This is a genomic window from Epilithonimonas sp. (assembly GCF_032055105.1).
GTDB lineage: Bacteria > Bacteroidota > Bacteroidia > Flavobacteriales > Weeksellaceae > Epilithonimonas.
Genome location: NZ_DAMBRK010000010.1, coordinates 1 through 115,343, shown reverse-complemented (window position 1 = coordinate 115,343; position 115,343 = coordinate 1). Strand labels below are relative to the sequence as shown.

Here is a 115,343-nt window from a genome sequence, read left to right as displayed (position 1 = left end):
GATTTTCTTCAATCCAGTTTCTTAGTTCTGAATCTATCGAACTGTGATGAATAGCTATTTGTCCCGCAAAATCAGGATAAACATTGAGCAAAAGCTGATACCACATTTCACTCTGACTTCTCGTATTCGTAAAAACAATGGTTGATTTTGACTGTAAAATAATCGGAACCACTTTATCCGCCAGTTTTTGTCCGAGATGTCCTGCCCAAGGCAAAATTTCAACTTCATCAGGAAAAACAGGTAGAATCTCAATTTTCTTATGTTCTTTCGCTGTAATTTTTGTTTTTTTAATTGAATATGGAATTAAAACTTCCATCGCTTCATTAAGATTTCCAATCGTTGCCGTGATTCCCCAGATTTTAAGTTTCGGAACATATTGTCTGAGCTGAGAAATTCCCAATTCTACCAAAACACCACGTTTTGAACCTAACAATTCGTGCCACTCATCCACAACAATCGTCTGCAGATTTTTAAAAAAACGCTGATGATTTTTCTGTCCTAATAATAACTGTAAACTTTCGGGGGTTGCAACCAGAATTTCAGGCATATTTTTCACCTGTTGTTGCCGAACTTTCGGATCAGTATCGCCATTTCTCACACCAACTGCCCAATCCAGACCAATCTCGTCAATCGCTTCCTGCATTGCTTTTGCGATATCTTTTGACAGCGAACGAAGTGGTGTAATCCAAATCATTTTTAGTCCGCTTTTGTACTTTTCGGGATTATTTAAAAAATCTGAAATCAAGGCTAAAAAAACAGAAAAAGTTTTCCCAAAACCTGTTGGAGCAACGACCATTCCGCTGTAACCGCTCCCAAATTTCTGCCAAGTCTGAATCTGAAATTTAAAAGGCGAAATAGATTTTTCCATCATCCAGTTTTGAATGATTTTAAAGCCGTTTGTATTTTCGAAGTTGCTCATTTATTTACTAAAAATTTTTTACCACAAAAGTCACAAAAGTGAAGTTTTTATAATTTCTTATTAAAGAACAAAAAAGAGATGCGTCTATATGAAAATATGCAAAACCATTTTTGAACTTATGATTCGCTATAATTAAAGCTCTGTAAAACTTTTGTGACTTTTATGGTTAAATAAACCTACTGTATCAATTTCTTAATCTCTTCCAAGTCATCAATCTCATCTGCTTTTTTATCTTTTCTCCAGCGTACAATTCTTGGGAAACGTAAAGCTACACCGCTTTTGTGACGGTTGCTGAAGCCAATTCCTTCGAAGGCTATTTCAAAAACCAATTCGGGTTTTACGGTTCGGACAGGACCAAATTTTTCAATCGCATTTTTGTTGACAAACTTGCTGACTTCCATTATCTCTTTGTCCGTCAAACCCGAATACGCTTTGGCAATCGTAACTAATTTATCTTCGTTTTTCACTGCAAAAGTATAATCGGTGTAATAAGCACTTCGTCGACCGCTTCCTTTTTGAGCGTAGATGAGAACGGCGTCAATGGTGAGTGGGTCGATTTTCCATTTCCACCAATCGCCTTTTTTTCGACCGGAATGGTAATGCGAATTTTTCTGTTTCAGCATCAAACCTTCACTGTTGATTTCTCTGGAATTTTCTCTGATTTTATTTAAATCTTCCCAGTTTTCAAATTCAATAAGCTCGGAAAGCTTGATGTTTTCGGGATTTTCATTTAATAATAATTCTTCCAGCATCGCCCGTCTCGAAGCAAGTGGTTTTTCACGCAAATCATTTCCTTCCAATTCTAACAAATCATACGCAAAAACCTGAATCGGGATTTCTGAAAGCATTTTCTTAGTTAAAGTTTTTCGGTTAAGACGCTTCTGTAACTCATTAAAATTCAAAACCTGATTATCTTTTACCGCTAAAATTTCTCCATCGAGAACAAAATTTCCTTTCATACTCTGAATGACTTCTTTGATTTCGGGAAACTGTTCCGTAATCAGTTCTTCGCCTCTCGACCAGATAAAGACTTCGTCATTTCTACGGATAATTTGTCCACGAATTCCGTCCCATTTATATTCAATTTGCCATTCATTAGGTTTTCCCAAATCTTCCAAATCTTTTTCCAAAGGATAAGCCAGACAGAACGGATATGGTTTTGAATTGTCTGGATTGATATTTTCTGCAGAAATTAGTTCTTTGAAAGACGTATTTTCAGGTTGCCATTTTCCCATTAAACTGTGTGTTAAAGCACTCGATTCTTGGTTTGAAAATTTTGTCAGCGCATTAATCAAAGTTTTATCTGAGACCCCAATTCTGAAACTTCCGCCTAATAATTTATTGAAAATCAAACGTTCTGTATAATCCAAACCGTTCCAGGAGTTTAAAACAAAATCTTTTTTTTCTGAATCTGATTTATCTTTTAAACCGATAATTTCATTCATCCATTCAGACAAAGATTTATCGATTTTTTCGTTTGGTGGAGGAAGAACTAGCGACAAAGTTTCACCCAAATCTCCAACCGAAGAATAGCTTTCCTGAAAGAGCCAAAAAGGTAATTGTGTAATTTCAAGTGCCCATTCTTTCATATAATTGGTGTTCACATTTCGCTTTGGCCTTTTGCCCGTAAACAAGGCGATGAACCAGACTTTGTCTTCATCAGGCGCACGTTCCAGATAATCGATGATGGCATCAATTTTTGCGTTGGTTTTGTTGGTGCTTTCGAGAGCGTTGATGAGTTCTGCGAAATGTTTCATCGTTTAAAATTATATAAATTACAAAGGTGTCGCTCCTACGGAGCTTCGCAAACATAAAATAACTTTTACTACAAAGGTTAAGTTCCTATGGAACTTTCCCAAATTGGCAAACCTTCATGGTTTCAAAAACCTTGAAGGTTTAATTAGCAATAATTTCCTTTTCTTTTTCTTCCTCATCATCATCACCATACAAAGTTTCCACAACATCAGATTTAATTCCGATTTCGTTTAAATATTTTGAAAAAACCTCGGTTTGTCCGTGCGTAACGTGAACGATTTCGGCTTCAGTTGCTTTTATAGCATGCAAAAGACCTTTCCAATCGGCATGATCGCTCATTGGAAATCCAGCATCGGCACTTCGCCAGCGTCTTGCGCCACGCACCTGCATCCAGCCTGAACAAATTGCTGTTGCAGGATTGGGAATTTTTTTAATGACATTGGAGTCCAATAAAGCAGGCGGAACGATGACAATTTCATCTTGTAAATGTTTTACAGACTCTCTAAAATCGGGCACTTCGTAATCTGGTAAAGTGATTCCTACATTTTCAAAAGCTTCGTTGAGTTTTCCGATAGAGTAGTGAACGTGGATTTTTCCAAGACCTTCCACTGCTTTCATAATTCGCTGCGCTTTACCTAATGAATAGCCTATAAATACAGAGGTTTTCTGGTTTTCTTTATTTTTCAGAACCCAATTCTGCATTCTTTTATTCAAATCATCCACTTCAAGCCAGTTGTAAATCGGAAGTCCGAAAGTACTTTCTGTAACAAATTCATTGCATTTTACCAATTCAAAAGGCGTACTCAACCCATCATCCTGAACTTTATAATCTCCCGAAACGACGCTCACATAACCTTTATATTCCAAACGAATCTGCGCCGAACCGATAATGTGACCTGCAGGATGAAGTGAAACTTTTACACCATTGATATTGATGATTTCGCCATATTCCACACTTTGACATTCGATGTCCTCACTGATTCTTTTGTGTAAAATCGGTTTTGTGAAATGATGACAAAGGTATTTTTTCATTCCCCAACGGGCGTGATCGGCGTGACCGTGCGTGATAACCGCCAAATCAACCGGTCGCCACGGATCGATGTAGAATTTTCCCTGCGGACAATAAATGCCTTTGTTTGTGAATGTGATGAGTTTCACGAATAATAAAATTGATGTTTTTGAGACTATTCAAAAAACTGACCAATTTATTTTAAACGAAAATCTCCAGCAAAATGTTGCCAGAGATTTTATATGATTTAAATTTTTATTTAAACTGTTGCGGTTCCTTCAACGCCGTCCGAATTATCAGTTTCAGTACCAGTGATTGCGGCTGCAGCAAAACTTAAAAGACTGACTAATTTTCCAGCTTTTGTATCCCAATAATATGTTTTCTTTGGTTCCACTCGGATGATGGAAACATTGGGGTCGTCTTTTCCGTCAAACCAAGCGTTTGCCATTGGTGACCATTTGTCTTCAATCGTGTTCTTGTCTGTATAAATAAAAGCCTCGCCAAAAATAGAAAGATATTCTGAGTCGCTGTTATTCATAAAATAAAGCTGGACTCTATTGTCATCTTTGATTTCAAAATTTTTGTTACTCATTTCACTGCTGATGAACCACAGGTTTCCGTTGTCATCGGTTTCTTGGATTGCCATTGGTCTTGAGTTAACAGGTAAACGATCCAATTCAGTACAAAACATACAAATTTTTGCTTTTTCTGACAGTTCTTTAATTTTTTTGATTGCTTCTTGATTGTTAAGATTTTGTGTTGACATAATATTTTGATTTTTGATTTAATAATTATCCATTAACAATTTCCCCGCCATTTGGATGAAGAACTTGACCAGAAATGTAAATTGAATCTTCTGAAGCCAGAAAAAGAAAGCTAGGAGCCACTTCATTTGGCATTCCGGCACGTTTCATTGGAGAGTCGCTTCCGAATTCTGAATTTTTTTTCGGTTTGAACGAAGATGAAATCAAAGGTGTCCATATGGGGCCGGGAGCTACAGCATTCACCCTAATTCCTTTTTCAATAAGATTGGCCGAAAGACTTCTGGTAAAAGAAATAATAGCGCCTTTCGTAGCAGAATAATCAATGAGTTTCGGACTTCCCCTGTAAGCTGTTACAGAGGATGTGTTGATAATGCTCGCACCTTTTTTTAGATAAGGCATTGCATACTTTGTAACCCAGAAGTAGGAGAAAAAGTTATTTTGAAAAGTTTTTGATAACTGCTCTGTCGATATATCTTCTATGGATTCAGCTTCCCAATGTAATCCTGCATTATTTACAATAATATCGATTTTTTTGTGGTTCTTTATGGCTGTTTCGATAACCTTCTTACAGTGATTTTCTTTTCCCAGATCTCCTTTGATTAAAGTGCATTTCCTAGAATAGCTCTCGACTTCTTTCTGCGTCTGTTTGGCATCTTTTGTTTCACTGAGATAAGCAATTACAATATCAGCGCCTTCTTTGGCGAACAGTAATGCTGTCGCTTTTCCAATTCCGCTGTCACCGCCTGTGATCAGAGCCACTTTGTTTTTCAATTTTCCTTCTTTCGGATATTGAATAGGATCTGTCTCAGGGATGGGATTCATATTTTTTTCCAATCCCGGGCGCTGTTGTTTTTGCTGGGGTCTTATTTTTCTTTTAGTTTGTTTTTCCATTTTACTTTTTCTTAATAATTACAAATAATGTGCTAAGAGAAAATGATGGAATATTTATTGCACAATTAAAGATGGGTTAATTAATTTCTTATTTAATTTAAAATCATCATTATGCGAGCAATTTGGAACGGCGCAATAGGATTTGGACTGGTCAATATTCCTATCAAATTATATTCGGCAACGGATTCAAGCACGCTTGATCTGGATATGCTTGACAGCAAGGATTTGAGTAACATTAGATTCAAGCGTGTCAACGAAAAAACAGGAAAAGAAGTAGTTTGGGAAAATATCGTAAAAGGTTATAAAATCGAAGATAAATACATCGTTCTGAATGATGAAGATTTTGAAGCGGCAAGTCCTGAGAAATCTAAAGTTCTAAGTATTTCTCAATTTGTAAAAGAAGCTGAAATTGATCCTGCACTCTTTGAAACACCCTATTTTTTAGAACCACAAAAGAATGGAGAAGGCGCTTATAAATTATTATTAAAGGCCTTAACCAAAACAAAAATGGCCGGCATTGGTTCATTTGTATTGAGAGAACGAGAGATTCTTTGCTTGATTCGTCCTTATGAAAATAAGATTTTAATGGTCAATAGAATGCGTTATCCTGAAGAGATGAGGGATTTCGGAGATTTGAAGATTCCTACCGGCAGTGCTCCAAAACCTGCTGAATTGAAAATGGCAGAACAGCTGATTAAATCTTTGGCAACGACTTTTGATCCTACAAAATATAAAGATACTTACAACGCAGACCTTTTGAAAATAATCAAACAAAAAGCAAAAGGTAAAAAAATAAAACTAGCTGCAGTCAAAGAACCCGAAGGTAAAGCAACAGACCTGATGGCAATGCTTAAGGCCAGTCTGGAAAAAGGTAAGAAGAAAGCAGGATAATTTTAAAGAATTAAAAATGGCTTTAGAAGATTATAATAAAAAACGAAATTTCAAAGAAACCTCTGAGCCGGAAGGTAAAGAAAAAGCGAGTGGGAAGAAACTGAAATTTGTTATTCAAAGGCACGCTGCATCAAGACTTCACTATGACTTTCGTCTGGAGATGGAAGGTGTTTTAAAAAGTTGGGCAGTTCCAAAGGGTCCGTCTTTGAATCCTTCTGATAAACGATTGGCTATGATGGTAGAAGATCATCCATATTCTTATAGAACATATGAAGGCTCTATTCCAAAAGGAAATTATGGCGCCGGTGAAGTCGAGATCTGGGATGAGGGAACTTATGAGCCCATCGAAAAAATAAAAGGGAAAACTGACGATGTGATAATGCGGGCAGAACTTCATAAACAATCCTTGAAATTCATTCTTCACGGTAAAAAACTAAAGGGAGAATTTGCATTGATGAAAATAAAAAATTCTAAAGATGAAAATGCGTGGCTGCTTATCAAACATAAAGATCAATTTGCTGTTAATGAAGATTATGATGCCGAAGAACATACTTTAAAAACATCCAAAGTAACCGCTTATCTCGAAGAGAAAGAGAGTAAAAAAAAAATGCTTCCACCGAAAGTCTGAAGCATTTTAAAAACTATGCGCCTGCGCTATCCGGTGAAAAAAAACTGTCAGAATTTATCAAACCAATGCTCTGCAAAGTCTCTGACAAAGCATTTGATGACAAAGATTGGGCATTTGAAATCAAATGGGATGGTTATCGTGCGATTGCAGATCTGAGCAAAGATGAATTCCGATTATATTCCCGAAACGGTATCGATTTTTCTCAGAAATTTAAAAAAATAACCCATTCACTTAATTTACAAGAACATCCAATGATTCTTGATGGTGAGATTGTCGCTTATGATGATAAAGGAAAGCCTAATTTCCAATGGCTTCAAAGGATTAGTGATCATCCGAATCTTGCATTGACTTTTCAAGTTTTCGATCTGTTATGGCTGAATGGTCATTCGACAGAAAATTTATCTTATCTACAGAGAAAGGAATTGTTAAAAGACGCCTTGATAGAAAATGAAATTATCAAGTACAGTGATCATATTTTAGAAAAAGGCAGAGATTTTTTTCAAGCAGTAAAAGATATGGGATTAGAAGGAATTGTAGCAAAAAAAACAGACAGCCTGTACAAAGAAAATCTCCGCAGCTCCGAATGGCTGAAAATCAAAATCCACAAGAGTGATGAAGCAGTCATCTGTGGTTTTACAGAACCCAAAGGCTCAAGGAAAAAGTTTGGCGCATTGATTTTAGGGAAATACCTCAATGGTGAAATGGTTTTCTGCGGTCATACCGGAGGCGGTTTTAATGATAAATTACTTTCTGATATCTACGATAAAATGCAGTGTCTAATTACGAAAAATTCAGTATTTAAAATCACACCAAAAACCAATGCCAAAGCAACTTGGATAAAACCAAAATTGGTTGCTGAAATAAAATTTACTGAACTCACAAAAGACAATATTTACAGACATCCGATTTTTTTGAGACTTCGGGATGACATCAATTCTAAAGATGTAAAATTCAATTCTGAAAATTCATCTAAAAACGAGAGTATGAAAAAGACTGAACCTAAAAAAAGAACTGGAAAAGATGATGTATTAAAGAAAATTGGGAAGCAAGAATTGAAACTGACCAATCAAAACAAAATCTACTTTCCGGAAGACGACGTTACGAAAGGTGATGTAATTGACTTCTACCAAAGTATTTCAAAGTATATTCTGCCACATCTTAAAGACAGACCACAATCTATGAACCGTTATCCGAATGGCATAAAAGGGTTGAGTTTCTTTCAAAAAGATGCAGCGGAAGAGACACCGGAATGGATAGAAACTCAAAAAGTTTTTTCAGAAAGTTCCGATAAGTATATCAATTATATTATTTGCAACGATAAAGAAACTTTGGCCTATCTCAATAACCTCGGCTGTATAGAACTTAATATCTGGACCAGCAAAATTAAAAAAGCAGACAAACCGGATTATCTCGTTCTTGATCTTGATCCGTCAGAAAAAAATTCTTTTGAGGATGTAATAGAGACAGCTCAGGCAGTAAAAGAAGTTTTGGATCTTGCGGGAGTTGACGGGTATCCTAAAACTTCGGGCAGTTCAGGAATCCACGTTTACATTCCAATGAATGCGAAATACTCATATGATCAGGTTAAAGATTTTGGACATCTGCTGATGCAGATGGTTCAGAAAAAATTACCTGATTTAACTACTTTGGAAAGAAGCCTGCAGAAAAGAGATAAGAATAAAATTTATCTTGATTATCTTCAGAATAGGAGAGGACAGACTCTGGCGAGTGTTTACAGCCTCAGACCGAAAAATGGTGCACCAGTTTCTATGCCTTTAGAATGGGAAGAAGTTAAAAATGGACTTAAACCTACTGATTTTAACATTCATAATGCTTTGGAAAGATTAGTAAACAAAGGCGATATTTTTAAACCTGTTTTAGGTAAAGGGATTGATATGTTGAAAGTTATCAAAAAGTTAGAACAATAATTTTTCAATTGAATTACTGAATTTAAATATTAAGGGGTAATATTTTACTAGAGGGATTCCGTTTGGCAGAAGATTTGATTATTCAGAGGAAATTTAAAACTGTTAGTTAAATTTTATCAATCTATTAAGATTAAATTATACACTACGGGAGAGGTTTTAAACTTTTCCCTTTTTTATGACCAAATCAATTTATTATACTGTGAACTTACTATTAAGGTTACTAAAAGAGATGCTTGTGCATCTCTTTTTTGATTGGAGTTTTAATAATTGCTGATCTGAGATTTAATTTTATTAAAGAGAAGAATGGCATATATACTTTTACTAACTTTAAAATAAAATAATGATTTATGCAAATAGATTGGAAAGAGCTCTGGATGGGATCTGAAAGCTGGGACTTTTTATTTCAAATTGTCTTTCGGACTTTATTGATGTTTACTGCCATTATTATTGGGATTAGGATTTTAGGTAAAAGAGGAGTCAAGCAGTTATCGATTTTCGAATTAGTTGTCATTATTGGGTTAGGCTCTGCAGCAGGGGATCCTATGTTTTATCGGGAAGTAGGATTACTATCTTCCCTCGTTGTTTTTATCATAATTATAGCTTTGTATTCTACCTTGATCTTCTTCATAGGAAAATCTAAAAATATGGAAATCCTTCTGGAAGGTAAACCTATTATTTTGATTGAAGATGGTGTATTTGCAGTTCAAAACTTTAAAAAAGAAAACTTAGGTAGTGATGAATTTTTTGCAGAATTAAGATTGAAAGGTATTTCGCATCTTGGACAGATACAGCAGGCTGTCGAAGAAACCTCCGGAGAAATAAGCGTATTTTACTATGAAGATCACGAGGTCAAATATGGTTTGCCGGTCTTATTGAATTCTTTGGAGAATTGTACAGAAGATTTTGCTGTGGAAACACATTATTCCTGCACGTTTTGTGGATATACTGAATTGAAAAATAGTAATTCTGAGAAAAGCTGCAAAAACTGTGGAAAGTTTCATTGGGTCGAGGCAATCAATAGAAAAAGAGTTACTTAGAAAATATACGAACAATGTGTAATATATACAAAGACATCCCATTGGAAAGAATGAGATGTCTTTTTTCTAGAGTATAAAATGAAGATTATTTAAATGTACTGGTCTTCGTGACGACCTTCTTTTATTTCTTCAACTATTTTAGCATTGAAAGCAGGAAGATCCTTTGGTGTACGACTAGTTACAAGTCCATTATCAGTTACAACTTCGCTGTCTTCCCAAATAGCACCTGCGTTTTTTAAGTCAATACTTACCGATTTTACAGAAGTCATTTTTCTTCCATTTACTGCTCCTGCACTGATGAGGATCTGTGGTCCGTGACAAATAGCAGCTACAGGTTTATGCTGTTTGAAAAAATCCTGTACAAATGATATGGCTTTTTCATCAGTTCTTAATAGGTCCGGATTAATAACGCCGCCAGGTAAAACAAGTGCATCATATTCGGATGCATCAACTTCGTCTAAAGTTTTATCCACAGAATATTCTTTCCCCCAGTCCTTTTCTGCCCATGCTTTAATTGTACCTGCTTCAGGACTTACAATATGAGTCGTCCATCCTTGTTTTTCCAAATGCTCTTTTGGAGATTTCAATTCACTCTCCTCAAATCCGTGTGTCGCGAGTATTGCAATTTTTTGTGACATGATATAATATTTTTTGATGTTATGATATTGGATAGAAGAAAATATTGTGCCATTGAATCCTGCACTCATTATAATATAAATTAACAAACAGTAGATAACTCAGAAACAATATATTTTAGGTGTAAATTTTTCCAAAGGCGCACTTTATGTATAGCACAATAACATCAAAAAATAAGCTTATGAAAAATTTACTTTGGTTAGTCGCTGTTATATGTATAATAGCTTGGGTACTAGGAATGGCGGGTATTATTCCGGGAATGGATACAGGAGGATTGATCCACACGCTGCTAGTTATTGCAATAATTGTTGTTCTATATAATATCATCTCAGGCAGAAAACCTTTAGATTGAATTAATTAGAACAATAAAATTAAAAATTAAGAGATGATATGCGTCTCTTTTTTATTTTATATTTCAAAATTATAATAGGAATTTTTGTTTTCGATAGTGATTTGGTGTGATAGTGGTTTACTAATAATTAATCACTAATTATAACTATCTTTTATGGAAAAAATAATACAAGAAAGAAGTCTCAAAGGAAAAACAGTCGTCATTACAGGAGCAAGTAGTGGAGTAGGCAGAGCTATTACAGAAGCTTTTGCATTGGAAGGTTGTCAATTGGTATTGGCAGCACGCGGTAAAGAGGCTTTAGAGGAAACACTTCGTTTATGTGAAGATTTGGAGGCAAAGGCTATTGCTGTTTCGACAGATGTTTCTAAGTACGAAGATGTCCAGCAATTGACAAAAGAGGCTTTAGATACTTTTGGAAGAATAGATTTCTGGGTCAATAATGCAGGTGTAATGGCAAGCGGACGTTTTGAAGAAATACCAATGGATGTTCATGAACAGGTCATCAAAACTAACTTATTCGGTTATATGCATGGAACTTATAGTGTTTTGCCAATATTTAAAAAACAAGAAGAGGGCGTATTGATTAATAATGTATCAATCGGTGGATTTATGCCCGCTCCATATAGTGCGGTATATTCTTCAACAAAGTTTGGAATTCGTGGTATGATGGAATGTCTCCATGGTGAAATTTCAGATTTTTCTAATATTCATATTGCAAATTTATATCCTCAGATCCAGCGCTCAACAGGCAATATGCATTCTGCAAAATATTCCGGTCTTGATTTTAAAATTCCTCCATTTGCTTCTGATCCAAGAGATACCGCTTCAAAGATACTACAGTTAGCCAAACATCCTCAAAAGGATCTGTTTCCGGATTTTAGATCTAAAGCATTAGTAACACTTTATAAAACCTTTCCGAAGATTATTATCAATACAGCTTCAGCAGGAATGCGACTAATGATGAGATCCAATGAGACCTCCGGAGATGAAGGAAATGTTCTAAAGCCATCGGGCTATCCACATCGAATTTATGGTGACACAATTTTACCTGTTCCATCCAAAAAAACAAGAACAGCTTTCTTGGCTGGATTAGGAATTTCACTTTTATTAATGGTTTTGAAGACCAATATGAAAAATAACAAAACAATCTAAAAAATTTATCAAAACGAATAAAAATGAGTCATAATATTTTACAGGAAAAGCATCAACTGGGAATAGGCGGTGTTGCTATTGGAACCGCTTTTAATGACATATCAGATGAGCAGTCTTATGAAATTTTTAAAACAGCATGGGAAGCTGGGATTAGATACTTTGACACTTCTCCATGGTATGGATTGACAAAAAGTGAGAGAAGATTTGGAGATTTTCTTGCAGATAAAAAAAGATCTGAATTTGTATTTTCAACCAAGGTAGGGCGTTTGTTTAAAGAGGTTTTACCTTCCGAAGTACCGCCTACAATGTGGAAGAAACCATTGAATTTTGATTTTAAGCATGATTATACAGGAGATGCGGTGAAAAGATCAATTGAAGACAGCTTACGAAGAACAGGACTAGAATCTATTGACATTGTATATGTTCATGATCTGTCGGAAGATCAAGTAGGAGATCGTTATCCGTATTTTCTTGAACAAGCACGAAAAGGTGCTTTTAAAGTGCTTTCCGAATTAAGAGATCAAGATGTCATAAAAGCATGGGGTATGGGTGTCAATAAAATTGAGCCTATTCTCGATTGTATAGATTCAGCAGACCCCGATATATGTCTATCAGCAACACAGTATTCGATTCTTGAACACGAAGATGCAGTTGATAGATTACTTCCTGCAGTCCATAAAGCTGGAGTGAAGCTTGTATCTGGAGCGGGTTATAATTCAGGATTTGTTACAGGTCGAGACCGTTATAATTATAATGATATTATACCAAAAGGTATGACAGAGAAGCGAGAAAGAATCATTGAGATTGCTCGAGATTATGGTATTTCAATCATAGATGCAGCACTTCATTTTGTTCTTTCGGCAAAAGAATTTGTATCAATTATTCCGGGTGCAAGCAGTCCCAAACAAGTTATAAGTAATAAAGAATCATTAGATACTCATATACCCAAAGACTTTTGGTACGAGCTCAAAAGTGAAGGTTTAATCTATAAGAAAGCGGAAACACCTTATTGAATTACATATGTGTAAATTTGAAATTTATCTAATGAGAGGGGTATTGCTAACTTCTACTCAAAGAAATATCTTTCTCTTGCAGCAATAAAATTCGGATTTAGTGATTTTGGATTTTCTATTTTGCAAATTTACAATGCAATTTATAGAGTCTACTTTTGCTAACATCTTGAATTGCTCACTGTTTAAATTAGTATTTATAGTGTTAATGCAGTAAACTCAAATTTACACATATACCGATTATTAATTAAATAGGCATAATAGTTGTAATTAAATTCTTATGAATAATAAATTTTTAAAGGAAGAAAACATTTTGAAAAAATCATCAAACGAAGAAACCAAAATAGCAAATAATCACTTTCAATCTGTTCAAAATATTGAGAAGCCTATTGAACTAAATGATGATTGGCTTAATAATCTTGGTTTTAATCGTGACTTTAATGTTTATTACAACGATAGAATTCCTGAATATTCTCTCTTAAAATCAAGACAAAACGATTTTATCATTATGTATAAAAATCGTGTACAAGTAGATATGAAGAAAATAAGATTTGTACATGAATTACAAAAAACTTTTAATAAACTAAAGCTTAATTAGTTAGGTTAGTGTTGTAAATCGTGACAATAAGGTTAGTTAGAATTTGTCAAAGTTAGTACCACACCTGCAACCAATCCGATTTATGCAGTAGAACAAAATTTCAATCAGAAAAATTTCAATAAAGCTACGGCCTACTTTTAATAATTATCCCCTTGCGAATTGATAGGTAAATTAAAGGTAAATGTCGTTCCTTGATTGATTCTACTTTTAACTTCGATGGTACCGTTATGAAGCTCAATGATTTCTTTACACAAGTAAAGTCCAATACCGAATCCGGCTATAGAAGAATTATTGCTGTCTTTAACACGGTAGTAGCGTTCAAATATCCTTTGCTGATCTGCTTCTGAGATTCCTTTGCCTTGATCTTCAATACTTATTTTTAAACTATCATTTTCAACAATAGCATATTCAATATTAATTAAGCTGCCGTTATTAGAGTATTTTACAGCATTGCCAATCAAATTATACAGTACCTGCGATATTTTTTCGCGATCTGCTTCAATTAACATTGTTCCGGAATCTTTAAATCTAAACTGGTGAGTAGCTGCCGTTGTTTTCATTTCATCTTCGATTTCTAAAAACAATGACCGGAAATCAAATTTTGTTTTTTCAAGATGCATCTGGCCGGAGTCTAATCTTGAAACATTGAGAAAGCTGTTAATCATACTTGTCATATTGTCGATCTGCTTCAGAGATTTTTCCAATGTACTTTGCTGAAAAAGGTTTTCTGTTTTCACTGCATCTTTCAGCAAAATTTGAAGATAGATTTTTAGCGAAGTAATAGGAGTTTTAAGTTCATGACTTACCATTCCCATAAAATCATCTTTTCTTTGCTCCTCTTTTTTCTGTACTGTGATATCTCTCAAAGTACCATTTAAGCTTACAGGATTACCTAGCTGATCATAAAAAACTCTTCCATTGGCTTGTAACAGCCTTGCTTTTTTGTCTGCATAAGTTTGAATGTGATATTCTATAAAATATCGCCCATTAGAACCAGGGCTTAATACATTTGAAATGGCTGCAATCACTCGCTCTCGATCATCAGGAATAATAGATGAAAGAGCATAGGATAAATCCATATTTTCATCAGAAGACAGTCCAAACCAGTTCTTAAGAAGAGGATTGCCAGAAAATAGATTAGTTGCAGGCTGATAGTAGAAGGTAGCTAATTCGCCTGCATCAATCGCCAGCGCTAGCATTTCCAAATCATTTTCGTGCTTTCGGCGATCTATGACCTGTTGGGTAATTTCTTCCAGTATGACCAAAATTCCAGAAATTTCACCATTAGAAGAGAAAATAGGCTGGTAAATGGAATTTACAATAGCTTCTCTCAAGCCATTTTTATGGTGCAATTTTACTAGAAATTCTTTATTAATTTTTGGTTTCCCACTTTTATAAACTTCTTTTAGCCATTTATTGACAGGCTGGCCAATCAATTCAGGACGTGCTTTTTCGTGAGGCTGATTGATAACTTCATTCTCATTACGTCCCCATATTTTAAGAATTGTAGGATTGGCAATTTCAATAATATGATCCGGACCTTTAAGCATAGCAATACCTACAGGAGCTTGCTCAATAATTGTGCGGATATACTCTTTACTTTGATCGAGCTGCTTTATAAAGTTGCTCATTTCTTCGTTGGTAGCAGTTAGCTCTTCTAAAGTTGCAGCCATTTCCTCATTTAGAACACGTTCCTTTTCCTCTTTGTCTTTGATCTGTTGTAAAAATTCACGACGCGCAGTAACGTTTAATGCTGTATTCAGTATACACCAAGTTTTGCCTTGTTGATCTAAAAGAGCCTTATATTCATAATCAAAATAATCAAGTGTTTCTACTCCATTTTTTATCAATTTAGCAGGAGCTTCCGATATAGAAAAACTTTCTCCTGATCTCCATACTTGCTGTAAAATCTCAAGGAATGGCTGTCCTTCTAATTCGGGGATTGCTTCCATAAGCGGCTTCCCTATCACAGTTTCATCTTTCCCCCATAGCTTTAGCATTCCCTCATTCGCAAATTGTATGGTAATATCTTCACCCACATAGATGGCTGTTGGTGCTGGAGAAGAACCTAATGCTTCAATAATAAGATTAGAGCTAAGGCTGTGTTCGAATGACGTTTCTTGGCTATGCATAATGAAAGCAAATTTAGATATTAGTTTTTGGATTATTTAAAAATGATGATTAATTATTATCATGATGAGCGTGACTTGATATGTTCATTTTATTCTTTTTGATAAAGTAGTTTAAAAGTTAAAGACATTTAATTGCCTGAACTCAGTAAGTATCTGAAGTTAGTAAAATTAATACTTGTAGAAAAGCTATAAAACATTTTTTAATAAAGAATTATCAATCACTTAGTTTTTTTTTAATTCAATTATACATAAATAAACTAAAATATTAAAATTTGGTCTATTTTTTGATTATTTATAAACTATAATAAAAAGGTAGCATGAATTATTCTTTAGTAAAAGATTTATTAAGCTTAGTCGAAGACTTTGAATCTGAGAATTCAGTCAATATACAAGAGTTGAATGTTGAAAATTTTCTTGAATGGAGTTGGGAAAAAAAAGCTCAAAAAAAAATAAATTACGAAAAGGAAACCTTATGGGAAGGGAAGGAATCAGGCAGAAGTCCGGAGAGTGTAATAAGCACTCTTTTTGTTCGTCTTAATCGATATGCTAAAAAGTACTCTAAAGCTGCTATTTCACATTCCGATTTTTCCACTCAAGATGATTTCATTTATCTTATAAGCCTCAGGACATCGGGACCGATGACAAAAACACAACTAATCAAAAAGAATATACATGATAAGTCTGCTGGTAATTTAATTATTACCAGACTTTTGCAACGAGGGTGGGTTCAGCAGGAAAACTCCTCTTTCGATAATAGAGCAAAAGTTCTCTGCATAACAGAGACTGGGATTGATGTTCTTGAAGGTCAAATGAGAAACATCAGACTTGCAACACATATAGTAAGCGGTAATCTTAATGAATCTGAGAAGATTGAATTAATTAGACTTTTAAACAAACTTACAAAATTTCACGAGCAAATTTGGGATCAAAACCCACCTTCAGAAAATCTGCTTGATTTTGTTGATAAACAATATATGATTGCTAATTAATATGAAAAAAAAGATTGCTGTCATAGGTTCAGGGTTTTCAGGTTTATCCGCCGCTTCATACCTTTCAAAATATGGTTTTGAAGTCCAGGTATTTGAAAAGAATACAGAGGTAGGAGGCCGTGCAAGAAAGTTTACTACGGATAATGGTTATACTTTTGATATGGGACCTAGTTGGTATTGGATGCCTGATATTATAGAAGATTTTTTTCAAGATTTTGGGAGCAAAACGTCTGATTTCTATGAGCTAATTTCACTAAATCCACAATTTGAAATGATTTTTTCGGATGATATTATGAATGTTCCGGAAAATTATGGTGAGATGAAGGATTTATTTGAAAGTGTAGAAAAAGGTGCGGGTAATAGATTAGAAGAATTTATGAAAGATGCTGCCGCAAAATATGAGATAGGAATGAAAGAGTTTGTTGTAAAACCTTGTCATTCATGGATAGAGTTTATTTCTCCAAAAATAGCAAAAAATGCCTTAAAACTTGATTTGCTAACTAATTTTAGCCGTTTTGTTAGAAAATATTTTCAGCATCCCAAGTTAATCATGTTAATGGAATTTCCAGTTATTTTTTTAGGAGCAGCTCCTAAGGATATTCCGGCTTTGTATAGCCTAATGAATTATGGCGGTTACAGACTTGGTACTTGGTATCCTATGGGCGGTTTCTCAAAAATTACTGAAGCCATGATGAGTATTGCCATTAAGAACAGTGTGAAATTTAATTTTGATTCAAATGTCGAAAAGATTAATGTTTTTGATGGTCGTGCGCAATCATTGACGATTAATGGTACTGAGCAATATTTTGATTTTATAATAGCTTCTTCAGATTACCATCATACAGAACAGCATCTACTAGACAAGAAGTATAGAAATTATAACTCTGATTATTGGGAGAAAAAAATACTGGCACCTTCATGCCTCATTTATTACCTCGGGTTTAAAAAGAAAATTTCCAATTTGAAACACCATACTCTGTTTTTTGAAAATGATCTATATGAACACACCAACGATATATATAACAAAAAAAAGTGGCCTTCAAAGCCTTTATTTTACGTTTGCTGTTCTTCAAAAACGGATAAAAGTATGGCTCCTGAGAACTGTGAAAATGTTTTTCTTTTGATGCCTGTAGCACCTGGTATAGAAGATTCTGAAGAAGTTAGAGAGGACTATTTTAAGCAAATGATTGAGCGACTTGAGAAGCATACAGGCGAAGCACAACTAAGCTCGTACATTGACTATAAACGTAGTTACTGTATTAATGATTTTCAGACAGACTATAATGCTTATAAAGGTAATGCTTATGGTCTTGCCAACACGTTGTCACAGACGGCGGTTCTAAAACCTGCGATAAGAAATAAAAAAATAAAAAATCTACTCTATACAGGACAGTTGACAGTTCCTGGACCAGGCGTTCCACCATCAATTATATCAGGAAAGATTGTTGCTAATGAAGTTAAAAAATATTTTAAATATGAAAAAACTCTTTGATAATTTATCGTACAAAATCAGCAGGGAAACTACCCGGCAATACAGTACAAGCTTTTCGTTAGGGATTATGGCTCTATCTCCTCATATTAGAAATCCAATCTACGCTATATACGGTTATGTTCGTCTGGCAGATGAGATTGTTGACAGCTTCCATGATTACAATAAGAGAGAGCTTTTAGAAAAATATAGAGAGGAGACTTTTCAGTCCTTAGAGAAGGGTATTTCTTTAAATCCAATTTTAAATTCCTTTCAGCAAACTGTGAAAAGATATAATATTGACCACAATCTTATTAATCTTTTTCTTAAAAGCATGGAGATGGATCTTCAGCAGATAGATTATAATTCTCAGCTCTACAAAGACTATATTTTAGGTTCTGCAGAAGTAGTGGGATTGATGTGCCTGCATGTTTTTACAGATGGAAATATAGAAGAATTTGAAAAACTTAAACCCTACGCAATGAAATTAGGCTCTGTCTTTCAGAAAGTTAACTTTCTTCGGGACATGAAGGATGATTATCAAATCTTGGGACGATGCTATTTTCCCAATTTAGATATCGCTTATTTTGATAATATGATGAAATCTGATATTGAAAAAGATATAGAAGTAGAATTTGGGATAGCTTTAGAAGGAATCAAAAAATTACCTCGCTCTTCTAGATTTGGTGTTTATCTGGCATTTAGATATTATATCTCTTTATTTAAAAAAATAAGAAAAATATCTGCTGCCAAAATTATCAATCAGAGAGTAAGAATTTCGAACGGGAGAAAATTATCATTGATGATGAGCAGTTATGTTCAATATAAAACAACACTACTTTAACTGATATATACCTAATGAGTTACAAATTATATAGAGAGCAACAACTCAATTGTGATATTAATACAGCTTGGGACTTTTTCTCATCGGCGCAAAATCTTTCAAAAATTACACCTAAGGAAATGAACTTTATTGTTCGTACACCGACGGCAGATGATGCAATTTATCAAGGGATGATCATTGATTACTATGTCTCGCCTTTGTTTGGAATCAAAATGAAATGGAAAACAGAAATCACACAAGTCGCCTTCCAACGTAGTTTTACAGATTTTCAGAAAAGTGGACCTTATAAAAGATGGAATCATCATCATGAATTTATTATCAATGAAAATGGTGTCTTAATGAAAGATACGGTTGATTACGAACTTCCTTTAGGTTTTTTAGGGAAAATTGCACATTTTCTATTTGTTCGTAAAAAGCTCAACTATGTTTTTGATTATAGACATAAAATTTTAGAGGAACTATTCAATAAATTATAGGCTATGAATTTACTAATTGTCATTATCACTTTTCTTATAATGGAAGGTCTTACTTGGTGCATTCACAAATATATTATGCATGGCTTTCTATGGCGTTTGCATAGAGATCATCATGATCATAGCTCAGAAGGAGCTGTGGAAAAAAATGATTATTTCTTTTTGATTTTTGCAGTACCAACAATCGTTTTGATGTACTATGGAACTATAAATGGTTTTAATCTTTGGTTTTATGTTGCTGTAGGAATTTCACTATATGGGATGGCTTACTTTTTTGTTCATGACATTATCATTCATCAAAGAATAAAGTTTTTGAGAAATACCAAAAACCCTTACTTACTTGCCATTAGAAGAGCTCATAAACAACATCATAAACACCTGGGAAAAGAAGATGGAGAATGTTTCGGCTTTCTTTGGGTTCCTATGAAGTATTTCAGAATGTATTTTAAGAATGACAAACTATAGGAATGGAGAAATACACATATCTTTTAATAAATTTTTTGACAATCATAATTTGTTTTATTTTTTCTTTTCATCACAAGATTAAATTCAGCAGATATTTTGGTGCTTTTTTTAAATCTGCATTTATAGTGGCTTTCGTTTTTATTTGTTGGGACATCTGGTTTACAAAAATAGGTGTATGGTGGTTTAACAATCGATATGTTATGGGATGGCGAATTTTTAATCTGCCCATAGAAGAAGTACTGTTCTTCTTTTGCATTCCGTTTTCCTGTGTATTCACTTATTTTTGCCTTGATAAATTCTTTAATTTTCAATGGAATCCTTCGTTTGAAAAGCTGTTTGTGATATTCTCAATCGTAGTTTCAGCCTCAGTTGGAATTTATTTTTCCTCCAGAATCTATACTTCTTTTACCTTTTTTACCACTGCATTAAGTATGCTGAGTCTATATTTTATTTTTAAACAGTCATGGATTGGTAAAGCTTCATTGATTTATTTATTTCTTATGCCAGGATTTCTTATGGTTAATGGGGTTCTCACCGGTACTGGTTTAGATTCTCCAATTGTAAATTACAATCCTGATGATTTTCTTGGAATTAGGATTTTGACTATTCCTATAGAGGATGCAGTGTATGGTTATGAGATGATATTATGGAACATATTTCTTTTTAAAAAATTTAAAATTGATGAACAAAATCAATCTTTTCTGGTTTCGCAGAGACCTTAGAATACAAGATAATACAGGTCTTTATCACTCTTTAAAATCGGGATTGAAAGTTTTACCTATCTTCATATTTGATTCTGAAATACTTGATTGTTTAGAGGATCAATCTGATCGTAGGGTCGATTACATCCATCAGGCTTTGCAACAAATACATAAAGAACTTCAAAGTCATAATAGCGGGGTTAGGACTTTCTTTGGAAAACCTGCAGATATTTTTCGAAAGATTTTAAAGGAATATAATGTGGATACGGTCTATTGTAATCGCGACTACGAACCTCAAGCAATTAAGAGGGATCAAGTCATCTCTGATTTATTAAATCAAAATCAAGTAAAATTCGAAGATTTTAAAGATCAGGTCATTTTTGAAAAAAATGATATTTTAAAGAGTGATGGTTCTCCTTATACCATTTTCACCCCTTACTCCAAAAAATGGAAATCAGCATTACACAAGCTAGAAATACTTAAAATAAGTTATGATAATTTTTTGCCATTAAAAAAGCATTTAAAAATCCATACATTAGATGAGATAGGTTTTAAAAACACAGATTTAAAGTTTTTTTTACCAAAATTGGATGAAAACATTATCAATTCTTATGATGAAAATAGAGATTTTCCTGCAAAAAACCATACTACTAAACTGGGGGTAGCATTACGGTTTGGAACAATATCCATTAGAGAATGCGTCAATTATGCTTTGGAAAAGAATGAGATATGGCTTACCGAATTGATTTGGCGAGAGTTTTTTATGCAGATTTTGTATCATTTTCCTTATGTGGTTAATGGATGTTTTAAAAATAAATATGAAGCAATCTCATGGATCAATAATGAAAAAGATTTTAAGGCTTGGTGTGAAGGGAAAACTGGATATCCCATAGTGGATGCAGGAATGCGACAATTAAATACTACAGGATTTATGCATAACAGAGTGAGAATGATTACGGCGAGTTTCCTAACCAAACATTTACTAATTGACTGGAGATGGGGCGAAGCTTATTTTGCTCAAAAACTTTTAGATTATGATCTTGCAGCCAATAATGGAAACTGGCAATGGGTAGCTGGTTGCGGTTGTGATGCCGCTCCTTACTTCAGAATTTTCAATCCAGATGAACAGACAAAAAAATTTGACAAAAACGTTAATTATATAAAAAAGTGGCTTCCGGAAAACTATAATATTCAACCTATTATAGATCATAGATTTGCAAGAGATAGGGCATTAAAGACTTATAAAAAAGCTTTAGTGTGATTTTTTAAGTTAGTCTCTAACAAAATTTGTGGATACGAATAATTATCTTTTCAATCTTGATTTGATATTCTTTTTCCAAATTTATAAGAAATAATATAATAAAAAGAGATAGCTTGAATCATTTGGATATCTTGGATTTTCAAATGATTACAAAGTGGCAATTTTAATAAACCTTTAATGGATTTGTAGCAAATTCTAATAATTTAAATCTCCATTAAAAAAGGTAAATAACCCTAATATTTAAATAATTTTTTATAAATGAGCAACTTCAAAGAAATTACCTTAATTGGATATTTAGTTTTAATGATTTGTTAATAAAAATCTTTACTTAATTAAAAGATCATTTTTTAAGCTATTGTGCTTTTATAAATTTAATTCCGTAAGTAAATTTAAAATGTAAAAACTAGTTGACAGGATATATTTCTGAACTAATATCTGTTTTAAATAAAAGAAAATATTGTTTATTTCCTACAAAAAGTAAACTTTATGCAACATTTTTCATTTCAACGTATTTTAAAGTATTAAGTAAATAATTTATTATAAAATGTTTTAATACCTTTAAAATTTATTGTTTGTTAGTCGTTAATTATCAAATATTAAAGTATACCCAAAATAAAGTAGGATGCTACATTTGATTTTTTGGTATGCTTATTGAATAGGTAATCGTATTGAATGAAATTAGCTTTTTTCTAGACAAGTAGGCTTTAATTATATAATCAGAAATCAACTTAATTTTTTAAAAATATGAAATCAAAATTAACAATTTTATCATTGGCTTTGGCATGCCCAGCCGTGATGTTTTCGCAAGAAATAGCGCAAACAACATCATTACCATTAGAAACTAAAACAGAGTATACTGCTCCTAGTTACAACAGTTGGTCTTTATCTTTTGGAGGTGGTGTTCCTCTAATGCAACATGCCGATTTAACATCTATTAAAAGTGGAAACACTTTAGTAGGATATTCTGCTTATTTCAGTGTTGACAAAGCACTTTCCCATGCATTTGGATTGAAGTTACAATATGATCGTGGTGAAACAAGACAAGGCTACTTCAATACAAAGGATTCAGCACCGGCTAATGCTGCTGCCACTAGGAAGGTTGCGGGAAGAACACAATATGATGGTATTTCCCTTATTGGTGATGTTAACTTATCTAATCTATTAAGAAGAGTGGATAGAAAAGGAGATTTCAGATGGGCAATCCATGGTTATGCAGGTATTGGAGTTTTGGCTTACCGTGCTTATCAGAAAGATGAGTTTAGCCAAAGATTAATGACAGAAAAAAAACCTTTTAAATTTAATTCTTTATTTGGACAAGCTGGTGCAGGTTTGAAATATAAAATTAGTAACAGAGTAGATATCGAAGGAAGATTGATGTATGTTATAACAGGTGATGACTCATTTGATGGTGGAGGAAGCCAATATACTGCTATTAATAGAATGAATGCGAAAACATCAGATAATTTTTTCAATGCCACACTTGGCTTATCAATCAATTTAGGAAAAAATTCTAACCATATCATGTGGGTAGATCCATTGAAAGATATTTATAACAGAATCGATGATTTGGAAACCAAGGTGGATAATATCCAACTATGCAAATCGGGTGATGCCGATAACGACGGAGTTTGCGATGACTGGGACAGACAACTCGATACGCCTGCTGGAGCAAGAGTTGATGGTGCAGGAGTTGCGCTAGACGTAGATATGGATGGTGTTATTGATTTATATGATAAATGTGTAACTATTCCTGGTCCGGTTGAAAATAATGGTTGTCCATTGACAAACAATAATGGCCTTGTAAGTGATAACGAAACCAAATTAGATGGTATTGAATTCGATTTGAATTCTGACAGAATCCTTCCTAATAGTAACCCAATTCTTAACAGTGCAATAAGCTATATCAATTCTTCCAACGATTCTTATACAGTTGTAGGTGCTACAGACACTAGAGGTAGTGATGCTTATAACCAAACTTTATCCGAAAGAAGAGCAAGCAATGTTAAACAATATTTAATCAATAATGGTGTACAATCTAGCAGAATAGATATTCAAGGTAATGGAAAACACGATTTGAAATATCCAGAATGTGATCCTGCTGCCAAATGTCCTGAATGGAAAAATAGAGCTAATAGAAGAGTGTATTTTAAAGCAAAATAAAAATAATTCTTTTAATTTGGAGGCTGTCTCAAAAAGGCAGCCTCTTTTTAATTTTATATCGATAAAATGTTTGAATTTCTACTCCGCCTTATTTTTCAGCGCCATCAAAAGACTATACGCTCCTTTCTGTACTATCTTTTTATCTTTCAAATTGTCCGCTTTCAAGATCTCCGTGAATTGATCATCAGAAATTCCCACATTTACAGGAATCATCTTGTATTTTTTATTTCTTAAATCTTCAAAAACATAATTTTTACTTTCAAAAGAAACCACGGATTCATTCAGTAAGCCAATGGTAAATCTACTGTTTATCGTCACTTCTGCGTTGATGTACATACCTTTGATGAACTCAGGGTTCGGGCTTGAAAGTTTCGCCACAGCAATTGAAGAACCTCCATTTTCGATGCTTGGAACGATGCTTACAATTTTTGCTGTTGATTTTTTATCAGGATTTTGATTGTTGTACACTAAAATTTCCTGTCCGATTTTCACATCATTTACATCGTTTTCAAACACTTTTAATTCAAGCAGTAAACCAGAAGGATTAATCAATTCGAATAAAGTATCTGAAGGATTAATATATTGTCCGTTATTCACCAGAATTTTGCTCACATAACCACTGAAAGGTGCATAAACATTAATTCGGCTACTGATATTGGATGAGTTTAATCCTTTGGCATTGATTCCGATAATTCTTAATTTTTCCTCTAAACCTTTCAAAGTAGCATTCAATGTAGAATAATCTGCCTGAGCTGTTTGCAGATTTTTATCGCTGGTTGCTTTGGTAATATTTAAATCTTTTTGACGACTTAAATTTAGCCTTGCAAATTCCAATTGTGCTTTCGTCACCAAATAATCCTGTTGAAGCTGAATAAATTGCGGGTCTTCTACGACCGCCAAAACCTGACCTTTGCTGAAATGACTTCCGTTTATCACATTAATCGATTTGATATGACCGCCCATAATGCTGGAAATCGAACTGATATGAGACGGAGCAATTTCAACTTTTCCGTTCAGGCGAACCAATTTTTGCATTGTTTTTTCCTGAACAGTTGTCGTCGTTAAACCAATCGATTGCAATTGTTTATCCGACATTTGAACCGTATTTTGGTCTTTTTCCTTGAATTTTGTGTTTTCATACACCGTTTTTTCTTCCTCTTTTTTTTCTGAGCAGGAAGATAAAATCAGAATTACACTTAAACTAAGGATTGATATATTTTTAAGATACATTTCGCTGTTATTTTGATAGTAAAAAATTAAGTTCTGCGCCAATTTGGTTAAGTCTTTCGAGATTATCGATGTAATCAACCTTTGTTTTCACCGCTTGATTCGTTAGAATGACCCAATTCAGATAATCGATTTCACCGACTTCGAGTTGTTTTTGAAGCGTTTTTAAAATCGTTTCAGACTTTGGAAGCTGTTTTTGTTCGTAATTATCAACGATTTTCAGTTGATTGGTGTAATTATTAATTTGCTGTCCGAATCTGTTTTTCAGTTCAATCTCTTTTAGTTGATATTGATTTTCAGAAATCGCCACTTTCGCTTTCGTCGCTTTTGCTAAAGCTCGCTGCCCTTTCGTAAACAAAGGAATTCCGACACCGACTTGAACCGCATTAAAACGATTGTTATTCAGGTTTTTCATACTTTGATTCGTATATCCAATCAATAAATCCGGCAACAGTTTAGATTTTTCAAGCTGTGCTTCTGCTTCATTCACTTTAATTTGTTGATTTAAATATTGTAATTCAGGATGTTGCTGAACCATTTCTTCCGAAACCTGAAGATTAATATTCATCATCGGTTTGTCCGAAACTGGTTGAAATTTTTCTTCCGACTGAAGCAGTAACTGAAGTTGAAGTTTGGCAATATTCAAATCGTTTTCAAGCATATTCAATTGAGTTTTTGCTTGTTCATTCTGAATTTCTGCTGTCGATTCCTCCAAAATATTGGTTTCTCCTTTTTTCAGTCTCAAACTCGCTTTTTCTGCAAAACTGCTGTACAGTTTGCTGATATATTCAATCACTTTTTTCTTTTCCTGAAGCGTCAGAATTCGGTAAAAAACATCGGAAACTTGCTTTGTTAATTGCGCTTTCGTCAGATTTTGGTTGATGACACTTGCATTCCATTCTGCATCCAGCATTTGCTTTCTTTTGGTATAAACCGTAGGAAAGCTAATACGTTGGGAAATGGAGAAAGAATTATCGGTTTCAATTCCATTGATTTGTCCGATTTGCGCACTCACTTCCGTTTGTGGAATATCAAGATAACTTGCTTTTAATTTTTCCTGATATTCAGAAATTAATTTTGAATTCTTTAAAGTTCCATTTTGCTGAAAAGCTTTTTCCAGAGCCTGATCGTAGGTAATATTTTCCTGCGCATTCATCATTCCGAAAGACATCAGAAATAAGAATGCAGTCAGTTTTTTATGATTGTTTGAAAATTTCATTGTATTTATTTTTAACGCAATGAGCGCTAAGATTTTTTTAATTGAGACTTTTGATTTTTTCGTTCGCAAAGGCGTTTCACTCAGCTAAGATTAGCTTTTATTAAACTTTTTCTTCTTACTTATTCGTTCAAATAAGACATAAAGAATCGGCAAAACAAACAAGGTTAAAAGTGTCGCAAGCATTAATCCTCCGATAACCACAGTCGCTAAAGGTCGCTGAACTTCTGCACCTGCTCCGTTGCTAATTGCCATTGGTAGAAATCCTAGTGAGGCTACAAAAGCCGTCATTAAAACCGGACGAAGACGGATTCTCGTTCCCATCAAAACAATTCGGCTTAAGTTCGTGACACCATCTTTTTTCAGTCGGTTGAATTCCGAAATCAATACAATTCCATTTAAAACCGCGACTCCGAAAAGGGCGATAAATCCAACTCCTGCACTGATGCTGAAAGGCATACCTCTTAACGCCAAAAAGTAAACGCCACCAATCGCTGACAGAGGAATTGCAGTGTAAATCAATAAACTATGTTTTACAGAACCGAAAGCGAAGAATAGCAATAGGAAAATCATCACCAAAGAAATCGGAACCGCAATTCCTAATCTTGCTTTAGCCTCATTTAAATTTTCAAAAGCTCCACCGTAAGAAATCGTGTAACCAGGAGATAGTTTCAAATCTTTATCAACCTTCTGCTGCAGCTCTTCCACAATACTTTGAACGTCTCTTCCGCGAACATTGAAACCTACAACAATTCTACGTTTGGTATCTTCTCTTTGAATTTGATTGGGACTTTCCTTTAATTCTACTTTTGCGAGTTGATACAACGGAATTTGCTCTCCATTCGGAGTTGGAACCAATAAATTCTGAATACTTGTAATGTCTTTTTTATAATCGTTATCCATTCTTACAACGACGTCAAATTTTCTTTCACCTTCATACAAAGCACCTGCAATTTGCCCAGCAAAAGCCATATTGATAACTCTATTGATTTCTGCCACAGAAATATTGTAGCGCGAAAGCTCGGCACGATTATAATTGATAACCACTTGCGGAGCACCTACAACAGGCTCCAAATACAAATCTTGAGCACCTTTCACCGTAGAAATTACACCACCTAATTTTTTAGCGTAAATCGCTAAACTGTCTAAATTTTCTCCATAAATTTTACAGACAACATCTTGCCTAGCTCCCGTCATCAATTCATTAAAACGCATTTGCACCGGAAACTGGAAACCTGTCGTTAAACCAGGAATTACTTTCAATGATTCACTCATTTTTTCAGAAAGTTCAGGGAATGAATGTGCGGAAGTCCATTCTTTTTTAGGTTTTAAAACAATAATCATATCTCCTGCATCCATTGGCATTGGTTCAGTTGGGATTTCCGCACTTCCGATTTTAGTAACCACTTTTTGAACTTCAGGAAATTGTTTCAACAAAATTTGAGCAGCTTGAGTAGTAACTTTTTTGGTTTCTTCGATATTACTTCCTTGAAGAATTCTCATTTCAACCGCAAAATCACCTTCTTCCAACGAAGGGATAAATTCTCCGCCCATTTTTGAAAGCACGAAAACCGCTCCTGCAAATAATAGAATAACTGTCGCAATGATTGTTTTTCTGAATTTTAAAGCTTTAATTAATAACTTCTGATGACCGATTTCCACTTTTGTCATTACTCGGTCAGAAACATTGTCTTTCGTTTTTTTCTTTCGGCTTAAAACCAAAGAACTCATCATCGGAATGTAGGTAAGTGAAAGTAAAAATGCTCCAATCAAGGCAAAAGCAACGGTTTGTGCCATTGGTTTGAACATTTTTCCTTCAATTCCTTGAAGTGTAAAAATGGGTAGATAAACGATAAGAATAATGATTTGCCCAAAAACTGCACTGTTTACCATTTTGGTAGCCGAAGTTGAAACTTGCGCATCCATTTCCGGTTTAGAAAGTAAATTATCTTTTCCGAAATGTTTTTTGTGCGCCAATTGGTGTAAAACAGCTTCCACAATAATCACAGCTCCATCCACAATCAATCCGAAATCGAGAGCTCCGAGACTCATTAAGTTTCCTCCAACTCCGAAAATATTCATCATAATAATAGCGAAAAGCATCGCCAAAGGAATCACAGAAGCAACTAATAATCCCGCCCGGAAATTTCCGAGGAATAAAACCAAGATGAATACGACGATTAAAGCCCCCTCCATCAAATTAGTTTTTACAGTACTAATCGTGTTATTCACCATTTTTGCTCTGTCTAAAAACGGTTCAATTACAACGCCTTCCGGTAAAGATTCCTGAATTTTATCTAATCTTTGCTTAATGTTTCCGATTACTTCGTTAGCATTTTCGCCTTTCAGCATCAAAACAATGGCTCCGGAAACTTCACCTGTATGATTAAAAGTCATTGCGCCATAACGTGTCGCAAAACCTATTTTAACTTTTGAAACATCTTTAATACGTACCGGAATTCCTTCTGATGTATTAGAAACCTGAATATTTCCAATGTCTTCAGTACTTCCTAAAAGTCCTTCGCTTCGAATAAAAAGTACCGTTTCTTTTTTCTCTATATAAGCTCCTCCGGTGTTTTGATTATTATTTTCTAAAGCATTAAAAACATCATTGATATTGATATTAAAAGCCTGAAGCTGATTGGGATTGATGGCGATTTCATATTGTTTTAGCTTTCCACCAAAACTACTTACATCAGCAACACCTTTTGTTCCTAATAACTGACGACGAATTACCCAATCCTGAATAGTTCTGAGTTCGGTTTCGTCATAAACGTGTTCATAGCCATTTTTAGCTCTTACAACATATTGAAAAATTTCTCCCAAACCTGAAGAAATAGGTCCTAATTCTGGCTTTCCAATACCTTCGGGAATATTATCCTGAACCAATTGCAAACGCTCCTGAACTTGCTGTCTCGCCCAATACACATCGGTGTCATCATCGAAAACAACAGTTACTAAAGACAATCCAAAACGGGAAAAACTACGGAGTTCGGTAATTCCGTTGATGTTGCTTGTTGCCTGCTCAATCGGAAAAGTGACCAATCTTTCTATATCTGCCGCTCCATAAGACGGCGCTACAGTAATCACTTGAACTTGATTATTCGTAATATCGGGTTGTGCATCGATGGGAAGTTTAGTGGTTTCATAAATACCAAAAAGAATGAGCGCAATGGTAAACAGCCCGATAATGAGTTTATTCTTTACAGAAAACTCAATAATTTTATTTAACATAAAAATGTATTAATTGAATGAAATAGAAATCAACTGCTTTAAGTAAAAACCTAAAACATTGATATTTAAATTAAAAATCAATTAACAAAAGCGAGGCGGCTGAAAAATGCGGGAAAGATAACTGCAGGAAAAGTCTTTTTCCTGATAAACAGTTGGTTTTTGAGATATGATGATCTCTTTTATTTTTTCAATATGAAAAGTAGTTTCAGGAAGTTTTGCGTGAACAATCAAAACAAGAGTGGGATTGAAAAACGGTAATTTTTGATCGGTATCCCAATCTGCATCGGGTTGATGATTGTCGTAATGTTCAACCAAAAACTCTATAACACTTCCTTGATATTCTGTAAGATGTTCTATAAATATAGGCGTTTTAACCAGCTCTGCAATGCTTGTTGTCGCAAAGCAATAAGTGATAGCACAGAATATGGAAAGCCATTTTAACATTGGTGCAAAGATAAAGGATATACTTAGAAATAAATACTATTCAGAACTTTAATTTTAAATAAATATTGATGATTATATGTTTTATATAAAGATTTCTGTTCAAAAAATCCTACAGATAATACCTTTTCTTTAGTCTCAAAGAAGTTTTTACCAATAAAATGAGCACAGGAACTTCGACCAGAGGACCAATTACGCCTACAAAAGCCTGTGGAGAATGAATTCCGAAAACAGCGATAGAAACCGCAATTGCCAGTTCAAAGTTGTTACCTGTGGCTGTGAATGCGATTGAAGCATTTTTATCGTAAGGAATTTTTAATGCTTTGTTAATGAAGAAACTTACAAAAAACATCAGTACAAAATAGATGATTAACGGAATGGAAACTTTTAGCACATCCATTGGAAGTTCAATTATTTTATCTCCTTTCAGACTGAACATTAATATGATAGTGAACAAAAGTGCATACAAAGTGATTGGTGAAATTTTTGGGACAAATATTCTTTTGTACCATTCGGTTCCTTTTGTTTTAATAAAAATGTAACGAGTGAGAAAACCAGCCAAAAAGGGAATTCCTAAGTATAAAAAGACACTTTCTGTGACATCTTTTATTGATACGGTTACATTGAAGTTGGCTAGACCTAATTTGCTCGGCAATACATTGATGAACAACCAAACTAAAAAACTGTAAGAAGCAATCTGGAAGATGCTGTTCAATGCAACCAACATAGCTGTATATTCTCTGTTTGCTTTTGCCAGATCGCTCCAAACAATGACCATTGCGATACATCTTGCCAAACCTATCAATATCAGTCCTGTCATATAATCTGGTTCTCTTCTTAGAAACAAAACGGCTAATCCAAACATCAATACGGTGCCAACAAACCAATTTAGAAATAGCGAAATACCCACTACTTTTTTATCCTTGAATGCTTGAGGCAATAATGAATAATCAACTTTTGCCAAGGGCGGGTACATCATCAGAATTAAACCAATTGCCAACGGAATATTGGTAGTCCCCACCGATAAAGTATTGCTGATTTTGGAAATTGAAGGAAAGAAATAGCCTAAACCGATACCAATTGTCATCGCAAGAAAAATCCATAGGGTAAGGTAGCGATCAAGAAATTTTAATTTGGGTTGCATAAAAGATTATTTTTTAATCATAGAAAAAACGTAGAACATTTCAGAGGCAATCTGAAGACTTCTTTCTGCGTAAACCTTCGATTGTTCCGGAGTATTGTCAGAAATTTTAGGGTCTTCAAACGTGATGGGAATTCTTTTTTCCGCACCCGGAATGAAAGGACAGCCTTCGTCCGCTTGTGAACAGGTCATTATTGCTGCAAAATCTGATACAGGATTGAACGGATTGTCATATTTCTTTGAAAATCCAATAATTGGTAAAGTGTTGTCACCAATTTTTATCGTATAAATCGGATTGCTTTCATTCGAGATTTTAAAAATATTAAAACCTTGATTCGCAAGTGTTTCAGCTACTTTTTGAAATAAAGCCGTTTCTTCCGTACCTCCCGAATAACAATTGACATTTTGAATATTGAAATAATTTGCTCCCGCTTGCGCCCAAATTTGTGATAGATGGCTTCTGCGTGAATTATGGGTACAAATGAAATTGAGATTAATATCTTTCCCATCATTAGTTTTTTGCTGTATAAAATCAATTAAAGGTTGTAGTGTAATTTTTCTTTCTTCACTAATGCTTTTATACTGCAATTTTTCAATTATATTTTTTAATGTTAAATACATTTTTCTAATTATTTTTTTAATCGATTCCTATAGTTTTACTTCTGCGTTCCATAAGGACATTATCTTTCCAAACTCCATTTTTCTTACCGATTTTTTCCCGATAACCGACTATTCGAAATCCACATTTTTCGTGCAACTTGATACTGCTTTCATTTTCTGCAAAAATCCCTGACTGCAAGGTCCATATTCCGTTTTTTTCGCTCTGTCGGATTAATTCGGTCAGTACTATTTTTCCGATTCCTTTTCCGCGTTCTTCTTTGGCGATATAAATGCTGACTTCTGCAACTCCTGCGTATACGCATCTGCTGGAAACAGGCGTCAAAGCAGTCCATCCAAGCATTTTATTGTTATCAAAAATGCTTATTCTGCAAAAGTCCAGATGCCCTTTGTCCCAATTTTCCCAAATAGGTGTGTCGTTTTGAAAAGTCGCAATTTGGGTTTCCAATCCTTGTCTGTAAATTTCCATTACTTCAGGAAAGTTGTCTTTAGTGATTGATTTGATTTCCATTTTGCAAGAATTTAGCAACAACCTGATTCTGGTGTACAGCAATAACTATTCAGCTCTGAGAGTTTTATCTTTTGTTTTTCTGAAGGAATTCCGCAAGCGTCCTGAGCCAAACAAGCGGTCTGTTTATTTTTCAGAATAAAATGACTTCCGTTAAAATCCAAATCATATTTTCCTATGGTCGTGCTTTGATATTCCACTTCAATCTCAGAATCTTCGATGTGCAATTGCTCTTCAGAAAGTTGAATGATGTTCAGTAATTTCGCAGGTTTTAGTCTGTGTTCAAAATCATTGGCATTCCACAACTGAAAATTGATTACTTTTTCATTTCTAATGGTTCCGCCACAATCGATAAAGTTTTTTATAATGACTCCGATTTCAGTTACGTGAAAATGTTCAAGAACAAATTCTCCGTTTTCCAATTGAAATTCAACATTGTTCAGCGTAGGCAGAATTTCTTTAATTTCTGATAATTTCATAGTAAATTGATTTAATTAATATATTGCAATATGCCGATATTTAATTTTATAAAAAAAGTTGTTAGCAACATTGTCCAACTTTTACATCCTGTTCAAAAAATTGATTCAACAAAGCCTGAACTTCTTTCCATTTTTTATCTTCGATACAGTAGCAGACAGATTTTCCATCAATCGTTCCCTGTATAATTCCTATATTTTTAAGCTCTTTCAAATGCTGTGAAATAGTTGCCTGTGCCAATCCCAGTTCATCCACCAAATCATTACAAATACAAGCTTTCTGATTGATAATGTGTTGAAGAATTGCAATTCTTGCAGGATGCGCCAAAACTTTAAAAAGAGAAGCCAGATTATTCTGCTCGTCCGAAAATATTTCTGTTTTAGTAAGTCCCATAATTAACATTTATATATCGCAATATTACGATAATTATTTTATTAGAACAAGTATTTATTTTATCGATGAAATACAACCTTATTTAAAACCTTTCTTAAAGAAACATTGTTTAAATTTGAATAGTGAAAAAGTTGATTTCCATAGTATTGCTTACATTCTATTTGGTTTCTACAACCGAATTATATCAGCTTTTGAAAATTCCTACACTTGTTGAACATTACTTTGAACACAAGGCGCTCAATCCAGAGTTGCCATTGATTGCTTTTCTTAAAACGCATTATGACCATCCGGTTAAAGATGGAGATTATGGGAAAGATCAGAACCTTCCTTTCATCGTTCATTCTAATACGTTAACTTTAATTTTTCCTTTAAGTGCAAAAGTCACTTTTCAGTCAATTAACAATAGTTTCAGAGAAATTGTATCTCATAAAATTCCTTCCAAAGACGAAGACTTTTGCCTGAAAGGTTTTAAAAGTTCAGTTTGGGAACCACCAAAAAGTACGGACATTACACGAAATCTGTCGGGATGACTTCTGATATTATTTCGTTAAATTTAAGATTCAAATAAAATTGTAATATTTGACTTGTTGAATGTTATTTGACAAGTCATTTTTTTTTTAAACATAAAACGTATGCATCATCAATTAGAAAAACATTACGTCAATAGAGTAGGATGGCTTCGTGCAGCGGTTTTAGGAGCGAATGATGGTTTGTTGTCCACCACAAGTATCGTGATTGGAGTTGCAGCAGCTTCTCCTGATAGAAATACGATTATTCTTGCCGCATTAGCCGGGATGATTGCCGGTGCAATGTCGATGGCTGCGGGAGAATATGTATCAGTAAGTTCGCAAGAAGATACTGAGAAAGCGGATTTGGCTCGTGAAAAACGCGAACTTGAAGAAATGCCCGAAATAGAATTACAGGAGCTGGCAAAAATCTACGAAAGGAGAGGTGTAAGCAAAGAAACAGCTTTGAAAGTGGCGACCGAACTTACGAATCACGATGCTTTGGCAGCTCACGCTCACGATGAATTGGGGATTAACGAAATCACACAGGCAAAACCTTTGCAGGCGGCGATGGCTTCGTTTGCTTCATTTGGTTTGGGAGCATTACTTCCATTTGTCGTTTCGCTTTTGGCACCGATTAAACAAATGGTCTATTTCCAATACGGATTTTCCATTATGTTTTTAATGATTTTAGGAGCAATTTCAGCGAGAACAGGTGGTTCAAAAATAGGAATTGCTGTCATAAGAATTTGTTTCTGGGGAACTGTCGCAATGGGCGTTACTGCTTTGATTGGACATCTTTTTGGAGTTTCTGTGGCATAAGGATTATTAAATAAAAAGTAAAGACTGTAGTTTTAAATTACAGTCTTTATCGATTTGAGATTTTAATGAGGCAATTTTTCTCTGAAATAGCCATATACCCAAGTTCCTAAAATAGCACTTACCAAAGTAATGATAACCGCTAAAGCTCCGGTTCCGATTTGCGCAAAAAGTGGTCCGGGACAAGCGCCTGTAATTGCCCAGCCAAAACCGAAAATTAAACCACCATAGATTTGACCTCTATTGAATTTCTTGGGTGCAATTTTGATGGGTTCACCATAAATGGTTTTAATATTAAATTTTTTGATGAACCAAACGGAAATCATTCCGGTGAGAACGGCGCTTCCAATCACGCCGTACATATGAAAAGACTGCAAACGGAACATCTCCTGAATTCTGAACCAACTGATAATCTCAGCTTTTACAAATACAATCCCGAAAAGAATGCCGACGATAAGGTATTTGATGTTGTGATACCATTTATGTTTCAGTTCGCTTTCATTGATGCAAACCGTGTCTTGGTGACGTATATCTTCTGTTTCTTTTATCATTTTTAAATTTTTAAAGTGAAAGAATAATCGGCAGAATAACATTGGCCATTAAAAAACCGCCTGCCATAAAGCAAATTGTTGCCACTAATGATGGCCATTGCAGATTAGACAATCCCATAATGGCGTGACCGCTGGTACAACCGCCTGCATATCGAGTTCCGAAACCTACTAGAAAACCACCGACTACCATTGTAATGAAACCTCTCAAAGTTAAGAGACCTGCAAAATTCATTAACTGAGTGGGAACAAGATTGCTGAAATCCGTAATTCCATAAGTCGCTAATTCTGCTTTTAGTCTAGGGTTTACCGAAATTTCTGTACTGTTGATGAGATAATGAGAAGCAATTATTCCGCCCAGAAAAATTCCGAAAACGAAAAACATATTCCATAATTCTTTCTTCCAGTCATATTTGAAAAAACTAATATTCGCAGGAATACAAGCCGCACAAATATGCCTCAAAGAAGAGCTGATTCCGAAAGATTTGTTCCCTAAAATCAGTAAAATAGGAACTGTAAGACCAATGAGAGGTCCTGCAATATACCAAGGCCAAGGTTCTTTTATGAATTCTAACATTAATTTTATTTTTAATTTAAAACTTTACTCTGACAAACAAAATCGCTTTTCGGAACTCCTGTTTTTGCAATTTCGCCAAAGCCGCCCGCAATTTCGCTAAAATTTCTGTATCCTCTTGCCTGCAAAATACTTGCAGCCATCATACTTCTGTAGCCACCAGCACAATGAAGGTAGAAATGTTCTTTAGAATCTAATGTATTAATCCATTGATTGATATAGGCTAAAGGCTTGTTAAAAGCTTCCTCTACGTGTTCTGCTTCGTATTCGGATTCTTTTCTCACATCGATAATTTTCACGTCTTTTCCTGAGATTTCTTTCTCAAATTCCTGAGCGGAAATTCTATTCACAGTATCGATTTCTTTACCGCTGTTTTTCCACGCATCGAATCCGTCTTTTAAAAAACCGATGACGTTATCAAAACCTACACGGCTCAATCTGGTAACGGTTTCTTCTTCCTGATTTTCGTCTGTAATTAATAAAATCGATTGCTGTACATCTACAATGAGCGTTCCAACCCAAGGCGCAAAATCACCGTCTAAACCAATATTTACAGATTGTGGAATGAAACCTTTGGCAAAATCATTATTATTTCTGACATCTAACAATAATGCTCCGCTGTGTTCCGCCGTTTCTTCGAATTCGTCTGGTGACAGTGCGTGAAGTCCTTTCGATAAAACTTCATCAAAACTTTCGTAGCCTTTTTTGTTCATCGCAACATTCATCCCAAAATAAGGCGGTGGCGGAAGTAGCCCATCTGTAACCGATTTTATAAAACTTTCTTTATCTTTTTGGTTGAGTGCATAGTTTGTTTTTTTCTGATTTCCCAAACTGTCGAGTGTTTCTTTCTGCATATTTTTTCCGCAGGCAGAACCCGCTCCGTGTGCCGGATAAACGATAATATCATCATTCAGCGGCAATATTTTTTCATATAAACTATCGTAAAGCAAACCTCCCAATTCTTCCTGCGTAAGATTTGCTGCTTTTTGTGCCAAGTCAGGTCTCCCTACATCTCCCAAAAACAGAGTGTCTCCACTGAACAATGCTGTTTCTTTTCCATTCTCATCAATTAATAAAAAAGATGAACTTTCCATCGTGTGACCAGGCGTGTGAAGTACTTTTATTTTGATGTTTCCTACTTCAAAAATCTGATTGTCTTCTGCAATAATCGCTTCAAATTCAGGTTTTGCCGTTGGACCGTAAACGATGGCTGCATTTGTTTTTTTACTTAAATCCAAATGACCGCTCACAAAATCTGCGTGAAAGTGGGTTTCAAAAATATATTTCAAAACAACGCCGTCTTTTTGCAATCTTTCGATGTAAGGCTGGGTTTCTCTTAACGGGTCGATAATCGCTGCTTTTCCGTTTGAAACAATGTAATAAGCGCCTTGAGCAAGACATCCTGTGTAAATTTGTTCTATATTCATTGTGATAAATTTTTTAAGTTTTTTTATTGATACAAAGTTGAGAGTTTAGAAATTGCTGTACCGCTACTTTTGTTACATAAGCATTTTTAGATGAATAATTCTTTTATGATAATATAAATTCCCATTCCGAGAATAAACCACCCGAAAGCAGGTTTCAGTTTTTTTCCGTCAATTTTTTTTGAAAGTTGTGCGCCAATAATGATTCCGATGATGGCAATGGACGAAATGGTCGTCAAAAGTTTCCAGTCAATTTCTACATTTTTTGCTGATGAAAAAAAACCTATTAGAGAATTGAGAGCAATAATCACTAGAGAAGTGCCGATGGCAACTTTCATCGGTGTTTTAAGCAAATTAACAAGAGCCGGAATAATCATAAATCCACCACCAGCGCCGACAAGTCCGGTAAGAATTCCCACAACAGAACCTTCGCCTGCTGCCAAAAGTGTTTTGTTTTTATTAAAATTTACAGTTTGTAATTGTAATTCGGGGCTTTTCTGAATCATTTTATACGAAGCTAAAATCATTAAACCGGCAAAAAGGAGAAGCAGAAAAATATTCTTAGTCACCACAAAATTATTAATGCTGAAAACTTCATCAGGAATAAGTGGAACGAGATAATTTCGGGTAAGAAAAATGGAGATAATAGAAGGAATTCCAAACACGAAAACCGTTTTCAGATTAACCAGACCTTTTTTAAAGTAAGAAAAAGAGCCCACAACACTGCTGATTCCAACAATGAAAAGTGAATATTCAGTTGCCAAAAAAGCATCCAGACCAAAAAGATAGACCAATACGGGAACAGTAAGAATACTTCCGCCACCACCGATTAATCCTAAAGAAATCCCAATTAAAACGGCAGCGATATAGCCAAAAATTTCCATTTGCTTTTATTTTTGATACAAAATTGGAAATCCTGAAGAACGTGTACCGCTACTTTTGTTACATAAGAATAATTAATTTTCTGAAAGCGTGATTTTGTTTCGTCCCAGTTTTAATTTTCCTGCATCTTCAAGTTGTTTCAGAAGTCTGGAAACAACCACTCTTGCTGTTCCGAGTTCGTTGGCAAGCTGTTCGTGTGTAATAATAATGGTTTTTGAATCTAAATTTGACGATTTTTTATACAGTAAATTAAGAAGTCTTTCATCTACTTTTTTGAAGGCAATAGCGTTGATAATATCAAGTAATTCCTCAAAGCGTTTATGATACAGTCTGAAAATATAATCGAGCCATTCGGGATATTCTTTAATGAAAAGCGAAACTTTATCCACTGGTAAAAACAGAATTTCGGCATCTTCTACCACTTCCGCTTTGACGATGCTTTTCTCTTGGTGCATTCCGCCAAGAAAAGACATGATGCAACTTTCGCCCGCTTTGATGTAATACAGCAAAATCTCGCGACCGTCTTCTTCGGTTCGGATTACCTTTATCATTCCTTTCATCACAATAGGAATCGAGCGTATAGACGCATTTTCATCAAGAATTATTTCGCCTTCGTGATAAGTTTTTGTGATGCCGTTTTGGTAGAGCTTATCCAGCAAATCTTTTGAATTAGGAAATTCTTTTGATAAAACGGGGTTGTTCATTTTTTCGAATTAGAAAATAAAATTAGGTAAATTTCTATTAACAGAAATAAGAAATGACGCCAACTGTCTTATTATTTTTTATGAATTTATATTTCATCGACCGCTCTTGGAGAAGATACCGATTGCTTTTTTTAATATATCGCGTTCCAGTTCTGCATCTTTCAGCTTTTTTTCCAACTCATGAATCTTTTCCTGTTCGGCTGTCAGTTTTAAATTTCCATTCCCTGGAAAGCTGCCTTCCCCAAATTGGCTACGCCGAACCACTTCGTTAAGTTTCGTTGTACTCTTTACGCCATTTGTAAAGCAGCGTGACTGCGATTCCCAGCTCCCTTGCGAGTTCTGACACATTAGTTCGTTCTTTGCTTAGCTGAACAGCTTTGGTTTTAAAAGCAGGGTCGTAGATTTTTCTACCTCGTTTCATAAGGTAAAATTAAGGCTTTATGCTTAAATTTAACTGGACACTAAATTAGTACATCTAACTATTACTATCATTGTAATGTTTCATGTGGGTTTAGATATAATTCAGAAATTGTAAATAATTTATTTGTTGAAGAATTATCAAAATTTAGTTTTAATAATGGAATTGAAAAGATTTTGAAAACAATTCTTAAGCAAAATTTCGCAGTTGCTTCTAATGGTTTACATGATGACCGGAAACTCATACAAAATAAATTAAATACTATTGAACAACGAATTGAAAAAGCTAGAGATATGTTTATTGAAGATAAATTAGATGAAGAAGATTTTAGAAGTATTAAAATGAAATACAAAGGAGAATTAGAAAATCTTACATTTAAATTAAATTCTTTGAAAATTTCTTCAGAAAATGAAAATGTTGAACAAAAGATTGATCAGGCATTAAAGGCCATTACAAATATTTCTGAAAGGTATAAAAATGCAAATACTCTAGATAAGAAAGCGATTGTTGGTTTGATATATTCTGAAAAGTTAATCTTCGATGGAGAGAATTTTCAAACCACAAAAATTAACAGTTTAGCTAATTCTACATTCCTGATTAAGAAAGAATTAGTAAATTAAAAAAAACCGACAAAGAAGCAAAAAATCTTCTAATGTTGGTCTTGTGAACTTGACAGGACTCTATCTAAATCAAATCGTATCAGATATTAATAATATTTTGAGCGTCTTAAGTGGTATATAATTTTTACATCAATGAAAAATTAAAACTGAAATATATTTGTTTAGATCATAGATCGCGTAAAATTTGATCAACATTAAATTGGTGCTTAAAAGTTTATTATTGCCAATAATATTTTGATTTTATTAAATAGCATCTAGAATTACTAAAATAATTTCTAAAAAATCTTAGCTAAAGAATAAATTTAAATTGCGAACAAGAATTGTAAAGTTTTTTATAAGATGATATGTTTAAATAGACTTGATAATTATATATTCGCCTTCACATGAAGAAATAGTTATTTCTTAGTAAATTTCAAAATCTGGGAAGATTTTCCATCATTTATTCTAATATAATAGACCCCTGCTGAAAGTTTCTTAACATCAATATTTATTAAATCTGAGGTCAGGATTTTTCGTCCATTCAGATCATAGATTGTGCTGTCTACTTTTCCTTTTGACTTGATAGTCAGAATATTTGAAACAGGATTAGGATAAATGCTTATGCTGAATTTTCCACTGAAATTCTGCGCAGAAAGCATAGATTCTCCTCCCACAAGATAAAGTAGTGTATTCTCTGTCAGTTTTTTAACATTTTGATTATTCCCTCCTGGCGCATACCAGTCGTAGACTCCGGAACCATACCAGATAATTGTTCCGTCACTAGAGTTTCTAGGGTTGAATCTCGCTGCCTGAATTTCCGTTCCGTCACAATTTTCCAAAAGGATTTCTGCATTCAGAGTATTTTGGAATATTTGCCGTCTTTGTGCTAAGGTAGAGCCTGCGCCTCCTGCATCATCAAAGATTCTTCCCCAGTTAAGATTGTATTGAAGCGCTCTGTTTTTCTTTTCTGTTCCTGCACCAAGGAATTCGATGCTTTGCGAAGTATTGGTACAGCTTACTGAGTTGGTTGTGATTCCTGTAAGAAGGATAGATGTTGCCGATCCACTCCAGTTGGTTCCCCAGGCTCCGGCAGTGTTTGCTGGATTTGCCGCCGTGTCACCGAAAGATTGATTAGGCCTATATTCCCAAGGATTATTAAGTCCATCAAAAACACCAAAAACTTCCAATCCTTTTCCCGCAAAATTTCCTAAAAGCAATTTCTTTCCGGACTTATAAAACTGCTTGATTTTCCACATAAAATCATCTTCCAGCTGTCCGCATTGTCCGTTCCATTGGAATCCCGCTTCACTTAGAAGACAGTGTTTATCACCATTTCCTTCAACTGTTCCTCTAGGCCATTCGTTAAGTCTTTCGGTATAGGTGGCGCCATCACTTTGAATCCAAATAACATCATAGTTGCTGATGTCAGCACCTTCTGCAACATCTTGAAAAGAAAAATAATTCCCAGAGATGTTCCCAGAGTGTGCCGGAAGAAAAGTTTCCATAAACCAGACTGCCGCCGCTCTATCATCATCATAGGTTAATCCGTCGCTGGCTGTCGGGATATTGGTGTTATAAACATCAGCTTGTCCAATGAAAGCTATTTTTTTCATTTGTGCGTTTACATTCACAAACATTAGTCCTGCAAACAAACTTAGATAAAGTTTTCTCATAATTTTTTTACTTAAGGTTAATATTATTTTCTATTATTTTTATTCGTGTTGTTCCAAATGTATCGGCAAAGCAGGATTGCACATTTCACTTTTTGTTCAAATTGATTTGATTTTGTTTAATCAATTGATTTTCGCTACAGAACCTTTATTTACCTAATTTTTTGATAGTTGGGATGATGATGCTTTCGGTTTATTTTTTTACAACAATGTTACAACACTTATAAAATTGTAACCTTTTGATTTTATTAGATTAATGGCTTAATAGTCAATAAACATAAAATACTCTTACCAAAAATTGTACGTGTAAAACATCTTTATTAATATTGTGTTAATATGTCTACAAAGAAAATTTTTATCGCTCTTGGTTTTTCAAAGATTTCCGCAACATTACTTATATTGTTGATTCTTTCAGCTTGTAAGAATGATTCGGGAAAATCAGACAAAATCAATATCGGATTTTCGCAGGGTTTGGGCAATCATCCTTGGCGGCAGGCTATGAACCACGCAATGGAAATTCAGGCATCTCTGCATTCTGAGGGGCAATTGAGCATTAGCAAAGCGGAAGGTTCTGTCAAAAAACAGATTCAGGATATTCAGAAAATGATTGACAGCCGAGTAGATGTTATCATTATTTCGCCGATTGACCCCAATTCTCTTATTCCCGTAGTAGAAAAAGCCTTTGCAAAAAAAATTTCTGTGATTTTAGTGGATAGGAAAATCAATTCTGATAAATATGTCACTTATATCGGAGCAGATAATATAGAAATTGGAAAAGAAGCAGCCCAATATATTCTTTCTGACTCTAAAAATCTGAAAAAAATCATCGAAATAAAAGGCGACGACAATTCGTCCCCAACTGTGGAAAGAAGTTTAGGTTTTGAGCAAATCATTAAGAGTAATCCTAATACAGAGTTGATAAAAACCTTCCGAGGTCTTCCTGCAGAGGCTTTCAGAAAAACACTGGATTCGCTGGGAAATCAAAGCTTATACGTTTTTGCGTTTAATGATGAATTGGCTTCCCAGGCTTGGCAGGTGGCGAGAAATGCTGGCGTAGAAAATCAAATCAAATTTATTGGTGTGGATGGACTGAATACCAAAGATGGCGGAATACAGATGGTTCTGGATGGTAAACTGAATGCCACTTTACTTTATCCAACAGGCGGAGCAGAAGCCATAGAATCGGCTGTCAAAATCTACAACAGACAGTCCGTCCCCAAACGAATCAAACTCAGTACAACCATCATTGACAGGCTGAATGCCGAGATTATGCGAAATCAGTTTGATAAAATAATCGAGCAACAAGGTGTGATAGAAAATCAAGTGAATGCTGTGAAAAAGCAGACCGAACTGTATGCTTCCCAAAAAGAATTGTTCCGCTGGTCGGTTGTTTTGTTAATATTGATGTTTTGCCTCGTTGCTTATGCGATTTACCTGATTTATGCCATTAAAATTAAAAATAAACAACTCACTTTAACCAATGAAAGAATCACCATTCAGAGGAATCAGATTGAGATGATTGCCGATGAACTCAAGCAAAGTAACGAAGCGAGAGTGAACTTTTTTACAGGATTATCACACGAATTTAAAACGCCGATAACACTTATTCTGAGTTCTTTAGAATCACTAAAAGACACATTTAGAAGTAAAGGGACAAAGCCGTCTTACGAATTGGAGCTGATTAATAAAAATTCTAACCGCTTACTTCGTTTGGTAGATAATCTTTTGGATTTCAGGAAAATAGAAAATAAAACCTTCAATCTAAGGGTTTCCAAAACCAATATTTACGACTTTACTTATGGTATATTCAGAGATTTTGAAAATGAGGCCAAAAAAAGAAATATTAAGTTTGAAATTCATTCTGCCAACAAAAATCTTGAGCTTTATATCGACAGAAACTTGATGGATAAAGTATATTTTAACCTTTTGTCAAATGCTTTTAAGTTCACGCCGGACAACGGAAAAATTGAAATTACAATTCAGGAAAAAGGAAATCAGGCGGTTATCAGCTTCAAAGACAACGGTATAGGAATTCCGGAAAAAGAGATCAGCAATGTTTTCGAACCCTATTTTAAAGGTTCTAACAACCGGAAAAATAGTTCGGGAATTGGATTGCATTTGAGCCGTCAGTTTGTGGAACTTCACCTTGGAAAAATTGAAGTCAATTCTTTTCAGGGAACGGAATTTATCATCAGTCTTTACAAAGGAAACAAGCATTTCAATGAAGATCAGATGATAAAAGAACCGAGTGTTATGGATGCGGAAACGTTGGCAAAAGAAGATGTTTTTGGCGCGGTGGAAGAAGGAAGTTTTATACAGAATCAGGAAAATCCGGGTGATCGGTATTCTTTGCTTTTGGTGGAGGATAATTCGGAGTTGTCATTTTTCCTCAGCAATAAGCTTCAGACGGAATTTGATGTGATGGTTTCCGATGGTACGGATACGATTGATAAAGCGCTAAGCGAGATTCCCGACATTATTGTCTGCGATGTGAATCTTCCTGAAAAAAACGGATTTGAAATTTGCGAAATTCTGAAAAATGACCTCAGAACATCCCATATCCCGATCATTCTTCTCACAGCTTTGGACAATAAGGAATCTTATCTTCAGGGACTGAAATCCGGGGTTGATCTTTACCTTACCAAACCATTCAGCTATCCGATTCTGACACAGTCGCTGCGTTCATTGCTTTACAACCGCGAAAAGCTACGTTATTATTACACCAACAACATCGGAAGAATTGTGGACAGCAAATCCTTCGGAAGTATGGAGCAGACGTTCGTGAACAAATTGAATCAAATCATCAAAACCAATATTGACAATCCTGATTTTTCGGTGGAAAATCTTGCAGATTTACTGAATATTTCAAGAATTCAACTTTACAGGAAGATAAAGGCAATGTTTGATGTTAACGTAAGCGACTACATCAACAACATCCGTCTGGAACAGGCAAAATCGATGCTGCAAAATCCAGGACTTACGATTTCCGAAATTGCTTATAAAACCGGCTTTTCTTCCCCGAATTATTTCTCCACAGTTTTCAAAAACAAGTTTGGAGTTTCTCCGAATGTGTTTAGAAAGAGCGTTGGTGAGGAGTAATTGATCCTTGTATATCTTTTCTTTCCCGAATAGAGTATCAATATCCGAGCGAACGAAATATCGTTGTCAGTACTGATAAGACGTCGTTGTTTGGGTGAACAATGATGCATTGCCTGCTCGAAGTATTCATCTTATAAAAGCCAAAGCCGTAGTTTCCCAAAACCCACTCTCAAATTTCGGTCAATCTTCCCACACTAACATTCGTTCATACTTCTGAAAATCCTCATAATCCACGTAACATTTTTATACAACGATGTTACATTTTTGAAGCATCATTATCATATTTTAACATTATATTAATTTTAAACTTATGATTTTCAATTAATTAAAATTAGTTAACAAATAATTAACATTGACGAAATATTTTGTTACGTAATTAGACCTTCGCATTCCTGTCCCGGGATATATTAGCCACAAACAAAGTAATATTTTTCAATAGGAGAAATCGCTCTGATTTGTAAACACAAACATCAATGAAGAAAGAGCGATTCCATTTAATCAATAAAAATTAATAAATCTATATATGAATAAAATTTTGATGTGGTCTGTCACTGCGGCTTTGGCAGGATTTCTTTTCGGGTTTGATGTTGTGGTGATTTCCGGAGCCGATAAAAAACTACAGGCGCTTTGGCAGAGTTCAGACGCATTCCACGGTGCGGTAGTAATGGGAATGGCATTGTGGGGAACCGTTATCGGCGCCATTTTTGGCGGAATCCCAACCAATACATTCGGGCGGAAAAAAACACTTTTGGCAATCGGTATTTTATATGCACTTTCAGCAATCGGAACAGCGCTTTCCAATGATCCTTATATTTTCGCATTTTTCAGATTTATGGGAGGTTTGGGCGTTGGAGCATCTACCATTGCAGCGCCGGCTTATATTTCCGAAATCGCTCCTGCAAAAGATCGCGGAAGATTGGTTTCCTTGTATCAGTTCAATATTGTGCTGGGGATTTTGGTTGCCTTTTTATCCAATTATCTACTCAGCGGAATCGGAGATAACGATTGGAGATGGATGCTTGGTGTTCAGGCAATTCCGGCAAGTATCTACACCTTATGTGTAGTTATAATTCCGGAAAGCCCGAGATGGCTCGTTTCCAAAGGCAGAATAAATGAAGCCAAAAATGTAGTTAAAATCGTAAATCCAGATCAGGATTCTGACCTACTCATTTCTCAGATGGAAGACGATCACGCAGAAGCTCCAAAGGAAAATATCTTTATGAAAAAATATCGTTTTCCGCTGATGCTCGCTTTCCTTGTCGCATTTTTCAACCAGATGTCGGGCATCAACGCATTCTTGTATTACGCCCCAAGAATTTTTGGCGAGGCTGGATTGGGCGAGAAAACCGCATTGCTCAGCAGTATCGGGATTGGGATTGTGAATATGGTTTTCACTTTGGTTGGTGTAAATCTTATCGACAAGGTGGGCAGAAGAACTCTTATGTATATTGGTTCTATCGGCTATATCATTTCGTTGGGACTCGTTTCTATGGCATTTTATTTCCATTGGTCGGGTTTGGCGATTCCTGTATTTTTATTCTTGTTTATCGCTTCTCACGCCATCGGACAGGGAACGGTGATCTGGGTTTTTATCTCCGAGATTTTTCCGAATCATCTCCGTGCATCGGGACAGGCATTCGGGAGTTCTACGCACTGGGTTTTGGCAGCGATCATTCCATCCCTTATCCCGACATTATTTTCTACGATTGGCGCCGGAACGGTATTTCTGGTATTTACGATCGCAATGGTATTCCAGCTGTTATTTGTGATTTTTATGATGCCAGAGACAAAAGGCGTATCACTGGAAAAATTAAGCAAAACACTTACAAAAGAATAAACTTTTCAAAAATCTTCGAGAAAAAATAATCCAATGAAAAAAGTAATATCAAGTTTAATTGTCGCTTCTGTCTTTTTTTCGAATCTCCACGCTCAGTCGGATTCGCAGAAGGAAGAGCAGCTTTACCGCCCCAATTTCCATTTCAGCCCCAAAAAAGGCTGGATGAATGATCCGAACGGACTCTATTACAAAGACGGTGTTTATCACTTGTTCTTCCAGCATTATCCCGATGGAAACAAATGGGGACCGATGCATTGGGGACACGCCACAAGCAAAGACCTTGTCAAATGGGAAGAGCAGCCGATTGCACTTTACCCGGATGATTTAGGATACATTTTCTCAGGAAGTGCGGTGGTCGATAAAAACAATACTTCAGGTTTCGGGGATTCCAAAAATAATCCTGTCGTTGCAGTATACACATATCACAATCCCAACCGTGAAAAAGACGGTAAAATAGATGTAGAATCTCAGGGAATTGCTTACTCTTTGGATAATAGCAAGACTTGGACAAAATATAGTTCAAATCCTGTTCTTAAAAACCCGGGAATCCGTGATTTTCGTGATCCAAAGGTATTTTGGGACAGCAAAAGACAGCAATGGATTATGGTTTTGGCGGCTCAGGATAGAACACACTTTTACGCCTCAAAAAACCTGAAAGAATGGACGTTCCAATCCGAATTCGGGAAAGATCTGGGCGGTCACGGCGGCGTTTGGGAATGTCCTGATCTATTTCCGTTGAAAGTAGAAGGTACCAATGAAGAGAAATGGGTTTTGATCGTCAATATCAATCCAGGCGGACCGAATAATGGTTCTGCAGGACAATATTTTGTCGGTGATTTTGACGGAAAAACGTTTAAGATTGATGAACTTTTCACGAAACAGCTTCAGAAAGAAAAAGCAGCCTGGCTGGATTGGGGGAAAGACAATTATGCCAGTGTTTCATTTGATAATGTTCCGCAGGGAAAACGGGTGATTATCGGTTGGATGAGCAACTGGGAATATGCACAGGAAGTTCCTACGGAAGCGTGGAGAAGCAGTACAACAATGGCAAGGGAAGTTTCACTTAAAAAAACAAAAGACGGCTATATCCTTAAAAATATTCCGGTTGCCGGACTGAAAAATTATCAAGGGAAATCTATCAGGAAAAAAATAAATCTGAAAGCTGAAAATAAATTATTAAGTCTATCAGAAATTAACCTGACTAAAGCCGTTCTCGATTTAAATTTAAAGAAAATGACTGCCGGAACTTATAGTTTTTCCCTGAAAAATTCTTTAGGAGAAGAAGTCGTTTTTGGAATTGATAATAAAACAAAACAATTGTTCGTAGATCGTTCCAAATCAGGGAAAATAGGTTTTGGTAATCATTACGCAACGCCGGTTACCAAAGCACCATTGAATCAGATCTATCCTGAAGCAAAAATGAAACTGGTCATCGACAAGACTTCGATTGAAATCTTTTTTAACGACGGCGAAAAAGTACTGACAGAAATCTTCTTCCCGAACGAAAATTTATCAGAACTCACACTATCGACAGATACTAAAGGTAGCTCATTGAGCATCAATGCACATCAGCTTAACATCAAATAAAACTATATGATATGAAGAAATATAAAATTGCAGTCGCCTTTTGCCTTCTTCCTTTTTCCTACATTTTTGCACAGGAAATTGTGAAAGGAAAGGTGCTGTCTCCCAATCAGAAACCGTTGAGCGGCGTGACTGTCACTGTTTCAGAAACAGGTACTACTACAACAACTGATAGCAATGGAACATTTCAGATCAATGATTTGAAGAAAGGAAACACGCTCGTTTTTACCTATCCCGATTATACGACGAAAGAAGTGGTGGTAGACGAGAAAACTGTCCTCAATATTGTTCTTGCTGCGGATAAAGTGAAAAACATTGACGAGGTTGTAGTCACTGGATATACCAAGCAGAAAAAGGCGGATATCACCGGAGCAGTTTCCATCGTTGATATGAAAGATTTGAACAAGCAGGGCGAACCAAATCCAATCAAATCATTACAGGGAAGAGTCGCAGGTGTGAATATTTCTACTGATGGCTCGCCTTCTGGTGGAAGTACCAAAGTCCTTATTCGTGGTGTTGGAACACTGAACAATACCGACCCGCTTTATGTCATAGACGGTGTGCCAACAAAAGCAGGAATGCACGAGCTGAATCCGGGCGACATTGAAACAATGCAGGTACTGAAAGACGCTTCTTCCGCAAGTATTTATGGTTCCAGAGCGGCCAACGGTGTGATCATCATTACCACCAAAAAAGGGAAAAAAGGCAAGATGAGAATCGACCTGAATTATTATACTGCTTTTTCCCAATATGCAAAAAAAACACCTGTTCTCAACGCAAAACAGTTCGGGCAGGCGCTTTGGCAGGCTAATATCAATGACGGTCTTAATCCGAACAATAATAACCTGAGCTACAATTTTGACTGGGGCGTTCAGAACGGTGTTCCGACCTTGTACAACAGCTACGTCCCAGAATATCTGGATGCGGCAAAAACCATCAAATCGGCCAACACCAATTGGTATGATGAGGTTTCCCAGACCGGTGTTGCCAATTCTTTGGATGTTTCGGCTTCAAGTGCTTCGGACAAAGGTTCTGCCTTCTTCTCAATGGGTTATTATGACAATGACGGTATCGTAAAGCTGACCAATTTCAAAAGACTATCTGCCCGTGTGAACACTTCCTATAATTTTTTCGATGGTAAATTAAAAATCGGGGAAAATTTTACGTACAATAAAACCAACGAATTGATGGATCCTGGCGTTCTTGATCCGGCTTTGAGAGCATTGCCCATTATTCCTGTTCATACTGTGGACGGAATTGGGTGGGGCGGTCCGGTTGGTGGGATGAATGACCGTCAGAATCCTGTCCGTCTTTTGGAATATAACAAAGACAACGGCTACCGTTACCAGCGTTTTTTCGGAAATGTCTATGCCGAATTACAACCTGTGAAAAATTTGACATTGAAATCAAGTTTTGGTGTAGATTTTTCCAACTATTATAAAAGAATGTTACAGAGAAGCTATGTTTCTGGCTATCTTCAGAATAAAACCAACGCAGTGAACATCGACCAGTCCGATACGGAAAAATGGACCTGGACCAACACGGCTCAATACACCGCAAAAGCAGGTAATCACCACTTCGATTTGTTGGGCGGTATGGAAATGTATAAAGATACCTACAACAATACGTGGCTCAGAAAAGAAGGTTTTCTAATTGAAACACCAGATTATATGTATCCAGATGCCGGAACCGGCGATGCGTTCAATGGCGGAAGTTCTACTTATTATAGCTTGTTGTCTTACTTTGGAAAGTTTAATTATGATTATGACAACCGTTATTTATTCTCCGCAACAGTGCGTTATGATGGTTCGTCAAGATTTGGAAAGAACAACCGTTTCGGAACATTCCCTGCATTTTCGGCTGGATGGAGAATCAACAAAGAAGATTTTGCCGAAAAATGGATTCCCTTTTTCTCAGATTTAAGGCTGAGAGCAGGTTGGGGACAGACGGGAAATCAGGAAATCAGTAACTCTGCGGTGTATTCGCTTTACATTGCCAATTATGCGGGTGGAAATCCGACTTGGGCAACTTCTTACGGAACGGCTTATGATATTTCCGGTGTCGGAAGTGGTTTATTACCATCTGGATTTATTGCCACTCAAACTAAAAATGATGATTTGAGATGGGAAACCACCACACAAACCAATCTTGGTTTGGATTTCGGATTTTTCAATCAGAAACTGACGGGAAGCGTAGATGTTTATAAAAAAGACACCAAAGATATTCTCGTTTTACCTCCTTATCTGGGCGTAATTGGCGAAGGTGGAGATCGATGGATCAACGGTGCATCTATGGAAAATAAAGGAATTGAGGTTGCTTTAGGCTATGCAGATAAAACTTCCGGCGGATTTGGTTATGAGATTTCAGGAAATTTCTCTATGAACCGAAATGCCATCACCGAATTGCCTCAATCTGTTATCAACAATTATGGTGGGAATGGTACAACAGATAATATTCTCGGAAGACCAATCAACTCAATGTACGGTTATGTTGCCGATGGACTTTTCAGAACACAGTCCGAAGTGGATAATTCTGCCACACAGCCGGGAAAAGGACTGGGAAGAATCCGATATGCTGATTTGAATAATGATGGAATTATCGATGATAAAGACAGAACGTGGATTGGCAATCCTAATCCGGGATTTATGTACGGAATCAACCTTAATTTCTCCTACAAAAACTTCGATTTATCAACCTTCTGGCAAGGCATCAGCGATGTGGATGTCATCAATTCCAAAAAATACCAGACCGATTTCTGGAGCGTAGATGATGTGGGTTCCAACAAAGGAACGAGGTTGCTCAATGCGTGGTCGCCACAGAATTCAACTTCTGATATTCCGGCTCTTACAACAGTTGACAGTAATGCAGAATCCAGATTTTCATCCTATTATGTGGAGAACGGAAGTTATATGAAGTTGAGAGTTTTACAGCTGGGTTACAGCATTCCTAAAGACGTGTTGGAGCAATACAAGCTTACCAATTTCAGGATTTACATCAGTGCACAGAATCTTCTGACTATCAAATCCAAAAGTTTCACTGGTATCGATCCGGAAACGCCGGCCTTCGGTTATCCGCTACCATTGACGTTCAATTTTGGAGTTAATTTATCACTATAATATTTGAATAAAACGCTTGCAGATTTTCCTGATTTAACGGATTTAAAAATTAAAATCAGCGAGACTAAAAACTTTAATAATATCAAGACAATGAAAAAATATATAGTTCTAACAGTTGCCTGCACTTTCCTTTTGGTAACAGTTTCCTGCAACGATTTTTTGGATAATGAGCCAAGAGGCGTGCTTTCCGAAGCCGATGTGGTGACGCCACAGAATGTAGATGGTTTCGTTGTAGCGGCTTATGCTTCTATGGGAAATGACCACTACGACACGCCTTTCAGCCTTTGGCCTTATGGAAATGTGCGTTCGGATGATGCCTACAAAGGCGGAAGCGGAACCAATGATATTCAGGCATTTCACTTTTTTGAAATCTCCAATAATATCCGTTCAGATTTTGGTGAATTAGACCGTCTCTGGTATTTGAATTATGTCGGAATAGGACGATGCAACAAAGCGATTGCAGCACTTAATCAGTTAACTGATGCGCAATATCCAAATAAGCAGAAACGAATTGCTGAGATGAAATTCGTGAGAGGTCATTTTTATTTTTTGCTGAAAGAGCTTTTCAAATATGTGCCTTATGTGGATGAAAACACGCCGATTGAAGATTATCCTAAAATTTCCAACCGTGCGAAAACCGACCAGCAATTATGGGATGCCATTGCTTCCGATTTTGAATTTGCAGCGGCGAATCTCCCATCAACACAATCTGAAGTTGGAAGACCGAAGAAAAGTGCGGCGTTTGCCTATTTGGCAAAAGTTAGATTGTATCAGGCTTATGAGCAGGACGATAATTATACGGTGACCCAAATTAATATAGCAACGCTACAAAAATCCATTGATGCGGCTAATCAGGTGATCGGAAATTATACTCTGGAATCGGATTTTGGATATAATTTTCTCCCGGGAACACACGAAAACGGTCCGGAATCGGTTTTCTCCATTCAATATTCCGATAATGACGGAACGCTTTTCGGAAGACTGAATTATGGCGATGTATTATCTCTGCCGCAAGGTTTGGGATGTTGCGATTTTCACAAGCCTAGTCAGAATCTGGTGAATGCTTTCAAGACAACACCTCAAGGTTTGCCAATGTTCGACAATTATAATGACACGGATTTGAATTATAATCAGCTTAATAATTATAAAGTTGACCCCAGATTGTACCACACCGTTGCTTTGCCTGGATTACCGTGGAAATATGAGGAAAACAAAATCTATCAGGAAAGCTGGAACAGAAGTCCGGGAACTTATGGTTATTATGCTTCATTAAAGGAAAATGTACCTGTCGGATGTGGCTGTACAGTAAATGTTGACCCATTTTACGGCAACTCCAAAAACAGGATTATCATCCGCTATTCCGATGTGTTGTTGATGAAAGCCGAAGCATTAATTGAACTTGGACAAATCAATGAAGCTTTGCCACTCATCAATCAGGTGAGACAACGTGCAGCGAACAGCACAGTTTTGACAGGAAGTTATACATCGAACAATCTTATCAGCCAATATCAGCCGGGCGTCAACTGCACGTGGAATCAGGATTTTGCAAGAAAAGCGTTGCGATGGGAACGCAGAATGGAATTTGCGATGGAAGGAAGCCGTTTCTTCGACCTTGTGAGATGGGGAGTAGCGACAACAACGATGAACAGCTATTATTCTGCAGAAAAAACGAAAAGGTCTTACTATTCTCAGGCAGGATTTGACCACGGTATCGAAGAATATTGCCCGATTCCATTGGCTCAAATCAACTTTAGCCAAGGTGTTTATAAACAGAATAATGGTTATTAAAACTCGACAATATGAAAACAATTTTAAATAAATTTCAAACAACGCTGATGTTGCTGATTTCTGCAATATTGATTGTGTCTTGCGAAAGTGAGATGGAAGAAGGGTTGGTGACCGATGTTTCCGTGAATGTGTCTTCCTTTAAAGTGAACGGCGTTGCAGGAGAAATTGATAATCAAAATGATAAAATCACAGTTACACTACCGTATGGAACTGCTGTGAATGCCGTAACGCCAACCATTGAAATTCCGCAAGGTTCGGTAATTTCTCCGGCTTCGGGAACGGTGCAGAATTTTTCACAACCTATAAAATATAGAGTGAAAAATGGAAATATCTACAAAGATTATCTGGTAACAGTTCAGGCTCAGGTTCCGATTATCAGTTTTAAAATCAATGGATTATCGGCAACTATCAACCATTCCAGCAAAACGATTTCACTCACAATGCCGGAAGGAACTAATCTTACAGCCTTGCAACCGGTCATCGAAATAGCAACTGGCGTTAACATCAATCCTGCATCGGGAACTACGATTAATTTCAGCAGTCCTGTTCAGTTTACGGTTTCCAATGCGAATCTTACTGAAATCTATACGGCAAAAGTAACCACGCCGGTTTCGGGTCCAACCGTTGCATTTTTGGGAACAGCTTCCACCAGAACGGGATTGACCAACCCAGATGAAATCGCTGCTTCCGACTGGCTTTTCGGAAAATATTCCGGAGCAGTTTATGTTTCGATGAATGATATTTCTAACGGCACAGCCAATTTAACTGGAATTGATGTATTGTGGTGGCATTTTGATTCGGCAACCGCTTTACCGAACGATGCGCTGAATGCAAATGTGACTTCCAAAATCAAAACCTATTTGAATGCGGGCGGAAATATTCTATTAACTAGTTTTGCTGCTCAATATGTAGATGCTTTGGGAATTGTGCCTTCCGGAAAAGGCCCGAATAACGTTTTCGGAGATTTCTTACCGAATGGTTTTGTAGATGCGAACAACGATTGGGGAATTTCCTTCAAAGGAAACGAAACACACCCGGTTTTTGACGGACTGCAAACCTATGAATCCGGGAAAGCCAATTTTCTTCAGAAGGGAACATTCAGACTAAACCATACAGCTTGGTGGTTTTTACCAGAGTGGGGCGGTTACGTAAATGGCGCAGGCTGGCGCAATCAAACTGGCGGAAACAATCTTGCCAGCGAAGCTTGGGATAATACTTTAGACGGACGTGTTGCCGTGGCAGAATTTCCAGGCGGAACGGCCAATAAAAAATGCATTACCATCTCAATGGGCGCTTATGACTGGTATAACGAAACCTCGAACGGAACACCAAGCCAGCCGAACGGATTTTTGGATAACATCAAAAAAATAACGGAGAACAGTCTTAATTACCTTGTAACGCATTAAAATTAAAATCAGAATCAATGACAATCAAAACAATATATTTAACGGCAATATTAGGTTTGGCGATTTTTTCCTGCCAAAGCCAGGATTCGATTACGGAATTGAGTCAGGATGAGATTTTCAGACAGACCAATATCTTTCCACAACCACCCAATCAATGGATGGGAAGTGGCAATGCTTATTACACTTCCGGCTACGTTGGCGATGCGATGCCATATTATGAAAATGGTAAATTCCATCTTTTCTTTCTGCACGATGCTAAAACTAAACCTGCAGGCGAAGGATTTCACGATATTCACAGCTTTGAGACGACTAATTTCAAGGATTTTACCTATCAGGGAAGACAAATTCCCTACGGAACAGCTTCCGAACTAGATTTTGGTGTAGGAACGGGGAGTTTGGTGAAAGTTGGAAATACGTATTTTTACTATTACACCGGGCACAATGCAATTGCTTCGTTTTTAGCGGGTAATCCAAGGGAAAGTGTGCTTTTGGCAACAAGTACGGATATGAAAAACTGGACGAAAGTGAAAAATTTTAAAATCACTGCTCCGGTTGGCTATTATGATTATGAATTCCGAGACCCGCACGTTTTCTTCAATGCTGAAGATGGAAAATACTGGATGCTGGTTTCTGCACAGACTTCTGCTAAAAAAGCGGTTGTTCTTAAATTTACCACAACCAATCCTGCCAGCGGAAATTGGACGGTGGAAAATCCGATTTACACGACAACTTCTTCGGAAAATTACATTATGCTGGAATGTCCCGACCTTTTCAAAATGGGCAATTACTGGTATCTTGTTTTCTCTGAAAATTGGAGCAACAACAGCGGAACACATTACAGAATGGCTGGTTCACCAAACGGACCTTGGACAACGCCAGCGAATGACCGATTGGACGGCTCTTATCTCTATGCTGCAAAAACCGTTTCGGACAATGCCAACCGTTATCTGGTGGGTTGGACTGCAAGAAAAGTCCCTGAAAGCAACACTGGTGGAAAAGACTGGGCAGGAAATCTCGTGACGCATCAATTAGTTCAGAATCCGGATGGAACTTTAGCGGTAAAATCTATTTCTGCCTTGTCATCTGTATTTGGACAAAATGCTTCATTTTCTGTAGATAAAATTTTAGGAAATGCTTCTCAAAATGGGAACGGTTTTAATTTGTCTGCCAATTCGCAAGTGATGTTTGGCAAACTTCAGAAAGCCAATCAAATAAGCTTTACGTTGAACGCTTCTGCAAGTGGAAAATCAGGATTGATTTTGGCGCAGGACGATGAAGGCAAGAATGGTTATAAAATTTCATTTGAACCCTCTGTCAACAGAATCGCGAGTTATGTAATGAATGGCGGAAGTGAGGATTTTGCCAATGCTTATCCTTTGTCCGGAATCTCGGGAACCAACTATAATGTAACAGTTTTCATCAGCAATGATGTTTGTGTGGTCTATGTGAATGACAAGTTGGCGTTCAGCAATCGTGTGTATGATGTTGTTAACAAAAAATGGAGTATTTTTGGTACTGCAGACAGTTCATTCAGTAATATTAATGTCAAAAATCCTTAATTAATGTTCCTTAACAAAAAAATAAATGCAGTAAGTTACGGAGAAGTGCTCTTCGATGTATTTGGAGAAGAAAAGAAAATCGGTGGTGCACCGCTCAATCTGGCTTTGAGAACCGCTTCATTTGGATTTCCGGTAGCGATGATAAGTGCTGTTGGAAATGATGGAGACGGAAAGGTAATTTGTGACTATGTCAGGGAAAACCAACTTGATACCAGCGGAATTATGACAACCCAGGATTATGATACGGGTATTGTTCAGGTAACATTGAATGACCGTGGTTCTGCAACCTACGAAATCAAATTTCCATCTGCCTGGGATTTTATTGAATTGAATGATAATGCACGGAATATCGTTAAAAATGCTGATGTTTTTTTCTTCGGAAGTTTGATTTGCAGAAATGATGTCTCAAGAAATACACTTTTCAGCCTTCTGGATTCCAATTCTGAAATGTTCAAGGTTTTTGATGTGAATCTGAGAAAGCCTTTTTATAATATTGAACTTCTGGAACAATTGATGAACAAAGCAGATTTCATTAAATTCAATGATGAAGAAATCCTAGAGATAGCTTCTGAATTAGGTTTTAAATCTGACAATCTTGAAGATAATATGCAGTTTATCTCGGAAAAAACCAATACAAAATCAATCTGCGTGACTTTGGGAAAACACGGTTCATTATTGTTATGGGAAGGTAAAATCTATCAACACGGTGGTTATCCGGTAAAAGTAGCTGACACGGTTGGAGCAGGTGATTCTTTTCTGGCGAGTCTGATTGCGCAATTGTTGTCCGACAATAATCCAGACACCGCTCTTGATTTTGCGAGTGCAGTCGGAGCTTTGGTGGCAAGTTATAGCGGAGCTAATCCTAAACTCAGAAATGAAGAAATTGAAGGATTAATCAAAGAAAGGGTTTGATAGAATTCTGAGTTTTTATGAAAAATCAGAAAAGAATGGAATAGCGTTAACTGTTTTTAGTTAGCGCTATTTGATTTCGTCTAACTTTACCAACTAGTATTTAAATTTTCTATTGATTCGTAAATTGTTCTATATTTAATATTATGATCTAATGGAGTTATAATTAAAATCCATCCAGCATATCCATGCTTGGAACAAAAAACAATGTTCCCGTCTGAGCAGTACTAAAATCAAGGATGCGGTCATAGTTTCCCGGCGGGTTGCCAATGAACATATTGGTGAGCATTTTTTCAACCGTACTGAATGTGCTCGCATAGCAGATAAAATAAGTGCCCATTTCATTCGTTGTTACATTTCCAAAAGGCATATTGTCACGAACAACCTTAAAATCATCACCAATATTAGCTAATGCGATGTGTGAGTTTTTGGGCTTTACATCATCATCTATTTCAATATCATGGTCTTTGGATCTACCGATTACTTTTTCCTGTTCTTCTACGGAAAGCGATTTCCAGGCATCAAGGTTGTGGATGTATTTTTGTACAAAAAGATAGCTTCCCCTTTCATACTGCTGATCAGAACCATCTATGATAGCAAAATGATCGCGGTCTTTGCCATGCGGATTTTCAGTGCCGTCAACAAAACCTAAAATAGACCGGCTGTCCCAATAACGGAAGCCCTGTACCTCGACGACACAATCTGCTATATCCTTCATGTATCCGGAAATTGTATAAGACATATCATAAGCAAAGCTTTTTTCATCAGCCCGGATATGAAAATGCACATCTCCTTTTGTGCTTACTGCCGTATGTTTGCTCCCTTTTATTTCCTAGAATTTTTTTAATTCTTTAGGCAGTGGTTGAGGCAACTGAAGTTGTTGCCATGCTTCGTAGCCGATTCCCATTACACAGCTGGCTTTAGAATCAGGAAAACGGTCAAGTCCGAATTATTTAGATTAATGACCAAAGCACAGACTCATTGGAAAACCGATTTTATTTTAGCAGGATCAACATTGTCCTTAAAATTCCATACTAAAAAATAGGTATTGTTATTCGGATAGTCTGTAACATTCTGTGCGTTATAATCAGTAGAAGAAGTAGTATTCATTGAAATGGATATATCGTTTTAATAAATCAAATTTAATAAATGCTGTTGGGATAATATGGATGGTTTTATAAAATAAACAATTCAAAATATTTTTCTCACAAATTGCGGTAGAAACTTTTTATGATACCTTCGTTTGAAGCCCTAAAAATGAGTATTATTATAAGAAAATTAATTCTGCACAATATATGGGGCATTGAGAAATCCTTTTCTTTTTTTTAATCATCGCTTTCATTTATTCTTCTGTAGGATTTGGTGGAGGATTCAGTTACCTTGCTGTTCTGGCAATGTACATTCTGCCTTATCAGGAAATATGTTTAACAGCATTTATGTGTAATGTTATTGTAGTAATTGGAGGAGTAGTTATTTACATCAGAAATAAGCAGATTGACTGGAAGAAAATACTGCCCCTTACCATTGTAAGTGTCCCTATGGCGTATCTGGGAGCCGTTTTGAAAATAAGCCAGGAAACTTTTTTCCTGATATTGGGTGTCACCTTAATCATTGCTGCACTGTTGTTGTGGATAAAGACAGAAGCAAAAAATGGAGAAAATCTTCAGGAATACAGCAAAACATCTCTTTTAAAAAACAGCTTTTTAGGTGATGGAATCGGGTTTTTATCAGGATTAATAGGCATTGGTGGCGGAATTTTTCTTTCCCCTCTGTTAAACCTCATGAAATGGAATACTCCAAGGAAAAGAAGACAGTTGTATTTTCAACAGAAATTAATAAATTTATAACCCTAAATACTCTTTAAGAATTTATTCCAAAATGTCCAATTTAGTTTGAAGACGTACAAATGAAATACAAAGTAGAATTAGAAAATCCTACATTTAAATTAAATTCTTTGAAAATTTCTTCTGAAAATGAAAATGTTGAACAAAAGATTGATTAGGCGTTAAAGGCCATTACAAATATTTCTGAAAGGTATAAAAATGCAAATACTCTAGATAAGAAAGCGATTGTTGGTTTGATATATTCTGAAAAGTTAATCTTCGATGGAGAGAATTTTCAAACACCTAAAATGAACATTGTTGATCAATGTATTTATCAGTATAACAATGGGTTAGGAAATAAAAAAACCGACATAAGAGAGTAAAATCTACAAATGTCGGTCTTGTGAACTCGACAGGATTCAAACCTGTAACCTTCTGAGCCGTAATCAGATGCGCTATTCAGTTGCGCCACGAGTCCTTTGTTTCCTTATCGTTTAAAGGTTTGCAAATATAGTACTTTTTTCCGTTCTTTGAAACATGAAACGCATTTTTTTACTTTTAATTTTATTTCTTTTTTCAGTTTCATGTAAAAAGGAAATCCCTCAGGAATTAAATAAAAACATAACTATCTCATCACGAGTTAATTATATTGAAAATTTAGACAATTTGATTTTAACATCCGGAAAATTTAAAAATACAATTCCGAGTCAAAAATTACCTTTCAAAACTGTAATGTTGCTTAATTCAAGCTTAATTGGCTTTTTTTCTGAGCTCAATCTTGAAAATAAAATCACTGGTGTTTCCAGTCCAGAGTATGTTTTCTCAGAAAAAATTCATCAATTAATCAAAGAAAATAAAATTCAAAACATCGGAAACGAGCAGAAGTATAACATCGAAAAAATTCTGGCAAACAAACCCGATGTTATTTTTACCAATTATGTTCCCAACTTTGCAAACACTTATGATATTCTAAAAAAAAACGGAATCGAAGTCATTTTCTTAGACGAATTTTTAGAACAGAACCCATTAGAAAAATCAAAATATCTTTTGCTCTTCGGAAAGTTATTTGGAGTGGAGGAGAAAGCTGAAAAAGCTTATCAAAACATCGAAAATAATTACAAAAAAATCCAGACATTAAGCAAAAATTCAAAATCAGAATCTTTAGTACTATGTAATGAGATGTACGGAAGTCAATGGTTTTTACCCGGCGGAGATTCCTTTGTTGCCAAACTGATTAACGATGCAGGCGGAAATTATATTTTGAAAGATAACAAAGAATCAAGCTCAGTTCCGTTGAGTTTTGAAGAAGTCTTTGTAAAAGCAAAAAAAGCCAATTATTGGATTAATATCAGCCCTCACAAAAACAAAAAAGAATTGTTGACAATGAATCCAAACTACAGCAAAATGGGCGCTTTCAACTCAGGCAAATTATATATGATTAATAATAAGGAGAATAACCAAGCCAACGATTATTTTGAAAGTGGCGTTGTAAGATGCGATTTAGTTTTGAGAGATTATTTCAAGATTTTCCATCCAGAAGACGTAACTTTCCAGTCAGAACCATTAATATATATGAAAGAGCTTAAATAATGGAAAATCAAAATTACAAATTAGATTTTTTCACAGGAATTATTCTTGTTGTAGGACTTTATATAGGCGCAGGATTAGCTCAGGCAGTTGGATTGGGAATATCGGCGTTATTCAGTCAAGATATCCAGCTGACAGGCGGTTTTTCGTTGTTCGCATATGTAATGACAATGCTGATTCCCATTTTATTTTTCTATTTTTTGATTGCCAAAAACGAAGGGAAAAAGCTCTGTTTCAATTTTTCTACAAAACCACTCCGAGTTTATCTTTTGATATTTCCAATGATGTTTGGGATGATGCTGATTGCAGATTACACCACACAACTTATCCCGACAACAGGGCCTTTTTTAGGAGAGATTTACAAAATGTACAATGACGAATTTGCCAAACTTTTGTCCAGTCCAGTTTTGTTAATCCTAATGACAGTCATACTTGCGCCAATTTTGGAAGAGATACTTTTCCGTGGAATCATAATGAAAGGAATGATAAATAACAATGTGAAACCTGTAACGGCAATTATCGTTTCAGCGTTCATTTTTGGAGCAGTTCATTTCAATCCTTGGCAATTTGCGGGCGCATTTTTACTCGGTTTGGTATTAGGTTTGGTGTACTACAAAACGAAATCTCTGCTGATGTCAATTTTGTTGCACGCCTTCAATAATCTCTTATCAGCATTGATGATGATGTATTCTGATTCAGAAACATTTTCTGAATTATTCAAATTAAACAAAGAAATAGTACTTGTTTTAGGAATTGTAATTTTTGCAATACCATTTTACTTTTTCACAATCAACAAAAATATTATTTATAAAGATTAAAATTATGGCAGCTATATACTCTTTAGTTTATCCTGAGTTTGTCGAAGGACTCCCAATCTTTTTTGCAGACGACTTCCAGTTCAATAGAATCCCAAGTCCACGCAAAAAAGATTTCCGCTCAAGCCGGGCTGCAGCTTCGCAAAGTTCAACATTTGTAATGCATTCAAACTTGTCAAAAAATCGAACTTTCAAAATTTAAATCACAATCATTTATCAATTATCATTTATAATAACATATGGAAATCCTTGTAGCCACACATAACTTACATAAAAAAGAAGAGATTCAGCAGATTCTCGGAACAGAATATATTGTGACAAGTTTGTCAGATTACAATTTGAATGAAGAAATCATCGAGGACGGAAATAGCTTCCAAGAAAACGCACTCATCAAAGCAAAATACTGTTTCGAAAAAACCGGAAAAGGAAGTGTAGGCGATGACAGCGGATTAGTTGTAGAAGCTTTGGATGGAAGACCAGGGATTTATTCAGCACGTTATGCAGGTAATCACAATTTCCAAAAAAACATCGAAAAAGTTTTGGAAGAGATGAAAGGCGAGCCCAATAGAAGAGCTTATTTCATCACTGTTTTATGTTTCAAAGATAAAGATGGCGAACATTACTTCGAAGGTCGTGTTTATGGTAATTTGACCACTGAGGTTTTTGGCTCAGATGGATTTGGCTACGACCCAATTTTCATTCCGGATGATTACAATATGACATTTGCTCAGATGTTGTCCGAAGAAAAAAACAAAATCAGCCATCGAAGTGAAGCTTTGAAATTATTTCTAGAATTTTTGAATTCCAGAGGGGGTATTTTGTAATTTTTGTGATGTTTTTGTATCTTTAGCCTTTTAATTTTCCACATATTTTAGAAAATTGAGTACATATCTTACAATCTTAGGATTCAATTCAGCAATTCCGACCATTAATTCCTCGCCAACTTCACAGTTTCTAGAAATGGAAGAACGTCATTTTTTAATTGATTGTGGCGAAGGAACTCAGGTTCAGATGCGAAAAGCAAAAGTTAGATTTTCTAAGATTAATCATATTTTCATTTCCCACCTTCACGGCGACCATTGTTTTGGTTTACCTGGATTAGTCGCATCTTTCCGATTATTAGGAAGAAAAACCCCTTTGAACATTTACGGTCCAAAAGGAATCAAAAAAATGATGGAAACTATTTTCGAAATCACCGAAACCTACAAAGGCTTCGAAGTCATCTATCACGAATTGGAAGGCAAAGAATCTGTGAAAATATATGAAGATAAAAGGGTAGAAGTCTATACAATCCCATTGAATCACAGAATATATTGCAACGGTTATCTCTTCAAAGAAAAACCAAAAGAACGTCATCTGAATATGAAAGAAATCTCAAAATATAAGGAAATTGAGATTTGTGATTTCCAGAATCTGCGTTTAGGAAAAGACTTTGTTTCGGAAGATGGAAATATTATCAAAAATTCTTTATTGACAACTGATCCGAAACCATCTGTATCTTATGCTTTTTGTAGTGATACTAAATATAACGAAGACATCATTCCAATTATAGAAAACGTAGATGTTCTCTACCACGAGTCCACTTTTCTCCACGTTTTGAAGGAAATGGCAGATTACACCGGACATTCAACCGCTTTGGAAGCTGCAACTATTGCAAAGAAAGCACAAGTTGGAAAATTGATTTTAGGGCATTTCTCCAATCGTTACAGTGACCTGAGTGTAATGACAGACGAAGCCAGACAGATTTTCCCAAACTCTTTCTTGCCAAAAGCTTTGGAGACTGTGAAAGTTGGATAGTTTTATTGAATTTTACTGAGTGGAAAATAACATTCGTTGACAGGATCTAATTCTCCCAACTTATCATCACAAGGAGTTTGCTTTTTCTTCCGCTCTTCAATACTATTTTTATAATCCCTTAAAATCTCTTGAATGTTTTTTGTTGGACTGTCCATTCCACGCCCAATCTTTTTAAAATTAACTTTTATATTTTTTAAAATTTTATAATTACTCAAAGCTTTTTCATTTATATAACTAAAGTCAAATAGGTCGACACAATGACCGTTAAAACCCTGTGATATTTTCCTGCCGAAAATTTGATTTCCATTTAAAAAGCATAACCCAAACCAATTTCCATCATTTTCTGGGTTAATATCCAATACGATTGCCTTGATGTTTTCTTCGCCAATATTAAGTTCGATCAAATCTCCGAACTTTAATTTTAAATTCTTGTCATCAACTTTCCAATAGTTTATAAGAAAAATATTAGGAGAATTATCATCTTCAAATTTTGAATTTTTAGGATTATAATTAGTTAAGAATAACATCAAAAGTAAAATTCTAATATTCATATAATAATATAATTAAAAATTTAGTTAAATTAATAATCATCACACCACATCAATACTCACAATACAAACCGCTAGAGTGATACAGAGTAAAGCAACAAAGAAAAGGATATCGGCAATGTTTTCTAATTTATCTGATAGCTTTTCCTTGTTAGTTCTAATTGCAAGAAAAGAAAAGGCACAACTCATCATCAAACAGAGAATCGCACCAACTGTAAACTCATCAAGATAAGATGAATGATTAAACTTAGAAATCTTCAAAGAAGTAATAATAACTAAACAAAATCCCAGAAGATTTGTAGATGCATTCAAGATATGAGGTGCCGTTTTTTTCATTTATTAAATTTGATCATTCAAAAATATTCAATAATTCTCTGTAAAATAGACATTTAATGAAATTTAATACTTTATTTAAAATTTCTTACTTTTACTAAATATCAAATTAATAAAAAATTAAGTAAAAAATTTTATATTTGTCAAAACCCTAAGTTATGCAATCAACATATATAGAAACTCAGCAAATCTCTTTTCAGGACTTCAAAAGCAGTATTTTAGATGACTATCGATTAGGAAGAATTTCCCGCGAAATGTCATATCTAGGAAGAAGAGAAGTTCTTACGGGGAAAGCAAAGTTCGGAATTTTCGGAGACGGAAAAGAATTACCTCAATTGGCAATGGCAAAAGTTTTCAGAAATGGAGATTTTCGTTCCGGATATTATCGTGATCAGACATTTGCTTTGGCAATCGATGCAGTTTCTATAGAAAGTTTTTTTGCACAATTATACGCAGATACTAGTGTAGAAAGAGAGCCAGCTTCTGCAGGTCGCCAAATGAATGGCCATTATGCTACAAGAAGTTTGAATGCAGATGGAAGCTGGAAAGATTTGACTGCTCAAAAAAATATCTCATCGGATATTTCTCCTACAGCAGGACAAATGCCAAGATTATTAGGTTTAGCTCAGGCTTCCAAAGTTTATAAATCTGTAAAATTCGATGGTTCTGAGAAGTTTTCAAAAGAAGGAAATGAAGTAGCTTTTGGAACAATTGGTGATGCTTCTACGGCTGAAGGTCATTTCTGGGAAACTTTGAACGCTGCTTGTGCTCTACAAGTTCCAATGATTGTTTCGATTTGGGATGACGGTTATGGGATTTCCGTACCGACTCAAAACCAAAGAGCAAAAGCCGATATTTCTGAAATGCTTTCTGGTTTCCAAAGAAAAACTGACGAAAAACAAGGTTGCGAAATAATCCAAGTGAAAGCTTGGGATTATCCAGCGCTGATGGAAGCTTATGCAAAAGCAGAACATTTTGCAAGATATGAAAGCGTGCCTGTTGTAATTCACGTAACTGAAGTGACACAACCGCAAGGACATTCTACTTCTGGATCGCACGAGCGTTACAAATCTGAAGATCGATTGCATTGGGAATCAGAATTTGATGGTTTGATAAAATTCAAAGAGTGGATTTTGGATTACAGTATAGAAATCGAAGGAAATGAAGAATATCTTGCCTCTGTAGAAGAATTAGATTTGATAGATGCAGAAGCTAAAAAATTAGTAAAAGATGGACAGAAAAAAGCTTGGGAAGTTTATCAAAAAACAATCACAGATATAAAACGAGAAGCTTTATTATTAATAGAACCTCTTAAGAATCAAAATACTGAAGTTTTTAATTTCATTGAAAACTTTAACAAAGTGATATCCGTAAGTAAGAAAGACGTATTTCATCTAATAAGACAAACTTTATTATCTACCCGAGCACAAGTTTCTCCCGAAAGAAATGCTTTGAAAGCTAAATATGAAGAGTTTCTGAAAGTTGAAAAAGATAATTATTCTTCACACCTTTACTCTCAATCCCAGTGGAAAGCAACCAATGTTAAAGAAATCAAGCCTATCTACTCAGAATCTTCTGAAGAAGTTGATGGAAGAGTAGTTGTAAGAAATAACTTCGATAAGATTTTTGAAAAATATCCTCAAGCTTTAGTTTTTGGAGAAGATGCTGGAAATATTGGAGATGTCAACCAAGGATTGGAAGGTCTACAAGAAAAATATGGCGATGTGAGAATTGCTGATACAGGAATCCGTGAAGCAACAATCCTCGGGCAAGGAATTGGAATGGCAATGCGTGGATTGAAGCCAATTGCCGAAATCCAATATCTGGATTATATTTTATATTGTCTTCAAGGGATGAGTGATGATTTGGCGACCGTTCAATATAGAACAAGAGGAGGTCAAAAAGCACCCGTAATCATCAGAACAAGAGGACATAGATTGGAAGGCGTTTGGCATTCTGGCTCTCCAATGGCGGGAATCCTTAATCTATCAAAAGGCATTAATATATTAGTTCCAAGAAGTTTAACAAAAGCTGCTGGATTTTACAATACAATGCTCCAAAGTGACGAGCCTGCTGTGATTGTAGAATGTTTAAATGGCTACAGATTAAAAGAAAAGCAACCTGACAATCTTGGAGAATTTACTATTCCTGTAGGAAAAATTGAAGTAACCAAAGAAGGAAAAGATGTAACTCTAGTAACTTATGGTTCAACATGGAGAATAGTTTCAGAAGCAGCAAAAGAACTAGAAAAAGTAGGAATCTCAGCAGAAGTAATTGATGTTCAGTCTTTGATTCCTTTTGATTTGTCTCACGAAATTGCAGAAAGTGTTAAGAAAACCAATAGATTGGTTGTGATTGATGAAGATGTAGAAGGCGGAACTTCGGCATTTATTCTTCAACAGATTTTAGAGAAGCAAAAGGCTTTCAAATTTTTAGATTCTGAGCCTTTAACTATTTCCTCGGAGAACCATAGACCTGCTTATGCAAGTGATGGAGATTATTTTAGTAAACCTTCTGCTGATGATATGGTAGAAAAGATCTATACAATTTTCAATGAAATAAATCCTCAAAAATATCCAGCGATTTATTAATAATAATTTCTAAAATAATCCTAAAAAACCTTTTGAAGATTCTATTTTCAAAAGGTTATTTTTTTGCAAATCTTCCACAAAAAAATCTTCTTTTTCATACCGAATTTCTATCTTTTCGAAAGTTTTCTTTCTATAAGAATAGCCCTCCATAAATTCCTCATTACTATCCCACTGCTGTAGATCCATCTTTCTCATCCAACTTATAAAATGGGAATGAGATTCAGCACGCAGACTCTTATTCCGTTTTATCAAAGTATATTTCATGCTGTTAATTTTAAACAAATTTATTAATAATAATTTATTATCGTTATTAATAGCTAATTAATTTTAGTTTATTAATTAAAAATTAACATTTACATATTGTATTTTCAATAATTTTTGAAAGTCTAGAAAATTTAATTATATTTGTATAAGAATTTAATCATCACAAAATGAAACTCGAAGAAGCTAAAGAAAAATATATCCAGACTTGGGGAACATTGGCCACCAATTGGGGAATCAATAGGACGATGGCTCAGGTTCACGCTTTGCTTCTTGCGGAAGGCAAACCTTTATCAACGGATGAAGTGATGGAAGTTTTACAAATTTCAAGAGGAAATGCTAATATGAATCTTCGGAATCTGCTAGAGTGGGGAATCGTGAAAAAAGAACTTTTGAAAGGCGATAGAAAAGAATACTTTGTAGCGGAACGCGACATGTGGTTTCTTTTCAAACAACTGGTAAAAGAACGTAAAAAAAGAGAGATTGAACCTGTTCTAAATTCTATTGCTGAACTCAAAATTGTAGATGAAGATACAGAAGAGGCCAAACGATTTACAGACCTGATGAAAGAAATGGAAAGTGTAACAGGTAAAGTTTTCAATATAATGGATTTAGCTATAAAAAGTGATGACCATTGGCTGGTTGGTAAAATCACCAACTTACTGAAATAGAAAGGAAAACATTTTCCTTTTTTATTTAGAATTAATTTTCAATAATTACTGAAAATATAAAATTTACAAAATTATTAATATTATTTCCTTTACAATCTATTTTCTCATAACAGTTCCTGTGATTGTTTTGGTAGGCTGGAAGTGTTTCACAATCGGCAGAATTTATCTATTGGATTTGTTCAGCGATATCCAGATATGTGATTCTGTCAATAGAATTTTGTTGATTGGATATTATCTAATGAATATCGGATATGTAACTTTTTCTCTTTCGGAAGGTTTAAAAACAGTGACAGCCGAATTATTTGTTGTGTCAATGTTTACAAAAATTGCAACAACGCTTTTACTGATTGCAGTGATGCATTATATCAATATTTTTCTTCTGACTTATTTCCGTAAACAAATATTATTAACCTTTAAATCATAAGATTATGACTGCTACTTACAATCTTACCGCTTACGCAATCTATTTGCCAATAGTTTTAACATTAACAGTTATTGTTTCTGAGCTACTTTTCCGCAATGCAAAAGTATTTATGATGGATATTTTTCATCAAAAATCTGACATTGCCTTAGCAACCAATTCTTTATTCAAAATTGGATTTTATCTGTTGAATATTGGTTTTGCGCTTTTAATCATTGAATTCAGTCAACTCATAACCGGAGAATCTCTGGTTGTTGGTTTGAGTAAAAAGATAGGAGGATTTTCAATTTATCTTGGATTGATGCTTCTTTTCAATCTGTTACTTTTTATGAAAGGAAGAAAGAAATCTAACGAAAAGAACTTACTAATAATTTAACTGATGAAAAACCTAATATTTAAAATCATAATGTTCTTCCTTTTTAGAACAAACCGAAGAACAAAAGGCGATTTTCTTAATTTTTAAAAACAGAAGAAAAATGATGGCAAAAATTTATTTGGAAACATTCATTAATGCTGATATTCGGAAAGTTTTTGATTTATCACGAGATATTGATCTCCACCAAAAATCAACAGCTAAAACCAACGAAAAAGCAATTGCTGGAAAAACCTATGGATTGATTGAACTTGGCGAAACGGTAACTTGGAGAGCCAAACATTTGGGATTTTATCAAACGCTTACAACGAAAATTACTGAAATGGAAAGCCCAAAAATGTTTACAGATATAATGACTAAAGGCGCTTTCAAATCGATGAAACATCAACACATTTTCAAAGAAAAAGATGGAAAAACATTGATGATTGACATTTTTGAATTCGAATCACCTTTTGGAATTTTTGGAAAATTGTTTAATAAAATATTTCTGAAAAATTATCTCAAAAAATTTCTAATTGAGAGAAACAAAATGATAAAAAAAATTGCAGAATCATCTCTTAATAATCAAATCTAAATCCAATTAATTTTCATAAATTTTCAAAATAATTCCAACCTTTTTTAAACTATTGCATCTTTCCTTATAAAAGCCAATGTATGGAACACGACATATACATAAGATGCAGAAATAAAGACCGCAACGCACAGCGGAAACTTTACGAAGAATATGCAGGACGATTCTTCGCAACCTGCAAACGTTACCTTAAAAATGACGAAGATGCGGAAGAAGCTTTAGCCGACTCTTTCTACCTAATTTTCACAAAGCTTGAACAACTTAAAAATTTTCAGGTTTTCGATGCTTGGGCAAAGAAAATTGTAGTGAATCAATGTTTACAGAAACTTCGCAAGAAACAACCGTTCTCAATTTCAATTGAAGAGAATTTTGTGGATTTACCGGATTCTGAATCGGAAAATGTTTCGGAAGAAAAAGGAATTTTGTCTCTTCTTAACTTTCTTCCGGAGGGTTGTCGCACGATTTTCAATCTGTTTGCGATGGAAGGTTATCCGCACAAAGAAATTGCGCAAATGCTTTCTATCTCCGAAGGTACGTCTAAATCTCAGGTGAATTTTGCCCGCAAAAAATTGCAGGAGCTTGTGAAACTTCAAACAATTAATTCTTAAAGTTAAAAAAAATGGAAAATCAAGATATCGATAAAATGTTCAATGATGCTGGGAAATCAGCAGAAGAAAATTCTACATTTCCTGCTTTTGAAAAAGTGTGGGAAAAAGTTGAAGAGAAATTAGATAAAAAAGAAAATAAGAAAAGAATCATTCCACTTTGGTTGCCTTACGGAATGGTTGCTGGATTGGCTTTGACCTTTGGCGTTTTGTATTTTGTGAAAGATGATAAAGTACAGATTCAACCTCAGGTTGCTTCGAAAGATTTTGGAAAACCAATTAATCCAAATCAAATTGAAACGCCGAAAAAAGTTGAAGAAATCAATAAAACTTTTGAAGAGAATCTGAACAAAAACCCAATTAAACCTACTGAAAGAAAAGATATTATTGCTTATCAAGATGTTGAATATAAGAACGATGAGTTTGATGAAATTTTCTATAGAACAAGAGTTAACAATCAGTCAACAAACGACAATTATATTGAAAAAAATATTTCAGAAACGCCACCACCAGCAATATCCAAAAGTTTAGAAACCTCTACAGGAATCGTTGAAAATTATGTTTATGAATCTGAAAAAACAAAAGATTTAGAATCTGTTACTGTAACCGCAATGGGGATTAAAAGAGATTCGAAAAGTTTAGGATATGCAACCACAACTGTAAACTCTGCTTTAATGGGAAGAGTTGAAGGACTCAAAATTTCTCCAAGTATGGGAAATCCTAGAAGTTCTTCAACAATTATGATTAGAGGAATCTCTTCTTATAATAAAACAAAAGAACCATTGTATATCGTGGATGGGAAAGTAGAATCGTCAAAGATTTTGACTGCTCTTAATCCAAATTCTATTGAATCTATGCAGGTTCTAAAAAAAGAAGCGGCAACCAGTTTGTATGGAAGTAAAGCCTTGAATGGTGTTGTCTTAATCAAAACAAAAAAACTTTCCAAAAAAGAAAAAAGAAAATTAAACAAAGAATGGGAAATTAGATTAAAGCAAATTGAAGAGTCTGAAAAAGAATTACCCGAAGCTGGAAAATTAACCGCAGGCGAAGTGAATGATTTCTCCAAATGGGATTATTGGCAAGACTTTGCGGTTCCAATTCTTGATCAATATAAAAAAACTTGGAAATTTTTCCCAGACAAAAGAGTTTCTGTACAATTGACCAATTTTGACATTAATCCAGTCATTGGTAAAAAATTAAAATTAATTGACGATAAAAAACAAATCATCTGGGAAAGTGTAACAGATAATCGTGGAAATGCAGAATTGTGGATTTCTTCGTTAATAGACCAGAAAACAAATTCGCAACAATATTCGATTATTGATGATGAAGGAAATGTTTTGTCAAATAATGTTAAAGAGTTCCGAAATGGGCAGAATTTAATAAAAGTTAATGATGATTGCATCAAAAAAAGAGCATTAGATTTGGTTTTCGTTGTAGATGCAACAGGTTCTATGGGAGATGAAATCAATTATCTTAAATCAGAATTATTGGATGTTCTAAAAAAGGTAGAAACTAATTTAACCCAAACCAACATAAGATATGGTTCTGTTTTTTACAGAGATAATGGAGATGAATATATTACAAGAAAATTCGATTTTTCAAATGATGCAGAAAATCTTATCAATTTTATTAAAAAACAAAATGCTAGAGGAGGCGGAGACAGACCGGAAGCGGTTGTTGAAGCTTTGGAAACTTCGATTGATGAATTAGCTTGGAACAAAGAGAATTCTACAAAAATAATGTTCTTACTTTTGGACGCGCCACCACATTTATCTGAAGGAAATATTGAAATTTTAAATCAGAAAATTAAATTAGCTTCCAAAAAAGGAATCACAATCATTCCAATTGCTGCTAGTGATACGGATAAACAAACCGAATATCTGATGAGAACATTTGCTTTATTAACCAACGGAACTTATACTTTTCTGACGAATGATAGTGGAATAGGAAATGATCATATCAAACCAACTGCAAGCGAATATGAAGTAGAAAAACTAAATGATTTATTATTAAGGTTAATCCTCCAAAGATCAACGGTTCCAGATTGTAAAAATGGTATAACAAAAGAATATATCAATAAAAAATTGGAAGTGGAAAGCCTAGATGAAAAAGATTTCGCTACCAAGGTTTATCCTAATCCAACAAAAGGAATTTTCAAAATTGATTTAAAACGTGATGCGGAAGAGTTTATTTTGTATGATTACACGGGGAAAATTTTAATCAAGAAAAATAACTTGGTAAAAGGACTTCACAATTTTGATATTACACATTATCCTCAAAGTGTTTATCTCGTTAAATTGAAATATGGGACAGAATCAGAAACATTTAAAATCATTAAAAACTAAATATAAAGCAACTGATAAAGTTGCTTTTTGTCATATTATGCTTTCAATAATTTTCCGTAAATTCGCTAAAATTTTTTAATCACAATGAACTACGATATTATTGTTATTGGAAGTGGACCTGGCGGTTATGTAACTGCAATCAGAGCTGCTCAATTAGGTTTCAAAACAGCCATTATTGAAAAAGAAAATCTTGGTGGAATCTGTCTTAACTGGGGTTGTATCCCAACAAAAGCATTATTGAAATCTGCTCACGTTTTCAATTATTTGAAGCACGCTGAAGATTATGGTCTTAATAAAGTGGAAAATCCAGGATTTGATTTTACTAAAGTTATCCAGAGAAGTAGAGGTGTAGCTTCTAAAATGAGTGGCGGAATCTCTTTCTTGATGAAGAAAAATAAAATCGATGTCATTATGGGAACTGCAACAGTGAAAGCTGGTAAAAAAGTGACTGTAGTAGATGCTGAAGGAAAATCAACAGAATATTCTGGAAATAATATTATCATCGCAACTGGAGCTCGTTCTAGAGAATTGCCAAACTTGCCTCAAGATGGTAAAAAAGTAATTGGATACAGACAGGCATTATCTCTTCCTGAACAGCCAAAATCTATGATTGTTGTAGGTTCTGGAGCTATAGGAATTGAATTTGCTGATTTCTATAACTCAATGGGAACCAAGGTTACTGTTGTAGAATTCTTACCAAACATTGTTCCTTTGGAGGATGAAGAAGTTTCGAAACACGTTGAGAAATCTTTGAAAAAAGCTGGTATCGAAATAATGACAAACTCTTCTGTAGAATCTGTCGATACTTCTGGAGAAGGAGTAAAAGCGAAAGTAAAAACTGCAAAAGGAGAAATTACGCTTGAAGCTGATATTCTACTTTCTGCTGTTGGAATCGCTTCTAACGTTGAAGGAATCGGTCTTGAAGCTGTTGGAATCAAAACTGAAAAAGGAAAAGTTTTGGTTAACGAATGGTACCAGACTTCAGTTCCAGGATATTACGCAATTGGAGACATTATCCCAACTCAGGCTTTGGCTCACGTAGCTTCTGCTGAGGGAATCACTTGTGTTGAGAAAATCAAAGGTCTTCACGTAGAAGCTATCGATTATGGAAATATCCCAGGTTGTACTTATTGTCATCCAGAAATCGCTTCTGTTGGTTTGACTGAAAAGCAAGCTAAAGAAAAAGGATACGAAATCAAAGTTGGTAAATTCCCATTCTCTGCATCTGGAAAAGCTACAGCTAACGGTGATGTTGACGGATTCATCAAAGTGATTTTTGATGCTAAATATGGAGAATGGTTAGGTTGTCATATGGTTGGTGACGGTGTTACTGATATGATTGCTGAGGCTGTTGTTGCTAGAAAATTAGAAACTACAGGACACGAAGTTCTTAAATCTATTCACCCACACCCAACAATCTCAGAAGCGGTAATGGAAGCTGTTGCTGCTGCTTATGGAGAGGTGATTCATATTTAATGAGATTAACATAATATTCATAATATAAAACCACAGAAATTTCTGTGGTTTTTTTTAATTTTACTTAATGGAGAATTCGAAAATAGGATTGGTTTTATCAGGAGGAGGAACACGTGGATTAGCTCACGCAGGAGTTCTAACGTTTCTTAAAGAAAAAAATATCGAACCGGATATCCTTTCTTGTTGTAGTGCAGGTTCTATTGTTGGTTCTCTTTATGCTTTCGGAAAATCACCGGAAGAGATTTTGGATTTTTTTAAATCTATCTATTTTTTCAATTGGAAACATTTTACATTTAATCAACCGGGCTTGGTTTCATCTGCTATTTTCACAACTTATCTTAATCCTATTTTTCAAGATATGACTTTGGGAGACTTAAAAAAAGATGTCAGAATTGTCGCAACTGAGCTCATTACTGGGAATCAAAAAGTATTTGAAAAAAACTATAAAGTTACGGATGCGATTATAGCTTCGTCCTGTATCCCTGGAATCTCCACACCTTATTTTATTAATGATGAAATGTACAGCGATGGAGGAGTTCTGAACAACTTTCCAGCTGATATCATCCATAACGAATGTGAAAACATAATTGGCGTTTATGTAACACCTCCACAAGATGTAGAGATAAATGACCTGAAAAGTATCCGTTCTGTGACAACTCGAGCTTACGAATTGTTATCTCATAGAACAGAGATTTATAAATTCGCTTTTTGTGATTGGTTCATCACTTCAAAAAAGTTATCGAAATATGGTATTTTCGAAAGAAACCCTCAACGTTTAGATGAAATTTTTGAAATCGGCTACAATGAAGCTAAACGTTCTTTTATAGAAAATGAGGAAGAATTCACTTTAATGTTTTTAAGAAAGCAATAATTACTTACTGTTTTTTTCTTCTTAAAGGGTCTCGATATTTTGATTATAAAATAATAATAATAATTTTAATACGCTCTCACACGATAAGATTAAACAATCATACGTGAGAGTCTCTTATCTTCTCTCCACAAGTTTTACAATACCTTGCATCCTCGTCGTTGTCTTGATTTCCACATCTTCGACATTGGAAATTAGTCTTTTTCTGCTTTCTGAATTCAGAAGTCACAATACCTGTTGGAACCGCAATAATGCTATAACCGCAAAGCATAACGATCATTGATAATACTTTTCCAAAAGGTGTCCCGGGTGATATGTCTCCATAGCCAACTGTAGTTATAGTCACAACAGCCCAATAGACACTTTGCGGAATACTACTAAAACCATTTTTACCACCTTCAACAATATACATCAACGAGCCAATTATAACAATGAAAATAATTATAAACAAAAGAAAGATGTAAATTTTTCTTGAGCTATGCTTCAAAGCAGAAACAATAAATCTTCCGTCGTGCATATAGTCTGCAAGATTGAAGATTCTGAAAATCCTTAAGATTCTCAACATTCTTATGATTGCTACAAAATGCCAAATAGGGAAAAATAAACTGATGTAAAAAGGAACAATTGACAAAAAATCTATAATTCCCAATGGGCTAAAAACATATTCTTCCCTATCTTTTATACAGATGATTCGAAGAATATACTCAACAGTGAATATCAAAGTGATAAAAAATTCGGCATAATAAAACTCTTTGTAATACTGTAATCTGATAATAGGAATAGTTTCCACCATTAATAAAATTGTACTGAACAGAATCAAGATCAGCAAACAGATGTCAAAAAACTTACCCGCTTTTGTATCCGATAAATAAATGATTTCATATATTTTTTTTCTCCAACCATCTTCAGGAATGAGGTCAAATTCCGGTTTTATTTTCATAACTACTAAATAAATGATGAATGTAGTAAAAATATATTATCTATCAATTATTAAAAATTAGACAAAAGTCATTTTTTTTAAGACAAAAGTCGTATATTTGTAAAAGAAAAATTACAAATATGAAAAAATATAAAACTTCAGAGCCTTCTAAAAATATGGTTCAAGAGACTGCAATGACTTATGGTTACCAAAACTTTGATGATGTTGGTGTTTTTAACTTGATTGATATTGCTAAAAAAGGTATTTCGTTTAAACTCTTCGACAGTATTTCAAAAAAGTTTCCTTTTACGATGCAGGATTGGGCGGATTTTCTTCATATTTCTGGAAAGACATTATCCCGCTACCAAAAAGAAGACAAGTCGTTTGATGTATTGCAATCGGAAAAGATTTTACAAATAGAAATGCTTTACAAAAGAGGAGAAGAAGTTTTTGGTTCTTCTGAAAATTTCTTGATATGGTTGCAATCGGAGAGTGTTGCTCTGGGAAAAACAAAGCCACAGGATTTATTGGGGAGTGTTTTTGGAATTTCTCTTCTTATGGATGAGCTCACTCGTATAGAACACGGCGTTTTAGCATAATTCGGATGATTGTTTACAGACTTTCAAAAGAAATCTACGCTAATGATCTTTCTGGAAAAGGAGCAGAAATAGCAGGCGGAAGATGGAATAGCAAAGGACGGCACACTCTTTATACAGGGCAGTCGATTGCGTTATGCGTGACGGAAATCGCCGTTCATATTCCTTTAGGGATTTTACCTAAGGATTATCGTTTGGTTCATATAGAAATTCCAGATGTTGAATTCTTTGAGCCGAAAAGACTCCCAAAAGATTGGAACATTTTTCCACATCCGAACAGTACTCAGAAAATTGGAGACAAATTCCTTAAAGAGAATAAGTTTCTATTGATGAAAGTTCCTTCTGCGGCGGTGCAAGGGGAATTCAATTATATTATTAATCCAAGACATATTAATTTTTCTGAAGTCAGAATCAAGAAAATAGAAAAGTTTACTTTTGATGACAGATTGTTCATCAGATAAAAATCAAGTTAAATGAAAATCAAAGAATTTATAAATGAATTTGAAAAGATAATTCCGGCAAGACAAGCGGAAGATTTTGATAATGTTGGTTTGCTTTGCGGAAATCCTGATAGAGAAATTTCTGGAATTCTAATTGCTCACGATGCTTTGGAGTCTATTGTTGATGAAGCTATTGAAAAGGATTTAAACTTTATATTTTGTTTTCATCCTATTATTTTTTCGGGATTAAAATCAATTACAGGAAAGAATTATGTTGAAAGAGCAGTTCTGAAAGCTTTAGAAAATAAAATTGCGATTTATGCAATTCATACAGCATTTGATAATGATTATTTTGGGGTTAATTATAAAATCTGTGAAGTTCTCGGTTTGAAGAATCAGCAAATATTAATGCCAAAACAAAATCAATTAAAAAAAATGGAAGTTTATGTTCCTGTTGATTCTGCTGAAAATTTGAAAAATGCTTTGTTCGAAGCTGGAGCTGGAAATATTGGTTTTTATGATGAATGTAGTTTTTCAATCAACGGAAACGGAACTTTTCGACCTTTAGAAGGCTCAAATCCCGTAACCGGAACTCAAAATAAAAGAGAAAACGCCAATGAAGTCTTACTTTCTGTGATTTTCGAAGATTATAAAAAACATCAGATTCTCTTTGCGATGAAACAAAATCATCCTTACGAAGAAGTGGCTTATCAATTAATTTCTCTCGAAAACGAAAATCAATATACAGGTTTGGGAAGATTTGGAGATTTGGAAACGGAAATGGATGAAACTGATTTTCTAAAATTCGTTAAAGAAAAATTTAATCTTAATATTATCAGACACAATTCTTTAACTCAGAAAAAAATCAAAAGAGTAGGTGTTTTAGGAGGAAGTGGAGCAAGCGGAATCAAGTCTGCAATTTCCGTAAAATGTGATGCTTATTTGACCGGCGATGTAAAATATCACGATTTCTTTTCAGCGGAAGATAAAATGTTGATTTGCGATATTGGACATTTTGAATCAGAACAATTTGTAACTCAACAATTATTTGAAATTTTGTCCGAAAAATTCACTACATTTGCAATCGCTAAAACGACAATAAAAACAAATCCTGTTAATTATTTTATATAGATATGGCTAAAGTAAACGAAATTTCTGTTGAAGAAAAATTAAGAGCTCTTTACGATTTGCAAATCATCGATTCCCGTTTGGATGAGATTCGCAATACAAGAGGCGAGTTGCCGATTGAAGTAGAAGATCTTGAGATAGAAATTGAAGGTCTTGAAAAAAGAGCCCAAAAATTCGAAACTGAAATTGCTGAGCAAAATGCTGAAATCAACAGCAAAAAAGACTTGATTAAACAAGCTCAATCTCTTATTGATAAATATAAAACACAGCAAGATAACGTTAGAAATAACAAAGAATTCGAAGCTTTATCAAAAGAGGTAGAATATCAGGAATTGGAAATTCAGTTAGCTGAAAAAAGAATCAGAGAATTCGGTGGAAAAATCGACCACAAAAAAGAAACTTTGTCTGATTTGAATGCTAAAATCGAGGAGTTGAAAAACCACTTGAACCACAAGAAAAACGAATTGGATAATTTGATTTCTGAAACTCAGAAAGAAGAAGATTATCTATTGGAAAAATCTAAGGAATTTGCAGAAAAAATCGATGATAGATTGTTAGCTTCTTACCAAAGAATCCGTCAAGGTTCATCAACAGGTCTTGCAGTTGTAGGATTGGAAAGAGGTGCACCAAAAGGTTCTTTCTTCACGATTCCACCACAAAAGCAAATGGAAATTGCTCAGAGAAAGAAAATCATTATCGATGAGCATTCTGGAAAAATCTTGGTAGATGACGAGTTGGTAAACGAAGAAACTGCTAAAATGGAAGATATTATCAAGTTCTAATCAGAATTTGATTTTGATAAATAACAAAAGAGACCTGAAAATCAGGTCTCTTTTCAGTTTGAGAAAATAATATAATTACCGGATATTAATAGAACCGGAGCTGCTTTCGTTTTTGGTTATCTTGTTAAGGTCACCTCTTTTCACAACATTGATATCTCCGCTGGAAGATGCGCTTGCCGTCAAACTATTACGAACACCAATTGTAATGTTAGCCGAAGAAGAAGTTGTAAGAACAGCGCTATCTGCGGTTAGATTTTCAGCCTTGATATCTCCTGATGAAGAAGCTTGTGCGCTCACATTATCAGCTTTTCCTTTGATGTTGATTCCGCCTGACGAAGAAGTTTGAAGATTAAGACTTCTCGCCAAGATTTCTCCGTTGAAATCTCCACTGCTGGAAGCTTGGATATTCACTTTATCACCATTAATGTTTCCTTTGATATTTCCAGAACTTGAAACTTTTACATCAAGGTCCGAGAATTTGAAATCATCTTTCAAAACAATGCTTCCACTTGAGTTGGCAACTAATCCTTCAAAATCTTTTGCATAAACTTTAATTTTGATTCTGTCGGTTGATATATTCAGTTTATCTTCAGATTGGATTTTTACCTGAACTTTTCTTCCTTCTTGCTTTACAACTACATATTGCATTAGGTCAGAAGGTGCGTAAACAACAATTTTTTCTTCACTGGATTTATAAACTTCTGCGCTCAGAGAAGTCGAAATCTGCAATTCGTCAAAGTCAACCGAATAAGATTTCTCAATCACTTCACCTTTTCCGGAATCTGATAATAGGTGAGAAAACATCACATCATTGGAACCGTTTTTGGTTTGTATGCAAGAAAAATTGGTAACCGATGCCAAAAGAACTAGGGATAAAAGTTTTATTTTCATAAGAATAATTTTTATAGTTTTTGTTTTATATAAGTAAGACAATTGGAAGCTTTGTTTCATTACATTCAAAAATTATTTTTTCTCATTCTAAATAATTTTCTAAATTTACATCATAAAAATAAATACTAATTTATGAAATCGTTTAGATTCCATATGCCATTGAAAATTAATAAATAACTTCATATGAAAAATATATTATTCGCATTCGTTTTGATTGGTCTTTCTGTTTCTGCATTTGCACAATCCGGTCCTCCGGCTGGTGATGCAAAAGTGGGAGAGTTCTACGGTCAGGATGTTTCTGCAAAAGCCGTTAAAAAAGCCATTTCTACGGATGAACTTAATAAAGAATTAAAAGCAACTCCAAAAATCGCTAAAACTTCCGTAAAAGGAAAAGTGACCGGAGTTTGTCCTAAAAAAGGATGTTGGGTAAGTCTGGCAACAGATTCCGGAGAAACTTTTTTCGTTAAAATGAAAGATTACGCATTTTTCGTTCCGACGGCTTTGGAAGGCAAAACGGTTGTTTTGGAAGGTAACGCGGAAAGCAAAACCACTTCTGTAAAAGAATTGCAACATTACGCAGAAGATGCTAAAAAACCTCAGGCAGAAATCGATGCGATTACAGAGCCAAAAACTGAAACTAGATTTTTGGCAAGCGCAATCAAGGTTGTAGAATAGATAAAAAAGCTCCCTTTAGGGTTGGGGCAACATATAATTTATAAGCTTCAGATTTTTCTGAGGCTTTTTTATTTGGGCGTAACCCTTTATTTTGTTTGCCTTTCACGTTTGGTCTGCAAAAGAAATTTTCTGCAAGGCAAACAAAACAAGCGGGTCGGGCTATCCACTCATATCTTTTGTTTTTTTTCATAAACATTTGTCTTTCTGATAGAACCTAAATCCCAGAAAAAAACAAAAGGATAACCATTACTATCCCTTACGCGCTGGCGCAAAAATCAACGTCTGACATCCATCATTCCGCTTCACAATTCCAATTAATGTGCGTATATTTGGGAAAAATTTTTCAAAAAATGGCAGACTGGAAAATCGTCAAAGAATACGAAGATATTACCTATAAAAAATCAAATGGCGTAGCAAGAATCGCTATCAACAGACCAGAAGTCAGAAACGCTTTCCGACCAAAAACAACCTCAGAATTATATGATGCTTTTTATGATGCTTACGAAGATTCGTCAATCGGAGTGGTGTTATTGACAGGAGAAGGTCCAAGTCCAAAAGACGGCGGTCACGCATTCTGTAGTGGTGGCGACCAAAAAGCACGTGGACATCAAGGTTACGTTGGCGAAGACGGAAGACATCGTTTGAATATCTTGGAAGTACAACGTTTGATTCGTTTTATGCCAAAAGCTGTGATTGCTGTAGTTAACGGCTGGGCAGTTGGCGGTGGACATTCGCTTCACGTAGTTTGCGATTTGACTTTAGCGAGTGAAGAACACGCGATTTTCAAACAAACTGATGCTGATGTTACAAGTTTCGACGGAGGTTATGGTTCTGCTTATTTGGCGAAAATGGTTGGTCAGAAAAAAGCGAGAGAAATTTTCTTTTTAGGGAGAAATTATTCAGCGAAAGAAGCAGAAGCAATGGGAATGGTAAACGCGGTAATTCCTCACGCTGAATTAGAAGACACAGCTTACGAATGGGCTCAGGAAATCCTTGCTAAATCTCCAACTTCTATCAGAATGCTAAAATTCGCTATGAATTTAACAGACGATGGAATGGTTGGTCAACAGATTTTTGCAGGTGAAGCAACACGTTTGGCTTATATGACAGAAGAAGCAAAAGAAGGTAGAAATGCTTTCTTAGAAAAACGTAAGCCTAACTTTGGTGATGACCAGTGGATTTCTTGATATTTTACATTGTCAAAAGTACAAAGTAAAAGGTATTTATAAACTTCAAACAAAAAAAACATTGTACAATGTACATTGTACATTTTGCTTTTTACAAAAAAATAAATGAAACATTGGATACAAGCTGCAAGGCTTAGAACGTTACCACTTTCACTCAGTGGGATTATTATGGGAGCTTTCATTGCAAAATGGAGACTTTCTCAAGAAGGTGGAAATTGGGATTGGAGAATTTTCGTTTTGGCGCTTCTCGTAACATTATTATATCAAGTCCTTTCCAACTTTGCCAATGATTATGGCGATGGTGTAAAAGGAACAGACAAAAATAGAATTGGTGAAGCAGAAAGTAGAGCCGTAGCTTCAGGAAAAATTACGGCGACTCAAATGAGAAATGCAGTTATATTGCTTTCGGTTTTATCTTTTGTAGCAACTGTTACTTTATTGTACGTTGCTTTTTATCCTACAAATATTAGAGAATTCTGGATTTTTATCGGATTAGGAATTGCTTGTATTTTGGCGGCAATTGGATATACAGTTGGGAAAAAACCATACGGATATATGGGATTGGGCGATATTTTTGTCTTTATCTTTTTCGGATTGGTTTCGGTTTGTGGAAGTTATTTTCTGTTTACCAAATCATTTGATTATGATATTTTAATTCCAGCTTCAGCAATTGGAATGTTGAGTATGGCAGTTCTTAATCTGAACAATATGAGAGACATCGTAAATGATGAATTGTCTGGCAAAAAAACTTTAGCACTGAGATTAGGATTTAAAAAGGCGATGATTTATGAGATTGTTTTACTACAACTTCCAATCTTGCTGATGTTAGCTTTTTTAATGTACAATGGATTTCAGGAAAAAGGTCTTTATTATCCATTTATCGTAATGATTCTGATATTTCCTTTTATGAAATTACGAAGAACAATTATGAAAATTCAAGAGCCAAAATTGCTTGATCCATTTCTAAAACAAGTTGGAATCTTGACCTTTATGATGGCTGTTTTAACGGCTGTCGGACTTAATTTTGTTAATCTATAAATCAAATAAAAATGAAAATAAAATTCTTAGGACAAAACTGTTTTTTGTTCACATATAACGGTGTAACAATCCTTTCTGACCCTTTTTACAACTATCAAAAAGCGCAGTCTGGTTTTGATATAACAGCTCAGAAAATCGATTATGTGTTGATTACGCACGCGCACGGCGACCATATCGCAGACGTAAAAGAAGTTCTTGAAAATCACCCTGAAGCAACTGTAATTGGTCAGCCTGAGATTTGTGGATATTTTGGACATTCTAATAATATCGATATCAATTTCGGAGGTTCTGCAAAATTAGACGGTTTGAAAATTTCTATGGTTCCTGCATTACACACAAGTTCTTTCCCGGACGGTTCTTACGGTGGATTGGCTTCCGGATATATTTTCAGATTTGCTGATGGAAGAAATCTTTATTTGGCTGGAGATACAGGTGTAACTGCAGAAATGAGCTTGTTTCCGCAGGTTTTCGGGAAATTAGATTTATCGATTCTGCCAGTTGGAAAACATTACACGATGTGTCCTAGAAAAGCGGCTTTTGCTGCATCAGAATTATTGAAAACACCGAAAGTAATTGGTTGTCATTTCGATACTTTTCCACCGATTGAAATCAATCACGAAGAGGCTAAAAAGCATTTTTCTGATAAAAACATCGAGTTTTCTTTACCAAAACTAGGAGAGGAGTTCGAATTCTAACAAAAAAATTAAGAGATTAAGTCAATTCAAAATCTTGAACATTACTTAATCTCTTAACATATAGAAATAAAAAATGGCAAGCTACCTAAATCACACCGCTACAACCGATTACCTTTGCTGCGTTCCCACCCTGGAGGATTCTCAGGAGCTGGTTGTTTAGGACTTGCCGGTGCAAAGATAGGAAAATATTGCAATTTCAAAAACGGAATTAATGAAAATACCTTTACTTATCAACTTAACTGAGGTTAATAAATTGATTATTAAGGCTAAAAATTTTCATTTTTTTAATTAATTAAGTATCAAAAATTAGATTTATGACAAAAAACCCGATAGCTTTTGGCTTTGGTTTGTACGCAATCACTATGTTTTTATTCTTCGTAGTGTATTATTTTTTCGCAGGACCAGATTATTTTAACATATCAATTAATGTTAATGCGTTTGGATTAACTTTCATTTACAGTTTAATGGGATTTCTTTCTGTATATTATCTGAGAAAGAATGTTGGAGAAATCACTTATCCTCAGGCATTTAAACAGATTTTTATAACATTATTTGTTGGCGGTTTTTTATCTTTTATGTCGATTTTTTTGTTTCTTAATTATGTTGATACAGATGCCCGAGATATGCTGAATCATCAACATATTGAATCAGAATTGACTAAACTAGATGAGTCTTATAACAAGCAAATCAAGGAGATAAACCCAAAAGATACAGAAAAAATTAAAAGCTTGAATGATGAGTACAAAAAAATGAGCATCGGTATCAATGGCGCCAAAAAGCAAAATATTAATTATTTTTCATTCAGTTTTTTGTCTGCTATCTTTGGAGGCGTTTTACTATTTTATTTACTTTTGTCTATCGTGATTGCAGGATTTTTGAAAAACAAAAAACGCTACGAATAGTTTGGTATCAATTTTATACGTATCTTTACTAAAATAATACGTGATGACAACAAAATTGACTTTGACTGTGGAAAAATCAGTTATAGAAAAAGCAAAAAAATACGCTAAAGGAACACAGAGAAGCCTTTCTGAGATGGTTCAGAAATATTTGGAATCTTTGGTTGAAGAATCCGATAAAAGTGAACTTTCGCCCAAAATCAAAAAGCTAGCCGGTAGTTTGAAACTTCCTGAAAATTTTGATTATGATAAAGCATTAGATGATTATTATAAAGAAAAATATGATTTATAATGAATTTCTTTATAGATACCAATCTGATTTTAGACTTCTTATCGGAACGCAAACCATTTGCAGAAAATGCCAATCAGATATTCAATTTGGCTTATAACAAACATATTTTTCTTTATGCATCATCACAATCGGTATTAACCTCATATTATATTTTAAAAAAAGCTTTTGCAGAAGAAAAAGTGAGAAAATCTCTGTCAGAAATTCTTGAAATAATAGAGATTATTTCTGTAGATAAAATAATTTTGCAAAAAGGTTTAAAATCAATTCATAAAGATTATGAAGATGCTGTACAGATTTTTTGTGCTCATAAAACAGAAAATTTAATAGGCATTATCACTCGTGATATGAAAGATTTCTCTACCTCAGAAATTTCGGTTTTTGCACCTGACGAAGCAATTATTTACATTAATAAAAAACTTAAAAGTTGAACCATTTGAATTTATCTATTATAGTTCCACTTCTCAACGAAGAAGAATCTCTGGAAGAACTCTTTACCAGAATTGACCAAGTTTGTCGAGACAACAAATTATCTTACGAAGTTTGGTTCATAGATGACGGAAGCACGGATTTGTCTTGGTCCATCATAGAAAATATGAAAATCCAACATCCGCAGATTCACGGGATTAAATTCTCCAAAAACTACGGAAAATCTCAGGCTCTTCACGCTGCTTTTGAAAAAGTAAATGGCGATGTGATTATTACAATGGATGCTGATTTACAGGATTTTCCAGAAGAAATTCCTGAGCTTTATGAAATGGTTACTACAGGCAATTACGATATTGTTTCAGGTTGGAAAAAGAAGCGTTTCGATAATGTGATGACCAAAAATATTCCTTCAAAACTCTTCAATGCAGCAGCTAGAAAGGTTTCGGGGGTTTCGCTACACGATTTCAATTGCGGATTGAAAGCTTACAAGAAACAAGTTGTAAAATCCATTGATGTTTACGGCGATATGCACCGTTATATTCCGGTTTTGGCAGCTAATGCAGGTTTCAGAAATATTACGGAAAAACCTGTTCAGCATCAGGCAAGACCTTATGGAACTTCGAAGTTTGGAACGGAACGTTTTGTTCGCGGATTTTTGGATTTGGTGACACTTTGGTTTGTCAGCAGATTTGGTGGAAGACCAATGCATTTCTTTGGAGCAGCAGGAACTTTGATGTTTATTATAGGTTTTCTGTCGGCAATTTGGCTGGGTGTTTCAAAACTGATTGACGTTTATATTTTCAAAATTTATGGAAATCTGATTGCTGATAATCCTTGGTTTTTCATTGCATTGACGATGATGATTTTGGGAAGTTTACTTTTCGTTGCAGGATTCTTAGGCGAATTGATTATCAGAAGCAATCGCGACCACAAAAATTATCATATTGAAGAAATGATTTAATTATGAGTCATCATTTGTTATTGATTATCCATCTTTTAGGCGCTACGGTTTGGGTTGGCGGACATTTGATTTTAGCGGTAACAATTTTGCCAGAAGTTTTAAAAAAAAAGGATGTGGAAATTCTCCTCGATTTCGAACGAAAGTATGAGAAAATAGGAATTCCAGCGTTACTTCTGATGGTTATAACAGGCGTTTGGATGTCTTACCAATTCGGAATTGGATTTTCAAATTGGTTTCATTTTTCGAATCCAATAGAAACTGTGATTTCCTTAAAATTGATTTTACTTCTGATAACTGTATTGTTTGCAATCAGTGCAAATTTCTTTGTGATTCCAAAACTGACGGCTAAAACTCTACCATTAATGGCTTTTCACATTTTGTCGGTTACAACAATCGGTGTTCTGATGCTTTTATTGGGAAGTTTCGTGAGATACGACGGACTTTCTTTTTGATTAAAGTCATCTTCTGATTTTCTGAAAATAATTGTAAATTGCTTCGAATAAAAATTACTCAATTGAAACGAATTATTAATTCCTTTACATATCTTTTTATCTTTTCGATAATAATAATTTCTTGTGGAAAAGTATCCCCAAAAGGAGAAATTCAATCAAAAGATATTGAACTCTCTGAGTTTTCAAAATTAGACTTAAAAGGAAAATTCCGAGTGTTTTATGTTCAGAGTCAGCATAACTTTGTGAATGTAGAAACTTATCCTAATTTCTTCGATAATCTTAATATTGAAGTTAAGGATAAAAATCTTTCAATCTCGGAGAAAAACGAAACGGATAAAGTGGATTTTTACAATATCACGATTTATGGAAAAAATCCTTTTGATGTGATTAAAATAGCTGATTCTGTAGAACTTAACATCTCAAGCCAAATGAAAGTCGAAAATTTCGCGCTTCATTTAAAAGATAATGCTAAATTTATCGGTTCAGTGATTTCAGAGAAATCGGAGATCGAAATGACAAATAAAAGTCGTGCTAATCTGTTGGGAAAAACAACTTTAGCCAAGCTTAATATCAAGGATACTGCGAGTATTATTTCGCCATATTGGTATATCAAAGATTTGGAAATCGAATCTCAGAACGGAAATTATGCAGAACTGAGTGTAGATGAAGAAATCAAAGGAAAAATCGGTAATACTTCGAAATTGGTTTATTACGGAAATCCTTCGAAGAAACTGAAAGTAACTGAAAAAGCGACTTTAGAGAACAATAAATTGAATTAAAACAAAAAACTATAAAATAATGTCAGAATTATCAACATTAGATAAAGCAAAACTTTGGCTTCTTGATGCTTTCGACCTCGAAACCAAGACAGCTGTTCAAGCCCTCATTGATTCAAATTCACCGGATTTGGAAGATTCTTTTTACAGAGAATTAGAATTCGGAACTGGAGGAATGCGTGGCGTAATGGGCGTTGGAACCAATCGTCTTAACAAATATACATTAGGTCAAGCTACACAAGGACTTGCGAACTATCTTCATCAGCAGTTTTCCGGCGAGATTAAAGTAGCAATTGCTTATGACGTTCGTAATAACTCAAAAGAATTCGGGAAAATCGTTGCTGATGTTTTGACAGCGAACGGAATCAAAGTTCTGTTGTTCAAAGAACACCGTCCAACTCCGGAATTATCTTTCACCGTTCGTGATAAAAAATGTAACGCAGGAATCGTTTTGACGGCTTCTCACAATCCACCAGAATATAACGGTTACAAAGTATATTGGAATGACGGTGCACAAATTGTACCTCCTAATGATGAAAATATCATCAGAGAAGTTTATGCGACTAAGTTTGAGGATATCAAATTTAATGGAAATGATAACCTAATCGAATGGGTTGGCGAAGACCAAGATGATGTTTATATCGATGCTTGTATGGAAAATTCTCTTTACCAAAATGTAGGAAGAGACAATCTGAACATCGTATTCACATCTATCCACGGAACAACTTATACAACAGTTCCGAAGGCATTGAAAAAAGCCGGATTTACTAAATTAGATTTGGTTCAGGAGCAAATGATTCCAAGTGGAAATTTCCCAACAGTCGCTTCTCCGAATCCGGAAGAACCAGCAGCGCTTTCTATGGCAATGGATTTGGCTAGAATTACTAATGCTGATATCGTTATTGGAACAGACCCAGACGGTGATAGATTAGGAATTGCAGTTAGAAATCTTGAAGGCGAAATCCAATTATTGAATGGAAATCAATGTAACACAATCTTGACTTATTATATCCTTGACCAATGGAAAAAAGTTGGAAAAATCACAGGAAAAGAATTCATTGGCTCTACGATTGTGACTTCTGATGTTTTCTTTGATGTTGCAGAGAAATTCGGAGTAGATTGCAAAGTTGGACTAACGGGTTTCAAATGGATTGGAAAAATGATTCGCGATTTTGAAGGTCAGGAAAAATTCATTTGTGGCGGTGAAGAAAGTTTCGGTTTTATGACCGGAGATTTCGTTCGTGACAAAGATTCTTGTGGTTCTATTTTAACGGCTTGTGAAATCGCTGCGTGGTGTAAAGCCAATGGAACAACCATTTATGAATACTTGATTGATATCTACAAAGAAGTTGGATTGTATTACGAAGGATTGATTAATGTCGTAAGAAAGGGTAGAACAGGAGCTGAAGAAATCACCCAAATGATGAGCGATTTCAGAAGTAATCCGCCGAAAGAAATTGCGGGTTCTCTTGTAGAAGAAGTGAAGGATTTCAAAGAGCAGACTTGTTTCGTAGTTTCTAAGAACGAGAAAAAAGTGATGGACGATATTCCAAAGTCTAACGTGTTGATTTTCTATACCCAAGACGGAACTAAAGTTTGCGTGCGTCCTTCCGGAACCGAGCCAAAAATCAAATTCTATGTTTCGGTGAAAGACAGCATTTCTTCCAAAGAAGATTTTGTTACAAAACTTCCTAAGCTTGAAGAGAAGATTGCTAAGGTAAAACAGGATTTGAATCTGTAATTGAAAATTTTTATTAGAATAGAAATATAATCTAAAATATTTTTAACATAAAGTTCTCAATTACTGATTTAATTTAGTTTTGAGAACTTTTTTGTTATGTAATTTGATTTACTCAGTTGCATTTAAGACTTTTGTAAATCATAAAAAGTAAAAATCTGAATTAAGTTTCGGAAAAACATCAAAAAATAAATAAGTGAAAGTATCAAAACTCGCATCTAACCTGATTGGTTCAGAAATCATAAAAATCGGAAATGAAGTTAACGATTTGAAAGCCAAAGGAGCACAAGTCTCAAATCTTACAATTGGCGACCTTAATTCTAACATCTATCCAATTCCATCGGAGTTGAAACAAGGAATTGAGAAAGCTTATAAAAATAATCTTACAAATTATCCACCAGCAAACGGTTTGCAATCTTTGAGAGCATCTGTTAGCAATGACTTGAAAAAACGTTGGAATCTGGATTATTCAGCTAATGATATTTTAATTACGGCTGGTTCCAGACCTTTGATTTATGCAGTTTTCAAAACGATTGTTGACGAAGGCGATAAAGTGATTTACCCGATTCCTTCTTGGAATAACAATCATTATGCTTATTTGACAACTGCTAATGCGGTTGAAGTTCAAACTCAGGAATCTAATAATTTCTTACCAACAGCGGAAGATTTGAGACCACATCTTGAAGGCGCAGTTTTACTTTGCCTTTGTTCTCCGCTGAATCCAACCGGAACAATGTTCACAAAAGAGCAATTGTCTGAGATTTGCGAATTGGTTTTGGAAGAAAATAAAAGGAGAGGAGCAGACGAAAAACCGCTTTACTTGATGTATGACCAAATCTACGCAATGTTGACTTTTGGTTCAGACCATTACAATCCGGTAAGTCTTTTCCCTGAAATGAAAGATTACACTATTTATGTTGACGGAACGTCTAAATGTTTTGCAGCGACAGGTGTTAGAGTAGGTTGGGGATTTGGACCGAGTTTGGTGATTGACAAGATGAAAGCTTTGTTAACTCACGTTGGAGCTTGGGCGCCAAAACCTGAACAGGAAGCTGTTGCTGAGTTTTTAGCTGATGATTCTGCAGTGGATACATTCTTAGATGATTACAAACAAAAACTGAACACAAGTTTGAAAGAACTTCACGCAGGAATCCAAGATTTGAAATCTAAAGGTTTTGCAGTGGAAAGTATCTCGCCAATGGGAGCGCTTTATTTAACCATCAAGTTGGATTATCTGGGTAAAACTACACCGGACGGAAAAGTTTTGGAAGATTCTACAGATTTAGTTTTCTATCTGATTAATAATGCAGGAATGGCTTTAGTTCCGTTCTCAGCTTTTGGAAATGATAAGTTGGTTCCTTGGTTCAGAGCTTCTGTTGGAGGTTGTTCTTTGGATGATATTAAGGATTGTCTTCCTAAATTAAAACAAGCTTTAGAAAATTTAAAATAATTGGAAAAAATTCGATTTGTATTTGGAAAAAATTCTATCTTTGTGGAAAGCAAAGTGAAATGATTACAAACAAAGAAAAAAATAATTCAAAAAAAAATCGAGTAGAAGAACCTATAGCGGCTTATGGAACCATCAACTCTGTGTTTCATAAGTTTGCTATAAAAGACGACTATAAACTCTTGAAAAAAGCAAGAGAAGGTCTTAGAACAGACGTTTTTTATTCTCTAGCCGATGCTATAAAAATGCCAGAAAAAACACTGGCATCTGTGATTAATCTATCTCCAAGAACCATAAGTAATTATAGAGATCAGGAAAAAGAATTAGATCCAATCTATAGTGAGCATCTTTTGAAACTAATCAATTTATACAGTTTTGGAAAAGAAATTTTGGGGAGTTTAGAAGAATTTGGACTTTGGATGAACCGTCCTTTTTGGAATTCAGAAGATAAACCGATTGATTTTATTTCAACTTCTGGTGGTGTAGATCTTATCTACGAAGAGATAGAAAAATTAGCACAAGGTTATCCTGTCTAATGTTAGTATTTAGAATTGTTCATAAAAGATATGCTGATTCTCTTTTTGCAAGTGGATTAGAGGGAAGATGGAACTCTGAAGGAAAAAAAGTTCTTTATACTGCAGAAAGTATTTCTTTGGCTTATTTAGAAACATTGGCGCATAGAAAAGGCTTGGGATTTAATAAAGATTTTAAAATAATGATTATTAAAATTCCTGATACAGTAGACTTTCAAATTGTAACTTCTTCAGAATTAACAAAACATTGGAGAGATTTTCGAAATTATTCAGCTTGTCAAAAAATCGGTGATATTTGGTTTGAAAATGGAGAAGAATTGGGCTTAAAAGTTCCGTCGGCGGTGGTTCCAGAAAATTATAATGTTGTAATCAATACCTTTCATCCAGATTTTAAAAAAGTTAAATTAATAGATGTTCTAGATTTTGAACCTGATGAGAGGTTGGAACAAATTATTAAACAATATCAATCCTGATAATTCATAATTAAATTAAATATGAAAGTTATCGCAGTTATTCCTGCTCGTTATAATTCTACAAGATTTCCAGGTAAAATGATGGAGATTTTGGGAAACAGAACCATTATTACAACCACTTATCAGAATGTTGTCGAAACTGGTTTGTTTGATGAAGTGTTTGTGGCTACAGATTCCGAATTGATTTTTGATGAAATCTCCAAATACGGAGGAAAAGCGGTGATGACAGGCGAACACGAAACAGGAAGCGACAGAATTGCGGAAGCTGTTCAAAACATCGATTGTGATATTGTCATCAATGTTCAAGGTGATGAGCCTTTTCTCAAAAAAGAACCTTTGAAACAATTAATTGATGCCTTTTCTAACGATGATAAAAAAGAAGTTTCTTTAGCTTCATTGAAAATTCAATTAAAAGAATCGGAGGAAATCCAGAATCCGAATAACGTAAAAGTCGTTACTGATAATAATGGATTTGCATTGTATTTTAGCCGTTCTGTGATTCCTTTTCACCGAGAATTATCTTATAATGTCAACTATTACAAACACATTGGCGTTTATGCTTTCAGGAAAGAAGCCTTGATTAAATTCTCTTCTTTGGAAATGACTCCTATGGAAATTTCGGAAAAATTGGAGCAATTACGCTACTTGGAAAACGGTATGAAAATTAGAATGGTAGAAACGGATTTTATAGGAATTGGGATTGATACTCCGGAAGATTTGGAGAAAGCCAAACTGCTGATATAATGATTAATGTCGTTTTTAGTCAGATTTAATATCATTAAAAAGTTCAAAACTTAATAAAAATCCTATCTTTGAAATCCTAAAATTTTTGAATGAACAGAATAATTGTCCTTTTTGCTATTATATTTTCACAAATTATTTTTGCACAAACCGCAAAGGAAATCATCGATAGAAATATCGAAAATTCGGGAGGTCTTACCCAATGGAAACTCCTGAATACGGTTCAAATACAAGGACGAGTAACGCTTGGCGTGAATGATTCTTATCTGATGAAAATCTACCAGCAACGCCCAAATCTTACCAAAACAGCTATCCTTATAGCCGGAAAAGAAACACCTGTTGAAGGTTATGACGGAAAGAATGGTTATGCGATGAATTACGCTCAGAACAAGCTTACACAATATAATGATTATGTTCCTGAAAACTTTGATAATGATTTTATTGATTACGAAAGCAAAGGTTTTGAAGCTGAACTTCTAGGAAAAGAAAAAATCGGAGAACAAGTTTATTTCAAAGTAGAATTGACAAAAAACGTTAATAAGACCATTTATTACTTTGATGTCAAAAATTATTCGCTGTACCGTGAAATCAAGAAAGATGAAACGTTGACTTATTCTGATTACAGAAAAGTAGGAAACTTATTAATGCCTTACAGAATCGAGTCGTCTTCGCTTAAAAAAGACAGCGATTATGTAATGATGATTAATAAAATCGAAATCAATAAAGAATTGCCTAAGAATACTTTTAAGTTTTAAAAGTGTAACAATTTATCAATGTAGTAGTAGAGAATTTAAATTCATTTTTATACTAATAGATTGCTAAATTGTTAAATTAAAGAAAATGGAAATCGAGGAAATCCGCGAATATTGTCTATCCAAAAAAGCTGTAACAGAAGGTTTTCCTTTTGATAATGAGACATTGGTGTTCAAGGTCGGAGGAAAGATATTTTTGTTTCTGCCTTTGGAAAGTTCTCAACCAACATTTTCTGTAAAAACCGACCCAGCTTGGAGCGAGGAACTCAGAGAAAAATACTTCCAGATTGCTGGCGCATTTCACTTAAATAAAAACCATTGGAATTCAGTTCTTTGTGAAGGTCTTAAAAAAGAATTGATTTTGAAATTAATTGACCATTCCTACGATTTGGTTTTCAAATCTTTGACGAAAAAGTTACAAGCGGAAATTAACAATTCTTAAAACTGAAATTCCTCAGTCAATTTTTTATCTAAATCCAATTTTTCAATCAATTTTTCCAAACCTTCGAATTTAATTTCATCGTGAAGAAAATCTCTGAATTTAATTGTGATTTCTTTATCATAAATATCTTGGTCAAAATCCAAAATATAAACTTCCGTATGTAAAGATTCATTCTTATCATCAATGGTTGGATTGGTTCCAATACTCAACATTCCTTTATAGAATTGATCATCAATCCAAACTTCAACAATGTAAGCTCCTTTCTTCGGAAGCAATTTATTCAACGGAACTTCGATATTGGCTGTTGGATAACCAATTGTTCTACCCAATTTCTTTCCGTGGATGACTTTTCCTGTCAAAGGATAACTGTATCCCAACATTTTGTTAGCATCTTTGATTTTGCCTTCTGATAAAGCAATTCTGATTTTTGTAGAACTAATATTAAGGTCATTGCTCTGGACAGCTTCTAATTGATTAACTTCAAAACCTAATTCATCAGAAAGAGATTTTAATAGTTCAAAATTTCCGCTTTTATTCTTACCGAACGTATGATCGTGACCTATTATAATATGTTTAACATTGAGTTTCTCGATTAAAACTTGTTCGCAGAATTCTGTCCCTGTAAGATTTCGGAATTCTTCATCAAATGTCTTTAGAAAAATATTCTTGATTCCACTTTTTTCAAGGAGTTCTAATTTTTCTTCTAAAGTATTAAGCATTTTGACATCATCATCAGGATTGAGAAACTTTCTTGGATGTGGCCAAAAACTTAAGATAGCAGATTCAAGGTTTTCTTTTTCTGCAATCTCATTCAATTGATTAATGATGGATAAATGCCCAAGGTGAACACCATCAAACATTCCTAATGATAATGCTAGTGGCGTTTTGCTCTGGTAATCTGTAAGATTTCTGATGATTTTCAAATTCTGAATTTTTTGGCAAAAAGTAATTAAGTCTGCCTGTGTAAAAATACACCTAAATATGGTGTTAAAAATTGTCATACAAATATGATAAAAATCTTTTTTTCTGACAATGCAGAATTGCAAACTTTTATTATCTTTGCGCACAAGTAAAAATTTAGTAATGGCAAACCAAATTAAAGGAAAAATTTCACAAATTATTGGACCAGTTATTGACGTAGTCTTTAATGAAGTTGAACAATTACCAAAAATATATGACGCTTTAGAAATCATTAAATCTAATGGTGAAAAAGTAGTATTGGAGGTAGAGCAACACATTGGAGAAGATATGGTAAGATGTATCGCAATGGATGCTACCGATGGACTTCAGAGAGGACAAGAAGTTACTGGGACAGGTCTTCAAATTACAATGCCAATCGGAGAAGGTGTTAACGGACGTCTTTTCAACGTAGTTGGAGATGCTATTGATGGAATTCAGTCTTTATCTAAAGAAGGAGGTTTGCCAATCCACAGAGAAGCACCGAAATTTGACCAGTTATCAACTTCTGCTGAAGTTCTTTTCACAGGTATCAAAGTTATCGATCTTGTTGAACCTTATGCAAAAGGAGGTAAAATTGGATTGTTCGGTGGAGCTGGTGTTGGTAAAACAGTATTGATCCAGGAATTGATTAACAACATTGCAAAAGGACACGGTGGTCTTTCTGTATTCGCAGGAGTAGGAGAAAGAACAAGAGAAGGAAATGACCTTTTGAGAGAGATGTTGGAATCAGGAATTATCAAATATGGTGATGATTTCATGCACTCTATGGAAAATGGTGGTTGGGATCTTTCTAAAGTAGATCTTGAAGCTATGAAAGATTCTAAAGCTGCTTTCGTTTTCGGACAGATGAACGAGCCACCAGGAGCAAGAGCTAGAGTAGCATTGTCTGGTTTGACTTTGGCAGAATATTACAGAGATGGTGGAGAAAGCGGACAAGGTAGAGATGTATTATTCTTCGTAGATAACATCTTCCGTTTCACACAAGCTGGTTCTGAGGTATCTGCACTTCTTGGTCGTATGCCATCTGCGGTAGGTTATCAACCAACTTTGGCATCTGAAATGGGTGCGATGCAGGAAAGAATTACTTCAACTAAAAACGGATCTATTACATCCGTACAAGCGGTTTATGTACCTGCGGATGATTTAACTGACCCTGCTCCAGCAACTACGTTTGCTCACTTGGATGCAACTACGGTATTAGATAGAAAAATTGCTTCATTAGGTATTTATCCGGCGGTAGATCCATTGGCTTCTACGTCAAGAATCTTGGCTCCTGAGATTATCGGTGAAGAACATTATAACTGTGCTCAAAGAGTAAAAGAGATTCTTCAGAGATACAAAGCATTGCAAGATATTATTGCAATCCTTGGTATGGAAGAATTGTCTGAAGAAGATAAATTAGTAGTTTACAGAGCTAGAAAAGTACAGAGATTCTTATCTCAGCCTTTCCACGTTGCTGAGCAGTTTACAGGTATTCCTGGATCTTTGGTTGATATTAAAGATACTATCAAAGGATTCAATATGATCATTGATGGAGAATTGGATCAATATCCAGAATCTGCATTCAACTTGAAAGGAACTATCGAAGAAGCGATTGCTGCAGGACAAAAAATGCTTGCTGAAAACGCTTAAGAAATTTTAAATGTCAAATTTTAGATTTTAGATTGAATTTCAATAATTTATAATTTAAAATCTACAATCTATAATTTCATAAAAAATGAATATAAAAATTTTAACTCCGGAATTTGTAATCTTTGAAGGTGAAGTAGAATCTGTTCTTCTTCCTGGAAAAAGAGGACAATTCCAGATATTTGAAAATCACGCTGCGATTGTATCGGCTTTGGTTGGTGGAAAAGTAAAAATCTATACTGAAAAAGTAGGTTCTGCTTACCAAAAATACCTTACCAAAGAAACTGAAGCTAAATCATCTTATTCTTATGAGATCAAAAGCGGAGTGCTAGAATTCAATAATGATAAAGGAATAATTCTTTGCGAATAGATTTCTGATTCATATAAATTAAAATCCCGAAAAGTAATTTTCGGGATTTTTTATTTTATAAACTCAATATTATTCCATTTTCCTTCAATTGCTGAATTGGTTTTGAAAACCAGAATAATTCAAAATCTTCGAAATTTTCTTCAAACTGATTTTTAAGCTGCAGAAGACTTGGTTTTTTAGAACTTTCTATCGAATTTTCATTGAGAATTTTAATCAACCAATGTGCTTTTTCTTTGTCTAATTCAATTTTTAGAATATTGGTTTTCAAATGAAAAGTAAGACGTGTCAATTCCCAGGAATTACCTTTTTTAGTTTTAATAAAATCTTCTGTAATTGCATTTTTTTCTAAAAACACAACTTTCGAATTAGGTCTAAATTTTAAATCTTCTTCTTCCAAAAGCGAATCGTGAATATAATCCGGATGAATACTAGTCTTTGGAATCTTAAAATCAAACCAGCTTTGCAAAGGCATTTCAAAATTAATCCCGTGCATATAATTGAACAAAGATTTCTTCAATCCAAAACTAAATTTAGAATGATCGATTCCTGTTTTATCTGTAAAATCGATGTCATTATTGGCAAAAAGAATCTCTTGTTTTATTGGAGTTACACCAAATTCTTCAGGATTAATCCCCACAGGTGAGTGCGCTGTCATTGCAAACTGATGCCAAAAACCACTCTGTAAAATTCCCATTTCGAAAAGCTGACGAACCATTTCCAAAGAATCCACGGTTTCCTGAACGGTTTGAGTTGGGTAGCCATACATTAGATAAGCGTGAACCATAATTCCAGCTTCAGTAAAATTTCTTGTGACTCGTGCGACTTGATCTACAGAAACACCTTTATCTATTAATTTCAATAATCGATCGCTTGCTACTTCCAAACCTCCAGAAACGGCAATACAACCAGAAATTTTAAGTAAAAAACACAAATCCTGAGTGAAACTTTTCTCAAATCTAATATTAGTCCACCAAGTTACAACCAGATTTCTTCTCAGAATCTCTAGCGCAACTTCGCGCATTAGAGCAGGAGGTGCAGCTTCATCCACAAAGTGAAATCCCGTTTCGCCAGTTGAAGCAATTAATTCTTCCATTCTATCAACCAAAATTTTAGCTGAAACAGGCTCATAAATTCTTATGTAATCGAGAGAAATATCACAAAAAGTACACTTTCCCCAATAACAGCCATGTGCCATTGTAAGCTTGTTCCATCGTCCGTCGCTCCATAAACTGTGCATTGGATTAGCGACTTCTATAACAGAAATATATTGATCTAATTGTAAATCAGAATAGTCCGGTGTTCCAACTTGCGCTTGTTTGTAATCGTGTTTTGTAGAATTATTTTTGTAAGTAACTTCTTCGTTTTCAATTAAGAATGTTCTTTTGTAAGTTGCTTCGAGAGCCTCAGCTTGAAAATCTTTACTTACATTCTCATACACCAATTCAAGTGGTAATTCACCATCATCTAATGTTATGAAATCAATGAATTCACAAACTCTTTTGTCTTTAACTTCTCTTAATTCAGTATTTGGAAAACCACCGCCCATTGCGGTTTTTATATTGGGATAATTCTCTTTTATGAATTTTGCACATCTAAAAGCAGAATATAAATTCCCTGGAAAAGGAACTGAAAAACATACTAATTTTGGTTGAACAACATCTAATTTTTCTTTGAGAATATCCAAAGTAATACTATCAATAAAAGTCTGATTATCATTAATTTTAGAATATAATTCATCAAAAGAATTGGCGCTTTTTCCCAATCGTTCAGCGTATCTACTAAAACCAAAATCAGAGTCGATATTTTCAACAATATAATCAGAAAGATCTTCAAGATATAATGTAGCTAAATGTTTAGCTTTGTCCTGCAAACCCATATTTCCAAAAGCAAATTCCATATCATCGAGTTGATTGAAACGGGAAGCTTCCGGAAGAAAATTCATGGAACAAATCTGCCTTGCTAAAGTCGGATTTTGATTCTGCAGGAAAAGAATGACCTGATCTATTGTTTTGATGTATTCATCCCTCAAAGCAAAAATTCGTCGGGAATTTTCAGAAATACTTTTAATAACGACTTCTTTAGAGAATATCTTTTGAATTCCATTTTTAGAAAATAACGACAAAATCACTTCAATACCAAGATCTATCTGATAACTAGAAATATTTTTTGTATTCAGAAATCCTTTTATATATGCTGTTGCCGGATATGGCGTGTTAAGTTGCGTAAAAGGTGGCGTGATAAGAAGAATATCTTTCAAAAGGAATTTTTTGCAAAGATAAGATTTATAAACTTGGAAAATAGTGGCTTCACCAAGAATCGAACTTGGATCAAAAGTTTAGGAAACTTCTATTCTATCCGTTGAACTATGAAGCCAAAAAGATAGAAATAATTTTAATTAATTTTCATAAGTCTCAAAAGTACCATCTTGGAAAAAAAATACGATTCTTTTGATTTTTTTTGACGAATTTTCTTGTTTTTTATCAATATTTTCTAATGGCTGAGAATCGTTTAAAATATTTTTATCTGTCATTGGCCTAGATATATTAGATTCTCGTGGCTTAGTTTTTTCAAGTTTATCTTCACTTTCTGTAAGTCCAAAATTCTCATCATTGATTAAAGAGAACAAATCTGGTAAAGATGATTTTTTCTTTTCTACAATTTCTGGTTTTTCTTCGACAATAGGTTCTATTACTTTTTCGGAAATCAGCATTTCTCCTTGTCCGTTGATTAGCCAATCCCATTCGATATCAGGAAAGGCTGTTTTTATTTTTGTAATGAAATCTAATGAAGGTTTGTTTCTACCAGAAATTATATGAGAAATACTAGAACGTTGAACATTAATCTCCTCTGCAAACTCTGCAGGAGACAACTTAGAATATTCGATTACTTTTGTAATTCTATCATTAAAATCCATATTACAAATGTAAAGAAATTAATTTTAATTATAATTACATTTGTAATTTTATTAATTTACTTTTGTAATTGCCCATATTTAAACAATAATTAGTTAATATACAACTTGTTGCAGATTCTATTGTTGATAAAAGTAATATAAATTCACATCTATAAGCATTTGTGGAAAACCTTATGTTGAAAACTATCAGTAATTATTGTTCAAATTCATACTTGAATTAAAACTTCAAATTCTGCTTACTTCAAATTAAATTTAGATAATAACAAACATTAATCATAAAATCAATTAATTACGAAATTTTTATTTTTGATTTAAATTTTACAAACAGCAAAATAACAGTTATAAACAATGAAATTGTAGAAATTACAAGAATCCAGGTTTTATAATTCTTGTTTTCAATTTTTAATTGTTCATTTTCATTATTAAATCTAATCATTCTTCGATTCGGCTGATTAAAGTAGTCATCAATAACAATTTCGATCTTATCGACATCAATCGGTTTTGAGTTTTCAATTTTCAATTTTTCGAAGTAAGAATGGCTTAAAATATCTAAGGTTTTTAAATCTTCTTTAGAAGCTAAATCAAGTTTCTTTGTATTCATACATTGTTGTGAAAACAAAAAGCCTGTATCTGGTTCATTGTAAGCGAATATCAGATATTTTCCTTTCTCATCAAATATAATGTCGCAAGAACGAAGTTGTGAAGCGTAAATTGTCGCATTACTTTTGTAAAAGCCATCGTAATTATTTGATTTATATATCTTTCCAATTTTCACTTTGCTTAGATAATCATCAACATTTTTGAACCCGGATGGCGTTCTGAGAACATCATAAATATCTCCAATAAAAACAAAATCTGCTCGCTCAAAAGATGTTTTGATATCCGGATTTTCGGATTTACAGGCAAAAATATTGGTTGAAATTAGAATTGTAACGAATAAAATTATAGACTTTATTTTCATTGATTTTTAAGCTTAGTTATTTGTGAGTAGAGCAGGGAAGTGGTATCAGCATTGATTAATTCTTAGTAATTCTTATTAATCTGATATAACATAATCGTTGCATTATGAAAAAATATAGGTGAAAATATTGAAAATTTATCCATTGTGGATAACGATGAGTGAAAATAGAAAAATAATTGAAATATAAGACGTTATACATTTGTAATATTATATAAATTGTGATTAAAAATACGTTTAGTGTTTTGATGAACAAATCAAAGCCTATAACCGAAAACCACATTAAAGTAAATCTAAATTTATGCTTTATTTAAATTTGCTAAATAACTGATAATTAATGATTTATTATTTTAAAATAATTATAATGTAATCCACAAAAAAATCAACAGACAAAGTGACATTTGGTTTTGTTTAAATATTTTACAAATGTAAATAGTCTTATTTGAGATTAAATGTTATTTTTGTGAAAAATCAAACCAAGATAAAATGACCAATAGTTTTCCTTACTCACAAAATGCTGATTTCCCTAATCGCTATATTTCCCCTGAAAAATTATTTTCTTACCTACAGAGCAATTACAGCGATTATATAAAAGAGGTCGGAAAATCCAGTTTAGGCAAACCTATTTATATGATGACTTTGGGAAATGGCAAAACTAAAGTTGTAGCTTGGTCACAAATGCATGGTAATGAATCTACTGCAACTCTAGCAATGTTGGACTTGTTATCAATCTGGGAAAAACATCCGGAACTGAAAGAAAAGCTTTTAGAATTGATTCAGTTAGATTTTATTTTTATGTTGAATCCTGATGGTTCTGAAGTTTGGACCAGAAGAAACGCTTTTGATATCGATATCAACAGAGATTATCTGAGAATGTCTAGTATCGAAATAAAAATCCTGAAATCTATCGTTCTAGAAGGAAATTACGATTACGCTTTTAATCTCCACGACCAACGCACGATTTTCACAACTGATGGTAAGCATCCTGCGACATTATCATTTCTGGCTCCTTCAGAAAATGTTGAAAGAACCATTACAGAAAACAGAAAAAAAAGCATGGCTGTGATCGCGGCAATTTATCTGCAGATGAAGCAAATCCTACCTCACAGAATTGCTAAATATACAGACGAATTTTACCCAACATCCAGCGGTGACAATTTTATGAAAGCAGGAGTTACTCCAATTTTATTTGAAGGTGGTTTTTATGAGAATGACCTCAAAAGAGAAAAAACTCGAGAATATTACACGCACGCTTTATATTTTGCTTTGAAGGCAATCTCAGTGCTTAAAGGTGATACTTACAGCTATGAAACTTATTTTGATATTCCGCAGAACAAAGAAACTCATTTTGATTTGATTTACAGAAATGTCAAGCTTAATACAGAGTTCGAATGTATTTTGGATATTGCTGTACAATACAGAGAAATTTTGGATGATAACAAAAATCTGACTTATCAACCGTATGTTATTGAAGTTGGTGATTTGAATCATAAAAAAGGCTGGACAGAAATTGACTGTACAGATAAGAAATTTGTTTCCGTTAAGAAATTTCCAAAGCTTGATGCAATTGTAGATTTTATAATTGAATAATTTTTAAAGTCTAATCGCTGAGAATCTGATATAAAATTTTTTATTGAATATAATCTCACACAGAAAATAAAAACAGCCAAAATTCTTGCAAATTTTGGCTGTTTTTATTTATTATTTAATTGATAATTTGTAAAAATCATTAATTCTCAATTGATTAAATAATCCAATTTAACATAATATAAATTATAGGACATTTTATAATTATTGAAAAAGGAGAGAATTAGCTCTAATTTAATCTGATATTTTGTTATAATATTTTCTAAATTCATTCTATCTAAAAATAAACGATTATGAAAAATTTAATGTTAATTCTATCATTATTTTAAGCTTGAGCATTGCTCTTTACTAGAGAATTTAATAAAAATGAAAGAGGCCATAAAAAGCCTCTTTCACCCTAAGAATATAATAAGAAAAATTAATTTTTAAATTAAAATCCTTTCTTTAATGTATCTTCAATTTTATTTAATAAATGAAGATTAATAATTAGGATTTTGTTTTAATGCAGTACCAATCATCTCGTTGAAAGGAATTGGAAGAATCTCATTTTTACTAGTTACAAATCCTCTTCCACCTAATTTTGCTGGCGCATCTCCCCATCTTACAAGGTCAAACCAACGGTGCCCTTCTCCAGCCAATTCTCTTCTTCTCTCATCTTTAATAGTTTGAAGAGTTACAGGAACTGAGGCTAATCCTACTCTGGCTCTTACTGCATCCAATAATGCCTGTGCTCTTGCTCCACTAGCTCCAAGCGCTTCGGCTTCCATAAGATAAGTGTCAGCTAATCTAATAACAATATAATTCTGACGGAAGTTAAGTTCTGTAGGTCCTGTCAGAGGACTTTTATCTGCATTTCTAGGTGCAAATTTGCTCAAGAAATAACCAGTATCTCGAAATCCAGGAGAATAATCAATCTTACCTTCTGCTTTATATTTTTTAGCATTAATAATTGTAGCCTCTAGACGTGGATCTCCTTGCATAAAATTGAAAAGATCATCAGTTATTGGATTAAATCCCCAACTTGCATAGATGTCAGGCGCATCATTATTTGCGACATTATTTCGTTTGTAAGATATAATTCCTAGCATTACGTTGATCGAGTTTCCTTCATCCTGACCAGTCCCCCAGAACCCCCAATCTGCTCTACTTCCATTTGTATGCATCACCTCAAGAACTGATTCTGTAGTAAATTTGTTATCTACTTTCCAAAGATCCGAAAAGTTACCAACTAACTTATAACCATATTGGCTTGTACTTCCAGGTGTCCCATTCACCATTTGAAATTGTTCTGCAGCTTCCGCATTTTTTTTATCATAAAGATATATTTTACCTAAAATAGCTCTAGCTGATCCTTGTGTGATTCTTCCCACCTCGTTTTTATTATTAGGATCAAGATTCACTGGAAGATCATTAAGCGCAGATAATATATCGGCTTCTATTTGTGCATACACATCTTCTGGTTTAGCTTGCGGTATATTTAAAAAATCATCTGAAACTAATACTGGCTTAAGAATTAAGGGTATATTTTTGAACATTCTAAGTAATTCAAAATAATATAATGACCTTAAAACTTTAGCTTCTCCAATAAATCTTTTTCTTGTTTGATCATTCATAGAAGTATTCGGAATTCTTTCTAATAAAAGATTAGCACTTGCAATTCCTTTATAATAATCTTTCCAATAACTTGCGGGCATAATAATTGGATTAATTGTATAATTTGAAAATCCTTGAATTCCGGCTCCATCTGAAGAATTACCACCACCAGAATAGAAATCATCCGAAGCTCCATTGAAGAATGTTACCATATTTTCAAATCCACCAGAATATTTTCTCAACATATCGTAGGTAGCGACAAGACCTGTAAATGCTTGTTGTTCATCTTTAAAATAATTAGAAGCATCAAAAGCACCTTTATTTTCTACATCTTCTAGGTTACCATTGTCACAAGAGACACTTCCAAAACTGATTCCCATTAGCATTAAGGCGGAAATACTTTTATATATAAATTTTTTATTTTTCATTATATTTTAAATTTAAAATTGAATATTAGCTCCGAACAGTACTGTTCTCGCCTGTGGATAAAAAGCTCTATCTATACCAAATGTATCTCCACCTGCAATTTCTGGATCATAACCTGTATATTTTGTGAATGTTACAAGGTTTTCAGCTGTCACATAAAATCTCACTTTGTTTGCACCAATGGTTTGCGAAACATCTTTAGGAATTGTATATCCAATCTGAACCAACTTCAAACGTAGATAATCTCCTTTTTGTAAATAATAATCGGACATTCTTGTGTAGTTTTGATTACTATCGTTTCTGGAAACTCTTGCAATATCATTAGATGTTCCCTCGCCTGTCCAACGATCCAAAATTGCTGTTTGATAATTCGCTTCAAGAATATCAAGTCTTCTTAATCCTTGGAATATCTTGTTTCCGGCCTGACCTTGTGCAAATACCATCAGATCAAAGTTTTTATAATTGGCATTCAATGTTAAACCAAAAGTATATTTTGGTACTGAATTACCAAGATTTACATAATCATTTTCATCGATTTTCCCATCGCCATTGGCATCAAATCTTTTGAAATCTCCAGGTTTCGCAGAACCTTGAATTAGGCCACCACTTGCATTTCTGTAAGCATCAATTTCTGCTTGGTTTTGAAAAATCCCCAAATTTTGGAAACCATAGAAAGAACCATATGATTCTCCAACTTGTAATCTTCCAACGTTACCTAAAGTTTGGAATGAACCAAAAGGATAATATTCTCTTCCGTTCTCCAATCTTGTAACTTCATTTTTCAGATAACCAAAATTACCATTGGCTGAGAAACCAAAATCTCCCCATTTTTTCTTATAGCCCAAGCTTACTTCAATTCCATCATTATTCATATCACCAATGTTTTTAAAAGGATCATTCAATAAGCCTAAGTAACCTGGCAATTGTACTTGTCTCAAAATGTCACTGGTTTTCTTTCTATAAACATCTACACTTAAGTCCAAAGTATTAAAAAGTTTAAGATCCACTGCTAAGTTCAACTGTGAAGTCGTTTCCCATTTCAAATCTGGATTTTCCAATGTACTTGGTGCAACTCCATTCGCTATGACATTATCACCAAATGTATAATTGACATTACCAACCAAGAAGTTAGCAAAATAAAAAGGCTTAATCTCATCATTTCCTAAAACACCATAACCACCTCGTAGTTTCAGACTATTCACGATATTATTTTCTGGCCAGAAACTTTCGTTAGAGGCATTCCAACCAAGAGATACAGCCGGAAAGTTTCCCCAATGGTTATTTGCTCCAAATAATGATGAACCATCTCTACGAAAAGTCCCCGTTAAAAGATATCTGTTGTCATAATCATAAACTAATCGGGCAAAATAAGATGCTTTGTGAGTATGTATTCCTTCCCACGCATTGCCTATTTTATTTTCTGCAGAAACACTGTAGTTGAATGATGCTTCCTGCCAAGTATTTACTGGTAGATTCTGATAAGTTATATTTTGTCCTGAAGAGATATTATATTCATAATATCCTTGACCTAAAAGAAAGTTAACACTGTGCTGTCCAAATTTGTTTTGATAAGTCAATGTATTTTCTGTGTTCCATTCAAACTTTTGTTCGGTTTGTTTGAATAGGCTATTAAAACCATTCTGAGCAGCCGAACTCAAATAATTAGTCGGTGTAAAAGATTGATTTCCCCAGTAAGACAATTTACCATTCATACTGGATTTGAAAGTAATATTCTTGATTGGTTTTATCTCCGCAAAAACATTGGCGATAAGATCATCAGACCATCTATAATTCCCCATTTGTACTTGCTGGAAAGCCAATGGATTGGTCATTTCTTTACTTACATACTTGGAAATTCCATATGGATTGCCATTCTGATCACGCACAATATTACTGTTACCATAGTCTGCAGGGTTAGGCTGGTCAGCTACATTCCCAGTGACAACAACCGGCGTAATCGGATCCAAATTAATTGCAGAGCTCAAAGGCCCACCGAATTCTCCATTTTCATTAATTCCGCGTGCTTTGACGTGTGTATAAGAAAAAGTCTGTCCAATGGTTAACCAATCTAAAACTTTATGTGTAGAATTTAGTCTTGCATTGATTCTCTTATAATTTGAAATATTTTTCAAAACTATCCCGTCCTGATCGTAATACCCGAAAGATGAAAAGAATGTAGATTTATTGCTTCCTCCACTAATACTGAATTCTTGAGATTGTCGAGAGGCTGAATTAAAAATTTGTTTCTGCCAATCTGTTCCTACGCCATAAGATTCAGGATTCCCTAATACTGGCTGGAGATCGTTTGGAGATCCTGTAAAGTCATTTGTATAAGCCTCATTCATAATGGTTGCATATTGAGTAGCATTTAAAAGATCTAACTTTTTAGCCGCAGTACTTACACCATAGAAACCATTGTAAGAAAGATTCATTCTTCCTTTGGCTCCTTTTTTTGTGGTAATCAATACAACACCTCTTGCGGCAGAAACTCCATATATAGCTGATGATGCACCATCTTTCAGTATTTCCATCCCTTCGATATCAGATTGGCTAAGCCATCCAATATTGTCTACTACAATTCCATCAACTACCCAAAGTGGATTATTCCCTCCAAGACCGAAACTAGTGATACCTCGTACGCGAACTGTAGGTGTGGACCCTGGTTGTCCAGAATTTGAAATAACAGATACACCAGCGGCTCTACCTTGTAAAACTTGTTCTGGTCTTCCTGCCATAGGGGCATTTTCCAAATCTGATGCTTTGATGCTCGCAATTGCACCTGTTACATTGCTTTTCTTTTGAGTCCCATAACCGATAACTACTACTTCTTCTATCGTTTTTTCTTTAGAAGCTGTGTCATTTACCCGTTGTTGGGCTGAGTAGTTTGCAGTGAAATAAAGCACAACAGCTAAACCAAGACATTTTGGATACTTTAAGTTCATATTTTAATTAATTTTTGTTAATCTCAAACTGAGACAATAAAAATAGTTTTTTTTTTTACATCACAAAATAATTTTTATATTTTTTAATTTATCCTTTATTTATAGACAGTTGTGCATATTTTTTTTATTGATTTCTATTAATTTTTGTACTTTTGAAATCACTAAAATAGCTCCTAGTTGTTAAAAAAAGTTAAGGCTTCATTACATGAATGTTAATAAAAATCAAATTAAGCTACCTCTAATGCTTAATTTCTTGATCTTCTCAATGCTACTAAATAGTATGGGTGTGATTATCTTGCAATTGTCGACAACAATTTCTTACAAAGGTCTTGGCATTTTGGAGTCTTTTAAAGACATTCCGATGGCTATAGTTTCCTTATTATGTGTTAATTGGATTGCAAAAACTGGTAATAAGAAAGCTCTCATTTTTGCTTTAATTTTTATAATGATTAGCTCTATTGCTCTCCCGTTGGTTGAAGTTTTTTGGTTCTTTAAGATTTGGTTAAGTATTGTTGGTGTTGGTTTTGCTATTGCAAAAATTACAGTTTTCAGTATTATCAAAAATAATTTTAAGGACAACCAATTGGCAAGTGCTGTTTCCAGCGTAGATGCTTCTTTTATGATTGGAATCTTTTTCGTTAATATAGGTTTTGGCAGCTTGTTAACGAGTAATTACGCGCAATATTGGAAATATGGATTTTGGATTATTGCCCTACTAAGCATCATTAATGTTCTGATGTTAAAAAATTCAAAGATTGAGAAAGAGCAAATTTCAGAGAATAAAAAAGAATCTGGAGGATGGAAATTTTTTCTAAAACCAAAATTGATTTACTTCTTCATTATTGTTTTTTTTATGGTATTTGTAGAGCAGAGTTTCAATTCCTGGCTTCCAAGTTTTTTTAAAAATAATTTGAAAGTCAACTCTTATTTTGCCTTACAAGCATCTGCTTTTCTAGCTTTATTTTCTTTCATCGGAAGACTGGTTACAAGCCGGTTAATACTTAGATTTCATTGGTTCAAGTTTGTTTTGATTTGCTTACTTTTTGTCTTTTCAATATTGATTGCCTGCCAAGTTTTGATCTATTATTTTTATACGGATTTGAAATTTTTATTGATATTTATAATGCCATTGATTGGATTATTTTTATCACCACTTTTCCCTCTTTATAACTCAGAAATATTAAACAAAGTTCCAAAAGAAAAAACCCATCTTCTTGTATCAATTGTTGTCGTCTGTTCTTCTTTAGGAAGTTCAGTTGGATCTCTGTATATGGCTGGCATTTTTCATAAAAATGTTAGTAATTTTTATCCTTTATTTATTTTATTCCCATTATTAATTATATTTGGACTCACATTTTTTCTAAATAAAACGCCTATAACCTATGACCGAAATCAATAAGAATAAACAGAATCTTAGAGAATTAATTGATACCAATGATTTTGTAGAACACGTTTCTGTAGACTGCGTTATCTTTGGATTTCATAAAGATACGCTCAAAGTTTTGTTGCTGAAATACCACGATTTGGATCTTTGGGCTGTTCCTGGTGGATTTGTTTTTAATGATGAAAATCTGAATGATGCTGCCGCAAGAACATTATACGAGAGAACACATCTTTCGGATGTTTTTATGGAGCAATTCTACACTTTTGGAGATATCAAAAGAACTGAAAATAATACGCACCAGAAACTTTTAGAAAACAAAAATATAGAAGTCGATACCAATCACTGGATTTATCAGCGTTTTATATCTGTCGGTTATTATGCTTTGATAGATTACACTTTAACTTACACATTTCCAGATTCTTTCAATGAAGTTTGCCAATGGTTTGATGTCAACGAACTCCCAAATCTTGCTTTCGACCACAAAGAAATGATAGAAAAAGGACTACTCTATCTCAGAAAAAATATTGATTATCAAGTCATGGGAAGTAATCTTCTTCCTGATAAATTCACAATGAAAGAATTACAAAATCTTTATGAATCTATTTTGGGAGAACCTCTAAGAAGAAACAACTTTCAAAGAAAGATACTGAGTATGAACATCTTAGAACGATTAGAAAAACATTTTACAGGTTCGGCGAACAAAGCGCCTTATCTATATCGATTCTTGGAGGGCTCCGAAATTAAAAAATCGGATTTTGATAAATAATTTAATTAATCTCAAATAAAAAACCAGCTTAGTAACAAGCTGGTTTTGTTTTATATTAAAAGTTTTAATCTTATCTGTCATTCTTTCCATCAACCACAATCCTGTCCGGTCTGTTCGCCAGTTCCCAAGCTGTCGTGAAAACCAATTGTGTTCTTTTTTGAAGTAATGGGTAATCAATTCTATCAGGTGTATCAGTTGGTTTGTGATAATCTTCGTGGATTCCGTCAAAGAAAAATGCTACCGGAATGTTATGTTTTGCAAAGTTGTAATGATCTGATCTGTAATATAAACGCTGAGGATCTTTCGGATCATCATATTTATAATTAAGTTCCAATTTTACGGTTTTATCATTGGCTGCAACATTGATTTTTTTCAATTCAGTACTCAACATTTCTGAACCAATTACATAAACATATTGCTTGCCTCTGTTTTCTGGATCGTCACGTCCAATCATATCGATATTAAGGTCAGCAACAGTATTTACTAAAGGGAAAACAGGATGATCCGAATAATATTCCGAACCGAAAAGCCCGTGTTCCTCACCTGTTACGTGCAAGAAAAGAATAGAACGTTTTGGTCCATAACCTTTTTTCTTAGCTTCTTGGAAAGCTTGAGCAATTTCCATAACCGCAACAGTTCCACTTCCATCATCATCCGCTCCGTTGTAGATTTCGCCTTTTTTCATTCCAACGTGATCGTAATGTGCAGAAACTACGATGATTTCGTCTGGTTTTTCAGAACCTTCTATGAAAGCCAAAATATTCTCAGAATCAGGAAGAGTTTCTCCATATTTTTTCATCGCTTCAGACGGAACTTTCTGATAATAAGAACCTAAGCTTGCAGGAAATCCAATTCCGTTCTTTTTGTATTGCTCAATCATATATTCGCCTGCTTTTTTCTGACCAGCACTTCCGGTATCTCTACCTTCCATCTTATCATCAGCGATTATATAAAGATTGGTTTTCAGTTCTTCCCAAGTAATACTATTATAAGCATCTTTGAAACCTTTTCCTTCATAAGAAAAGTTCTTTGTTGAAGCACAGCTAGTAACAAGCGCAACGCCCATCAAAAAACCGTATAGTTTTATATTTTTCATAGATTAAATTTAATATTAAGTCGAAATCAAAGATTAATTGTTACAGAAAATTTATATTATTTCTCCGAAACTCAAGAGTGTTCCATTGGGATCTAGCAAGGAAAATTCTTTCATTCCCCAAGGTTTTGTCTCTAGATTTCCGTTGGGATGAATGGTGATATTCTTAGCAACCACTTGCTCAAAAAATTTATCAATATTATTAGAAATCTTAAGATAAAGCATAAAATCTGATTTTGAAGGAATCAATTTCTTGAACTCAAAAAAATGAAGTTCAGAATTATTATAAGTCGCAATCAGATAATTTTCATAATCCGCAACAAACTCGAATCCCAGATTCTTATAATAATCAATTGTTTTTCCTTTATCAATAAAAGGAATTTTTGGAATTATCTGTGATATCATAATATTGAATTTTAAGAGCCTATTTAAATTTACACAAAATATTTTTTAACCACATAATCACATAGATTTTCAGTGAAAATTAAGATGAAATAGTCAATTTTTGATTCTATTTTTTCTATTTCTAGATTGTATTTTCAGATTTCTATGTGTCTATGTGGTTTTTATTAATTTTTATTACGCCAATTCGTCATTCCATTCTCTGATAGTGACTTTCGCGATCAAACCTTCCTGAACAAACGGGTCGCCATTCACAAAAGCTTCTGCGGCTTGTTTGTTCACAAAATAAACTCCGCCTCGAATTCTTCGTGGCGTGGAAAAACGGCCATAAACTCATCCATTGTTTTGTCAGTTGCGTGTTCGTAAAAAATGACTGCTTTCATCATATGAATTTATTAATATATCAATGTAACAGTGTAATATTTCTGTGATTGGTAAACTGTTACATTGATAAATTGTCATAGTTTTAATGCGCTTCCAACCAATTATCTCCTACTCCAACTTCTACTAACAAAGGAACTTTGGTTTCAAAAGCAGATTCCATTTCTTTTTTAATAAGAGCTGTTGCGATTTCAATTTCATCAATCGGAGCTTCGAAAAGCAATTCATCGTGAACCTGTAAAAGCATTTTGGTTTCCAGTTTTTGAGTTTCCAATTCGTTTTCGATTTTTATCATTGCGAGTTTGATAATATCGGCTGCACTTCCTTGGATTGGCGCATTCACAGCGTTTCTTTCTGCGTGAGCTTTTACAACAAAATTGCTGGAATTAATATCTTTCAAATGACGTCTTCTTCCCAGAATGGTTTCTACAAAACCTAAATTTTGCGCTTTTTTAACTTGTTCAGCCATATATTCTTTCAAACGCGGATATGTCTCGTAATAAGAATCAATCATCTTTTTGGCTTCGGTTCTGGAAAGTCCGGTTTGTTCCGCCAAAGCAAAAGCACCTTGTCCATAAATAATTCCAAAATTCACTGTTTTTGCCTGACTTCTCTGTGTTTTTGAAACTTCACTCAAATCAATACCAAACAATTTCGCTGCTGTGGAAGCGTGAATATCTTCTCCATTTTGGAAAGCTTTAATCATATTTTGTTCACCGGAAATTTCAGCAATTAATCTTAATTCGATTTGAGAATAATCGGCAGAAATGATTTTTTTTCCTTCGTCAGCAACAAAAGCACCACGAATTTGCTGTCCTCTCAATGTTCTGATTGGGATATTTTGAAGATTCGGATTTACACTTGCTAAACGTCCTGTCGCTGCAACAGTTTGAGCAAAAGTTGTATGAACACGGTTATCTTTTTTATCAATCTGACCAGGTAAAGCATCAACATAAGTTGATTTCAGTTTTTGTAACGTTCTGTATTCCAGAATTGAAGTGATAATCTCGTGTTTTGAAGATAATTTTTGAAGAACATCTTCCGACGTTGCATATTGCCCGGTTTTGGTTTTCTTCGCTTTCGGATCAAGCTGCATTTTATCGAAAAGAATTTCTCCCAATTGCTTTGGCGAATTCATATTGAACTCTTCTCCAGACAATTCGAAAATTTTTGATTCTAATAATCTCAAATCATTTTCCAAATCAATACTTTCCTTCGCAAGCCAATTGCTATCGAGTTTAACACCCGTCAATTCTATTTTCGCAAGAACTTTCATCAAAGGCATTTCTACATCATAAAACAATTTTTCCACATTTTCTTTGGCTAATTGAGGCGCAAATAATTCGTATAACTGGAACGTAACATCTGCATCTTCCGCAGCATAATTGGTTTGAGTCGGGATATCAACTTCACGAAGCGTCAACTGATTTTTTCCTTTTTTTCCAATTAAAGTCTCGATTGAAACAGGTTTGTAATCCAAGTACATTTCGGAAAGATAATCCATTCCGTGTCGTCCATCTGGATTTAGAAGATAATGCGCAATCATTGTGTCAAAGATTTTTCCTTCGACATCAATATTGTAATTCTGGAGAACTTTGTAATCGTATTTCAGATTGTGAGCGATTTTCAGAACATTTTGGTCTTCAAAAAACGGACGGAAAATCTCAACCGTTTCTTGTGCTTCTTCCCTATTTTCAGAAATCGGAATGTAATAAGCTAAGCCTTTTTTGTAGGAAAAACTCATTCCAATCAATTCTGCTTCCAACTCATTAAGCGAAGTTGTTTCTGTATCAAAACAAACTGCTTTCTGCTTTAAGAGATTTGAAACTAATATTTTTTGCGCTTTCGGGTTATCAATGAATTGATAAATGTGGTCGTTTTCTGCGATTGTAGATTTGGTAGTAGTCGCTTGTTCTAGTTGTTCGAAGTTGGCGAACAAATCCATTGTTCCGTTTTTATGAACAGGATTTTGGCTACTAGAAGTTGATTGCTGGTTGTCAGAATCTTGAAGCTCTTCTACATACTCTTTATTTGAAAATGCACGGTAAAGATTTTCGTAAAGTCTTCTGAATTCTAATTCATCAAAAATCTCTTTGACTTTTTCGAAATCCGGAACTTCGAGGTCATATTGTTCTTCCACAAAATCAATGGGCGCATCACAAAGAATTGTTGCTAATTTCTTTGATAACAAACCTCTTTCGGCACTTGCTTCAACTTTTTCTTTAAGTTTTCCTTTCAGCTGATGAGTGTTTGCCAAAAGATTTTCCATCGAACCAAATTCCTGAATAAACTTCTTAGCGGTTTTCTCACCAACACCTTCCAAACCAGGGATATTGTCAACTGCATCACCCATCATCCCAAGATAATCGATGATTTGTTTTGGATCTTCGATTTCATATTTAGCTTTGACTTCTTCAACACCAAGAATCTCAATATCACCGCCTTTAGAACTTGGTTTATACATTTTAATTTTATCTGTAATCAGCTGAGCAAAATCCTTGTCAGGTGTTACCATAAAAACATCGTAACCTTGTTTTTCCGCTTTGCAGGCAATTGTTCCGATGACATCATCGGCTTCATAGCCTTCCAATCCAAGAATCGGAATGTGCATCGCTTCCAAAATATCATTAATATAAGGTTTTGCCAAAAGAATCGGTTCGGGAGTTTCCAGGCGATTGGCTTTGTAATCTGCATAATCGTTGTGACGGACGTTGGTTCTTCCCACATCAAAAACTACTGCTAAATGTGTTGGGCGGTCTCTTTTTATTAATTCAATTAAAGAATTGGTAAAGCCAAAAATAGCCGAAGTATTCACACCTTTTGTGGAAATCCTAGGATTTTTGATGAATGCAAAATACCCACGGAAAATCATAGCGTAGGCATCAATAAGATATAATCTTTTGTCTGTTGAAGTCATAAAAACAAAAGTAATAAAAATGTGATGATTAATGGCTGAAAGAATTTAAAATAGAACTATTGAATTCTGTTAAAAAAATCCTAAACCATTGTATTGATATATTGAAAATTGATTGTAATTTTGCACCAAGCAAATGAAAACACATCTACTTTCTTTTTTTCTAACAATCTATATATCAACCCTTCTTATTTCCTGCGCAAATTATGGAGATGCGTTGCTATATAAAAATAAAAATATAAAAGTATCAAAGGTAAAGACTATCCTTTATTTTAATCCTGAAGTTTTTCCCGATATTAATGAAATAAAAGAACCAACGTACACGGCTTTTCACAGTGCAACTTCTGATAAAATGAAATCTTTGGGAAACATCAAATATCTACAAGTTGATACACCAATTTCTTTTGATGATGTTGATACTAAAACTGTAAAAGAGATTTGTCAAAATAATAATGCAGATGTCGCAGTAATTCCAAAAGTGAAATATTTCAAGGTTGGATTTGGAAAGTATGTATTTTCTAATCAAGTGATTGTGAGCATGAAATTGTATAACTCCAAAGGAGAATACATCATGGAAACTTCTTATGATACTTACAAAGGAAACGGAAGATTACTTGGTACCGCTTCTAATTCTGTAATCATTGGAACAAAAGGTGCTATCCGAAAATTGGACAAAGAGCTAAAAAATTAGTTCTAGTATAATTTTTATTCACACTTTATTAATCTATTTCTAAAGAAATTCTTTAAGATTTTAATACTTTTGCAATGCAAAATTCTAAAAGATCGAGAATACAGAAATCATATTAAATCCAGCTGACGTAGCAGAATCATTGAGCAAATTGCCAGTGAAAGAACGTCTGTTACAGTTTCTGAAGTTACCGAAATCTGAAAAAGCGGATGTTTTCTCTCACTTAGACCCTGATTTTCAAGAAGAAACCATTAGAAGCATTGCAAGTCACGAAGTTTCTGATATCTTGAATGAAATGTCACCCGATGACAGAACACAATTATTCGAAGATTTTCCAGATGAATTAATTAAGTCTTCTATCAATCTTTTGAATCCGCAAGAACGTCGTGTCGCATTGAAACTTTTAGGTTACGAAGCCGATTCAATCGCAAGATTGATGACACCTTACTATGTTCAAATCCGAAAAGAATGGACCGTTAAAAGATGTTTTCAGCAAATCAAAAAAGTTGGAAAGAAAGTAGAAACACTCAATTTTCTTTATGTTGTAGATGAAAGGAATCGTTTGATAGACGACATTACCATCGGTTCTCTCCTATTGGCAGATGAAGACCAATTGATTTCAGAACTTTCTGACGATCATTTTGTAGCTATTACGACCACAACTTCCAAAGAAGATGCTGTTCCTTATTTTGAGAAATATGACAGAAGTGCTTTACCAATTATCACGGAAAATGGCGTTTTGGTTGGAATTGTAACAATTGATGATATCTTAGATCAGATCGAATCTCAAAATACGGAAGACATTCAAAAATTTGGAGGTTTGGATGCGTTAGACCTTCCTTATACTCAGACTTCAGTTTTTGAAATGGTAAAAAAACGCGGATTCTGGTTAGTTGTTCTTTTCTTTTCTGAAATGTTAACCGCTTCTGCTATGGGACATTTTGAAGATGAAATTCAGAAAGCTGTTGTGTTGGCGTTATTTGTTCCTCTAATTATTTCTAGTGGTGGAAATACTGGTTCGCAAGCTGCAACCTTGATTATCCGTGCAATGGCACTTCAGGAGATTGGTTTGAAAGATTGGTGGTATGTGATGAAGAAAGAAATATTCACGGGTATTTTTCTAGGAAGTATTTTAGGAATCATTGGATTTATGAGAATTGCTTTTTGGCAACAAATTGGACTTTTCAATTATGGAGAACATTGGACTTTTGTAGGACTGAGTATCGGCGTTTCTCTAATGCTCATCGTACTTTGGGGAACTATTTCTGGTTCTATGGTTCCGTTTGTTCTTAAAAAACTGAAACTCGATCCTGCTACTTCTTCCGCTCCTTTTGTTGCGACACTTGTAGATGTTACTGGACTTATTATCTATTTTTCTGTTGCAGGACTTTTTCTCACCGGAAAATTATTATAATTTCTCTTCTATGAAAACTTATAAACATTATGAAAACTCTTAGACCAAATGCTAAAAGAGCAAGGGTTGCTATAAATATGCTTTGGATTGTTATGGCAATGGATATCATCTCTATGATTTCTGGATATCTTCAATACGGATTATTACAATCCATAGCAGATGGCATTTTGTTTTCATCAGAAACTGCAGACAAAAATGACTCTAGAGAAAGAGTTATTGGAATAGTTTATTCAGTGACATATATTATTTCTGCAATTGCTTTTATAATGTGGTTCCGAAGAGCTTATTATAATATTAGCTTGAAGGTAAGAAATTTTAAATTTTCTGATGATTGGGTTGCTGGTGCGTGGTTTGTTCCTTTTGTCAACCTTTACAGACCCTATCAAATTATGAAATCTATGTTTGATGAAACTTCCAAATATCTTTCTTCAAATAATTTGAAATCAAGTAAAATTAATGTTAATATTGTTTATTGGTGGTGGTTTCTATGGATAATAAACAATATCATTGGCCAGTTTTCAATGCGCTATTCAATAAAAGCAGAAACTTTAGACGAGTTGATATTTAGTACACAAGCAAGTATTTTTAATAACTTAATAGGAATCCCTCTTGCAATAATAGCAGTAATGATGATTAAAAATTATTATTCTAAAGCAGAGGTTGATATTATTAAAATTAATGAAAGAAATACTCAGAAAGAAATTGAACCTTTGATATAATAAAAAAACCTTCTCGTTCTAGACTGCACCCAAAAGTTTAGACAAAATTAAATAATATTTTGATAGGAAAGA

At 34.5% G+C, this 115,343-nt stretch carries 109 protein-coding genes, 2 tRNA genes, 1 other RNA gene and 1 pseudogene (1 of these 113 running past the window's edge); 70 read left to right on the top strand and 43 right to left on the bottom strand.

Annotated elements, in window-relative coordinates; genetic code table 11:
* The 5 genes from RTY06_RS10360 to RTY06_RS10340 form a co-directional block, all read right to left on the bottom strand.
* Nucleotides 1-919, bottom strand: the start of a protein-coding gene (locus RTY06_RS10360; protein ID WP_312824711.1) for a ligase-associated DNA damage response DEXH box helicase. The gene continues 1,529 nt to the left of window position 1, outside the view; 919 of the gene's 2,448 nt are visible here — the first part of the coding sequence; its start codon is at nt 917-919; its stop codon lies off the left edge, out of view.
* A 176-nt stretch (nt 920-1,095) separates the two neighbouring features.
* The gene (locus tag RTY06_RS10355; RefSeq protein WP_312824710.1) at nt 1,096-2,676 is read right to left on the bottom strand and encodes an ATP-dependent DNA ligase; all 1,581 of its coding nucleotides are present in this window, start codon (nt 2,674-2,676) and stop codon (nt 1,096-1,098) included.
* 139 nt (nt 2,677-2,815) lie between these two features.
* A complete protein-coding gene (locus tag RTY06_RS10350; protein WP_312824709.1) occupies nt 2,816-3,832 on the bottom strand; it encodes a ligase-associated DNA damage response exonuclease in 1,017 nt (338 codons plus the stop codon).
* Between the two features lie 110 nt (nt 3,833-3,942).
* Complete coding sequence (locus tag RTY06_RS10345; protein WP_312824708.1) at nt 3,943-4,449, bottom strand: pyridoxamine 5'-phosphate oxidase family protein; 507 nt, start codon at nt 4,447-4,449, stop codon at nt 3,943-3,945.
* Nucleotides 4,450-4,474: 25 nt separating this feature from the next.
* Nucleotides 4,475-5,338 (bottom strand): SDR family oxidoreductase, encoded by an 864-nt coding sequence (locus RTY06_RS10340; protein ID WP_312824706.1) that lies wholly within the window; start codon nt 5,336-5,338, stop codon nt 4,475-4,477.
* 111 nt (nt 5,339-5,449) lie between these two features.
* On the opposite strand from RTY06_RS10340, the gene RTY06_RS10335 reads away from it, so the two are divergent.
* From RTY06_RS10335 to RTY06_RS10320, 4 genes are all read left to right on the top strand, one after another.
* A complete protein-coding gene (locus tag RTY06_RS10335) occupies nt 5,450-6,229 on the top strand; it encodes a Ku protein (protein WP_312824704.1) in 780 nt (259 codons plus the stop codon).
* A gap of 16 nt (nt 6,230-6,245) precedes the next feature.
* Nucleotides 6,246-6,857 carry a DNA polymerase ligase N-terminal domain-containing protein gene (locus RTY06_RS10330; protein WP_312824702.1) on the top strand — a complete coding sequence of 204 codons (612 nt, stop codon included), beginning with the start codon at nt 6,246-6,248 and terminating at the stop codon, nt 6,855-6,857.
* Nucleotides 6,858-6,922: 65 nt separating this feature from the next.
* Nucleotides 6,923-8,785, top strand: a complete 1,863-nt coding sequence (ligD, locus tag RTY06_RS10325; protein ID WP_312824700.1) for a DNA ligase D — start codon at nt 6,923-6,925, stop codon at nt 8,783-8,785.
* A 347-nt stretch (nt 8,786-9,132) separates the two neighbouring features.
* Complete coding sequence (locus RTY06_RS10320) at nt 9,133-9,822, top strand: YetF domain-containing protein (protein ID WP_312824698.1); 690 nt, start codon at nt 9,133-9,135, stop codon at nt 9,820-9,822.
* An 89-nt stretch (nt 9,823-9,911) separates the two neighbouring features.
* On the opposite strand, the gene RTY06_RS10315 is transcribed toward RTY06_RS10320, so the two are convergent.
* Nucleotides 9,912-10,460, bottom strand: coding sequence for a type 1 glutamine amidotransferase domain-containing protein (locus tag RTY06_RS10315; RefSeq protein WP_312824744.1), 549 nt, complete (start codon nt 10,458-10,460; stop codon nt 9,912-9,914).
* A gap of 179 nt (nt 10,461-10,639) precedes the next feature.
* Here RTY06_RS10315 and RTY06_RS10310 point away from each other — a divergent pair, with 179 nt between their 5' ends.
* From RTY06_RS10310 to RTY06_RS10295, 4 genes are all read left to right on the top strand, one after another.
* Nucleotides 10,640-10,810 carry a lmo0937 family membrane protein gene (locus tag RTY06_RS10310; RefSeq protein WP_225689050.1) on the top strand — a complete coding sequence of 57 codons (171 nt, stop codon included), beginning with the start codon at nt 10,640-10,642 and terminating at the stop codon, nt 10,808-10,810.
* A 153-nt stretch (nt 10,811-10,963) separates the two neighbouring features.
* Entirely contained in the window at nt 10,964-11,962 is a 999-nt protein-coding gene (locus tag RTY06_RS10305) for an SDR family NAD(P)-dependent oxidoreductase (RefSeq protein ID WP_312824696.1), read from the top strand.
* 23 nt (nt 11,963-11,985) lie between these two features.
* The gene (locus RTY06_RS10300) at nt 11,986-12,975 is read left to right on the top strand and encodes an aldo/keto reductase (protein WP_312824695.1); all 990 of its coding nucleotides are present in this window, start codon (nt 11,986-11,988) and stop codon (nt 12,973-12,975) included.
* Between the two features lie 277 nt (nt 12,976-13,252).
* Entirely contained in the window at nt 13,253-13,570 is a 318-nt protein-coding gene (locus RTY06_RS10295; RefSeq protein ID WP_312824693.1) for a hypothetical protein, read from the top strand.
* Nucleotides 13,571-13,707: 137 nt separating this feature from the next.
* On the opposite strand, the gene RTY06_RS10290 is transcribed toward RTY06_RS10295, so the two are convergent.
* Nucleotides 13,708-15,702 carry an ATP-binding protein gene (locus RTY06_RS10290; protein ID WP_312824691.1) on the bottom strand — a complete coding sequence of 665 codons (1,995 nt, stop codon included), beginning with the start codon at nt 15,700-15,702 and terminating at the stop codon, nt 13,708-13,710.
* Between the two features lie 317 nt (nt 15,703-16,019).
* Here RTY06_RS10290 and RTY06_RS10285 point away from each other — a divergent pair, with 317 nt between their 5' ends.
* The 8 genes from RTY06_RS10285 (at nt 16,020) to RTY06_RS10250 (ending at nt 24,063) form a co-directional block, all read left to right on the top strand.
* The gene (locus RTY06_RS10285; RefSeq protein WP_312824689.1) at nt 16,020-16,691 is read left to right on the top strand and encodes a MarR family transcriptional regulator; all 672 of its coding nucleotides are present in this window, start codon (nt 16,020-16,022) and stop codon (nt 16,689-16,691) included.
* 1 nt (nt 16,692) lies between these two features.
* On the top strand, nt 16,693-18,183 hold the full coding sequence (locus RTY06_RS10280; protein WP_312824687.1) for a phytoene desaturase family protein: 1,491 nt from the start codon (nt 16,693-16,695) through the stop codon (nt 18,181-18,183).
* The gene (locus RTY06_RS10275) at nt 18,167-19,003 is read left to right on the top strand and encodes a phytoene/squalene synthase family protein (RefSeq protein WP_312824685.1); all 837 of its coding nucleotides are present in this window, start codon (nt 18,167-18,169) and stop codon (nt 19,001-19,003) included. Before RTY06_RS10280 ends, RTY06_RS10275 begins: the two co-directional genes overlap by 17 nt.
* Before the next feature lie 14 nt (nt 19,004-19,017).
* Nucleotides 19,018-19,479, top strand: coding sequence for an SRPBCC family protein (locus tag RTY06_RS10270; RefSeq protein ID WP_116033465.1), 462 nt, complete (start codon nt 19,018-19,020; stop codon nt 19,477-19,479).
* Nucleotides 19,480-19,482: 3 nt separating this feature from the next.
* Nucleotides 19,483-19,941, top strand: a complete 459-nt coding sequence (locus RTY06_RS10265) for a sterol desaturase family protein (protein WP_312824681.1) — start codon at nt 19,483-19,485, stop codon at nt 19,939-19,941.
* 2 nt (nt 19,942-19,943) lie between these two features.
* Entirely contained in the window at nt 19,944-20,663 is a 720-nt protein-coding gene (locus tag RTY06_RS10260) for a lycopene cyclase domain-containing protein (RefSeq protein WP_312824680.1), read from the top strand.
* On the top strand, nt 20,623-21,903 hold the full coding sequence (locus tag RTY06_RS10255) for a deoxyribodipyrimidine photo-lyase (protein ID WP_312824679.1): 1,281 nt from the start codon (nt 20,623-20,625) through the stop codon (nt 21,901-21,903). Before RTY06_RS10260 ends, RTY06_RS10255 begins: the two co-directional genes overlap by 41 nt.
* A 744-nt stretch (nt 21,904-22,647) precedes the next feature.
* Nucleotides 22,648-24,063 carry an OmpA family protein gene (locus RTY06_RS10250; protein WP_312824678.1) on the top strand — a complete coding sequence of 472 codons (1,416 nt, stop codon included), beginning with the start codon at nt 22,648-22,650 and terminating at the stop codon, nt 24,061-24,063.
* Between the two features lie 78 nt (nt 24,064-24,141).
* On the opposite strand, the gene RTY06_RS10245 is transcribed toward RTY06_RS10250, so the two are convergent.
* From RTY06_RS10245 to RTY06_RS10210, 9 genes are all read right to left on the bottom strand, one after another.
* Nucleotides 24,142-25,293: an efflux RND transporter periplasmic adaptor subunit gene (locus RTY06_RS10245; RefSeq protein WP_312824676.1), complete on the bottom strand. Its 1,152-nt coding sequence runs from the start codon at nt 25,291-25,293 to the stop codon at nt 24,142-24,144.
* 7 nt (nt 25,294-25,300) lie between these two features.
* Nucleotides 25,301-26,509, bottom strand: a complete 1,209-nt coding sequence (locus tag RTY06_RS16200; protein ID WP_409450842.1) for a TolC family protein — start codon at nt 26,507-26,509, stop codon at nt 25,301-25,303.
* Nucleotides 26,510-26,599: 90 nt separating this feature from the next.
* On the bottom strand, nt 26,600-29,740 hold the full coding sequence (locus RTY06_RS10240; protein ID WP_409450841.1) for an efflux RND transporter permease subunit: 3,141 nt from the start codon (nt 29,738-29,740) through the stop codon (nt 26,600-26,602).
* 81 nt (nt 29,741-29,821) lie between these two features.
* Complete coding sequence (locus RTY06_RS10235; protein ID WP_312824675.1) at nt 29,822-30,184, bottom strand: hypothetical protein; 363 nt, start codon at nt 30,182-30,184, stop codon at nt 29,822-29,824.
* Nucleotides 30,185-30,293: 109 nt separating this feature from the next.
* Nucleotides 30,294-31,325, bottom strand: coding sequence for an ACR3 family arsenite efflux transporter (arsB, locus tag RTY06_RS10230; protein WP_312824674.1), 1,032 nt, complete (start codon nt 31,323-31,325; stop codon nt 30,294-30,296).
* A gap of 6 nt (nt 31,326-31,331) precedes the next feature.
* Nucleotides 31,332-31,943, bottom strand: a complete 612-nt coding sequence (locus RTY06_RS10225) for a protein-tyrosine-phosphatase (protein WP_312824673.1) — start codon at nt 31,941-31,943, stop codon at nt 31,332-31,334.
* Nucleotides 31,944-31,959: 16 nt separating this feature from the next.
* Nucleotides 31,960-32,451: an N-acetyltransferase family protein gene (locus tag RTY06_RS10220; protein WP_312824671.1), complete on the bottom strand. Its 492-nt coding sequence runs from the start codon at nt 32,449-32,451 to the stop codon at nt 31,960-31,962.
* Nucleotides 32,452-32,462: 11 nt separating this feature from the next.
* Nucleotides 32,463-32,927 (bottom strand): DUF6428 family protein, encoded by a 465-nt coding sequence (locus tag RTY06_RS10215; protein ID WP_312824669.1) that lies wholly within the window; start codon nt 32,925-32,927, stop codon nt 32,463-32,465.
* A 61-nt stretch (nt 32,928-32,988) separates the two neighbouring features.
* On the bottom strand, nt 32,989-33,318 hold the full coding sequence (locus RTY06_RS10210) for a metalloregulator ArsR/SmtB family transcription factor (RefSeq protein ID WP_312079235.1): 330 nt from the start codon (nt 33,316-33,318) through the stop codon (nt 32,989-32,991).
* A gap of 122 nt (nt 33,319-33,440) precedes the next feature.
* On the opposite strand from RTY06_RS10210, the gene RTY06_RS10205 reads away from it, so the two are divergent.
* Nucleotides 33,441-33,848 carry a hypothetical protein gene (locus tag RTY06_RS10205; RefSeq protein ID WP_312824667.1) on the top strand — a complete coding sequence of 136 codons (408 nt, stop codon included), beginning with the start codon at nt 33,441-33,443 and terminating at the stop codon, nt 33,846-33,848.
* Nucleotides 33,849-33,950: 102 nt separating this feature from the next.
* A complete protein-coding gene (locus RTY06_RS10200) occupies nt 33,951-34,646 on the top strand; it encodes a VIT family protein (RefSeq protein WP_312824665.1) in 696 nt (231 codons plus the stop codon).
* 62 nt (nt 34,647-34,708) lie between these two features.
* Here RTY06_RS10200 and RTY06_RS10195 read toward each other — a convergent pair whose 3' ends face one another.
* From RTY06_RS10195 to RTY06_RS10170, 6 genes are all read right to left on the bottom strand, one after another.
* Nucleotides 34,709-35,194: a DUF6691 family protein gene (locus RTY06_RS10195; RefSeq protein WP_312824663.1), complete on the bottom strand. Its 486-nt coding sequence runs from the start codon at nt 35,192-35,194 to the stop codon at nt 34,709-34,711.
* A 10-nt stretch (nt 35,195-35,204) separates the two neighbouring features.
* On the bottom strand, nt 35,205-35,768 hold the full coding sequence (locus RTY06_RS10190; protein WP_312824662.1) for a YeeE/YedE thiosulfate transporter family protein: 564 nt from the start codon (nt 35,766-35,768) through the stop codon (nt 35,205-35,207).
* 11 nt (nt 35,769-35,779) lie between these two features.
* Nucleotides 35,780-37,192 carry an MBL fold metallo-hydrolase gene (locus RTY06_RS10185; protein WP_312824661.1) on the bottom strand — a complete coding sequence of 471 codons (1,413 nt, stop codon included), beginning with the start codon at nt 37,190-37,192 and terminating at the stop codon, nt 35,780-35,782.
* An 86-nt stretch (nt 37,193-37,278) separates the two neighbouring features.
* Nucleotides 37,279-38,073: a sulfite exporter TauE/SafE family protein gene (locus RTY06_RS10180; protein ID WP_312824660.1), complete on the bottom strand. Its 795-nt coding sequence runs from the start codon at nt 38,071-38,073 to the stop codon at nt 37,279-37,281.
* Between the two features lie 72 nt (nt 38,074-38,145).
* The gene (locus RTY06_RS10175) at nt 38,146-38,775 is read right to left on the bottom strand and encodes a Crp/Fnr family transcriptional regulator (protein ID WP_312824659.1); all 630 of its coding nucleotides are present in this window, start codon (nt 38,773-38,775) and stop codon (nt 38,146-38,148) included.
* 268 nt (nt 38,776-39,043) lie between these two features.
* Nucleotides 39,044-39,196 carry a transposase gene (locus RTY06_RS10170; protein WP_312824658.1) on the bottom strand — a complete coding sequence of 51 codons (153 nt, stop codon included), beginning with the start codon at nt 39,194-39,196 and terminating at the stop codon, nt 39,044-39,046.
* 173 nt (nt 39,197-39,369) lie between these two features.
* Between RTY06_RS10170 and RTY06_RS10165 the strand changes: the two genes are divergently transcribed.
* Nucleotides 39,370-39,813, top strand: coding sequence for a hypothetical protein (locus tag RTY06_RS10165; protein WP_312824656.1), 444 nt, complete (start codon nt 39,370-39,372; stop codon nt 39,811-39,813).
* Between the two features lie 395 nt (nt 39,814-40,208).
* Here the strand turns inward: RTY06_RS10165 and RTY06_RS10160 are convergent, their stop codons facing one another.
* On the bottom strand, nt 40,209-41,465 hold the full coding sequence (locus tag RTY06_RS10160) for a DUF4960 domain-containing protein (protein WP_312824654.1): 1,257 nt from the start codon (nt 41,463-41,465) through the stop codon (nt 40,209-40,211).
* A gap of 333 nt (nt 41,466-41,798) precedes the next feature.
* On the opposite strand from RTY06_RS10160, the gene RTY06_RS10155 reads away from it, so the two are divergent.
* The 8 genes from RTY06_RS10155 (at nt 41,799) to RTY06_RS10120 (ending at nt 56,763) form a co-directional block, all read left to right on the top strand.
* The gene (locus RTY06_RS10155) at nt 41,799-44,561 is read left to right on the top strand and encodes a substrate-binding domain-containing protein (protein ID WP_312824653.1); all 2,763 of its coding nucleotides are present in this window, start codon (nt 41,799-41,801) and stop codon (nt 44,559-44,561) included.
* 523 nt (nt 44,562-45,084) lie between these two features.
* On the top strand, nt 45,085-46,398 hold the full coding sequence (locus RTY06_RS10150) for a sugar porter family MFS transporter (protein ID WP_312824652.1): 1,314 nt from the start codon (nt 45,085-45,087) through the stop codon (nt 46,396-46,398).
* A 33-nt stretch (nt 46,399-46,431) separates the two neighbouring features.
* Nucleotides 46,432-47,985 (top strand): glycoside hydrolase family 32 protein, encoded by a 1,554-nt coding sequence (locus RTY06_RS10145; protein ID WP_312824650.1) that lies wholly within the window; start codon nt 46,432-46,434, stop codon nt 47,983-47,985.
* An 11-nt stretch (nt 47,986-47,996) separates the two neighbouring features.
* Nucleotides 47,997-51,098 carry a TonB-dependent receptor gene (locus RTY06_RS10140; RefSeq protein WP_312824649.1) on the top strand — a complete coding sequence of 1,034 codons (3,102 nt, stop codon included), beginning with the start codon at nt 47,997-47,999 and terminating at the stop codon, nt 51,096-51,098.
* Between the two features lie 90 nt (nt 51,099-51,188).
* The gene (locus RTY06_RS10135) at nt 51,189-52,886 is read left to right on the top strand and encodes a RagB/SusD family nutrient uptake outer membrane protein (protein ID WP_312824648.1); all 1,698 of its coding nucleotides are present in this window, start codon (nt 51,189-51,191) and stop codon (nt 52,884-52,886) included.
* Nucleotides 52,887-52,897: 11 nt separating this feature from the next.
* Nucleotides 52,898-54,292 carry a DUF4960 domain-containing protein gene (locus tag RTY06_RS10130; RefSeq protein ID WP_312824647.1) on the top strand — a complete coding sequence of 465 codons (1,395 nt, stop codon included), beginning with the start codon at nt 52,898-52,900 and terminating at the stop codon, nt 54,290-54,292.
* Nucleotides 54,293-54,309: 17 nt separating this feature from the next.
* The gene (locus RTY06_RS10125) at nt 54,310-55,851 is read left to right on the top strand and encodes a glycoside hydrolase family 32 protein (RefSeq protein ID WP_312824646.1); all 1,542 of its coding nucleotides are present in this window, start codon (nt 54,310-54,312) and stop codon (nt 55,849-55,851) included.
* 3 nt (nt 55,852-55,854) lie between these two features.
* Nucleotides 55,855-56,763 carry a carbohydrate kinase gene (locus RTY06_RS10120; RefSeq protein WP_312824645.1) on the top strand — a complete coding sequence of 303 codons (909 nt, stop codon included), beginning with the start codon at nt 55,855-55,857 and terminating at the stop codon, nt 56,761-56,763.
* Between the two features lie 163 nt (nt 56,764-56,926).
* On the opposite strand, the pseudogene RTY06_RS10115 reads toward RTY06_RS10120, so the two are convergent.
* Nucleotides 56,927-57,870: pseudogene (locus RTY06_RS10115) on the bottom strand (Dyp-type peroxidase).
* A gap of 200 nt (nt 57,871-58,070) precedes the next feature.
* Here RTY06_RS10115 and RTY06_RS10110 point away from each other — a divergent pair.
* Entirely contained in the window at nt 58,071-58,607 is a 537-nt protein-coding gene (locus tag RTY06_RS10110; RefSeq protein WP_312824743.1) for a sulfite exporter TauE/SafE family protein, read from the top strand.
* 380 nt (nt 58,608-58,987) lie between these two features.
* Here RTY06_RS10110 and RTY06_RS10105 read toward each other — a convergent pair.
* Nucleotides 58,988-59,061, bottom strand: a tRNA-Arg gene (locus RTY06_RS10105).
* A gap of 188 nt (nt 59,062-59,249) precedes the next feature.
* On the opposite strand from RTY06_RS10105, the gene RTY06_RS10100 reads away from it, so the two are divergent.
* Genes RTY06_RS10100 through RTY06_RS10080 form a run of 5 tightly spaced genes read left to right on the top strand, consistent with a single transcriptional unit; the run spans nt 59,250 to nt 62,782 of the window.
* The gene (locus tag RTY06_RS10100; protein ID WP_312824644.1) at nt 59,250-60,173 is read left to right on the top strand and encodes an ABC transporter substrate-binding protein; all 924 of its coding nucleotides are present in this window, start codon (nt 59,250-59,252) and stop codon (nt 60,171-60,173) included.
* Nucleotides 60,173-60,988 carry a type II CAAX endopeptidase family protein gene (locus RTY06_RS10095; RefSeq protein WP_312824643.1) on the top strand — a complete coding sequence of 272 codons (816 nt, stop codon included), beginning with the start codon at nt 60,173-60,175 and terminating at the stop codon, nt 60,986-60,988. Before RTY06_RS10100 ends, RTY06_RS10095 begins: the two co-directional genes overlap by 1 nt.
* 4 nt (nt 60,989-60,992) lie before the next feature.
* The gene (locus tag RTY06_RS10090; RefSeq protein WP_312824642.1) at nt 60,993-61,187 is read left to right on the top strand and encodes a hypothetical protein; all 195 of its coding nucleotides are present in this window, start codon (nt 60,993-60,995) and stop codon (nt 61,185-61,187) included.
* Between the two features lie 37 nt (nt 61,188-61,224).
* A complete protein-coding gene (rdgB, locus tag RTY06_RS10085; protein ID WP_312824641.1) occupies nt 61,225-61,809 on the top strand; it encodes an RdgB/HAM1 family non-canonical purine NTP pyrophosphatase in 585 nt (194 codons plus the stop codon).
* Nucleotides 61,810-61,864: 55 nt separating this feature from the next.
* Nucleotides 61,865-62,782 carry a ribonuclease Z gene (locus tag RTY06_RS10080; RefSeq protein WP_312824640.1) on the top strand — a complete coding sequence of 306 codons (918 nt, stop codon included), beginning with the start codon at nt 61,865-61,867 and terminating at the stop codon, nt 62,780-62,782.
* A gap of 2 nt (nt 62,783-62,784) precedes the next feature.
* Here RTY06_RS10080 and RTY06_RS10075 read toward each other — a convergent pair whose 3' ends face one another.
* Nucleotides 62,785-63,333, bottom strand: coding sequence for a hypothetical protein (locus RTY06_RS10075; RefSeq protein WP_312824638.1), 549 nt, complete (start codon nt 63,331-63,333; stop codon nt 62,785-62,787).
* A 39-nt stretch (nt 63,334-63,372) separates the two neighbouring features.
* The gene (locus tag RTY06_RS10070; RefSeq protein ID WP_312824636.1) at nt 63,373-63,666 is read right to left on the bottom strand and encodes a hypothetical protein; all 294 of its coding nucleotides are present in this window, start codon (nt 63,664-63,666) and stop codon (nt 63,373-63,375) included.
* Nucleotides 63,667-63,821: 155 nt separating this feature from the next.
* Between RTY06_RS10070 and RTY06_RS10065 the strand changes: the two genes are divergently transcribed.
* Nucleotides 63,822-66,254, top strand: a complete 2,433-nt coding sequence (locus RTY06_RS10065) for a thiamine pyrophosphate-dependent enzyme (protein WP_312824635.1) — start codon at nt 63,822-63,824, stop codon at nt 66,252-66,254.
* A gap of 9 nt (nt 66,255-66,263) precedes the next feature.
* On the opposite strand, the gene RTY06_RS10060 is transcribed toward RTY06_RS10065, so the two are convergent.
* Nucleotides 66,264-66,518 (bottom strand): hypothetical protein, encoded by a 255-nt coding sequence (locus RTY06_RS10060; RefSeq protein ID WP_312824634.1) that lies wholly within the window; start codon nt 66,516-66,518, stop codon nt 66,264-66,266.
* Between the two features lie 167 nt (nt 66,519-66,685).
* Between RTY06_RS10060 and RTY06_RS10055 the strand changes: the two genes are divergently transcribed.
* From RTY06_RS10055 to RTY06_RS10025, 7 genes are all read left to right on the top strand, one after another.
* Nucleotides 66,686-67,186 (top strand): transcriptional regulator, encoded by a 501-nt coding sequence (locus RTY06_RS10055; RefSeq protein ID WP_312824633.1) that lies wholly within the window; start codon nt 66,686-66,688, stop codon nt 67,184-67,186.
* Nucleotides 67,187-67,614: 428 nt separating this feature from the next.
* Nucleotides 67,615-67,983 (top strand): hypothetical protein, encoded by a 369-nt coding sequence (locus tag RTY06_RS10050; RefSeq protein WP_312824631.1) that lies wholly within the window; start codon nt 67,615-67,617, stop codon nt 67,981-67,983.
* A gap of 103 nt (nt 67,984-68,086) precedes the next feature.
* Nucleotides 68,087-68,554, top strand: a complete 468-nt coding sequence (locus RTY06_RS10045; protein ID WP_312824741.1) for an SRPBCC family protein — start codon at nt 68,087-68,089, stop codon at nt 68,552-68,554.
* Between the two features lie 80 nt (nt 68,555-68,634).
* Nucleotides 68,635-69,159, top strand: coding sequence for a sigma-70 family RNA polymerase sigma factor (locus RTY06_RS10040; RefSeq protein ID WP_312824630.1), 525 nt, complete (start codon nt 68,635-68,637; stop codon nt 69,157-69,159).
* Between the two features lie 11 nt (nt 69,160-69,170).
* A complete protein-coding gene (locus RTY06_RS10035; RefSeq protein ID WP_312824629.1) occupies nt 69,171-71,504 on the top strand; it encodes a VWA domain-containing protein in 2,334 nt (777 codons plus the stop codon).
* Between the two features lie 84 nt (nt 71,505-71,588).
* A complete protein-coding gene (gene lpdA / locus RTY06_RS10030) occupies nt 71,589-72,980 on the top strand; it encodes a dihydrolipoyl dehydrogenase (protein WP_312824628.1) in 1,392 nt (463 codons plus the stop codon).
* A gap of 67 nt (nt 72,981-73,047) precedes the next feature.
* Nucleotides 73,048-73,851, top strand: a complete 804-nt coding sequence (locus tag RTY06_RS10025) for a patatin-like phospholipase family protein (RefSeq protein WP_312824627.1) — start codon at nt 73,048-73,050, stop codon at nt 73,849-73,851.
* Nucleotides 73,852-73,948: 97 nt separating this feature from the next.
* Here RTY06_RS10025 and RTY06_RS10020 read toward each other — a convergent pair whose 3' ends face one another.
* Nucleotides 73,949-74,788, bottom strand: a complete 840-nt coding sequence (locus tag RTY06_RS10020) for an ion transporter (protein ID WP_312824626.1) — start codon at nt 74,786-74,788, stop codon at nt 73,949-73,951.
* 119 nt (nt 74,789-74,907) lie between these two features.
* Between RTY06_RS10020 and RTY06_RS10015 the strand changes: the two genes are divergently transcribed.
* The 4 genes from RTY06_RS10015 to RTY06_RS10000 are packed head-to-tail and all read left to right on the top strand — an operon-like array spanning nt 74,908 to nt 77,713.
* Nucleotides 74,908-75,366, top strand: a complete 459-nt coding sequence (locus RTY06_RS10015) for an antitoxin Xre-like helix-turn-helix domain-containing protein (protein WP_312824624.1) — start codon at nt 74,908-74,910, stop codon at nt 75,364-75,366.
* A gap of 5 nt (nt 75,367-75,371) precedes the next feature.
* Nucleotides 75,372-75,824: an RES family NAD+ phosphorylase gene (locus tag RTY06_RS10010; RefSeq protein WP_312824622.1), complete on the top strand. Its 453-nt coding sequence runs from the start codon at nt 75,372-75,374 to the stop codon at nt 75,822-75,824.
* Nucleotides 75,825-75,836: 12 nt separating this feature from the next.
* A complete protein-coding gene (locus tag RTY06_RS10005; protein ID WP_312824620.1) occupies nt 75,837-76,934 on the top strand; it encodes a Nif3-like dinuclear metal center hexameric protein in 1,098 nt (365 codons plus the stop codon).
* Nucleotides 76,935-76,936: 2 nt separating this feature from the next.
* Entirely contained in the window at nt 76,937-77,713 is a 777-nt protein-coding gene (locus RTY06_RS10000; protein ID WP_116033534.1) for a zinc ribbon domain-containing protein, read from the top strand.
* Nucleotides 77,714-77,788: 75 nt separating this feature from the next.
* On the opposite strand, the gene RTY06_RS09995 is transcribed toward RTY06_RS10000, so the two are convergent.
* Nucleotides 77,789-78,604, bottom strand: a complete 816-nt coding sequence (locus RTY06_RS09995; RefSeq protein WP_312824618.1) for a head GIN domain-containing protein — start codon at nt 78,602-78,604, stop codon at nt 77,789-77,791.
* Between the two features lie 183 nt (nt 78,605-78,787).
* Here RTY06_RS09995 and RTY06_RS09990 point away from each other — a divergent pair, with 183 nt between their 5' ends.
* On the top strand, nt 78,788-79,279 hold the full coding sequence (locus tag RTY06_RS09990; RefSeq protein ID WP_312824615.1) for a DUF4920 domain-containing protein: 492 nt from the start codon (nt 78,788-78,790) through the stop codon (nt 79,277-79,279).
* On the opposite strand, the gene RTY06_RS09985 is transcribed toward RTY06_RS09990, so the two are convergent.
* Nucleotides 79,263-79,469 carry a hypothetical protein gene (locus RTY06_RS09985; RefSeq protein ID WP_312824613.1) on the bottom strand — a complete coding sequence of 69 codons (207 nt, stop codon included), beginning with the start codon at nt 79,467-79,469 and terminating at the stop codon, nt 79,263-79,265. The genes RTY06_RS09990 and RTY06_RS09985 overlap by 17 nt on opposite strands.
* 160 nt (nt 79,470-79,629) lie before the next feature.
* Between RTY06_RS09985 and RTY06_RS09980 the strand changes: the two genes are divergently transcribed.
* The 3 genes from RTY06_RS09980 (at nt 79,630) to RTY06_RS09970 (ending at nt 82,199) form a co-directional block, all read left to right on the top strand.
* Nucleotides 79,630-80,466 (top strand): 1,4-dihydroxy-2-naphthoyl-CoA synthase, encoded by an 837-nt coding sequence (locus RTY06_RS09980; RefSeq protein WP_312824612.1) that lies wholly within the window; start codon nt 79,630-79,632, stop codon nt 80,464-80,466.
* 105 nt (nt 80,467-80,571) lie between these two features.
* Complete coding sequence (gene menA, locus RTY06_RS09975) at nt 80,572-81,504, top strand: 1,4-dihydroxy-2-naphthoate octaprenyltransferase (protein ID WP_312824611.1); 933 nt, start codon at nt 80,572-80,574, stop codon at nt 81,502-81,504.
* An 11-nt stretch (nt 81,505-81,515) separates the two neighbouring features.
* A complete protein-coding gene (locus RTY06_RS09970; RefSeq protein WP_312824610.1) occupies nt 81,516-82,199 on the top strand; it encodes a metal-dependent hydrolase in 684 nt (227 codons plus the stop codon).
* A 71-nt stretch (nt 82,200-82,270) separates the two neighbouring features.
* On the opposite strand, the gene ffs is transcribed toward RTY06_RS09970, so the two are convergent.
* Nucleotides 82,271-82,368, bottom strand: an RNA gene (ffs, locus tag RTY06_RS09965) — signal recognition particle sRNA small type.
* Nucleotides 82,369-82,513: 145 nt separating this feature from the next.
* Between ffs and RTY06_RS09960 the strand changes: the two genes are divergently transcribed.
* The 13 genes from RTY06_RS09960 to RTY06_RS09900 all read left to right on the top strand — a co-directional run bounded on the left by RTY06_RS09960 (nt 82,514) and on the right by RTY06_RS09900 (nt 92,131).
* Nucleotides 82,514-83,101, top strand: a complete 588-nt coding sequence (locus RTY06_RS09960) for a DUF4199 domain-containing protein (protein ID WP_312824609.1) — start codon at nt 82,514-82,516, stop codon at nt 83,099-83,101.
* Between the two features lie 43 nt (nt 83,102-83,144).
* Nucleotides 83,145-83,390 (top strand): DUF6364 family protein, encoded by a 246-nt coding sequence (locus tag RTY06_RS09955; protein WP_116033545.1) that lies wholly within the window; start codon nt 83,145-83,147, stop codon nt 83,388-83,390.
* Nucleotides 83,390-83,818: a PIN domain-containing protein gene (locus RTY06_RS09950; protein ID WP_312824608.1), complete on the top strand. Its 429-nt coding sequence runs from the start codon at nt 83,390-83,392 to the stop codon at nt 83,816-83,818. Before RTY06_RS09955 ends, RTY06_RS09950 begins: the two co-directional genes overlap by 1 nt.
* A gap of 5 nt (nt 83,819-83,823) precedes the next feature.
* Nucleotides 83,824-84,777: a glycosyltransferase family 2 protein gene (locus tag RTY06_RS09945; protein WP_312824606.1), complete on the top strand. Its 954-nt coding sequence runs from the start codon at nt 83,824-83,826 to the stop codon at nt 84,775-84,777.
* A 2-nt stretch (nt 84,778-84,779) separates the two neighbouring features.
* Complete coding sequence (locus RTY06_RS09940; RefSeq protein ID WP_312824604.1) at nt 84,780-85,229, top strand: copper resistance protein CopD; 450 nt, start codon at nt 84,780-84,782, stop codon at nt 85,227-85,229.
* A gap of 62 nt (nt 85,230-85,291) precedes the next feature.
* On the top strand, nt 85,292-86,008 hold the full coding sequence (locus tag RTY06_RS09935; RefSeq protein ID WP_409450840.1) for a GIN domain-containing protein: 717 nt from the start codon (nt 85,292-85,294) through the stop codon (nt 86,006-86,008).
* 19 nt (nt 86,009-86,027) lie between these two features.
* Nucleotides 86,028-87,746, top strand: a complete 1,719-nt coding sequence (locus tag RTY06_RS09930; RefSeq protein ID WP_312824603.1) for a phospho-sugar mutase — start codon at nt 86,028-86,030, stop codon at nt 87,744-87,746.
* Nucleotides 87,747-87,939: 193 nt separating this feature from the next.
* Entirely contained in the window at nt 87,940-89,193 is a 1,254-nt protein-coding gene (locus RTY06_RS09925) for an aminotransferase class I/II-fold pyridoxal phosphate-dependent enzyme (protein WP_312824601.1), read from the top strand.
* A gap of 59 nt (nt 89,194-89,252) precedes the next feature.
* Nucleotides 89,253-89,726, top strand: a complete 474-nt coding sequence (locus RTY06_RS09920) for an antitoxin Xre-like helix-turn-helix domain-containing protein (protein WP_312824600.1) — start codon at nt 89,253-89,255, stop codon at nt 89,724-89,726.
* Nucleotides 89,726-90,196, top strand: a complete 471-nt coding sequence (locus RTY06_RS09915; protein WP_312824599.1) for an RES family NAD+ phosphorylase — start codon at nt 89,726-89,728, stop codon at nt 90,194-90,196. The genes RTY06_RS09920 and RTY06_RS09915 overlap by 1 nt, the downstream gene beginning before the upstream one ends.
* A 21-nt stretch (nt 90,197-90,217) precedes the next feature.
* The gene (gene kdsB, locus RTY06_RS09910; protein WP_312824598.1) at nt 90,218-90,940 is read left to right on the top strand and encodes a 3-deoxy-manno-octulosonate cytidylyltransferase; all 723 of its coding nucleotides are present in this window, start codon (nt 90,218-90,220) and stop codon (nt 90,938-90,940) included.
* 89 nt (nt 90,941-91,029) lie between these two features.
* On the top strand, nt 91,030-91,692 hold the full coding sequence (locus RTY06_RS09905) for a histidine kinase (RefSeq protein ID WP_312824597.1): 663 nt from the start codon (nt 91,030-91,032) through the stop codon (nt 91,690-91,692).
* 85 nt (nt 91,693-91,777) lie between these two features.
* On the top strand, nt 91,778-92,131 hold the full coding sequence (locus RTY06_RS09900) for an MmcQ/YjbR family DNA-binding protein (RefSeq protein ID WP_312824595.1): 354 nt from the start codon (nt 91,778-91,780) through the stop codon (nt 92,129-92,131).
* Here RTY06_RS09900 and RTY06_RS09895 read toward each other — a convergent pair.
* Nucleotides 92,128-93,054 (bottom strand): bifunctional riboflavin kinase/FAD synthetase, encoded by a 927-nt coding sequence (locus RTY06_RS09895; RefSeq protein ID WP_312824594.1) that lies wholly within the window; start codon nt 93,052-93,054, stop codon nt 92,128-92,130. The two genes, RTY06_RS09900 and RTY06_RS09895, sit on opposite strands and share 4 nt — an antisense overlap.
* 160 nt (nt 93,055-93,214) lie before the next feature.
* Between RTY06_RS09895 and atpD the strand changes: the two genes are divergently transcribed.
* Nucleotides 93,215-94,723 (top strand): F0F1 ATP synthase subunit beta, encoded by a 1,509-nt coding sequence (gene atpD / locus RTY06_RS09890; protein ID WP_312824592.1) that lies wholly within the window; start codon nt 93,215-93,217, stop codon nt 94,721-94,723.
* An 85-nt stretch (nt 94,724-94,808) separates the two neighbouring features.
* Nucleotides 94,809-95,090, top strand: coding sequence for a F0F1 ATP synthase subunit epsilon (locus tag RTY06_RS09885; RefSeq protein ID WP_312824591.1), 282 nt, complete (start codon nt 94,809-94,811; stop codon nt 95,088-95,090).
* A gap of 55 nt (nt 95,091-95,145) precedes the next feature.
* On the opposite strand, the gene RTY06_RS09880 is transcribed toward RTY06_RS09885, so the two are convergent.
* The 4 genes from RTY06_RS09880 to RTY06_RS09865 all read right to left on the bottom strand — a co-directional run bounded on the left by RTY06_RS09880 (nt 95,146) and on the right by RTY06_RS09865 (nt 98,965).
* Nucleotides 95,146-97,347 carry a B12-binding domain-containing radical SAM protein gene (locus RTY06_RS09880; RefSeq protein WP_312824590.1) on the bottom strand — a complete coding sequence of 734 codons (2,202 nt, stop codon included), beginning with the start codon at nt 97,345-97,347 and terminating at the stop codon, nt 95,146-95,148.
* Nucleotides 97,348-97,391: 44 nt separating this feature from the next.
* A tRNA-Arg gene (locus RTY06_RS09875) sits at nt 97,392-97,463 on the bottom strand.
* Nucleotides 97,464-97,485: 22 nt separating this feature from the next.
* Nucleotides 97,486-98,004 carry a helix-turn-helix transcriptional regulator gene (locus tag RTY06_RS09870; protein ID WP_312824589.1) on the bottom strand — a complete coding sequence of 173 codons (519 nt, stop codon included), beginning with the start codon at nt 98,002-98,004 and terminating at the stop codon, nt 97,486-97,488.
* Nucleotides 98,005-98,293: 289 nt separating this feature from the next.
* On the bottom strand, nt 98,294-98,965 hold the full coding sequence (locus RTY06_RS09865) for a hypothetical protein (RefSeq protein ID WP_312824588.1): 672 nt from the start codon (nt 98,963-98,965) through the stop codon (nt 98,294-98,296).
* A gap of 483 nt (nt 98,966-99,448) precedes the next feature.
* Here RTY06_RS09865 and RTY06_RS09860 point away from each other — a divergent pair, with 483 nt between their 5' ends.
* Complete coding sequence (locus RTY06_RS09860; RefSeq protein ID WP_312824587.1) at nt 99,449-100,552, top strand: M14 family zinc carboxypeptidase; 1,104 nt, start codon at nt 99,449-99,451, stop codon at nt 100,550-100,552.
* Nucleotides 100,553-101,028: 476 nt separating this feature from the next.
* Here RTY06_RS09860 and RTY06_RS09855 read toward each other — a convergent pair whose 3' ends face one another.
* Nucleotides 101,029-102,570, bottom strand: a complete 1,542-nt coding sequence (locus tag RTY06_RS09855) for a RagB/SusD family nutrient uptake outer membrane protein (RefSeq protein WP_312824585.1) — start codon at nt 102,568-102,570, stop codon at nt 101,029-101,031.
* A gap of 12 nt (nt 102,571-102,582) precedes the next feature.
* Nucleotides 102,583-105,510, bottom strand: a complete 2,928-nt coding sequence (locus RTY06_RS09850; protein WP_312824583.1) for a TonB-dependent receptor — start codon at nt 105,508-105,510, stop codon at nt 102,583-102,585.
* Nucleotides 105,511-105,751: 241 nt separating this feature from the next.
* On the opposite strand from RTY06_RS09850, the gene RTY06_RS09845 reads away from it, so the two are divergent.
* Both RTY06_RS09845 and RTY06_RS09840 read left to right on the top strand, forming a co-directional pair.
* The gene (locus tag RTY06_RS09845) at nt 105,752-106,909 is read left to right on the top strand and encodes an MFS transporter (protein WP_312824581.1); all 1,158 of its coding nucleotides are present in this window, start codon (nt 105,752-105,754) and stop codon (nt 106,907-106,909) included.
* On the top strand, nt 106,893-107,660 hold the full coding sequence (locus RTY06_RS09840; protein WP_312824580.1) for an NrtR DNA-binding winged helix domain-containing protein: 768 nt from the start codon (nt 106,893-106,895) through the stop codon (nt 107,658-107,660). Before RTY06_RS09845 ends, RTY06_RS09840 begins: the two co-directional genes overlap by 17 nt.
* Before the next feature lie 70 nt (nt 107,661-107,730).
* Here RTY06_RS09840 and RTY06_RS09835 read toward each other — a convergent pair whose 3' ends face one another.
* The 4 genes from RTY06_RS09835 to polA form a co-directional block, all read right to left on the bottom strand.
* On the bottom strand, nt 107,731-108,756 hold the full coding sequence (locus tag RTY06_RS09835) for a M28 family metallopeptidase (RefSeq protein WP_312824579.1): 1,026 nt from the start codon (nt 108,754-108,756) through the stop codon (nt 107,731-107,733).
* A gap of 51 nt (nt 108,757-108,807) precedes the next feature.
* Nucleotides 108,808-109,158, bottom strand: a complete 351-nt coding sequence (locus tag RTY06_RS09830; RefSeq protein ID WP_312824578.1) for a VOC family protein — start codon at nt 109,156-109,158, stop codon at nt 108,808-108,810.
* Nucleotides 109,159-109,332: 174 nt separating this feature from the next.
* Nucleotides 109,333-109,437, bottom strand: coding sequence for a YciI family protein (locus RTY06_RS16195; RefSeq protein WP_409450839.1), 105 nt, complete (start codon nt 109,435-109,437; stop codon nt 109,333-109,335).
* Between the two features lie 184 nt (nt 109,438-109,621).
* On the bottom strand, nt 109,622-112,453 hold the full coding sequence (polA, locus tag RTY06_RS09825) for a DNA polymerase I (protein ID WP_312824576.1): 2,832 nt from the start codon (nt 112,451-112,453) through the stop codon (nt 109,622-109,624).
* Between the two features lie 133 nt (nt 112,454-112,586).
* Here polA and RTY06_RS09820 point away from each other — a divergent pair, with 133 nt between their 5' ends.
* From RTY06_RS09820 to RTY06_RS09810, 3 genes are all read left to right on the top strand, one after another.
* Nucleotides 112,587-113,141, top strand: a complete 555-nt coding sequence (locus RTY06_RS09820; RefSeq protein ID WP_312824574.1) for a pyruvate decarboxylase — start codon at nt 112,587-112,589, stop codon at nt 113,139-113,141.
* A gap of 91 nt (nt 113,142-113,232) precedes the next feature.
* Nucleotides 113,233-114,552: a magnesium transporter gene (mgtE, locus tag RTY06_RS09815; protein WP_312824737.1), complete on the top strand. Its 1,320-nt coding sequence runs from the start codon at nt 113,233-113,235 to the stop codon at nt 114,550-114,552.
* A gap of 29 nt (nt 114,553-114,581) precedes the next feature.
* The gene (locus RTY06_RS09810; RefSeq protein ID WP_312824573.1) at nt 114,582-115,271 is read left to right on the top strand and encodes a DUF4328 domain-containing protein; all 690 of its coding nucleotides are present in this window, start codon (nt 114,582-114,584) and stop codon (nt 115,269-115,271) included.
* Nucleotides 115,272-115,343: the final 72 nt, after the last annotated feature.

Bases quoted from the DNA above. Each gene is read 5' to 3' on its own strand.
- RTY06_RS10355 (WP_312824710.1), bottom strand. From the start codon at position 2,676: ATGAAACATTTCGCAGAACTCATCAACGCTCTCGAAAGCACCAACAAA.
- RTY06_RS10345 (WP_312824708.1), bottom strand. From the start codon at position 4,449: ATGTCAACACAAAATCTTAACAATCAAGAAGCAATCAAAAAAATTAAA.
- RTY06_RS10340 (WP_312824706.1), bottom strand. From the start codon at position 5,338: ATGGAAAAACAAACTAAAAGAAAAATAAGACCCCAGCAAAAACAACAG.
- RTY06_RS10335 (WP_312824704.1), top strand. From the start codon at position 5,450: ATGCGAGCAATTTGGAACGGCGCAATAGGATTTGGACTGGTCAATATT.
- RTY06_RS10330 (WP_312824702.1), top strand. From the start codon at position 6,246: ATGGCTTTAGAAGATTATAATAAAAAACGAAATTTCAAAGAAACCTCT.
- ligD (WP_312824700.1), top strand. From the start codon at position 6,923: ATGCTCTGCAAAGTCTCTGACAAAGCATTTGATGACAAAGATTGGGCA.
- RTY06_RS10320 (WP_312824698.1), top strand. From the start codon at position 9,133: ATGCAAATAGATTGGAAAGAGCTCTGGATGGGATCTGAAAGCTGGGAC.
- RTY06_RS10315 (WP_312824744.1), bottom strand. From the start codon at position 10,460: ATGTCACAAAAAATTGCAATACTCGCGACACACGGATTTGAGGAGAGT.
- RTY06_RS10310 (WP_225689050.1), top strand. From the start codon at position 10,640: ATGAAAAATTTACTTTGGTTAGTCGCTGTTATATGTATAATAGCTTGG.
- RTY06_RS10305 (WP_312824696.1), top strand. From the start codon at position 10,964: ATGGAAAAAATAATACAAGAAAGAAGTCTCAAAGGAAAAACAGTCGTC.
- RTY06_RS10300 (WP_312824695.1), top strand. From the start codon at position 11,986: ATGAGTCATAATATTTTACAGGAAAAGCATCAACTGGGAATAGGCGGT.
- RTY06_RS10295 (WP_312824693.1), top strand. From the start codon at position 13,253: ATGAATAATAAATTTTTAAAGGAAGAAAACATTTTGAAAAAATCATCA.
- RTY06_RS10290 (WP_312824691.1), bottom strand. From the start codon at position 15,702: ATGCATAGCCAAGAAACGTCATTCGAACACAGCCTTAGCTCTAATCTT.
- RTY06_RS10285 (WP_312824689.1), top strand. From the start codon at position 16,020: ATGAATTATTCTTTAGTAAAAGATTTATTAAGCTTAGTCGAAGACTTT.
- RTY06_RS10280 (WP_312824687.1), top strand. From the start codon at position 16,693: ATGAAAAAAAAGATTGCTGTCATAGGTTCAGGGTTTTCAGGTTTATCC.
- RTY06_RS10275 (WP_312824685.1), top strand. From the start codon at position 18,167: ATGAAAAAACTCTTTGATAATTTATCGTACAAAATCAGCAGGGAAACT.
- RTY06_RS10270 (WP_116033465.1), top strand. From the start codon at position 19,018: ATGAGTTACAAATTATATAGAGAGCAACAACTCAATTGTGATATTAAT.
- RTY06_RS10265 (WP_312824681.1), top strand. From the start codon at position 19,483: ATGAATTTACTAATTGTCATTATCACTTTTCTTATAATGGAAGGTCTT.
- RTY06_RS10260 (WP_312824680.1), top strand. From the start codon at position 19,944: ATGGAGAAATACACATATCTTTTAATAAATTTTTTGACAATCATAATT.
- RTY06_RS10255 (WP_312824679.1), top strand. From the start codon at position 20,623: ATGAACAAAATCAATCTTTTCTGGTTTCGCAGAGACCTTAGAATACAA.
- RTY06_RS10250 (WP_312824678.1), top strand. From the start codon at position 22,648: ATGAAATCAAAATTAACAATTTTATCATTGGCTTTGGCATGCCCAGCC.
- RTY06_RS10245 (WP_312824676.1), bottom strand. From the start codon at position 25,293: ATGTATCTTAAAAATATATCAATCCTTAGTTTAAGTGTAATTCTGATT.
- RTY06_RS16200 (WP_409450842.1), bottom strand. From the start codon at position 26,509: ATGAAATTTTCAAACAATCATAAAAAACTGACTGCATTCTTATTTCTG.
- RTY06_RS10240 (WP_409450841.1), bottom strand. From the start codon at position 29,740: ATGTTAAATAAAATTATTGAGTTTTCTGTAAAGAATAAACTCATTATC.
- RTY06_RS10235 (WP_312824675.1), bottom strand. From the start codon at position 30,184: ATGTTAAAATGGCTTTCCATATTCTGTGCTATCACTTATTGCTTTGCG.
- arsB (WP_312824674.1), bottom strand. From the start codon at position 31,325: ATGCAACCCAAATTAAAATTTCTTGATCGCTACCTTACCCTATGGATT.
- RTY06_RS10225 (WP_312824673.1), bottom strand. From the start codon at position 31,943: ATGTATTTAACATTAAAAAATATAATTGAAAAATTGCAGTATAAAAGC.
- RTY06_RS10220 (WP_312824671.1), bottom strand. From the start codon at position 32,451: ATGGAAATCAAATCAATCACTAAAGACAACTTTCCTGAAGTAATGGAA.
- RTY06_RS10215 (WP_312824669.1), bottom strand. From the start codon at position 32,927: ATGAAATTATCAGAAATTAAAGAAATTCTGCCTACGCTGAACAATGTT.
- RTY06_RS10210 (WP_312079235.1), bottom strand. From the start codon at position 33,318: ATGGGACTTACTAAAACAGAAATATTTTCGGACGAGCAGAATAATCTG.
- RTY06_RS10200 (WP_312824665.1), top strand. From the start codon at position 33,951: ATGCATCATCAATTAGAAAAACATTACGTCAATAGAGTAGGATGGCTT.
- RTY06_RS10195 (WP_312824663.1), bottom strand. From the start codon at position 35,194: ATGATAAAAGAAACAGAAGATATACGTCACCAAGACACGGTTTGCATC.
- RTY06_RS10190 (WP_312824662.1), bottom strand. From the start codon at position 35,768: ATGTTAGAATTCATAAAAGAACCTTGGCCTTGGTATATTGCAGGACCT.
- RTY06_RS10185 (WP_312824661.1), bottom strand. From the start codon at position 37,192: ATGAATATAGAACAAATTTACACAGGATGTCTTGCTCAAGGCGCTTAT.
- RTY06_RS10180 (WP_312824660.1), bottom strand. From the start codon at position 38,073: ATGGAAATTTTTGGCTATATCGCTGCCGTTTTAATTGGGATTTCTTTA.
- RTY06_RS10175 (WP_312824659.1), bottom strand. From the start codon at position 38,775: ATGAACAACCCCGTTTTATCAAAAGAATTTCCTAATTCAAAAGATTTG.
- RTY06_RS10170 (WP_312824658.1), bottom strand. From the start codon at position 39,196: ATGAAACGAGGTAGAAAAATCTACGACCCTGCTTTTAAAACCAAAGCT.
- RTY06_RS10160 (WP_312824654.1), bottom strand. From the start codon at position 41,465: ATGAGAAAACTTTATCTAAGTTTGTTTGCAGGACTAATGTTTGTGAAT.
- RTY06_RS10155 (WP_312824653.1), top strand. From the start codon at position 41,799: ATGTCTACAAAGAAAATTTTTATCGCTCTTGGTTTTTCAAAGATTTCC.
- RTY06_RS10150 (WP_312824652.1), top strand. From the start codon at position 45,085: ATGAATAAAATTTTGATGTGGTCTGTCACTGCGGCTTTGGCAGGATTT.
- RTY06_RS10145 (WP_312824650.1), top strand. From the start codon at position 46,432: ATGAAAAAAGTAATATCAAGTTTAATTGTCGCTTCTGTCTTTTTTTCG.
- RTY06_RS10140 (WP_312824649.1), top strand. From the start codon at position 47,997: ATGAAGAAATATAAAATTGCAGTCGCCTTTTGCCTTCTTCCTTTTTCC.
- RTY06_RS10135 (WP_312824648.1), top strand. From the start codon at position 51,189: ATGAAAAAATATATAGTTCTAACAGTTGCCTGCACTTTCCTTTTGGTA.
- RTY06_RS10130 (WP_312824647.1), top strand. From the start codon at position 52,898: ATGAAAACAATTTTAAATAAATTTCAAACAACGCTGATGTTGCTGATT.
- RTY06_RS10125 (WP_312824646.1), top strand. From the start codon at position 54,310: ATGACAATCAAAACAATATATTTAACGGCAATATTAGGTTTGGCGATT.
- RTY06_RS10120 (WP_312824645.1), top strand. From the start codon at position 55,855: ATGTTCCTTAACAAAAAAATAAATGCAGTAAGTTACGGAGAAGTGCTC.
- RTY06_RS10095 (WP_312824643.1), top strand. From the start codon at position 60,173: ATGGAAAATCAAAATTACAAATTAGATTTTTTCACAGGAATTATTCTT.
- RTY06_RS10090 (WP_312824642.1), top strand. From the start codon at position 60,993: ATGGCAGCTATATACTCTTTAGTTTATCCTGAGTTTGTCGAAGGACTC.
- rdgB (WP_312824641.1), top strand. From the start codon at position 61,225: ATGGAAATCCTTGTAGCCACACATAACTTACATAAAAAAGAAGAGATT.
- RTY06_RS10075 (WP_312824638.1), bottom strand. From the start codon at position 63,333: ATGAATATTAGAATTTTACTTTTGATGTTATTCTTAACTAATTATAAT.
- RTY06_RS10070 (WP_312824636.1), bottom strand. From the start codon at position 63,666: ATGAAAAAAACGGCACCTCATATCTTGAATGCATCTACAAATCTTCTG.
- RTY06_RS10065 (WP_312824635.1), top strand. From the start codon at position 63,822: ATGCAATCAACATATATAGAAACTCAGCAAATCTCTTTTCAGGACTTC.
- RTY06_RS10060 (WP_312824634.1), bottom strand. From the start codon at position 66,518: ATGAAATATACTTTGATAAAACGGAATAAGAGTCTGCGTGCTGAATCT.
- RTY06_RS10055 (WP_312824633.1), top strand. From the start codon at position 66,686: ATGAAACTCGAAGAAGCTAAAGAAAAATATATCCAGACTTGGGGAACA.
- RTY06_RS10050 (WP_312824631.1), top strand. From the start codon at position 67,615: ATGACTGCTACTTACAATCTTACCGCTTACGCAATCTATTTGCCAATA.
- RTY06_RS10045 (WP_312824741.1), top strand. From the start codon at position 68,087: ATGGCAAAAATTTATTTGGAAACATTCATTAATGCTGATATTCGGAAA.
- RTY06_RS10040 (WP_312824630.1), top strand. From the start codon at position 68,635: ATGGAACACGACATATACATAAGATGCAGAAATAAAGACCGCAACGCA.
- RTY06_RS10035 (WP_312824629.1), top strand. From the start codon at position 69,171: ATGGAAAATCAAGATATCGATAAAATGTTCAATGATGCTGGGAAATCA.
- lpdA (WP_312824628.1), top strand. From the start codon at position 71,589: ATGAACTACGATATTATTGTTATTGGAAGTGGACCTGGCGGTTATGTA.
- RTY06_RS10025 (WP_312824627.1), top strand. From the start codon at position 73,048: ATGGAGAATTCGAAAATAGGATTGGTTTTATCAGGAGGAGGAACACGT.
- RTY06_RS10020 (WP_312824626.1), bottom strand. From the start codon at position 74,788: ATGAAAATAAAACCGGAATTTGACCTCATTCCTGAAGATGGTTGGAGA.
- RTY06_RS10015 (WP_312824624.1), top strand. From the start codon at position 74,908: ATGAAAAAATATAAAACTTCAGAGCCTTCTAAAAATATGGTTCAAGAG.
- RTY06_RS10010 (WP_312824622.1), top strand. From the start codon at position 75,372: ATGATTGTTTACAGACTTTCAAAAGAAATCTACGCTAATGATCTTTCT.
- RTY06_RS10005 (WP_312824620.1), top strand. From the start codon at position 75,837: ATGAAAATCAAAGAATTTATAAATGAATTTGAAAAGATAATTCCGGCA.
- RTY06_RS10000 (WP_116033534.1), top strand. From the start codon at position 76,937: ATGGCTAAAGTAAACGAAATTTCTGTTGAAGAAAAATTAAGAGCTCTT.
- RTY06_RS09995 (WP_312824618.1), bottom strand. From the start codon at position 78,604: ATGAAAATAAAACTTTTATCCCTAGTTCTTTTGGCATCGGTTACCAAT.
- RTY06_RS09990 (WP_312824615.1), top strand. From the start codon at position 78,788: ATGAAAAATATATTATTCGCATTCGTTTTGATTGGTCTTTCTGTTTCT.
- RTY06_RS09985 (WP_312824613.1), bottom strand. From the start codon at position 79,469: ATGAAAAAAAACAAAAGATATGAGTGGATAGCCCGACCCGCTTGTTTT.
- RTY06_RS09980 (WP_312824612.1), top strand. From the start codon at position 79,630: ATGGCAGACTGGAAAATCGTCAAAGAATACGAAGATATTACCTATAAA.
- menA (WP_312824611.1), top strand. From the start codon at position 80,572: ATGAAACATTGGATACAAGCTGCAAGGCTTAGAACGTTACCACTTTCA.
- RTY06_RS09970 (WP_312824610.1), top strand. From the start codon at position 81,516: ATGAAAATAAAATTCTTAGGACAAAACTGTTTTTTGTTCACATATAAC.
- RTY06_RS09960 (WP_312824609.1), top strand. From the start codon at position 82,514: ATGACAAAAAACCCGATAGCTTTTGGCTTTGGTTTGTACGCAATCACT.
- RTY06_RS09955 (WP_116033545.1), top strand. From the start codon at position 83,145: ATGACAACAAAATTGACTTTGACTGTGGAAAAATCAGTTATAGAAAAA.
- RTY06_RS09950 (WP_312824608.1), top strand. From the start codon at position 83,390: ATGAATTTCTTTATAGATACCAATCTGATTTTAGACTTCTTATCGGAA.
- RTY06_RS09940 (WP_312824604.1), top strand. From the start codon at position 84,780: ATGAGTCATCATTTGTTATTGATTATCCATCTTTTAGGCGCTACGGTT.
- RTY06_RS09930 (WP_312824603.1), top strand. From the start codon at position 86,028: ATGTCAGAATTATCAACATTAGATAAAGCAAAACTTTGGCTTCTTGAT.
- RTY06_RS09920 (WP_312824600.1), top strand. From the start codon at position 89,253: ATGATTACAAACAAAGAAAAAAATAATTCAAAAAAAAATCGAGTAGAA.
- RTY06_RS09915 (WP_312824599.1), top strand. From the start codon at position 89,726: ATGTTAGTATTTAGAATTGTTCATAAAAGATATGCTGATTCTCTTTTT.
- kdsB (WP_312824598.1), top strand. From the start codon at position 90,218: ATGAAAGTTATCGCAGTTATTCCTGCTCGTTATAATTCTACAAGATTT.
- RTY06_RS09905 (WP_312824597.1), top strand. From the start codon at position 91,030: ATGAACAGAATAATTGTCCTTTTTGCTATTATATTTTCACAAATTATT.
- RTY06_RS09900 (WP_312824595.1), top strand. From the start codon at position 91,778: ATGGAAATCGAGGAAATCCGCGAATATTGTCTATCCAAAAAAGCTGTA.
- atpD (WP_312824592.1), top strand. From the start codon at position 93,215: ATGGCAAACCAAATTAAAGGAAAAATTTCACAAATTATTGGACCAGTT.
- RTY06_RS09885 (WP_312824591.1), top strand. From the start codon at position 94,809: ATGAATATAAAAATTTTAACTCCGGAATTTGTAATCTTTGAAGGTGAA.
- RTY06_RS09870 (WP_312824589.1), bottom strand. From the start codon at position 98,004: ATGGATTTTAATGATAGAATTACAAAAGTAATCGAATATTCTAAGTTG.
- RTY06_RS09865 (WP_312824588.1), bottom strand. From the start codon at position 98,965: ATGAAAATAAAGTCTATAATTTTATTCGTTACAATTCTAATTTCAACC.
- RTY06_RS09860 (WP_312824587.1), top strand. From the start codon at position 99,449: ATGACCAATAGTTTTCCTTACTCACAAAATGCTGATTTCCCTAATCGC.
- RTY06_RS09855 (WP_312824585.1), bottom strand. From the start codon at position 102,570: ATGAAAAATAAAAAATTTATATATAAAAGTATTTCCGCCTTAATGCTA.
- RTY06_RS09850 (WP_312824583.1), bottom strand. From the start codon at position 105,510: ATGAACTTAAAGTATCCAAAATGTCTTGGTTTAGCTGTTGTGCTTTAT.
- RTY06_RS09845 (WP_312824581.1), top strand. From the start codon at position 105,752: ATGCTTAATTTCTTGATCTTCTCAATGCTACTAAATAGTATGGGTGTG.
- RTY06_RS09840 (WP_312824580.1), top strand. From the start codon at position 106,893: ATGACCGAAATCAATAAGAATAAACAGAATCTTAGAGAATTAATTGAT.
- RTY06_RS09835 (WP_312824579.1), bottom strand. From the start codon at position 108,756: ATGAAAAATATAAAACTATACGGTTTTTTGATGGGCGTTGCGCTTGTT.
- RTY06_RS09830 (WP_312824578.1), bottom strand. From the start codon at position 109,158: ATGATATCACAGATAATTCCAAAAATTCCTTTTATTGATAAAGGAAAA.
- polA (WP_312824576.1), bottom strand. From the start codon at position 112,453: ATGACTTCAACAGACAAAAGATTATATCTTATTGATGCCTACGCTATG.
- RTY06_RS09820 (WP_312824574.1), top strand. From the start codon at position 112,587: ATGAAAACACATCTACTTTCTTTTTTTCTAACAATCTATATATCAACC.
- RTY06_RS09810 (WP_312824573.1), top strand. From the start codon at position 114,582: ATGAAAACTCTTAGACCAAATGCTAAAAGAGCAAGGGTTGCTATAAAT.